This is a genomic window from Hungatella hathewayi WAL-18680 (assembly GCF_000235505.1).
Classification (GTDB): Bacteria; Bacillota; Clostridia; order Lachnospirales; family Lachnospiraceae; genus Hungatella_A; species Hungatella_A hathewayi_A.
Genome location: NZ_JH379029.1, coordinates 541497 through 650893, shown reverse-complemented (window position 1 = coordinate 650893; position 109397 = coordinate 541497). Strand labels below are relative to the sequence as shown.

The following is a 109397-nucleotide window of genomic DNA, read 5'->3' as shown; positions in this document are numbered from 1 at the left end:
GGAGTGGTTTGGCACCTCGATGTCGGCTCATCGCATCCTGGGGCTGAAGTAGGTCCCAAGGGTTGGGCTGTTCGCCCATTAAAGCGGTACGCGAGCTGGGTTCAGAACGTCGTGAGACAGTTCGGTCCCTATCCGGCGTGGGCGTAGGATATTTGAGAGGAGCTGTCCTTAGTACGAGAGGACCGGGATGGACTGACCTCTGGTGTATCTGTTAGACTATCAAGTCTATGGCAGAGTAGCCAAGTCGGGAAGGGATAAACGCTGAAGGCATCTAAGCGTGAAGCCCCCCTCAAGATGAGATATCCCATACGCAAGTAGTAAGACCCCTTGAAGACGACGAGGTAGATAGGGCAGAGGTGGAAGCATGGCAACATGTGGAGCTGACTGTTACTAATAGGTCGAGGGCTTAACCAAGTTGGTTTAGGTAGAGGAAATAAGAACGGATGATAAGGTATATAGCAATGTGTGGTTTTGAGGGTATATGGTAGAATACAGTATACCTAATATTCCTTGATAGCTCAGTCGGTAGAGCACGCGGCTGTTAACCGCGGTGTCGTTGGTTCGAGTCCAACTCAGGGAGTTTTTTCTGACTGTGGGAGTTCCAATTGACAGACCGGGAAAAATGTAGTATGATATCAACACGGCCCCATGGTCAAGCGGTTAAGACATCGCCCTTTCACGGCGGTAACAGGGGTTCAAATCCCCTTGGGGTCATTTTTACAAAGCTTACAACATATAATTATATATATGGCGACATAGCCAAGTGGTAAGGCATGGGTCTGCAACACCCTGATCACCAGTTCAAATCTGGTTGTCGCCTCTTAGTTGAAGTATCGCAGCATCTTATAAATGAGGTGTTGCGATACTTTTTTGTTGACTGAAATTGTATGCGAATGTATGCAAGATTTTGGTTAGTCCAGTCTCATTTTTTCATTTACCTATTTTTATAATTTCCCAAAAATATTTTGCCATATTTGGCGTTGATTTTAAATCTGCTTTTCTTAGAAAAAGCTTCAAATTCTTAGTGATAGGGATTTGGAGCTTTTTTATTTGCCAACCATTCATGGAATATAGAAAAAAATGTTTGAAAATGTTTAAACAAACAAAAACATGGCGGATTGGTGATAAATAAATCAAAATCAAATATGATAACGTACAGACATTGGATAATGTGCACAAAAAATACCAAAAAATGGATGGATTAATCAAATAAATAGCACAAAAAATATCTTGATAATCTGAAAAACAAGTGATAGTATTCAAATATAAAACAAACATTAAAACAAAAATCAGACAATTGAAAGCTTGATGGAATGGTCGGTGCAGTAGTCGATGAAATCCTGGGGGGCGTTGGAATCGGTGATGATGAGGCTGAATTCTTCCAGGGTGCCCAGCTTCATGAAGCGCGGTGGTTTGATCTTGGAACTGTCCATCAGGATGATGGTGTTCTCAGACTGTTTTATCAGCAGGCGTTTGATGCTTAGCTCATGGGACGAGCTGGTGGTGATGATGCCGTCGGGGGTGATGCTTGGAAAGCCCAGGAAGGCGGTTTTGAAATACATATCACCTAACAAGTCCATGGTGTAGGGGCCGGTGACGGAGCTGGTGGCCTTGCTGACGGCGCCGCCGAGGCAGAAGGCGTCGATGTTTGGAAATTCACTGAAGGCCAGAGCGGTCTTTAGGGAATTGGTGGTGACAATCAGCTGGATGTTGTGTGGGAGATAATCGAGCATGCAAAAAACAGTGGAGCTGTCGTCCACAAAGATGTTGTCACCGGAATGCAGGTGTTTGACGGCTTCCCTGGCGATGGCCTTTTTCTCAGAGATGTGAAGAAGGGACCTGGCGGAAATGTTGTTGCCGTCGATGTAGTGCTCCGTTGGAAGAAGAGCGCCGCCGTGGGTGCGGGTGGCCTTTCCCTGAGCGACAAGCTCCGCCAAATCTCTTCGGATCGTCATATCGGAAACCTGAAGAGAGTGGCTGAGGGACTGCACATCCACAAAACCCTGTAAAACCAGCAGATTTTCAATTTGTTTCATTCTGGTTCGCTTTGACATACGCTTCGTCCTCCTGATTTTTTTCATTATAGCAGAATCGGGATAGGTTTCCAATAGATTTTATGAAATGAAAGGGGTAGGAAATGGAACTGACAAGGAAAGAGAGAATCCTGGGCTGTCTTATTGGCGGCGCTTACGGGGATGCACTGGGGGCGCCGACGGAGAACCGGACACGGGAGCAGATTTTTGAGAAATGGGGGTATGTGGACCGATTGTATGCGCCGCCGTCGGATGTATTTGCAAGGGGAAATCAGGCGGGGCAGGTGACGGATGATTTCAGCATGGCTTATGTGACCATCATGGAGATATTGAAACATGGCGGGATGGTGAACGATGAGGTGGCGAAGAGTTCCCTGGTGGAGTGGTCAAAGGATGAGCGGTTTTTTGAGCAGTTTGTGGGACCTACCTCCAGGAAATTTATCAACCGGCTGAAAGGGCTGGAATGTGAGGTGGCCGTAACAAAGTTTGAACCGGTCAATGACAATCTGAGGGCTTCCAACGGCGGGGCCATGAAAATCGGTCCGGTGTCCCTGTTTGCAAAGGGAGATATGGACAAGGCCATGAAACTGACGGAGGTGATCTGTATGCCGACTCATGGCAACCGGATATCGCTCTCGGCGGCCTGCGGGGTGGCGGCTTCCGTAAACTCTGCGCTGATGGGGCATGATTTGTGTCAAATCCTCCAGGATGGTCTGGAGGGAGCCAGATATGGGGAGAGAACCGGCAGAGAAAAAGGAATCCCTATTGCCGGACCATCTATGGAGAAGCGGATGAAGCTGGCCATCCATATGGGATTCACAGCCGAGGATTTGAGCGGCGCCATGGACTGCATGAGAAGGTATTTTGACTGCAGCGGAATGGCGGCGGATTCCGTACCCGTATCCTTCGGTCTAATGGCGGCGGCCGGCGGGGATGTGTGCCGGGCTGTGGAGGCGGCGGCCAATATTGGAAATGACACGGACACCATTGCCACGATTGTGGGGGCGGTCCTGGGAACATCCTGCGGCAGCAGGGCCTTTGACGGGGAGATCATCCGCACCATTAACCAGGTCAACGGCTACGAGCTGGAAAAGCTGGCGGAAGAGATAGAACAATGTCAAATAATAATCAGGGAGGGAAATGAATCGCATGAACAGAGATAACATCTTAGGCTGCCTTCTGGGAGGCGCGGTGGGGGATGCCATGGGGGCGGCCACCGAGGTACGTACCATGGAGCAGATAAAAGAGCAGTTTGGCGGATATGTGAGAGAATTTTTTACACCGCCGGAGGATACCTTTGCCCATGGCTGTAAGCGGGGGCAGATAACGGATGATTTCAGCATCGCATACATGAACTGTGTGGAGATCGTCAATAATCATGGAATAATCGATGAGGAGACGGCCAAAAAGGCGCTTTTAAAATGGTATGAGGTGCCGGAGTTTAAACGGTTTGCGGGACCAACCACAAAAGCGGCCGTGCAGGCGCTCGCTGGGGAAACGCCGGTGGATACGGGGCAGGAAACCTTTATTCCGGCGGTGGATAATGGAAAGGGAACTAACGGCGCGGCCATGAAAGCGGCTCCTATCGCCCTGTTTGGCGGGGATGATGTAGAGCTGGCTATCAGGAATACGGTAAAGCTGTGCGGAGTGACCCACAATAACAACATTGCCTTATCGGGGGCCTGCGCCATAGCGGCAGCCACGGCCCAGGCGCTTCACGAGGGGACGACCCTGAATGAGATTATTGATGCTGGTGTGTACGGGGCGGCCCAGGGAGATCAACTTGGCAGAGCCAGTGGAAAGACGATTTGTGGTCCCTCCATAGAGAAGCGGATTAAAAAGGCGGTGGAGCTTGGTATTCTGGCTAAGGACATGGAGGAAGCGCTGACGCTAATAGAAGATTACATTGGAAGCGGGCTGATGGCGGCGGAGGCGGTGCCGGCCGTATTTGGGCTGATAGCGGCTTCCAAAGGGGATTTGCTGGAGGCGCTCTTTGCCGGTGTAAATATCGGAGATGACACGGATACGGTGGCGACGATGATAGGCGGCATTATGGGAGCATACCGGGGAGCGTCATCATTTCCGGATGAATATTTAACGGTTATAAAAGAGAATAACCGGATTGACATCGAGGGGCTGGCAGAACAGATCGAAGAGTTGTGGAAGGGAGAACAGGAGCATGTATAACAAGATTTTGGGAGGTTTGGTAGGCGCTGCGGCGGGGGACGCCATGGGGGCTGCCACGGAGACAAGGACCAGGGCGCAGATAGAGGAGCGGTTTGGCGGTTATGTGACAGAGTTTCTGACGCCGCCGGAGGACACGTTTGCCAGGGGAAGCAGGGCCGGTCAGGTGACGGATGATTTCAGCGTTGCCTATGTGACGCTGAAGGAGATTTTAAAATGCGGGAAAATCACCGGGGACGTGGTGACGAAGGCGCTGTTAACATGGGCGGATGTGCCGGAGTATTTTGACCGGTTTGCAGGACCGACGACCAGGTCCAGAATCCAGGAATTGAGGGGCATCCCAGGAAATCCGGATATCTTTATCCCGGTTAATGACAATAATAAGGCCACCAACGGAGGGGCCATGAAAGCGGCGCCGATTGCGCTTTTGAGCAAAGGTGATGTGGATAAGGCCATTGCGGATGCCCTGGAGGTGAGCAGAATTACCCACAATAACAATATCGCGCTGGCGGGTACGGCAGCTATCGCGGCGGCGGCCGGTGCGGCGTTGAGGGAAGGCGCCACGGTCTATGACATCGTCAGCGCATCCCTGTACGGCGCGGGAGTGGGAGACCGATTTGGCAGAGAGCACGGATGCACGCTGGCGGGAGCTTCCATCGAGACGAGAATCCGGTGGGCAGTTTCCCTTGCGGTCAATGCGGGGAGTATGAGCGAGGCCATGGATGAGCTTAGCGATTACATAGGCAGCGGGCTGATGGCCGTGGAGGCGGTGCCGGCGGCGATTGGACTGTGTGTGGCGGCGAAGGGCAATACGGTGGACGGCATTTGCGGAGCGGTGAATATTGGAAATGATACGGACACGGTTGCGACCATGGTTGGCGGGATTCTGGGGGCGCTTAACGGAATTGAATCCATGCCGTCCCATTATGTGGATGTGATAGAGCGGGAGAATCATTTTGACCTGGAGTCGATGGCGAGAGAGATAATGGAGTACAGATAAGCATGAAGAGAGACAGAATCGTTATGATTGGCTCGGGCTGCATAGATGAGTACTATGAGCTGAGTTATGTGCCGGCCATGGGGGAGAAAACCATCTGCCATCCTTTGGGGGCGCAGGTGGGCGGCATGATTGGTAACGCGGCTTCCGTGGCGGCGGCCTGCGGGATGGACACCTACCTGATGGACACGGTAAACCGGGGGCCCAACGTGCAGACGGTGCTGGAGGACTGCAGGAAGCAGGGGATTAAACTGGACCTGATGCGGTATGATGATTCCCTGCCGGATGTCAAATGTATCATATTTCTAAAGGACGGGGAGCGGATGATCTATGTGGTTCCCACCCAGAAACGGGAGCTGGTGCTGGATGAGGCCCAGGAGGCTATCTTGAAGGGTACCTCTTATGTCTACTCCTCCACCGCGGAGATTCGGTGCTTTGCGCGGCCCCTTGAGGTTCTAGATAAGTTCCATGACTGGAGGATACGGCTGGTGCTGGATGTGGAGTATCTGGACAGCGGTGTCATCGAATCAGAGTGGGAAGTGATAAAGAGGGCGGATATTCTGTTTGTCAACACAGAGGGGGACAGGCAGATGCGGGAGCAGATTTCTCCGGATTATATCTCTGTTTTAAACAAATCCGGGTGCATCGTGGCTGCGACAAAGGGGGAGCAGGGGTGTTCCATCTATGAACCGTCCGGGGAGAGAAACGATATTGACGCTTTCCGGGTAACGCCGGTTGACACAACCGGGGCGGGGGATACCTTTAACGCCAGTTTTGTCTATGGCATGTCCCAGGGCCTGGGAGTCCGGGAAGCGGGTGAGTATGCCAGCGCGGCGGCGGCCAGGTCCATCCTGTATATGGGACCAAGGAGCGGCGCCGTGGGAGTGGAGCAAGTAGAACAATTCATAAGTACATACAAGGGGAAATTTAAGGAGGAAGCATAATGAAGAAAAGAATGTTAACAGGGTTACTGGCATTGTCTATGGTAGTCTGTCTGGCCGGCTGTGGGGGCAATAAGACGGCTCAGACCTCTGCGCCGCAAGGGCAGCAGGAGGAGGCAAAGAAAAATGAAGCAGGGTCCAAAATGGCGGCGATGATTATTTCCATTGCCCAGGGAGACCCATTTCTGACGCTGGCCTATGCAGGTGTGGAGCAGCTGGGGGAGGAATACGGCATTGAGACGAAGATAATAGAGGCTCTTGATAAGTCGGAGTACAGCGAGCAGATTCGGGCTATGGCGGAAGCCGGAGCCAATCCCATCTATGTGGTGTGGGACGATTTGGCGACTGAGGCCATCAAGATAGCGCCGGATTTCCCGGACACGAAGTTTATCGTGGTGGACTGCTATGTGACCAGTGATTTGGGAAATGTGAAAACCATCGTTGTGGAGCCTCAGGAAGCGGCGTTTATCGCCGGCGTGGTGGCTGCGGAGACCTCCGAGAGTAAGCGGGTGTCCTGGATAGGCAGTGCGGACCAGCCGGTTATCAACAAGTTCCGTGCCGGTTTTGAGGCAGGGGTGGCTTATGCGGACCCGTCCGTGGAATGTGAGTCCCTGTATATTGGTGATGCCAATGACCCCAACAAGGGCGGCGAGCTGGCGAAGCAGGTCATTGGAAAAGGGGCGGATGTGGTGATGCATTCTGCCAACAAGGCCGGTCTCGGTGTTATCCGGGCCTGTGAGGGAGAGGGCGTCAAGGCCATCGGCGCGGATGAATGGCAGGGAGCCATCAATGAGGATATTGTGTTCTGGTCGGCGCTTAAGGATATCACAGGCGCTGTGTACCATGCGGGAAAGAGCGCGCTTGACAATACCTTTACCGCTGGGATGGACGTGTACAACATTTCCTCCGGTTTGAAGCTCTATGATGACAGGGATTATGCGAAGCTGCCGGATGATATCAAGAAGAAAGTGGACGAGACGGTTGAGAAGATGAAGAACGGTGAGATTGAGATTCCTTCTGACGTCGAGTAATGACAGCAAGGCGGCATAGATACGGAGAGGGGAACTGGAGAGAGACTTATGGCAGAAATACTAGAATTGAAAAACATATGTAAATATTATGGCTCGTTTGCGGCCAACAAGGATATAAGTCTGAAAATCAAAAAGGGAACCGTCCATGCGGTGGTGGGCGAAAATGGCGCTGGGAAGAGTACGCTTATGAACATCATAGCCGGGGTCAACCAGCCCACCAGCGGGGAAATCTTTCTGAATGGCAAAAAAGTCAGCTTTCAGGATGCCAATGACGCCAACCGGGCGGGGATTGGCATGGTGCAGCAGGAGTTTATGCTGTTTGATAAGCTGTCGGTGCTGGATAATATCATCATGGGATATGAGGATACGAAGAGAGGCTTCTTTATCAATAAGAAGGAGAGCTCCGAGAAGATTAAGAATATCTGTGAGGAATATGGGTTCCATTTTGATTTGAATACGCTGGTCCGTGACCTTCCGGTTGCGGTCCAGCAGCAGGTGGAAATTGTGAAGGTGCTGTTTCGGAAGGCGGATATTATTATCTTAGACGAGCCCACGGCGGTGCTGCCGTATCAGGAGATTCAGGGACTGTTTAAGGCGATCCGCTATCTGATTAGCCAGGGAAAGACGGTTATTTTTATCACGCATAAGTTAAAAGAGGTTTTGGAGATATCGGATACCATAACGGTTATGAAGGGCGGAGTCATCAGTGGGGAGATCAGCGCCGGGGAAGCGACGGAACTGACGCTCACCAACATGATGGTGGGCCGGGATGTGGTTCTGAAGCTGGATAAACAGTCGGGGCACTCGGAGAAAGAGGTGCTGAGTGTTGGGAACCTGGTGGTGAAGGACGACAGAAAGATTACCAGGGTGAAGGATATTTCCTTCTGCCTGAGAGAGGGAGAAATCCTGGGCATCGTGGGGGTGTCGGGCAATGGACAGAATGAGCTGGTGGAAGCCATAACCGGAATGCGGAGTTATGAGGCGGGAACGATCTGTCTTCACGGGGAGAAGCTGCCGGCGGGAACACCGCGGAACAACCGCCTGAAACATATCGGCTATGTCCCCCAGGATAGAATCAGCGTGGGCAGCTCAGTGGATTCCAGTCTGGTGGAAAACTGTATTATGGGGTATCATTTGAATCATTTAAAGAAAAAGGGGAATCTGATGGATTACCGGGGGGCGGAATCATTTGCGGACAGCATTATTGAGGAATATAATGTGAAAACGCGCTCCAGCAAAGACCGGGCGGGTTCGCTCTCCGGCGGAAATTTACAGAAGCTGATTGTGGGGAGAGAATTTTCCCAGAACCATAAGGTGCTGCTGATTGAGGACCCAACGAGAGGAATTGATATCGGCTCCATTGAATTCATCTGGAAAGAGATTCAGAAGCAGGTGGAGAAGGAGGGCGTTTCGGTCATCCTGATAACCTACGATTTGGCGGAGGCCATGACCCTCAGCGACAGGATTCTGGTCATGTATGACGGGCATATCAACAAGGAACTGACCGGTCCGGATTATGATGAGAAGGAGATTGGCATGTATATGATGGGAGGCGGAAGTGATGAGAGGTAAGGAAAAGTTTTCTCATAATGCATCAAATTACCTGATTTCCATAGTCCTTGTTCTCATAATCGCTTCGGTTTTGATACTGATTCAGGGTTCGAATCCAATTGAGGCATTTTATGAGATGGTAAATGGGGCGCTGGGAAGCACCTCCGCCATCGCCAGCAGTATCCGATGGAGCACACCGGTCATTATATCGTCCATGGCGGCGGTGGTGGCACAGAAATCGGGGATTAACAACCTGGGAATTGAAGGACAGATTTATTTCGGAGCGCTGACGTCCGCCATGGTGGGAGCCTATGTGCAGGGGCCTGGTTATGTGGTGATTCCGCTGGCAATTCTGGCAGGAGCGACGGCCGGTCTTCTCTACGCGGTGGTGCCGGCGATTCTGAAGGTGTACTGGAATATTGACGAGATGATAACGACTCTGATGCTCAACTATGTGGCGATTCAGGTGACGGAGTATCTGACCATGATGATTATGGGTCTGAGCAGTGACACCAATCCGGATATGATTGCGACGCCGGAAATCCAGGAGAGTGCCAGGCTGACGAGAATCATGCCGCCTTACCAGGCATCCACCGGCATTTTCATTGGGCTGGGGATTGCGGTTGTTATTTTTATTCTGTACAAGTATACGAGAGTTGGATATGAGTGGAAAATGATCGGCAGAAACCGTATCTTTGCAAAGTACGGCGGTATCCGGCATTTGAAAAATTATTTTATTATTTTCCTGTGCAGCGGCGCGATTGCGGGAGTCTGCGGGGCGGTTGAGATCTTGGGGCCGCATCTGAGGTTCCGAACGAATTTCTCCAGCAATATGGGGTGGGATGGCATCATGGTGGCGCTGGTGGCGAAGAACAATCCGGCGGCGGCCGTGGTGGTTGCCATTGTCTGGGGAATGATTAAGGCGGGCTCCATGTCCATGGAGCGGATGACCAGTGTGAACAGGATACTGGTTACCCTGGTGCAGGCGTTGTTTGTGCTGTTTATTACGGTGGATTTCAGAACGACGTTTCAGAAGGCATTGAAAAAATGGAATGCAAAGGAGGGATGATTCATGTTTGAACTGTTTTTGGGGCCATTGGTGATGGCGGCGACGGTGCGGCTGACAATCCCTGTTCTGTTTGTGGCTATGGGAGGCGCGTTCGGGCATAAGGCCAGCGTGTTAAATATCGGGTTGGAGAGTTTTATGGCATTCAGCGCGTTTTTTGCCATGTACGGGAGCTATCTATTTGAGAGTGCGTGGATGGGGCTGTTGTTCGGCGTGATATCGGCGACGCTGGCGTCCTGTGTCTTTGCAGTGTTCGTGTTGTATTTTAAGTCCAATCCGGTGGTGATTGGAATTGCGCTGAACCTGGCGGGCTGGGGGGCTACGTCCTTTTTGCTGGACGCGTTGCTGCACACCAGAGGCGTTTTTATTGATGCAAGGATTAAGAGTTTTCCGTCCATCCATATCCCGGTACTGAAGGACATTCCGTACCTGGGGCAGGTGTTCAGCGGGCAGAATATTCTGGTGTATCTGGCGGTTTTGGTGGTGGCGTTATCCTATGTGATTATGTATAAGACTCCGTTTGGACTCCGGCTGCGGGGCGTCGGGATTAAGTCTGTGGCGGCACAGACAGTTGGAGTAAACTCCAACAAATATCAGTGGATTGCTATTTTGCTGGGTGGAATGCTCAGCGGAGTAGGAGGCGCATTTCTGACGATTGGCGGTTCGTCCATGTTTACGGAAAATATTTCCGCAGGGAAAGGGTTTCTGGCTCTGGCTGCTATCATGGTGGGAGATGGAAATCCGATGAAAACGGCACTGGCGTGTCTGGTGTTTGGATATACCCAGGCACTTTCGGTGACGCTGCAGAGTATGGGGCTTCCGTCCCAGATCGTGATATCGGTTCCCTATTTAATCACGATTATCATTATGTTTGTCAGCGCGGTAGTGATGAAGTACCGGTATAAGTTTGTTAAGAATTGTTAGAATTGGTTTGCGTGGGATTTGAGGAAAAGGGAAAGGACGGGATCGTGGATGATGGAGGCGAAGGAAGCCAGAATCAAGATTTGGGAAGAACTGCTCAAGGTGGCCAGGCCGGATTCGAAATTCAGCTGGAGCTTTTCGGAATTTATTGCGGATTATGAGGGGAGTGACAAGGGGGCTGAGCTGCTTGCAGGGACAGAGATGTATCGGAAGGCGGAGGTGATCTTTATCACGCCGGATAACAATCTGGAGAAGTTCCGTGAGCTTGCATTTCGGGACAAAAAGACGGTTGTCATGACCAATTATGGGATAACCAGAGGGTTTTTCCTGATTCGGCCGGAGTTTATTCCGGAGGGGAAGGAGGAACTGGCTTCCCTGTTAGACGGGGTGTCCAGATACTGGAAGCATCAGACGCTGGAGCAGCTGAAAGCGGCTGTGGGACATATCGATATGCTGGTGACCGGGGCATCGGCCATCACTCCTAGCGGTATCCGGTTTGGCAAGGGACATGGGTATTTTGACCTGGAGTGGGCTATGCTTTACACGATAGGGCTTGTGGATGAGGAGTCGGTAATTGTGGGCGCGGGACACGATTGCCAGGTAGCGGACGTGGAAGTGACGGTGGAGGAGTATGATACGGCGATTGATTATATCGTGACTCCGACGAAAATTATGGAGACGAGACATGAGTTTGCCCGTCCCACAAAGGGAATCATCTGGAGCCGCCTGGCACCGGGGATGCGGGAGCAGATACCGCCGGTGCAGGAGTTGTGGTGCCGGGTGCACTGTAAATAAAAGATTGGGGGAGTTTGGGGTTACAGGTAAATGCTGTACTCTCCAAACTCTTCGTTGGATATAATCTTTCCTATCTTCAGAAATTCATATTTCATGGATTTGATAATATGTTTTGAGTGAATCTGTGTGTCCTCCTCGGCGGCCAGATAGGCGGCGCCCCGCAGGATGGATTTGATGCTGCTGCCGGACAGTTCGAATTGCCGGGACAGGCGCTGGAAATCTACCTGGGGGGAGATGGGAGCGGCGGGTGGGACCATGGACTGCCACAGGCGTAAGCGGGTGGGGACATCCGGCATGTCGAAGTGGACGGTGTAGGTGATGCGGCGGAGGAAGGCGGTGTCAAAGTTCTGGTAGAGGTTGGTGGAGAGGATGGTTACGCCGTCGTGCTCCTCCATTTTCTGGAGCAGGTAGGAAATCTCGGCGTTGGAATGCCGGTCATTGGAATTGGATACATCGGTCCGCTTGGAAAAGAGGGAGTCGGCTTCATCGAAAAATAAGATGATGTCGGCTTTTTTTGCTTCGTCGAAAATTTTGCCGATGTTTTTTTCGGTCTCTCCGATGTATTTGTTGAAAATCTGGCTTAAATCTACCCGGTAGAGTTCCAGGCCGGACTCTCTGGCGATGACCTGGGCGGCCATGGTTTTGCCGGTGCCAGGGGGGCCGTAGAAGAGGAGGCTTAATCCTTTTCCGTAGGAGGATTTGCGGCCGAAGCCCCACTGGTCTTCTACAAGGTATTTCGATTTCAGGCGGCTGCAGGCGGAATGAAGGAGCTGGCAGGCGGCGGGGGCCAGCTGTAAATCATCCCAGGTGTAGGTCCACCCGATTCGGGTGGCCAGGGAGTGGAAGGAGAGGGTCTGGCTGTGGGAGATGGCGGCAGTCAGGGCTGTGGGTGGAATGGAGACTGAACTGCCGTTGCCAGTATTGCTGCTGGCTTCAGCCAGGATTCGGGCAATCTGGCCTGGGGTCAGGCGGTATTGATGGCCGAAGGCTTCCAGGTCTGTCTGGCTGTCGAAGGGGTAGGCGGAGCCCAAATGCTTCCACAGGTCTCCGCGAATACCGGCATCCGGGATGGAGAAAGGGATGTGGAGGACTGGGGAAGAAAGCAGGAGGGGCAGTTTATCGCCTTGGCCAGATAAAAACAGTATGGCGCTGCTTTTGGACAGGTACGCGGTGGCCTGGCGCAGCCGGAAGGCGTCGTCCTCACTTCCGGGGGAGATGCAGTCCAGATGGAGGAATCGGTTCCACAGGACGGCTTCCAGTGCAAGGGTCTCCAGACACTGCTGGAGTTTGTCCGGTTCCATGTGATAGAGGGAGCGCATGTCTACAGAGCGGATTTGAAAACGGGTGCCGCAGAGTGCCTGGGAGAGAAGGCATTTCCGGCCGATTCCATCTTCTCCGGACAGGTGGATGAGGAGGCAGGGGGAAGCGGGCAAGCTGGCCGAATTTGCCGGAGAACCCGATTCGGTTAACTGGCTGGATTTTGGCAACGGACCCGGTTTTGACGACGAATCCAATTCCGCCACCGACTCCAGGGCACGCCGGATGGCGGAGAACTGGGCGGGGTAGCAGATGAAATCAGAGACCGGATGGCGGGGCAGCAGTTCGCTGTTGGGATACTCCCCATCGGAAGGCCCGGAAAAACCAAGCAGATACCGCACGGCTGTCCGTTTTAGCACGAGATTCCGGTGGAGGAGGGTATCTCCGTCCCCACAGGCCGCCGTCTGCTCAAAGCAGAACCGGTTGATTGGGGAGCCGCTGTCGGTGATGGCTTCCAGCTGGGACAGCGTGACGGGGGCGAATATGGAATACAGGTTTTTGGCCAATCCCAGCGTGGGGTGGAGACAGGCCGGGTTGCCCTGGAGGGTGGAGTAGATATATTCGTATTTTATGTCCAGCTCCGGGGCAAGCGCCAGAAGCAGCAGGAAGGATTCAAAATCAGTCATGGAAAGTCTGTGGATTAAGGTGGTGATAGGCAGCTGGCCATCCGCCACAGCCTCCTGGCGGGCCAGAAGCCGCTGGCCGGAGTAGATGGGAGACGGCGCTGAGCGTCTGTCACCGTCGTCCCGTCCGGCGCAAAAATCCAGACATTCATCCAGCCAGGACAGGCAGTCATTTAAATGCTCCTCCACAGAGGAGTAAGGTGGCAAGGTTTGGTATTCCGGGTTCATGGTGCAGTCTCCTTTACTCGTGTTTTTCTTTCGTGAAATGGTTATGATAATTGTATCGAACCGGAGGATGGACTGTCAACGGATGGAAGGCCCGGTATTCTAAAGGTTTCTTAAAGATTGTGCAACCGGGAGTCTGTGGTGTATAATAAGAAGAAAATGTCGCAGACAACAGAGAGCGGAAGCTGGAAAAGGAAACGAGTATGTTATATCAGATTACGGACGGAACGGTGTCCATAGGCGGTCATACGATTCTGTCACATATTGATTTTGAGATAAAGGGAAATGAAAAGATAGCCATCGTTGGGAGAAATGGAGCGGGGAAAACTACCCTGCTGCGTTTGATTGCCGGCGAGCTGGATTTGGACAGGGACGACAAGCGGATGGGCCCCGGCGTCCAGCGCTCCAGAAGGCTGACGGTGGAAATGCTGAAGCAGCAGACCTTTGCGGATGTGGATAGGACCGTGGAGGAGGAGCTTCTGGCGGCCTGCCCCTGCAAGGACACCTTTGACAAGGCGAGATTCGAATATGAGCAGGAGTATGACGTCCTGTTCACCGGTTTTGGATTTGAGAAGAGAGATAAGCGGAAGAAGATCGGTGAGTTTTCCGGCGGGGAGCAGACGAAGATTGCCCTGATTCGATTGCTGCTGGCAAAGCCGGATATTCTATTGTTGGACGAGCCCACCAACCATCTGGATATGGAGACGTCGGAGTGGCTGGAGTGGTATTTGAAGAAGTATGAGAAGGCGGTGGTGGAGGTATCCCATGACCGGTTTTTTCTGGACAGAACGGCGGATGTGGTGTATGAGCTGACGGGGAAACGGCTGGCCAGGTACCCGGGGAATTACAGCCATTACCGGGAGGAGAAGCAAAAGAGTATCAGGCTTCAGGCCAAGGCTTACGAGCGGCAGCAGGAGGAGATCAAGCGGCTGGAGGATTTGGTGGAGCGGTTTAAGCACAAGCCGAAAAAGGCGGCATTTGCCAGGTCCAAAAAGAAAGTGATTGAGCGGATGACCAGGGTGGAGGCGCCGGAGGCGGATGACGTGAGGCTGTTTACCGGCCAGATAGAGCCGCTGGTGCCGGGAAATAAGTGGGTGTTTGAGGCGGAGCATTTAAAAATCGGATATGACAAGCCTTTGCTTGAGCTTTCCATGAGAATCCGGAAGGGTCAGAAGATTGGACTTCTGGGGGCTAACGGAGTGGGGAAGACCACGTTTTTGAAGACCATTGCGGGGCTGGTGCCTCCTGTGGCGGGAGATTATTCCCTTGGAAATACTATCACCATCGGCTATTTTGACCAGCACTCGGCGGAGATTTCTTCGGAGAAGAGCGTGGCGGAACATTTTCATGACTTGTTTCCTGTTTTGACGGAAAAAGAGGTGAGGAGTATCCTGGGGGCGTATCTGTTTGGCGGGAAGGATGCCGGGAAGACGGTGAACAGTCTCTCCGGAGGGGAGAAGGCCAGACTGGTGCTGGCGGAGCTTCTGCAGAGCCGGCCCAATTTCTTGATTTTGGACGAGCCCACCAACCATATGGATATTCAGGCCAGGGAGACGCTGGAATCGGCATTTCAGGCGTACCAGGGAACCATTCTGTTTGTGTCCCACGACCGGTATTTTATCCGGCAGGTGGCGGATGCGATTCTGATATTTGAGAATCAGGGTGTGATGTATTATCCCTTTGGATATGAGCATTACCTGGAGCGGCGGGAGAAGCTGGCGTCCGGCGAGAGTATTCCGGCCCAGATTAAGGCGGAGGAACAGGCGCTGATTGCCGGGATGCGGGCGGTGCCGAAAGCGGAGCGCCACCGGCTGCGGGAGATATCGACGGAGGATGCCTATCTGGACTGGAGACTGCGTCTGGCCGGGGAAATGCTGGAGCCTTTTGAGGCGAAGGTAGAGCAACTGGCGGAGGAGCTTGAGACAGCGGAGCGGGCCTGGCTGGAATCGGAAGCATTTTGGACAAATGGGTCGAAAGACCAGGGGCAGGATGAAGCTCGGAGGCAGCTTTGCACAGAATACGAAAATGCCTGGCAGGAGTGGCACGAGCGCTGTATGGAGTGGTATGACACCGTCGGGGAAGAACTGGTTTGAACCGCAAAATCAAGAAGTGGACAAATGTGCAAAAACAGTGGCAAATCGTACAAAGAAAATTCATCTGCTGTGGAATAAGATAAGGGTAAGAGATATGTGAGAAAAGAGGAGGTACGAAAATGGGTAAGAAACCTGTATTGGTGATTATGGCAGCTGGAATGGGAAGCCGTTATGGTGGTCTGAAACAGATTGACCCGATTGATGAGCACGGTGATAAAATCATAGATTTCTCCATCTATGACGCGGTGCAGGCCGGTTTCGAGAAGGTGGTTTTTATCATCAAGAAAGCGATTGAGAAAGAATTTAAGGAGCAGATTGGTGACAGAATCTCCAAACATGTTCAGGTTGAGTATGTGTACCAGGAGCTGGACAAGATTCCGGCGGGTTATCAGATTCCGGAAGGCCGGGAGAAACCGTGGGGAACCGGTCATGCGATTCTGTGCTGCAAGGATGTGGTGGACGGACCGTTTGCGGTTATCAATGCGGATGACTATTATGGAAAGAGTGCATTCCAGTCTATCTACGACCAGCTGTCTACCGTGGGGGATGATGAGAAATACCAGTACACCATGGTTGGCTACAAGCTTTACAACACCCTGACGGAAAATGGACACGTAGCCAGAGGGGTATGCAGCACGGACGAGAACAGCAAGCTGACCGATATCCATGAGAGAACCAGAATTGAGAAGCATGGGGAGCGGGCGGAGTACACTGAGGATGACGGCGCTACCTGGACGTATCTTCCGGAGGAGACCATTGTGTCCATGAACATGTGGGGGTTCACGGCGAGTATGCTGGAAGAATTGGACCGCCGGTTTGCGGCTTTCCTGGACAGAGAAGTCGCTGGCAACCCGCTGAAATGTGAGTATTTCCTTCCATTTGTGGTAGATGAGCTGTTGAAGGAAGACAAGGCGGAGGTCACCGTGTTAAAGAGTGTGGACCGCTGGTATGGGGTTACCTATAAGGAAGATAAAGAGACTGTGGTGAAAGCCATTCAGGATTTGAAGAATCAGGGGTTATATCCGGATAAATTGTGGGAGGATTAAGAACATGGGGTGCGATAACACGGCAAAAATTATGGAAGCCATCGAAAATTTTGACTTTGCAGGGGAGCATATCAGCCATGAGCGCTATGGAAGCGGTCATATCAATGATACGTTTCTGATTATCAACAGGGATGCGGGGGAAGAGAAACGCTATATTTTACAGAGAATGAATCATGAGATTTTCAAGGACCCGGTTTCTCTGATGAAAAATGTGGAGGGCGTGACCAGCTTCTTAAGAGAGAAAATCATCGCCAATGGCGGGGACCCGTACCGGGAGACCTTAAACCTGGTGAGGACGAAGGATGGCGGCACCTACTACATAGACAGCAACGGCAATTACTGGAGAGCCTATCTTTTTATCGGCGGGGCGACCTGCTACAATCTGGTGGAGAAGCCGGAGGACTTTTATCAGAGCGGAAAGGCGTTTGGACATTTCCAGAGAATGCTGGCGGACTATCCGGCGAAGGAGCTGTCCGAGACAATTCCAAACTTCCACAATACACCGGTGCGGTTTGAGACCTTCAAGCAGGCGGTGAAGGAGGATGTGTGCGGGCGTGCGGCCAGCGTGCAGGAAGAGATTGCATTTGTGATGGACAGAGCCGGTGATATGGGAGCGGCGCAGACCATGCTGGAGGACGGAAGACTTCCTCTGCGGGTAACCCACAATGACACGAAGCTGAACAATATCATGATTGACGATGTGACCGGCGAGGCGCTGTGCATCATCGACTTGGATACCATTATGCCGGGACTTTCCATCTTTGACTTCGGAGATTCCATCCGGTTCGGAGCCAATACGGCAGAGGAGGACGAGACAGATTTGAGCAAGGTATCTCTGTCCCTGCCACTGTTTGACATTTACACAAAGGGATTCCTGGAGGGCTGTAATGGCAGTCTGACGGAGGCGGAAGTGATGATGCTTCCTATGGGAGCAAAGCTGATGACGCTGGAGTGCGGCGTCAGATTCCTGACGGATTATCTTCAGGGGGATACCTATTTTAAGATTCACAGAGAGCACCACAATCTGGACAGAACCAGAACCCAATTCGGGCTGGTGGCCGACATGGAGAAGAAGTGGGCTGAGATGGAAGCCATTGTGAAGAAATATCAGTAAGTGGACATTTGTCACCGAATCATATAAGAAGAGGAGAGCGCTATGAGAATATTGGTTACCGGCGGCGCCGGATATATTGGAAGTCATACCTGTGTGGAATTGCTGAATCTGGGACATGAGGTTGTGGTGGTTGACAATCTGTGCAATTCATCGGAGGAATCTCTGAATCGTGTGGAGAAGATTACCGGGAAGAGACCGGTGTTTTACCAGGTGGATTTGCTGGATAAAGAGGGACTGGAGGCCGTGTTTGCGAAGGAGACAGTGGATGCGGTGATTCATTTCGCGGGATTAAAGGCAGTTGGCGAGTCTGTGGCGAAGCCGCTGGAGTATTATCACAACAACATTACCGGCACGCTGATTCTGTGCGATGTGATGAGAAATCATGGCGTGAAGAGAATTATCTTCAGCTCATCGGCTACGGTATACGGGGACCCGGCATTTGTGCCGATTACGGAGGACTGTCCGAAGGGGAAGATTACCAATCCTTACGGTCAGACCAAGGGCATGCTGGAACAGATTCTCACGGATTTGCATACGGCGGACCCGGAGTGGAGCGTGATTCTGCTTCGCTACTTCAACCCGGTTGGCGCCCACAAGAGCGGTCTGATTGGCGAGGACCCGGCGGGAATCCCCAACAACTTAACGCCCTATATCACCCAGGTGGCCGTAGGGAAGTTGAAGGAAGTGGGCGTGTTTGGCGACGATTATGACACGCCGGATGGAACAGGTGTGAGAGATTATATCCATGTGGTGGATTTGGCTATCGGTCACGTGAAGGCGCTGGATAAGCTGATGGAGGACAATGCAGTCCGCATCTACAACCTGGGAACCGGTCACGGATACAGTGTTCTGGATATGATTAAGGCATTTTCCAAGGCATGCGGGAAAGAGATTCCGTATGTCATCAAGCCTAGAAGACCAGGCGACATAGCAACCTGTTATGCGGACCCGGCTCTGGCGAAGAAGGAGCTTGGCTGGGAGGCGGAGCGTGGACTTGAGGAAATGTGCGAGGACGGCTGGAGATGGCAGTCCAACAATCCGAATGGTTACCGGCAGTAGACAGTAAATAAAGTGGTTGTTACGTATTGTTGAGAAATAAAAGATAAGTGGGGAGCAGTTGACATAATATCGTGTTGACTGCTCTTTTTGTGGTATGAAATAGAAGAGGATTTCACGGGTGCGGGCAGGCGCCGGAGGAGATAAAGGTTGCATCTAAGCGGGAAGAAGCATATAATGGGGCATAGGTGACGGATGGACGAGGATGATTAAAGAGGTGAGTGGGTTTGATAGATTTATCTGGAATTGTGGGGATACCGCTGCTCAAGAAAAGCCGGTTTACAGGCAGTGACAATCACATGTGTTTCATGCTGGAAAAGCGGAGTGAGGAAGAGGTGACCCGCCTGGCGGCGGTGGTGTGGCCTGGATCGTATTGTTATGACGCGACGCCGGAGGAGAAGAAGACAACGGAATTATTTGAATTCTCTGAGGACGGTTTAAAACAGGCGGTGGTGTGGATGAATGAGCAGAGTAAACTGGAAATCAATCAGAAAATTTGTTAAAATAGGGAAACAGTGGTATACTATACTTGTATGATAGGAATACAGTATGATACGGAAGATAGGAGAGGAATATAACATGGATTTAGAATTTCAGCCGGTTATGGCGGAGGATATATCAGAATTGAGGCCATTTTTCTGCCTCAGACCCAATAAGACATGTGATAGTGTCTTTCTGGATAGTTTTATCTGGAGAACGTTTTATAATATCAGATACGCAGTCAGGGACAACAAGGCGATTCTGTGGCTGATGGAGCTGGACGGCGTGCCACACAGCGCCATGCCTATGTGCAAGGAAGAAGATTTGGAGCATTATTTTCTGGAGACCCAGAAATATTTTAACGAGGAGTTGAATCTGCCGCTTCGCATTTATCTGGCGGACGAGGAGGCAGTGAACTTCTTAAAGCTGGACCCGGAGAAATATCTGGTGAGAGAGCAGGAAGATTTGAAGGATTATCTCTATGATGGGGAGGCCATGAGGACTCTGTCCGGGAAGAAACTTCACAAGAAGAAAAATCACCTGAATGCATTTATGAAGGAGTATGAGGGCAGATATGAATACCGCAGACTCTGCTGCTCAGACCGATACGATGTGTGGGATTTCCTGTCCACCTGGAGGGACAACAAAGGGGATGATGTGGACGAGCATCTGGACCCGGAGGTAGAGGGAATCCATGAAATCCTCAAAAACTGCTCGGACTTGAATGTGAAAATGGGCGGTGTGTACGTGGATGGGAAGCTGGAGGCATTTACCATCGGCAGCTATAATTTCTATGAAAATATGGCGGTTATCCATATTGAGAAGGCAAACGCACAGATGCGGGGACTGTATCAGTTTATCAACCAGCAGTTTTTAATCAATGAGTTTCCGGATGTTAAGCTGGTGAACCGGGAGGATGACCTGGGGCTGGAAGGACTGCGGAAGGCGAAAATGTCTTACAATCCGGTGGGATTCGCAAGAAAATATTATGTAGAGCAGAAGGGTTTTTAAGAATGGCATATTTGACTCAGGAAGAAAAGCTGGCGACGAGGAAGCTGTGGGAAGAGATATTTCCGGAGGACTCGGAGGGCTTTAACGATTTTTATTATACGGAGAAGATTAAATCCAACCGGATTATGGTCAGGCGGGAGGGAAACCAGATGGTGGCAATGCTCCATCTGAACCCTTATCGTGTGATGGTGAAAAACCAGATTTGGCGCTGTGATTATATTGTGGGGGTGGGAACGGTGGTTTCCCAGCGCCATAAGGGACATATGAGAGCGCTGCTTAAGGACATGCTGGCCGATATGTATCAGGAGGGAAGACAGTTCTGTTTCCTGATGCCGGCGGATCCGGCTATCTATCGACCGTTTGATTTCACCTATATTTTTGATAAGCCCCATCTGAAGCTGAAGGCGGGGACCGATATTGAGAAGGTGCCCTATGATTTGGTGAAGGGGTCGGAGCATCATCCGGTGCAGGAGATTGCGGACTGGATGAATATGTGGCTTCACGACCATTATGAGGTCTATGCGTTCCGCGACCACGAGTATATTGAGATGTTTTTGAAGGAGCTTGGAAGCGAGCAGGGGGAACTGAATCTTCTGTATAATGCGGACAGGCTGGTTGGCATCGAATGTCTGTGGGGAGTCAACGAGCGGGAGCAGAGAGCATTTCTCTGTGAGAAGGCATACTGTGAGGAGGAGAGCCCTGCCACGCCGGCGATTATGGCGAGGATTGTGAATCTTCCGAACTTCATAAAGGTGATACGGCTGAAAAAGGGCTGTGGGAAGATGGAGTTTACAGTGAGACTGGTTGTGGAGGACAGGCTTTGTGAGGGCAATCAGGGATACTGGCGCTGGCATCTGACGCCTACCGGTTCTACGCTTGAGAAGATAGAGGATGGCACGGCGGACGGGAATCAGGAGTATGAGATTCGCATGACGATTCAGGAACTGACTTCCTGGCTGTTCGGGTATCACATCCCGGAAGGGGCAGAGTGGACGGAGTGGATACAGCCGCTTAGGGGTGTATTTTTGGACGAAATCGTATAAGAAAGATAATGAAGGAAAGTTAAAAGAGGTACCGGCGTGGAATGTGGCCGGTACCTCTTGATGTATAGGTATTGGAGTTCTGAGAGTAAAATAGAATTTTAATATAGGATTTGGTTGGCCAGGGCTGTTAAAACCTGCTCGCATCGGAGGATATCTTCGATGGGAACGGATTCATCCGGCTTGTGGGCCAGCTCCAAATCGCCTGGGCCGTAGGACATGCAGTTGTGGTTGTGCAGGAGACCTGCGATAACTGCAGTGTCGGTATAGCCAGGGAAATATGTGATATCGGCTTCGGATGCAGTTATTGTTTTGTGGGCGTCAGCCAGCTGGACGAGGAGATAAGAATTGTTGTCTCTCTCGACATAGGGGCGGTCACCTGTGATGGTGTAGGCGCCGTGAGTGCCGGGAACCGCGGTTTCTCCGTGGCGGATGGCGTTTTCGACGATGGCTGCCGCAGCCCGGGTGTCCGTGGGCGGAACGAGACGCATGTCAATGCAGACGGTGCAGCTGTCCGGGACGACGTAGGGGCGGTAGCCGCCGTTTATCTGTCCGAAGGTGACGGTGGAACTGCCCAGCTCCGGATGGGAGGGGCAGGCGGCTATCTGCTCCCGGATTTTTACAATGATTTCGGCCATGGATGCAATGGCATCGGCGCCCTTCCAGGGAGTGCTGGCGTGGGCCGTGGCGCCGGTGACGGTCAGTTCAAACCAGGTGCGGCCTTTGTGGGCCACCTGAATCTGTCCGTTGGTGGGCTCGGTGTCCAGAATCCAGCTGTCCTTCGTGACCCAGCCGGCCCGTATGGCCGCTTCCACACCGCGCATGAAATCTTCTTCATCCACGGTGGCGATGAAACAGAAGGTGTGGCGGGGCTTCTGGCCGGCTGCGGCTCTGGCGGCAATCTCCGAGAAGGCCGACAGAGCGCAGGCCAGACCGGACTTCATATCACAGGCGCCGCGGCCGTAGATGCGGCCATCGCGTTCCAGAGCGGAAAAGGGAGGGACGCTCCAGCCGTCCCCGACAACCACGGTATCCATGTGGCAGATGTAGATGAGTGCCGGGTCATCGGTTTCGCCGGGTATCCGGCCCATCACGTTGAAGCGGCCCGGAAGAACCTGGTCAGTGGAAACTTCAACGCCCATGGCAGTTAGTTGAGAGGCGATATGACGCCCTATTTCGCCCTCATAGGCTCCGGGGTCCGTGCTGTCAATTTGGATCAGCTGGCGGGTCAGGGCTGTTGCCTGGGACGGTGATGCTGGAGCGGTGGGAATGGCGGCGTCAGGTTCTTGATGATTTTTATTTTCGTTCATAATCGGTTTCTCCCTGTAAAATACATTCTATGTGTGAGTATAGGGCGGATTGGGTGGGATGTCAATCCATGTAATTTGATTGCGTTTGGACTTAAAGATTGTTATACTGTTGAAAGAGAGACATTTTCTCTGGAGGTGATAAAATGAATGCAATGGAGCAGTTGAAAACCTGGATAGATGGCAGTGATAATATCGTGTTTTTTGGCGGCGCGGGCGTGTCGACGGAGAGTGGAATTCCGGACTTTCGGAGTGAGGACGGGCTCTACCGCCAGCAGTATCAGTATCCGCCAGAGACGATTATCAGCCACAGTTTCTACATGAAAAATCCGGAGGAGTTTTACAGGTTCTATAAGAATAAGATGATATTTGAGGATGCGAAGCCCAATCCGGCCCATCTGGCCCTTGCAAGGCTGGAGAAGCAGGGGAAGCTGAAGGCAGTTATCACCCAGAATATCGACGGTCTGCATCAGGCGGCGGGGAGCAGGGAAGTGCTGGAACTGCACGGCTCTATCCATCGGAATTACTGTACCAGATGCGGGAAGTTTTATGGGCTTGATGTGGTGACGAAGTCGGACGGAGTCCCGAAATGCAGCTGCGGCGGGATGGTGAAGCCGGATGTGGTGCTGTATGAGGAGGGGCTGGACCAGGAGACGCTGCAGAAGGCGGTGTATTACATCAGTCATGCGGATATGCTGATTGTAGGCGGGACTTCCCTGACGGTGTACCCGGCGGCCGGGCTGATTGATTATTACAGAGGGCGGAAGCTGGTGCTGATTAATAAGACGGTGACGCCGATGGATTCCCAGGCGGACCTGGTGATAAATGATAAGCTGGGGGAAGTGCTTGGGAGTGTTGTCGGGGAACTGTGACGGAAGAGCGAGAACGGTGAGAGCAGGAGGAATGGAAGCATGCATAAAGCAGATGAGACAAGATATGAGACGATGCAGTATAAAAGATGTGGGAGAAGCGGTGTATTGCTTCCCAAGGTGTCACTGGGACTGTGGCAGAACTTTGGGCTGGAAAAGACGCTGGATGAGCAGAAGCAGATTCTGTTTCGGGCATTTGACAGCGGGATTACCCATTTTGATTTAGCGAATAACTATGGATTTCCGGCGGGCGGTAAGGCGGAGGAGAATTTTGGGAAGATTCTCCATGAGGAGCTGGGGGCGTACCGGGATGAGATGATGATTTCCACGAAGGCCGGCTATGATATGTGGCCGGGGCCTTATGGAAACTGGGGTTCCAGAAAGTATCTGATGGCCAGCCTGGACCAGAGTTTAAAGAGGATGGGGCTGGATTACGTAGACATTTTCTACCATCACAGACCGGACCCGGAGACGCCGCTTGAGGAGACTATGGGAGCGCTGTCGGATATTGTGAGACAGGGAAAGGCTCTGTATGTGGGGATTTCCAATTATCAGGCGGAGGAGGCGGAGCGTGCCATCCACATTCTGAAAGAGAATGGAACCCCGTGCCTGATTCACCAGCCCCGCTACAATATGTTTGAGCGCTGGGTGGAGGATGGTCTGCTGAATGTGCTGGAGAAAGAGGGCGTGGGATGTATCGCGTACAGCCCGCTGGCGCAGGGAGCGCTGACTGACAGATACCTAAAGGGCATCCCGGCGGATTCCAGAGCGGCCAGAAAAGGGACCACCATAGGCGGCAGATATCTGACTGAGGAGAAAATGGAGCAGATTCGGGCGCTCAACCAGTTGGCAGAGGAGCGTGGGCAGGCACTGGCGCAGATGGCTCTTGCGTGGGTTCTCAGAAGGCCGGAGGTAACCTCCGTACTGGTCGGAGCCAGCAGCCCGGAGCAGCTGTCCGCCAACATTGCAGCCATTGAAAATCTGGAGTTTCGTGCGGAGGAGCTTACCGCAATAGAGACGATACTGGGGAATCATTGAGGGGAAGTAAAATGGGCCAGATAGTATATGAAGTAGGAGATATTGTAAAACTGAAAAAACCCCATCCCTGCGGCAGCCAGGAATGGGAGATTCTACGCGTAGGCGCCGATTTCCGCCTAAAATGCATGGGCTGCGGCCACCAGATTATGGTGGAGCGGAGACTGGTGGAGAAGAATACCAGAGGGCTTAGGAAACCGGATATTGACAAAAAGTAACGTGTGACATAAAATAAGATTACTCGATTCAGAGTAGTCTTATTTTTATTTTATAATCTGTTTTCTAAATGGTTTTTAAAATTCCCTTAGTTGTCCCGTAAAATTTTAAACGTATGCAGAGGAGGAACTGTTTGAACAAAAGAAAAATGAAAGAAATCAATCAGGTTATCATTTCGGTAGACGAAACCGGAAAAAGAATTGTTGTAATACCGAAAATCATCTTTAAGGGAAAACGAAGTATTGATTGGAGGGAGGTGGAAAAATATTTACTGAAATATGTAGGAGAGATTGTTCAAATAACGGATTCGGAGGATATTATTTATATTGGAAAGGACTTTCCGGATGAGTATACGGGTTCCGAGTATAGTGCAAAATTAAGAGGTGGGCCAATTGCTAAAGTAAAGGCCAATTTATCGCAGGGAATCCCAGAGTTAATAGAAATTGCCGAAAATAAACGGTGGCAGGAAAATTATAAACAGAAAAACAAAAAGAAGGCAAAGTATGGATGGTATCGCTATACAACAAGGTTTGCCATGCCGGTAATCAATAATGACGGGGTCATAGAACATTTCAATATTTTTAATGCTACGCTAATAATCAGACGCGCGGCGAATGATAAGATGTACCTCTATGATGTACAAAATATAAAAAAAGAAACGAGTACCCCACTATGGACAAACTGTCAAATGGTATAAAACCCGCTTCTTTTTATATAAGTATAGAAGAAATCGCAAAAAAAGTCAATAAGGACTTGCATTCCCTCCATTTTTCTGGTAAAATATTAATCCGTGACACATAAAATTCCTTGCTCCCGAAACTGAAAGCGGGGGCCAGAGACCACAAGGAGGTAAAGCAACTATGAACAAATATGAATTAGCAGTTGTTCTTAGCGTAAAGCTCGAAGATGAAGAAAGAGCAGCAGCTATCGAGAAAGTTACAGGGTATATTACCCGTTTCGGTGGCACTGTGACCAACATTGATGAATGGGGTAAGAAGAGATTAGCTTACGAGATTCAGAAGATGAAAGAAGGTTTCTATTACTTCATCCAGTTCGAGTCTGATTCGGTTTGTCCGAACGAAGTGGAAGCACACGTTCGTATTATGGAGCCGGTTATCAGATACTTATGCGTAAGACAAGAAGCATAGATAAAGAAAGTGTGAACGTATGAATAGAGTAATCCTTATGGGTAGATTAACCAGAGACCCCGAAGTAAGATATTCCCAGGGCGAGCGCTCCATGGCTATCGCAAGATATACACTTGCAGTGGACAGAAGAGGCCGCAGAAGCCAGGACGGCGGCAGTGACCAGCAGACCGCTGATTTTATTAACATCGTGGCATTTGACAGAGCAGGTGAGTTTGCGGAGAAATATTTCCGTCAGGGCATGAGAGTATTGGTCTCCGGTAGAATTCAGACGGGCAGCTATACAAATAAAGACGGACAAAAGGTTTACACAACTGACGTTATCGTAGATGACCAGGAATTCGCGGACAGCAAGGGTGCTGCAGGCGAAGGCGGCGGTGGAAGTTATCAGCCAGCCTCCAGACCAGCTCCTACCAGCGCTATCGGCGATGGATTTATGAACATTCCGGACGGGGTAGAGGACGAGGGTCTTCCATTCAACTAGGAATAATTTTGAAGAAGGAGGTACTTAGGCAATGGCATTCAATAAAAATGATAGAGCAGACGGCGCTAAGATGAGAAGAGGCGGCGGTATGCGTAGAAGAAAAAAAGTCTGTGTATTCTGTGGCGAGAAGAATGGCGACATTGATTACAAGGACGTAAACAAGTTAAAGAGATACGTATCTGAGAGAGGCAAAATTCTTCCGAGAAGAATCACAGGCAACTGTGCAAAGCATCAGAGAGCTCTTACGGTAGCAATCAAGAGAGCGCGTCATATCGCTTTAATGCCATACACAATGGAATAAATGAAATATTAGAAGAGCTCCGTATCGGTTGATATGGGGTTCTTTTTTGCTGCCATATCGAAAAAAGACGAATGAAGAACACAAACAATCAGACGTCTGACGTAAAATATAGGAAAAATGACTGAAAAACTTCGATTTACGAACAGAAAAGAACAATATCGACGAAAAACATCTTGACAAAGGGAAAAGCAATGATATAATAAATTCAAGAACGAACAAAATCGGAAGTAATCGAAAGTAAAAATAGAAAAAGAGGAGTGATGACATGCTACAGGCGGAACGTTTACAGATGATATTGAACAAAGTGCAGGAACAGAATTTCATCACAGTGGAGGAGCTGGCCCAGATGTTTCATGTGAGTCTGGTGACAATCCGGAGAGACTTGAACATGCTTTGTGAGCAGCATCTTCTGGAGCGGTGTCACGGTGGGGCGAAGATACCGGAAGACACCATTATGGAGATTGACTACAACGTAAAAAAGGAATACCAGCGGGAAGAAAAGCAGAAAATCGCCCAAAAAGCGGTGGAATTAATCAGCGAGAACGACACGATCTACCTGGACAGCGGCACGACCATCGGAGAGATTGCCAAACTGCTCTGCGAGGATTCCAAGCATCTGTCGGTGGTGACCAACGAGTTGAATATAGCGACCATATTGACGGACTCCGATGTGGATTTGACCATACTGGGAGGGACGGTTCACAAGAAGACAAAGAGTGTCATCGGCCATGCCGGGGAAGAGTTTTTAAAACAGTTCCGCTTTTCGAAGGCATTTCTGGGGACGTCATCGGTGAACTACAATTTTGAGGTATTTTCTCCGACTCCGGATAAGGCATATCTGAAGCAGACGGTGATGGGACTGGCATCCCAGGTATATCTGGTGGTGGATTCCAGCAAGTTTTACAGCCAGGCCATGTGTCTGGTGGGCTGTCTCAGCGAGTTTGCCGGTGTCATAACGGACAAGAAGTTTAATGAGAAGGAATGGGAGAAAATCCGGGAACTGAACATCAACGTGATAGAAGTATAAACAGCAGAACGATACGGGGAGAAGACAGTGGGAGAAAAGTATTGGTATCAGAAGCAGCTGCGGATGCTGCAAACGGTTCTCAGAGAATCGGATATGGTGGGTTATGACGCGAAGCAGGTGGTGGAGTATCTGGTGAAGACAAACTCCAACAGCATTATCATCAATGCGGGGGGAATCATTGATTTTTTCCCGATTGAGGAACCATTGGGGCGAAAGAATATCTTTATGGGGGACAGAGATATTTTAAAGGAGCTTGTGGAGGAATGCCACGCCCATGACATCGCGGTGATGGTCCGGGTGGACTTTCGCGGCGTGGAAGCGGAGCGGTATGAGGAGCGTCCGGACTGGTTTGCCCAGGACAAGAACGGGAAGGCGAAGGCGGGCTGGGGCGGAAGGATTCACAAGCCCTGCTACAACGGCATTTACGCCAACGACCACGCCATTCAGTACATAAAAAATATGATGAGCCGTTATCCGGTGGACGGAATATGGGAGAACAGCGTGGGGTTCGGCGACGGTCCCTGTTACTGCAGGGTCTGCCGTGATAAATACCGGGAGGATACGGGGAAAGAGATTCCGACGGGAGACGATTACGCGTCGGAGGAGTTTCGGGAGTACCGTGTCTGGAAGGCATCCTGCGCCAGAGAGCATTTGAGGAGAATGCGGGACGCGGTGAAGAGCTTCGGGGAGGACAAGGCCTACTGCGCCGAGATATTTGGCATGTTCCATGCGTCCAACGCGCTGATGACCGGGATTGATTTATACGATGCGAAGGATATGTTCGACTTCCTGGTGAGCCCGGCATTTCTGGACGGAAGCGCCCAGCCGGACCGGAAGTATGACGACTTGACATATGCGGCATCCAGCATGCGTTTCCTGAAGGCCATTGATCCTGGGAAACAGGCGGTGCTGCTGTACGGGAATAACGGAACCAAATGGCGCTATGTGATGGCGCCGAAGCAGGAGACGAAAATCTGGCTCTGGGAGGCTGCCAGCGTGGGGGCCGGTTACTGGAACTGTATGTTCAACGGACAGCATCCGGGAGCTACCCATGATAAGCGGAATGCGGGGCTTGAGACAGAGGCTTATACATATCTGAAAGAACATGAGGACATTTTGGACGGGCTGGTTCCCTGGATGGATGCAGGCATCTATTATTCCAAGTCGAGCAGAGACAGGTTTGGCAGCGACAGGGAAGAACTGGACGAATACGGCGTCTTTATAAAAGGGGTGGAGCGGGCATTTACCCGAAACCATGTTCAGTATCAGTTCATTCCGGATTTGGAATTTTCCTATGAGAAGATCCGGCAGCTAAAAATGCTGGTACTGCCGAACGCGGCCTGCATCAGCGGCGAACACATGGATATCATCAGGGAATATGTGAAAAATGGCGGCGGCCTCATCGCTTCCGGCCGAACATCCCTCTACGATGAGACAGGACGGCAGAGGGCGGACTTTGGACTCAGAGATATGTTCGGCTGCAGCTACACCGGTATAGAGAAGGATACTTCCCTGGACTGCTATCAGAAAATCAGAAATCATCATGAGATATTGCATCAATGTGAACCGGAGCGGACGGAGGTCCTGATGAACGAGGGACGGACGCTTCTGTGTACGGAATGTGGCAGCGAGCGCATGACGGCGGTGTGTACCTATATTCCAATGATATTCAACCAGCCGCCGGAATTTGCCTGGAGGGCGAATCTGGACACGGAATATCCTACCGTGATGGCCGGTGAATATGGCAGCGGCCGGGTGGTCTATTTCGCAAACCAGACAGACAAACTCTGTTATACCAACGGCCATGAGGATTTTCTGAACCTGTATCTGGGGGCATGTAACTGGGTGATGAGAGGGGACGCAGTGATAGAGACTGACGCTCCGGAAAGCGTCCATGTGGTTTTAACAAGAAAAGTCTCTTCGCCGGAGGAACTGGTGCTGTCTGTGGTAAACACCACATCCGGTACGGCAAGGCCGGTGAGAGAAGTACTGCCGGTATTTCACACGAAAATCAGGATATCGCTGGATGCGAAATCCGTGGTGAAGTGGAAAACATTGAGACAGGAAGGGAAAGTATCGATTTCAAGTGAGCGGGAAGGAGGGAAGCTGGTTATTTCTGTGGAATTGGAGAAACTGCAGGAGTTCACATCGGTTTACATAAAAACAAATTAGCAGATACAAATAAGCAAAAACTATAAATGAATTGGAGGAATCATTATGAGAAAGTTGACAGCAATCATGTTGACAGCCGCGATGGTGGGGACCATGTTATCAGGGTGCGGCAGTAACACAGCTTCAGAGACACAGGCGCCGGCCGGCAGCAGCCAGGCGGCCACAAACGGGGAAACAACGGGAGCGTCCGGAAAGAACGTGACAATCCGTTTTGCAACACAGTCTATGACAGACACCACGGCACCGGTACTTTTATCCATCCTGGACCAGTTTCAGAAGGATTATCCCAATGTAAAACTGGAAATCGAGGAGAGTCCGGGCAACGATTTGATTACCAAGATTAATACGGACATTATGGGGGACAACACACCCGACATTTTCACATTCTGGAGACCGGAATCAAAATGGAATGTGGACAAGTATATTGAAAAGGGCGCTATTGCCGATTTGACGGAGATGGTGAATACAGACCCATTCTTTGAAGATTTGTTCCCGGAGTATGCGTGGAAGACCGCAACGGTGGACGGAAAAGTATACTGTATCCCGAGAAGTAATTTCTACATTGAGTTCCTGGTGAACAAAGCGGTGTTCGACCAGTACGGCGTGGACCTTCCCACAGACTGGGATAAGTTAAAAGAGGCTTGTGTGAAGCTGAAAGAAAACGGCATCATTCCGTGGTGTGTTGATACCAAAGAGGGGATGGATGACTCCTCCCGTCTGTTCAATGCCATTATCAACCGCGCGGTTGGCAATGAGAAGGGACTTGAACTGTTGAAGGGAAATGAATCCTTCCAGCAGGAGGATGTTATCCGGGCCCTTGATTATTTCCTGGAGGTTTCCAGTGGCTACGCTCCTGAGGACGGACCGGTTCTCAGTATCAGCCAGGCGGTTACCAAATATTTAAATACGGGAAAAGCAGGCATGGTGCTGTCCAACTGTACCGTGATTGACAAGAACCTGACCGATGACATTTTAAAAGATTTGGTGGTAATGGACCTGCCACTGACGCCAGTGTCCGTTATTGAGAAACCATCACTGGAACAGGATTTGACCAACCTGGTTTATATCAGCGCGGACGCCTATGCTGACGCGGACAAACAGCAGTATGTGGTAGAGTTGATGAAGCGAATCGTCTCCAAAGAGACGGCGAAACGCTATGTGGAAGAAGAGCGTATGGCAGTTCCCCATCTGAATCTGGATGTGGACCCGTCAAAGGTAACGGATTTACAGCGTGAAGCATCCGCCCTTGCGGAGAAAGCGCCTGGTGATAAATGGCTTCTGTCCTTTGCAAAACCGGGACCTGTTGACAATTTCCGCATTGTGATCAATGAGAGCTGGTATGGAACCTACAAGACCGGCGCGGAGATGGCTGTGGCCCTCGATAACGCACTGTACCAGAAATAAGAATTTCATGTTTTATAGGGGAAAATGACAGAAGGGAGAAGGGCGTATGGGGACACTGCGGTGTAATAAAAAAGCATTACTATTCCTGGTACCTGGACTTGCATTATATTGTGTGTTTTTCATTTATCCGTTTTTGGAAACGGCGGCTTACAGTCTGACGGACTGGGATGGATTTACGGCTCCAGCATGGGTTGGAATAGAGAACTTCAAACGGATTTTAACAGACCAGGTTTTCAGGGAGGCGGTTATCCGGATTTTCATCTGGGCAGTGCTCTCCATCCTGTTTAAAGTGGGAATGGCGCTGGTGATTGCCTATGTGCTGACAAAAGCCATACGGGGAATCGGATTCTTCCGCTCCGTGGTGTTTCTGCCCTACATCATATCGGCATCGGCCATGTGTCTGATGTTCACCATCATGTATGACAAAGATATCGGCCTGATTAACATGCTGCTCAAAGCGGTGGGGCTGGGGAAATATGCAAAATACTGGTTGAGCGACCCGAAAACCGCCTTCTATGCGGTTATCCTGATTCCCATCTACCAGGCAATCGGATATTTCTTCGTCATCCTGTTTGCGGCGATGAAGGATATTCCATCAGACCTCTATGAGGCGGGGAAAATGGACGGCACCAACTCTCTGACAGAATTTTTCCTAATCACGCTGCCGACCGTGTGGCCCACCCTGGTGGTCTGCATCATCCTTGCCATCAACGGGGCGTTCCAGAACTTTGACTATATCTTTATTATGACCTACGGCGGCCCGGGACATGCCAGCGAGGTTCCCGCCACTTACATGTACAAATCCATTTTTGTAAATGGAGAGTACGGTTATGGAAGCGCGGCGGCGCTGATCCTGTTTGTGCTGACCATGGTGGTGACCAGTTGTGTGAGAAAAGGTCTGAATTCCAGATTCACTACGGATTGAGAGGAGGGGATGACATGAAGGTGAAAAAAATACGGATTGGTTCTGTTATAAAGGGTATTTTTCTGGTGCTGATTGTGTTGATCTCCGTCTACCCGATTATCTGGACGCTGGTTAATTCTTTTCGGACGAATACACAGATACTGAGCACCTTCCGGGTGATACCGGAGCAGTTTGACTTTTCCAATTATATTTCGATTTTGAAGGAGAAGACAATTATCACCTCCTTTGGAAACTCCGTGCTGGTGACAGGGGGAACCATGGTTCTCACAGCGGCCTTCAGTATGATGGCGGCGTTTGTGCTGAGCAGCTACCGGTTTAAAGGGGCTTCGGTTGTGTACCTGCTCTTTACCATGGGAATCTTCATTCCCGGAGCCACGACCATGGGTATGATTTATAAGCTGCTTCAGAGCTTTCATCTGCTGGGGACGAGAACCGGCATTGTCCTTCTCTACACGTCAGGCAGGATGGCAATCTCCATCTTCCTGCTGGTATCCTTCATGAAGGCGATACCGGAATCGGTGAAGGAAGCGGCTCTGCTGGACGGGTGCACCCCGGGACAGCTGTTTACCAGAATCATTGTGCCGCTGACGAGAAATGGGCTGATGATTGTGCTGATTCTGACATTTATCAATGTCTGGAACGATTACGTATGGTCCATGATTCTGCTTCCGTCCGCATCGAAGAGGACGCTGACGGTGGCGCTGGCATTTTTCAAAGGGGAATTCTTCACGGATTACGGCCTGTTGTCGGCCTGCGTGATTGTGGGACTTCTGCCGATTGTGGTGGCCTATGTGTTTATGCAGGATAAGATTATCAACGGTATGGCGGCATCGGCGGTGAAGGGATAATACGAAAAGCATGGGGGAAATGTGTGCGATGGAATATAGAGAATTGGGGAACACGGGAAGAACGGTGAGCCGGATTGGGTTCGGCGGTGCGGTAGCGGGACTGAAAAATTATCTTCATGAGTACGATCCGTCCAGCGACGAGAGCATCCGGGGCGTGGTGGAAGCCATTGAGAAGGCGCTGGAGCTGGGGATCAACTACTTTGATACGGCGCCTGGCTACGGAGGCGGTCAGAGTGAGAAAATGTTTGGCATGGCCCTTGAGGGAGTGAAGCCGGAATCCATTTTCCTGGCTACCAAGGCCAGTTTTGGGACCAGGGATGAAGTGATGCGCTCGGTGGAGAACAGCCTTAAGAACCTGAAACGGGACAGTGTGGATTTGCTTCAGATTCATGGGGACAGCATCAGCAGAGAGCGGCGTGACAGCATCCTGGGGCTGGGCGGTATGCTGGAGGCCATGAGAGAGCTGAAGGCGTCCGGGATGGTGAAATATCTGGGATTTACCACGGAGGACAATAATGACGTGGTGTACGAATTTATTGACAGCGGGGAGTTTGACGTGGTGCAGATGTGCTATAATTTTCTGTTCCAGCACCCTTATGAGCCGAGCCGTCCCTTTGGAAGCATGATAGAGGCGGAGAAAAAGGGAATGGGGATTGTCACCATGCGGGCGCCCACATCCGGCACCTTCCAGAGATGGATTCAGATGGTGAACCCGGAAAATACCTTCAATTACAGCCGGGCATTGATTCAGTTTGTGCTCTCCAATCCGCTGGTGGATGTGGCGCTGATTGGCATGAGAAGCGCGGCGAGAGTGGTGGAAAATGTGGAAATCTGCAATGATATGACAGGCAGAATAGACTTGGATGAGGTACATAAACGGTATGTATAAGGAGAAGATGCTAAGGCTTGGTCTTATCGGGCTGGGGGACCACATGTATCGGAGACTGTATCCGCTGACGGTGGGACTGCCGGTTCATCTGCCGGCGGTCTGTGACAGAAATGAGGAGCGGTGCCGGCGCTTCACGGAGAAATTTTCGGCGGAGCGTGTATACACGGACTTGGAGGAAATGCTCGACCGGGAAGAGCTGAACGGCGTGCTCTGCGCCGGAAATGCGGGGCTCCATTACCGGGCGGCGAAAGCCTGTATGGAGCGGGGCATCAGCCCGTTTGTGGAGAAGACGCCGTGTGAGACCTATGCACAGGCGGTGGAGCTTCGGGAGTTGGAGAAGGCTTCCGGATGCTTCACCATGGTGGGGTTCAACCGCCGGTTTACCACCTCCTACCAGATGGCAAAGGAGATTGTGGAGAGACGGGAATTCGGGGAGAAAATGCTTTATATGGCCAAGTACCACTCCTCAGTTTACCCTTCGGATGAATATTTCCTGTTGAACCATGTCATCCATCATCTGGATTTGGCCCGGTATCTGATGGGAGAAATCCGGGAAATCCATGGGGAAAAGGTCGTCCGCGGTGTGGGAAAAGCGGGGTATCATATCCGCTTTGTCACGGAGAGCGGGGCGCTGGGATTTCTGGAGACATCGTCGTTTCAGCGGGAGGATTATCCCATGGAGCGGGTGGAGATTACGGGAGATGGCTGCAATGTGATTGTCGATAACGTGAAGGGCCTGGAGTACAACCGGCCGGTGTCGGATAAGCGGGGGCTGTCGCCGGTGCTGGAACCAGGACTTGATTTGCAGGGGTGGAATTATAACCAGGGGCATTCCTCTCTGTATGGACATTATGGATTTGAGCGGGAACTGGAGCATTATGTGGATGCAGTGAGAGGGCTGGTGAGTCCGGCTGCGACGTTTGGGGATACGGCGGAGACCATGAAGCTGTATGAGGAGCTTCGGGATCACTGTGTTCCGGTTGATTCGCGGGGAGGTTACGAAGATGGGGGATGTATTTGATAAGATTCAGGGGCGGATTGAGGATTTTGAGATCATTGTCATCGGTCATCTGAAATGGAATCCATATTTTGGTGAGACGAAGGAGGCGCCGCCCAGGGGGAATCCGTCCACCTGCACCTCTACCATGGTGCGGGGAAGGATGGAGGACGGGAGCCGGTTTGTGCTTCTGATTGACCCGACGCTGAGGGTGACACCGGAGGATTATTACTTTGACATTAACCGGCGGACTGGGCTTCACAGGGAAGACATCACCCATTGTTTTGTGACCCACAGCCATTATGACCATCAGGCGGGACTGAATTATTTTCCGGAGGCCGTGTGGTATGCGGCGGAGCCGGTGGCGGAGGAGTTGAGAAGCTCCGAGCATATTGACGGAGGCCGTGTGGTGGGCGTGAGAGGGGAATTTCTGCCGGGAGTCTATGCGTTACCTCTGCCGGGCCATATGGGACACCTGCACGGGGCCGCCTTCTGGGCGGATGGCCGGCGCGTGGTGGTGGCGGGGGATGGTGTGATGACCAGAGACCATTTCAGGCATCAGACCTCCATGTTTGAGCAGGACAGTGAGGAGGCGGCTAAAACCATACGGATGCTTTCCGATACGGCGGATGTGATTGTGCCGGGCCACGACAATCTGATTATGAACGACAGAGGAGGTGGCAGGAGGCATGGCTGAGGTTTTGGTGATTGCGGATGATTTTACCGGGGCCAACGATACCGGGGCGCTGCTTCGACAGCGGGGATTTTCCACATTTTCCAGCTTCCGGGATGAGCTGCCGGACGGCGCGTGGAACCGGTATGAGGCGGTGTGCATCAACACGGACAGCCGCTCCGAGGAGGGGCAGGAGGCAAAGGCGCGGGTGTACCAGGCGGCGGTGAGATGTCTGGGGGAAGCGGCGCATAAATGGAATGGAGAAACAACGCTTGAACAGGATGGAAAGACGGGAGTCCTTGTCAGCAAGAGGATTGACAGCACCCTGAGAGGCAATATTGGGAAAGAGATAGAAGGTATTCTGGAGGCAGTTCCAAGGGATTGGAAAGCCGTGGTGGTTCCGGCGGGACCCAGGGCTGGGCGTATCTGCGTGGGCGGGTATGTGCTGGTGGAGGGAATTCCGCTGGAGAAAAGCGGGGCGGCCAGAGACCCAAGAACTCCGGTGACGGAGTCCCGGGCGGTGGACATTATCCGGAAGCAGACGGAGAGACAGGTGGACTGGATTTCCCTGGAGGAGGTACACCGGGGTGCCGGTGAGGTCGCCGGGAGACTGCGGGATTCGGAATGCTCCGTCGTGGTGGTGGACGCCGCGGACATGGATGACATCCGGACCATAGCCAGAGGGTGCGTGGAATCGGGTGTGGCTTATGTCTGTGTGGACCCGGGAGATTTTACGCTGGAGACGGCATCCCTGCGGTTTGCGGGCAGCGGTGAAGATGGGAGAAAGAATCTGCTGGTAGTCGGAAGTCTGTCGGAGACGTCGAGGGAGCAGCTGGATTTTTTGAAGGAGAACGGAGATGTCTGTCTGTATCCGGTGGACATTGAACGGCTGCTTCGGGAGCCGGCGGAGGAAATGTGCCGGGTAAACCGGTATTTCCGGGAGGAAGGGGCCGGTCATGAGAATCTCTGTATCACCACGGCTTACTCCAAGCGGTTTCATGTGGCCTCCGATTCCGGCGAGGGAAGAAGGACAGCGGAACTGATCGCGGAGGCGGTGGCCGGTCTGGCTCTTGGACTGGTGAAGCAGAGGGAAACGAAATTCGAGCTCATCTATCTCAGCGGCGGCGATATTGCGAAAGCATTTGCCGGGCTGGCTGGAATGGAGGGAGTGGAGCCCCAGGGGGAGATCAGTCCTTTGGCGGTGTATGGATATGCGGCAGGCGGAGAGGTGTCAGGGATGAAAATCCTGACCAAAGGCGGGATGATAGGAGATAGAGAGACCTTACATAAAATGTTGTCCTGTGTAAAAATGATAAATCAGATAAGTGTGCAGGAGGAAGAAGGATGAAAAAGGCAGTTGTGGTGATTCCTGTCGGTGATATCGCCGGTGTGGGACCGGAAATTGTGGTGAAGGCCATGGGGCATCCGGAGGTCTATGAATGGTGCCGGCCCATCGTGGTCGGAGAGCTGTCAGCCATGGAACGGGCGGTTTCCGTGACGGAATCAAAGGTTAAAATCCGCTGTGTGGAGCATCCGGGCGAGGTGGATGCGGAATTTGGAATATTGGATTTGATTGATTTGAAAAATGTGGACGCCAGTAAGATTGAATTTGGCAAGGTGCAGCGGGACGCGGGACGGGCTGCCTTTGAGTTTATAGAGAAATCGGTGGAGCTGTTAAAGAGTGGGGAGGCGGACGCCATTGCCACCACCACCATCAACAAGGAGGCGCTGAAGGCGGCGGATATCCATTATATCGGCCATACGGAGATTATCGGCGGACTTCTCGGCGTGGAGGACCCCATGACCATGTTCCAGGTGCAGAACCTCCGGGTGTTCTTTCTGAGCAGGCATCTGTCGTTGCAGCAGGCCATTGAGTTTGTGACGGAGGAGCATGTATACCGTTATATCAAGAGGGTTCATCAGGGAATGCAGAATCTCGGTATTGAGAACCCACGGCTGGCTATCGCCGGGCTGAATCCTCACAGTGGGGAGCACGGGCTGTTTGGCTGGGAGGAGGTCAGGGAGATGGCGCCGGCCATTGAGAGGGCCAGGGCAGAGGGAATCAATATAGAGGGGCCGATTGGGGCGGACTCCGTATTTTATCTGGCCCTGAAGGGAAACTTTGACGCCGTCATTTCCCTGTATCATGACCAGGGGCATATTGCAACGAAGATGGTGGACTTTGAGCGGACCATCTCGGTGACGGTGGGAATGCCTTATATCCGCACATCCGTGGACCATGGGACCGCCTTTGATATAGCGGGTAAAAATCTGGCCAGCGAGGTCAGCATGTGCGAGGCCATTCGTCTGGCGGCGGAGTATTCCGTCACTTATAAACCGGGAATCTGTTGAGTGAAAGAAGAGAGAAGGAGAGGGATAGAAACATGAAAATTGTACTGCTGGAATCACTGGGAGTAAAGGATGAGGTGCTGGAGGGGTATGCCCAAAATTTGAAGGCTGAGGGCCATGAGTTCCAGGCTTATGGGCGTGACATGGATACGGCTGTCCAGATTGAGCGGGCCAAGGATGCCGACGTGATTATGATTGCCAATATGCCCTTGAAAGGGGAGGTCATCCGTGCCTGCAAGAATTTGAAATTTATCGACGTGGCGTTTACCGGTGTGGACCATGTGGATTTGGAAGCAGCAAAGGAGAACGGGGTTGCCGTCAGCAACGCGTCCGGCTACTCCAACGAGTCGGTGGCGGAACTGGTGATCGGGATGACGCTGTCCCTCTTGAGAAATGTTCCCCAAGTGGATGCGAGATGCCGGGAAGGCAAGACGAAAGATGGACTGGTAGGACGGGAGCTGGCCGGCAAGACCGTGGGAATCATCGGAACCGGAGCCATCGGCAGCCGGGTGGCGGAGCTGTATCATGCATTTGGCTGTAAGATTCTGGCCTATGACTTGTACCCTAAGAAGGACGCGCCGGAATACCTTCACTATGTGGAGATGGAGGAACTGCTGGCAGGCTCTGACATCGTGACTCTCCACTGCCCACTGACATCGGAGTCCACCGGCCTCATAAACCAGGAGACCATAGGAAAGATGAAGAAGGGCGCCATCCTCATCAACGCGTCCAGAGGCCCTGTGGTAGATTCCGAGGCGCTGGCCAAAGCGCTCCACGAGGGAACCGTCGGCGGCGCCGGCATAGACGTGTTCGAGACAGAGCCGCCGCTGAACACCGATCACCCGCTGCTACACACCCCCAACACCATTGTGACCCCTCACATCGCGTTTGCCTCGGAGGAATCCATGGAGCTGCGGGCGAAGATTGTGTTTGAGAGTTTGGAACTTTGGATGGACGGGAAACAGAGGAATATTATTTTATAGTGATTTTTGTACAGAAGCTGGGTTTAGGAACGAGCTGCTGCGTATCATCAGGGATGATGGATGCGCGGCGGCTCTTTTTATATACTGTTTTGACTGTATGTTGGGACCTAATATTAGTGCCAAAGTGCAAATTGTAAACCAAATGCCATGATTTATAATAGAACTATAAAGAAAATAGTCAGGAGGGTGACAAATGAGGATTTTACTGTGCTGTTCAATGGGAATGTCTACCAGTATTGTGGTGGCCGCGATGAAACGGGCGGCTGCGGAGCAGGGGAAGAATTATCAAATCAGTGCAACGGATGTCAATTCCGTTGATGAGGAGGATGAGGTGCCTGATGTGGTTCTTGTTGGGCCGCAGGTGGCACATGCGTTAAAACAGGTACAGGAGCAGGTCAGTGGGACGGATGCCAAGGTTGCGATTATGAATAAAACCGATTACGGTAATGTGGACGGAGCCGCCATCTTGAAATTTGCAGAAGAAATTGCAGGGGTGTAAGCGGGTACGGGAAGGGAGAATTATGTGGAAAAACTTTGAAGAAAAATTAATTGAGTGGGCCGGGAAGATATCAAGAGCTACGGTGTTAAATGTGATACAGCACTCGTTTATGCTGATATTCCCGTTTATGATGATTGGTTCTATTTTTGCTCTGATTGCAGGGTTTCCAAGTGCGGCGTGGACGGGATTGCTGGCGAGTACGGGACTTGACACCATTCTGAATATTCCGGTGCAGTATACGACAGAATTTATTTCAATTTATCTGGTATTTGCAGTCGCCTATTATTACTGTGTGGAAAAAGGAAATAAGAAAAATGCCATTGTGACAGGACTGATTGCACTGTTTGCCTTTGTGATTCTTGTTCCGTATCAGACGGTTGGGGAGAGCTGGGATGCCGTGACATCAATTCCGTTTACCTATACGGGTGCCAAGGGGATGTTTATTGCACTTTTTGTAGGGTTTGGCGTGGGCGCCCTGTGTACCTATGCGAATAAGAAAAAGTGGACGATTAAAATGCCGGATTCGGTGCCGCCGTTTGTATCAAATTCATTTTCCTCGCTGATTCCGGCGTTTTTGGTGGCGTTTGTTTTTATCATTATCCGCTACGTGTTTACATTTACACCCTGGGGGGATGTATTTACCGCGTTCTATACACTGTTACAGAAACCGTTAAGCATCGTTACTTCGGGACCGTGGGGAGTTGCGGTGATTGAGACAATTTCCATGACACTGTGGTGGCTGGGAATTCATGGCGGCGCTGTGACATATCAGATGAAAAATATTCTGTTTGCGGAAGCCCGTCTCGGAAACCTGGCTCAGTATGCAGCCGGGCAGCAGATGACAAGCATCGTGACAGGGCTTTTCCTGACGCCGGGTGTGTTACCGCTGATCTTTATGTGTTTTGTAGTTGGAAGGTCTCACAGAACAAAGAGCGTAACCAGGGTTGCGGCCGTGCCTGCCATCTTTGGTATCTCGGAGCCGATTAATTTTGGACTTCCTACCGTATTGAACCCGATTATGGCGATACCGACGATTATTGCATATCCGGTTTCCGTATTTTTTACATATTTCCTGAATGTGGTGGGATGGCTTCCCTATTGTAACGGAACACAAATCCGTAACTGCCCTTATTTCATTCTGGCCTTTATCCAGTTTGGCGGATTTGTGGGATTGTTCTGGTGGATTGTGCTGTTTATCATCTGCTGTCTGATTTATCTGCCGTTTGTCAGAGCGCTGGATAAGCAGTACGTGAAAGAAGAAAGCAGAGCGACAGTTCTGCAAAATGCACAGGAAAGTATCGTAGATGCCAGCAATACGGAAGATACGATTACTATTACCTGCGCAAAGCCGGAGAAAGTGATCGAGCTGTTTGCAGGTAAGGAAGTTGCCGGTATTGCGTTTGAGGTGGTTTCACAGAAGGAGCGCAGTGTGACGGTGAAGTTTGACAATACAAAGAACAGTAAAAAAGAGACGATGGGGGCGCTGAAGAAATTCATGAAGAGTGATACGTACTTCAGCGGTCTGATGGTGCAGATTAAATAGTGATAATCAGGCAGGGTACTGAGCAATCAGTACCCTGTATACAAGGAGAACGGACATGAAGTTAATTGTAAGAGCGGATGATGTGGGATATACCGTCATACACAATGAGGGGACATTTCGGACACTGGAACATGGAATCACGACTTCCTGTGATTTGATGCTGGATACACCCGGTTTTGCGGACGCCTGCCGGAGACTGAGAGATTATCCGTGGATTAGTATTGGGTGGCATACGCATTTTTGGGGAAGACCTGTTCTGTCCGCCAGTGAAGTGCCGTCCATGGTGGATGAAGCCGGGCGGTTTAAATGGAGAAAAGACCGGACATTGACGCAGACGGTTGACTATGATGAGGCGGTCAGGGAATGCCGCGCCCAGTTAGAGAGGTGCAGGGATTTGCTGGGAAGAATCCCGGATACCTGGTCTATGGGGGGCTTTCACAATCCACTGAATAAGGCCATCGAAACCGTGTGTGATGAATATGGAATTGCCCATGATTTTTTGCAGGGAATCGGTTATAATGGAAAAAAGATTGTATGTAAAGAAGAGTATCTGGATAAACGTCTGTATGAAATTACGCTGAAGGATAATTCCTATATCAAATCGTTAAAGGTGGAAGATTTTCCTTTTTATCATCCGGCGGAGGCGATGATGGCGATGCCTGTTGAGGAGGATAAGATTGCCATGTTTTCACGGCATCCCGGTTTTCTGGATGATTATGTGCTGGCGGAATCCAGCTGTACTCTTCCCCGTGTGAAGGATGTGGAGGCATTGTGCGATGAGAGGGTGATACAGTGGATTATCGACAACAGGATTGAACTGGTGAATCACCGGGATGCCTTGTATGGAACAAACGAGTATCAGGAGCATTTAAAGGAGACTGGCAGTCCGCTTTATCTTGAAAAATAGCGGTGAAGAGAGGTGTTTGACATGGCACGGTTGAACGAAAACCAAATCTTAAAATTGATTCAGTGTGTCAGCGACAGTGAAAAACCGCTGACATGCAGTGACTGTGCGGCGTTACTCGGAACCAATGTCAGCACCTTGAAAAAGCAGTTGCAGCAGCTGAAACCCGTATTTGAAAAGAATGGATTTAAAATCCAGGGTAAGACGGGCCACGGCAATGGGCTGACGATTGTGATTGAGGATACGGATAAATACTGGAAGTACCGCAATGAGATTCTTCCACAGCAGCGTATGAATCAATTGACCAGCTTAAACGACCAGAAGAACCGTGTCAGACAGATTGAGAAGCGGTTTCTGTTATTGGATCATGAGATCAGCATGGATGATTTGGCGGAAATGCTTGCGATTTCGAAATCCCAGCTGAACAAAGATATGTCCGTGGTGAAAGCATTTTTCCGTAATTATGGAATTGAGATACAGAGTAAACCTCATCATGGAAGCCGGATTATCGCGGATGAGATTTCCAGGCGGAAATGTCTGGCGAATATTCTTCGCAGTGATATCGGGGTAGATGAAGAAAATGGGATGATGATGTATTCCGGGGCAGTGGCCAAATATATGGAGAAGCTGGATGATATCAGGGAGATTGTGCTGTCGGCGGCCGGAGAATACGGATATTCGCTGACGGATTTACTGATTCAGGACATTGTTCTTCACTTATATATTGCCATGATTCGGATGGAGGAGGGCAAAGGGATTGTTCTCGATGAGGACATGAAACATGCGCTGCTGGAGGAGCCGCACCGGCAGCTTGCCGCCCAAATCATGCATCAATTGCAGAAAAAGTTTCGGATTACCTGTTCCATCGATGAACTTTGCTATATCATTTTACATTTATCAACGAAACAGATTGCGGTGCAGGATGAAATTAATTCCGATGTGACCAACATCATAGATGAAATGTTTGCGGTTATTCAGGAGAAGTATCACTATGATTTTTCCGATAATCTTGATTTGCGTATTGCGCTGAGTCTGCATACGGTGCCGCTGTTAAAACGGATTCAATTTCATCAGGTGTGCCACAATCCGTTTACGGAAGAGATACAGATGCAGTATTTCAGAGAGTATGACATCGCGCTGCATGCGTGTGACGTGATAGGAAGGCGTTATCAGTGCAAGGTGGCGGAGGATGAGGTGGCGTATTATGCGCTGCATTTTAAAATAGCGTTAGACAGCCTGAAGGCGAAGGAAAAGAAGAAAATTCTGATTGTATGTACCAGTGGGAAAGCCACTTCCCAGATACTGCGAATCAATATCTGTAATAAATTTGGAGACCAGATTGAGTCAATTGATACCTGCAATCTGTTTGAACTGGAAACGAAGGATATCGGTGCGTTTGACTGTATTTTCAGCACGGTTCCCATCAATGCGAAGCTGCCGATTCCGGTATTCCAGATTAAGACATTTTTTGATGACAGCAGTTCTAAACATGTGGGACAGGCGCTGCGGGCTATCAGCAATATGGCCGGTAACGAAGAGCTGTTTCAAAAAGAGTTGTTTTTTAATGATATCCAGGCGGCGGATAAAGATGAAATTATCCGGGAAATGGTAGCCCGCATCAGCCGTGTCAGAACGATTTCGGATGATTTTCTGGCTTCTGTTCTGGAGCGGGAGCAGATGCAGGATACCAGCTTTGGCAGTGTGGCATTTCCGCACACCAACGGGATTATCAGCAATGAAGATATTATATCCTGTGCGGTTCTGCCCCAGCCGGTGAACTGGGGAAATTCCAGAGTGCAGATTGTCATTCTGGTGTCTTACAGGGAGGACTTTGTAAAAAAACATGATACCTTTTTTGAATTTGTGCTGGAGCTTATTAAAAAACAGGGTATGGTGAATAAATTAAAAACGGAACCGGAAATTGGGACTCTGATTGGTCTGTATCAGGAGTTCATAAGGGAGGAACATAATCATGGAAATCAATAAAGAAAAGACGTATGAGACCAGCTTTCAGATTATTATGAATGCAGGCGACGCGCAGAACGCGGCCATGAAGGCGATCAGCGCGGCGGCGGAATATGACTTTGAGAAGGCGGATGTTCTCATCAAAGAGGCGAAAGAATGTCTGAAACGGGCTCACAATGACCAGACGGAGATAATGAGCAGAGAGGCCGGCGGGGCAGCAGTGGAGGTAACGCCCATTCTGATGCATGCTTATGACCATTATACGATGGCGCTTATGGCCGTGGATATGGCAAATATGTCAATTGATTTGAATCGAAGAATTGATGAGCTTTCAAGGGCGGTGAACCCATGAAGATAGGGGAAATCATATCCAGTCTGATTGCGTGGCACCAGCCCTATGAGAATCCGAGAACGAGGGACACGGTGAAATGCGGGGATGTGGAGCAGGAGTGCACGGGTATTGCAATCACCTGTTATGCCACGCCGTCTGTGATACGGAAGGCCGTGGAGAAACATTGTAACTTACTGATTGTACATGAATCTCTGTTTTATGGGGATTCCTATGATACGAAAGCATTTTGGGACTTGCCGGCGTATCAGAAGAAAACAGATTTGTTAAAGAATTCACAAATGGTGGTGTTCCGGGATCATGACCATATGCACGGGAAGGGAAAACCCTGGGTTCCGGAGCGGATTCGGAAAGATTATATCTATTATGGTTTCATGAAAGAGATGGGATGGGAGAACTATGTAATCGGTGATCAGTTAAAACCTCTGTGGTACCGGATTCCTGAGATTTCTTTAAAAGAGCTGGCGGATTTTTTGATGGATAAACTAAACTTAAATGGAATTCGCATCGTCGGGGAGCAGGACATGACAGTTTCCACGGTGTTCATGGCGGAGCATTGCAGCGGGGAGAAGGGGGATGACGCAATCATAAGGGAGGCGGCAGAAGCGGATGTGATAATCCCACTGGAAATCTGTGACTGGACTGTCTCGGCTTATGTGCGGGATGCGGTGGAATCGGGAGAGAAAAAGGCAATTCTGGAGATGGGACATTTCAATGTGGAGGAGCCCGGTATGAAGTACATGGCTCAGTGGCTGCCGGAGGCGATTGGCACAGACAGTATCCCGATTCATTTTATTCAATCGGGAGATGGATTTCAGTACCGGTTGAGAGAGAGGCGTTTGGATTTACAATAAATGACAGTGACAGACAGGCTGGGTGCGGCCTCCGTGAGGGAGGGGTATCCGGCTTTTCTTTCATTTCCTACCGTCCCCATAGACTAACCCCTGCCTTTATGTTATAATATAAGCACGTGTGAGCTTTGCTCTTTAGATAAGGAGACGTATATGAAAGAAAAGATAAAAGTAAAAGGACAGCTGGGACTCTATCTTCAGTGGCCGGTGATTCTGTCCGTTTTGCTTGTCATCATGAATCTGATTATCGGTGCGGTGAATTTAACGGCGGGTCTTGTGATGTGCGGCCTGACGCTGATTTATATTGTCATTGCACTGTGGATTTATGTGTATAAGCGCAGACGTCTCATGGCGGGGCTTGTGGAGTTTTCCGCGGAGTATGCCTGGGTCCAGAAGAAGCTGCTGGCGGATTTGAATCTGCCCTATGCGGTGGCGGATGAGACGGGGCGTATCTTGTGGATGAACCGGGAGTTTCTGCGCATTTCCAAAGAAGAGAAGGGGTCCGGCAGGAACCTGATATCGCTTTTTCCGGAGGTGACGAAGGAGACTCTGGCTGAACTAAAAGAGACGGTCAGCGTACACTGTGAGTACGGGGAGAGCAAATACAGGATTGATTTGAAGCCGGTGCTTATGGAAGAGGACGGGGCGGAGGCCACGGATGTGCTGGGCTCGGAGGCCGACAGACAGAAACTGATTGCCATTTACCTGTTTGACGAGACGGAGATACTCAAATACAGACAGGAGATTAACGACCAGAAGATGGTGGCGGGTCTTATCTATCTGGACAACTACGAGGAAGCGCTGGAGAGTGTGGAGGAAGTGAGACGCTCCCTATTGATGGCGCTGATAGACCGTAAAATCAGCAAGTACATTGCCGGAATGAACGGCGTGGTGAAAAAGCTGGAGAAGGATAAATATTTCTTTACCATCAAGCAGCAGTATGTGCAGGAATTGCAGGACAGCCGGTTCTCCATATTGGAGGAGGTAAAGACGGTCAATATCGGCAACGAGATGGCGGTCACCTTAAGTATCGGTATGGGCATGAACGGCGAGACGTACAGCCAGAACTATGATTTTGCCCGCATGGCGATTGACATGGCGCTGGGGCGCGGAGGCGACCAGGCGGTGGTGAAGGATGCGGAGAAGATTCAGTATTACGGCGGCAAATCCCAGCAGTTAGAGAAGACCACGCGGGTGAAGGCCCGGGTGAAGGCCCACGCCCTCCGGGAGCTGATGGAGACCAAAGACCGTCTGCTGATTATGGGACACAAGCTGTCGGATATCGATTCCTTCGGCGCGGCCGTCGGTATCTACCGGATAGCGACTTCCCTGAATAAAAAGGCCAATATTGTCATCAACGAAGTGACATCGTCGGTGCGGCCGATGATGGAGCGGTTTATGAATAACCCGGATTACCCGGAGGACTTGTTCCTGACGGGCGACCAGGCGGCGGAGCGGGTGGACGCCAACACGATTCTGGTGGTGGTGGACGTGAATCGTCCCAGTATCACGGATGCTCCGGCACTGCTTCGCATGGTGAAGACCATTGTGGTGCTTGACCATCACAGACAGAGCAGTGAGATTATAGACAATGCCGTACTGTCCTATGTGGAACCTTATGCGTCATCCACCTGTGAGATGGTGGCGGAGGTGTTGCAGTACATCGCGGATGGCATCAAGATCAAATCGCCGGAGGCGGATGCCATGTATGCCGGTATCGTCATCGATACCAACAACTTTACCAACCAGACCGGCGTGAGGACCTTTGAGGCGGCGGCTTATTTAAGACGAAGCGGTGCCGATATTACAAGAGTCCGCAAGCTGTTCAGGGACGATATGAATGATTACAAGGCCAAGGCCGAGGCGGTGCGGATGGCGGAGGTGTTCGAGGGCGCCTTTGCAATCAGCGTGTGTCCGGCGGAAGGGGTGGAGAACCCCACCATCGTGGCGGCCCAGGCGGCCAACGAGCTGCTGGGCATCAACGGAATGAAGGCGTCGGTTGTGCTGTCGCAGTATAATGGCACGATTTACTTAAGCGCCCGCTCCATTGACGAGGTCAATGTGCAGGTGATGATGGAGAAGCTGGGCGGCGGCGGCCACAGGACGATCGCAGGAGCGCAGCTCCCCGGCATCACGATTGAGGAAGCCATAGAGCGGTTAAAAACCGTTATTATAGAAATGCTTGAGAAGGGAGACATATCATAACATGGAAATCGTATTACTGGAAGATGTGAAAGCATTAGGAAAAAAAGGACAGATTGTAAAGGTCAATGAGGGCTATGCCAGAAACTTTATCCTGCCCAAAAAGCTGGGTGTGGAGGCGACTCCGAAGAACTTAAATGACTTGAAGTTACAGAAAGCCAACGCGGATAAGATTGCGGCGGAGCAGCTGGCGGCGGCAAAGGAACTGGGAGAGAAGTTAGAGAAGTCTTCCGTGACACTGTCTATCAAAGCTGGAGAAAACGGCAGGGCATTCGGCTCCGTGTCCAGCAAGGAGATTGGCAAGGCGATTACGGAGCAGCTGGGGCTGGATATTGACAAGAAGAAACTGGTTCTGCCGGAGCCGTTAAAAACCTTCGGAACCCACGAGGTGCCGGTGAAGTTACACAAGGATGTCACAGCCAAGCTGGCCGTGAAGGTAGTCGAGGCTTAGGAGGCGTAACATATGGATGAAGCCCTGTTAAAAAGGGTGCTACCTCACAGCATTGAGGCAGAGCAGTCGGTGATCGGCTCCATGCTGATGGACAAGGAGGCCATTATCTCGGCCTCGGAGATTGTGACTGCCGATGATTTTTACCAGCACCAGTACGGTGTGATGTTTGAATCCATGGTGGAATTATTCAATGAAGGGAAACCGGTTGATCTGGTTACCCTTCAAAATCGTTTAAAGGAGAAAGACGTGCCTCCGGAGGTCAGCAGTCTGGAGTTCGTCCGGGATATCATTACAACGGTTCCCACTTCCGCAAACGTGAAGTCCTATGCCAACATTGTGCGTGAGAAAGCAGTTCTGAGAAGACTGATTAAGGTAAATGAAGAGATTGCCAACACCTGTTACGTGGGGAAAGATAAGCTGGAGGATATTCTGGCTCACACGGAGAAGACCATATTTGACTTGCTCCAGAGCCGTACTTCCGGGGAGTTTGTGCCCATCCGCCGGGTGGCTCTCAATGTGCTTGAGAATATTGAGAGGGCGTCTAAGAATAAAGATACGGTGACAGGCGTGCCCTCCGGGTTTATCGATTTGGATTATAAGACATCGGGCTTTCAGCCCTCGGATTTTATTCTGATTGCGGCCCGTCCTTCCATGGGTAAGACCGCTTTTGTCTTAAATGTGGTGGATAATGTGGCGGTGAAGAAGGGACTTCCCTGCATGGTCTTCAGTCTGGAGATGTCCAAGGAGCAGCTGGTCAACCGTATGCTTTCTATGGAGTCCAACGTGGATTCCCAGAAGCTGCGAGTGGGGGCCCTGACAGATTCCGACTGGGATGCGGTTGTGGAAGGAATCGGTGTCATCGGCAATTCCAAACTGATTATTGACGATACTCCGGGTATCTCCATCACGGAGCTGCGCTCCAAGTGCCGGAAGATGAAACTGGAGCACGGACTGAGCCTGGTTATCATCGATTACTTGCAGTTGATGTCCGGTAACGGCAAAAACGGGGACAACCGTCAGCAGGAGATTTCCGAGATTTCCCGTTCTCTGAAGGCTCTGGCCAGGGAGATGCAGGCGCCGGTGATTGCGCTGTCCCAGTTGAGCCGTGCCTGTGAGACGAGACAGGACCACCGCCCTATGCTTTCCGACCTTCGAGAGTCGGGAGCCATCGAGCAGGATGCCGACGTGGTAATGTTCCTGTACCGTGATGATTATTATAATAAAGATACCGAGGATAAAGATATCGCCGAGGTAATTATCGCCAAACAGCGTAACGGCCCTATCGGCACGGTCAATCTGGTATGGATGCCGCAGTATACCAAGTTCGCCAACGCGGTGCGACAGCCTTATGAGCAGTAGACAAATCGTTGATTCAGAAAGTGAATTTAGAAAAAGAGGACTTGAAAAAAAGTCTTCTTTTTTTATGGTATTTTATCATAATCCTGATTCTCAAGGCATAGACTTAAATAAAGTACAAATATTGTGAATCAAAGGAGAGGATACTGATATGGCTGAAATACATTATTTAATATCGGATGCGTCGAAAAAAGTGGATGTAGAATCCCACGTCCTGCGATATTGGGAAGAGGAATTGGAACTGGAGATTCCGAGAAACGAGATGGGGCACCGCTATTATACGGAATTCCATATCCGTCTTTTCCGGCAAATAAAAGAATTGAAGGAGAAGGGATATCAATTGAAGGCGATTAAGAATGCCCTGGACAAGATGACGGGGGTAATGGGGGAAATTGTGGTGTCGGAGGATATCATGGAAGAGGATATGAAGACGGCCTGGAAGGACAGCAAGAACGAGCCGGACAGCAAAGAGACGGGAATCAGCAAAGTGGAGCCGGCCCAGGCCCAGATTGTGATCAATGAGGAGAAGATGGAGCAGTTCCAGACGATTATGAATCACGTGATTGGACAAGCCCTGGATGCCAACCGGGAGAAGCTGAGCAACGATGTGGGAGAGATCGTATCGGACAAGGTGATGAAGGAATTTGAGTATCTGATGCGGGTCAATGACGAGAAGGAGGAGGAGCGGTTCAAGCAGCTGGACGAGACCATCCGCTCCTACCAGAAGAGCGGAAAAGGCCGCGCGGAAGCCGCCGCCACCAAGGTGCCGTTCTTCAAAAAGAAAAAGTTTGGGCGCAGCGGGAAAAAAATAAATTAAGATGGCAGGCCGTCACCGGAGGAAGGGGAGCTTTCTTCGGGGGCGGCCTGTTTTAGAAAAGGCTTTACTTTTTAAATTATTTTTTATATACTAAAGTCAAATGTTCGACTTGCCGCAGCTATTACCATGTAATAGTAAGGAGAACAGCATGAGTTATAAAAAACCAAATATTGTTTTTATATTATCAGACGACCAGGGTGCGTGGGCGATGGGGTGCTCCGGTAATCAGGAGATTATCACGCCGAATATGGACAGACTTGCCAGAGAGGGGATGCGCTTTGAGAATTTTTTCTGCGCTTCACCGGTATGTTCACCGGCGAGAGCGTCTCTTTTGACGGGGCGGATTCCATCTCAGCATGGAGTTCATGACTGGCTTAGGGATGATAATAAAAAACAGGAGGATATAGAATACTTGAAAGGGCAGCTGGCCTACACGGACCTCTTGAGCGAACATGGTTATGTGTGTGGGCTGTCAGGGAAATGGCATCTTGGGAAAAGTTCTGTACCTCAAAAAAATTTTACACACTGGTTTGCGCACAAGTCTGGCGGAGGCCCTTATTATGGTGCGCCGTTTTATCGAGAGGGCCAGCTTGTGACCGAGCCAGGTTATGTCACCGATGTCATCACGGATGACGCCATATCTTTTATGAAAGAGTATGCCAACAGGCAGCCTTTCTATCTTCAAGTCGGCTATACGGCACCTCATGCGCCGTGGCTGAACAATCACCCCAAAGAATATACGGATTTATATGAAAAATGTCCCTTTGAGTCATGTCCCATGGAGGAGGAACACCCTGACAGCATTTATCTGACGGAAGAGGTGCTGAAGGATTTGAGGTCCAATCAGATAGGATATTACGCGGCAGCAACGGCCATGGACAGAAATATCGGGAGAATTCTGGAGCAGATTGAGGAGCTGGGAATCCGTGAGGAGACGCTGGTTATATTCAGCAGCGACAACGGTTTCAGCTGTGGGCATCACGGATTCTGGGGCAAGGGAAATGGAACATTCCCCATCAATATGTACGAGTCCTCCGTGAAAGTCCCCTTTATTGCCAGCCAGCCCGGCGTCATTCCGGCGGGTGTGGTGAATGATTCCCTGGTATCGGCCTACGATTTTATGCCCACACTGCTGGATTATGTGGGGATAGGGTGGGGAAGCCAGGAGACGCTTCCAGGCAGAAGTTTTCTGCCGGCCCTGAGGGGAGAAGCGTTCCAGCAGGACGAGCATGTGGTCGTGATGGATGAATATGGCCCAAACCGGATGATACGGGGGAGAAGGTACAAGTATATCAAGCGGTATCCCTACGGTCCAAACGAGCTGTATGACTTAGAGAAGGACCCGAAAGAGCGAAGGAATCTGCTTCTCGGCGGGGAGGGGGACAGCGCCCTTATCCGTCAGCAGTTGGACTACGAGTTGGAACAATGGTTTTTAAAATACGTCAATCCGGAAATTGACGGGGCCAGGGAAGCTGTGTACGGCTCCGGACAGATTCAGCTTGCGGGAATGTGGAGTCATGGGGAACCGTCCCACAGCTGTGATGATTACATAAAAGAAAAATTGCAAAAAACAAAAGTGGGTGAGTGAGATAAAAACATACCTCAGTAAGATAAAAAAAGCGTTTGGAAAATTGAAAGTGCAGTTGTACCTGGGCTACGCGGTGACCTTTGCGGTGATATCGGTTCTGATATTCTCCGTCATGTTTTTTGGGGTCAGAAAAATGATGGTCAGCCAGATCGGAGAAAGCCGCCTCGATGTGCTGAAACAGATATCGGAGCGGTCAAACTCCATAAAGAACAGCACCATTACGATTTCCAACCTGTACCGCTACAACCAGATGGTATATGACTGCCTGACGGGGGAGGCGGCCGGGGAGGAGTCCCAGCAGTATCTGGACGGACTGAAGGACATATACGATAAGGTGTTTCACGACGTGGGGCTTTCATACGATGTGGTGATTATCGGAAACGATGGATTCCGCTACTCCTCAAACGGGGAGGAATCCTACGATTTCGAAGGTCTCAAGAATCAGCTGTGGTTTCGGAAAAGCTATGATGCCCAGGGAGATATCGTCTTTATCAGCAGCTTCCGGGAGAAATTTGACCGGGCCAGCCAGAAGGAGCGGTATGTATTCAGCGCGTTCAGTAGAATTACGGACCAGAACGGAAAAGAACTCGGCACAATCCTTGTAAATGTGGATGAAAAGTATTTATATGAGCTGTACGAACTGCCGGGACAGAACAGCAACATCTACATTTTTGACAGCAAGGGAAATATCGTCTCCAGCAAGGAGAAATCCCTGCTGGGCAAAAATTATATCGGGGTAGACAATTTCCGGACGCTTTATGGGGAGAATCAGACCCATATGATCAAAAAACTGGGGAAAGAATATCTGCTATCCAATTGTTATGACCCACAGACCGGCTGGACCATCGTGGAGGAAATGCCGGGGGCGTTGATTATGAAACCTATGAACCGGTTTCTGCTCATCCTGATGGCGATTCTTTTGGCCTGCCTGATTGCCGGAGCCGGAGTATCCTACTATGTGGCCGAGCGGCTGGCCAAGCCGGTGTTAAAGCTGTGCAGCTCCATGAACCAGGTCCGCCAGGGAGATTTTGACGTGATTAGCGACATTGGCGGTTATGAGGAAGTCATCCAGTTGAAGGACAGCTTCAATGATATGGCGGGAGAAATCCGCAATCTGATGGAGAGTATTCAGAAGAAGGAGATTCTAAAACGAAAGTCGGAAATGGATTTTCTGCGGGCGCAGATTAATCCGCACTTTCTGTACAACACTCTTTTCTCGATTCAGTGTATGACGGAGCTTGGAAAGAATGACCAGGCGGTCCATATGATGGCGGCGCTTATCGACTTGCTGAAAAAGACACTGTCGGTGGACACGGAGCTCATCCCATTAAAAGAAGAATTTGAGAGTACGGAGAAATATCTGGTCTTGCAGCAGATTCGGTATGGGGAGAAAATACATTTCGAGTGCGATATGGGACGGGAGACGGAAACCTGTCTGGTGCCGGCGCTGATGATTCAGCCCATAGTGGAGAACGCGATTTTCCACGGGCTGGAGGCGAAGGAGGACCCGGGGCTGATTATTGTGGAATCATCGGTATCGGACGATATGTTGTTCATCACGGTGTCGGATGACGGAATCGGCATGGATGAGGAGGAATTGGAGCAGCTTCGAAAGAGCTTTGATGACAGAAAATACCAGAGTGGCCGCTCCATTGGAATCAGCAATGTGAGCAACCGGATTAAGATTAACTTTGGAGACGAATACGGATTGACGGTTGAGAGCGAAGTGGGAATCGGAACCACTGTTACCATGAGGCTTCCGGCCATAGAGCGTGCAGACAGGGGATGAAAGAATGAAAATACTGGTTGTGGATGATGAGAGAATGATATGTGAATGGCTTGAATACTGTATCCAGAACAATCCGGGATGTGAGCTGGCCGGCTGTGCCCACAATGGGGAGCAGGCGCTGGCGCTGTTCAAACAGACGGACGTGGATGTGGTTTTCACCGATATTAAGATGCCGGTTATGGGGGGGCTGGAGCTGTTAAAGAAGATTAAGGAGCTGGCGCCTAAGACGGTCGTGGTTATGCTGACTGCCTTTGCGGAGTTTGACCTTGCCAGAGAGGCCATCCGTCTGGGGGGAGATGATTATCTCATAAAAACGGAAATGAACAATCAGACATTCCGGGAGGTGCTAAAACGCCTGGAACAGCGGATATCGGAAAACGGAAGCCACAGCAGTGTGGAGGTGGAGAGTACGGGGCAGCAGCATTCCATCATCAGCGATATCTTAAAGGGAAACCGGACGTTGAAGGAGGAGGATATCCGAAAGCTGAGGGACTGTCATATCAGATGGCGGGACGACGGCCTGTTTGCGGTGGCGGTGTGGAAGCAGGAGCTTTTGCAGGGATTTACGCTTCCGGAAAATTCGATGATTCACCATATGATGGGATTTGAGTATGACAGCCGGACCTACGTCATGGCCGGAAATCTGGTGCGGAATCTGTCGGAACTGAAGAAGATTCAGCTTCTTCACGACTATGTGGCATCGATTGGGGCGAAAAATCGATGTATGGTGGGAGTGAGCACCATAACCGACAATCTTTCCCACGTGACAACCGTGGTGGAGGAGGCGGTCTGCGGATTAAACTGCGGCTACTACTCCGGAAAAGTGAAAGCATGGGGAACTCCGGTGCGCGGGGGAGAGATTCAGGAGACTTATGAGCAGTGGAGAGAATATTACAGAAGGCAGCGCCGGGAACTCTATGAGCTGGACGGACACGCCTTTTATCAGAAGCTGGAAGAAGTGATGGATAAGTCTGAGGAGGAGGAATCCATACTGGTGCCGGAACTGCTTGCTTTTTGCTGCGATGCCATGGAGATGGCTCATGTGCGGTTTGGACACGAGGATGCCGAGCTGATGTACCGGATGATGGCGGACTTAAAGACAGAGGCGCTTCAATCCACCTGTTTTCAGGAGGTCAAGGAGAAGATACTGGATTTTGCCAGAAATATTCTGTCCTATCAGAATGTGGATGAGAGCAAGCTGTCCAAAGGAGTCGCAGCCGCCATGGATTACGTCAGAAAGCATTACAGCGAGGCCATCAGTCTGGAGCAGGTGTCCCAGGAGGTCCACTTAAACAGCGAGTATCTGTCCCGCATCTTCAAGGAGGAGGTGGGATGTACTTACAGCGCGTTTCTCTCGGAGACAAGACTGAAAAAGGCGGCATACCTGCTGTCACACACCTCGGAGCGGGTGCAGAAAATCGCGGAGCAGGTGGGCTATCCCAACGTAAGCTATTTTTCAACTACATTTAAAAAGCGTTATGGGATTAATCCCTATGAATATCGGAGAGGGGAATAAAATATGAGAGTCATTATGGTAATGTATGATTCATTGAATCGGAACATGCTGGAGCCTTACGGGGGAGGGCTGGCGGCAACTCCGAATTTTAACAGACTGGCAGAGCGGTCGGTGACGTTTGACAACTGTTATGCGGGGAGTCTGCCCTGCATGCCGGCCAGGCGGGAGCTGCACACCGGCCGTTATAATTTTATGCACAGAAGCTGGGGGCCGCTGGAGCCCTTCGATGATTCCATGCCGGAAATCCTGAATCATCACGGCATCCACTCCCATCTGGCCACCGACCACTATCACTACTTTGAGGATGGTGGGGCGACCTATCATACCAGATACAGAACCTGGGAGGGATTCCGGGGACAGGAGGGGGATGCGTGGAAGGGCGTTGTGAATTACAGAGAGCAGCTTCCCGCCTATGAAAACCGCTGTGATGGCGTGGACGACAGCTGGGAACACAACTGGGTGCCCCAGGATTTGATAAACCGGACGTATATGGGGGAGGAACGTTTACAGCCCCAGAGCCAGACCTTTGACGCGGGAAAGGAATTTATCGAGACGAATCATGAAGCGGACCAGTGGTTTCTCCAGATAGAGACCTTTGACCCCCATGAGCCGTTTTTTTCCCAGGAACGGTTTCAGAAGCTAATGCCCCACCACTACGAGGGGGCAATCTATGACTGGCCGGATTACCGAAAGGTGGACGATAAGGATACCCCGGAAATCATCCGCCATCTGCGCTGCGAATATGCGGCTCTGCTGGCCATGTGCGACGAAAAGCTGGGTGAGATTCTGGATTTGATGGACAGGTATGATATGTGGAAGGACACCATGCTGATAGTCAACACGGACCACGGCTTTCTGCTCTCGGAGCATGGACAGTGGGCCAAATGCCACTGCCCCTTCTACAATGAGGTGGCGAGAATCCCGCTGTTTATCTGGGACCCGGTGAGCCAGGAGAGGGGAAAACATGTGAAGAGTCTGGTGCAGACCATCGATCTGCCCGCCACCATATTGAAGCAGTTTGATATCGAACGGCCGGAGCATATGGAGGGAATTCCGCTTCAGGGAGTCATAAAGGAGGATAAGCCGGTCAGGGAAGCGGCTCTTTTTGGCATTTTTGGCGGACAGATGAACTGTACGGACGGGCGCTATGTCTATATGAAGAGTCCGGTCTGCCGGGAGCAGGAGATTTATCAGTATACGCTGATGCCCACCCGCCACGGCGGCCGCCGGGCATTTATCCCGCCGGAGGAATTGGGGGAAATGACGCTGGCAGAGGGATTTTCTTTCACAAAAGGGCTGCCGCTTATGAAGATTCCCTGCAGACAGTTGCCAGCCCAGGCGGAGTATGAGACCATGCTGTTTGACTTAGAGCAGGACCCATGCCAGGAACGGCCATGTCAGGATGAGAAGGCCAGAATGCGGATGGAAGTGCTGATGAAGTCCCGGATGATAGAGAACGAATGTCCGGAGGAGCTGCTGATCCGGTACGGCTTTCAGGACGGGGATGTCAAAATATAAAAACAAATGTCAGATAAGTGAAAGCCAGAAATCAAATAGATGTTAAATTGTTGTAAAAAGCAAAAGAAAAGTAAAATATCAGAAAAATATTGATTCCTTTGCTGCTTTATAATCAACTCATAAAAGGAAAACACGGGAAGTTCGGAGTTGGTTGCGGCAAGTCAAACGTTTTTGTGTTTTCCTGGAACATGACAATGAGAAGAGGCAATGAGAAGAGGAGGAGTCAACATGAAAAAGGGAATGAAGGCATTAAAAAGAGTGGCGGCAGTCGGTCTGGCGCTTGCGTTAACCGGCTGCGGGGCATCAGGAACGTCATCACAGAGCACCGCCGGACAGGGACAGGACGCCAAAACGGAGGCGGCAGGAGGAGATGCCGGCACAGCAGATTTGCCAACACTGAGAGTCGCCATGATGCCATTTATCACAAGTCTTCCTACGGAATATATCAGGAAAAACAAGCTGGATGAGAAGGCGGGCTTCAAGATGGACACCATCATGTTTGCCACGGGGGCGCCTATGAATGAAGCACTGGCAGCCGATTTGTGGGATGTAGGAGCCATGGGAGCGGCGGCCGTGACTGGCGTGGCAAACTACGATATGATGATTATCGGCGAGGTTCTGGAGTCCACGGACGGACTTGGCGTTTTTGTAAAACCAGATTCTCCTATTGCCCAGGCAAAGGGCTATAATCCGTCCTATCCCAATGTGCTGGGCGACCCGGAGACCGTAAAAGGCGCGACGATTCTTCTGCCTATCGGAACGGCACAGCATTTTACCACGTTAAAATGGCTGGAGAAGCTGGGACTTGGCATTACGGACGTCAACATTGTAAATATGGATACGGCCCAGGCCTATCAGGCGCTTCAGGCCAACCAGTGTGACGCGGTTGCATTGAATGTTCCAACGTTTTTTGAGGCGGTGGATGACGGTATGGTACAGGTAGGCAACCTGGCTGATTTGGGCACCAGATATGTGGACATGGTAGTGGCGAACAGGAAGGCAGTGGAAGGCAAGCAGGAGCTGGTGCAGAAGTACATCGACTGTGTGAAGGAAGCATGCAAGGCCCTCAATGATGACCCGGATATGGCGGCCGACCTTATGGTGGACTTTTTAAAGGATGCCGGCGCGGAGGCCAGCAGAGAGAGCTGTGTCAGTGATTTGGGCAGAGTGCGCTTTATCACGGCGGAGGACTGGAAGGACCGTGAAGTGGGCAATTTTGCAAGAGAACTGGGTGAGTTCTACATCAGCCTTGGACAGCTGGAACCGGAGTTGATTGACAAATTCAACAGCAACATTGTATCTGATTTTGTGAAAAGCGGAAATTAACCGGGGAGGACAGGCAGATGAAAGAGATAATTGCAAAGTATAAATATCGCCTGATATCCGTATGCTCTGTTGTGGCAGTACTGTTTATCTGGGAAATGGCAACAGATATTTTGCATCTGATATCTCCCATGATGCTTCCAAGTCCGGCCAAGGTGTTTCACACATTTATCTACAAACTGACAGGAGGGGTCAATCCGGATGGAGCGACCCTTCTCCAGCATATAGCGGCCAGTATGAAGATAGCTCTTGGAGGCTACATCGTGGGTGTGGTGATTGGTGTCCCCTTAGGGATTGCCATGGCATGGAACAGAAAGTTTGAAATGTTTGCGAAACCGTTGTTTGACGTGATACGGCCTATCCCGGCGCTGGCCTGGATTCCGCTGATGATTCTGTGGCTGGGAATCGGCTACTGGTCCAAGGTGGGCATCATCTTCTTTGCGGCCTTCATCAGCGCCACCATCAATTCCTATACGGGGATTAAGCGGACCACACAGGTTCATCTGTGGGTGGCGAGGACCTTCGGGGCGTCCAACCGGCAGATGCTTTTTAAAGTCGCGATACCTACCGCCCTTCCCATGATATTTACGGGACTGCGGCTGGCGCTGGGGTCCTCCTGGGTGGCTCTTGTGGCGGCGGAGCTGCTGGCGGCCACCAGAGGGTTAGGCTACATGATTCAGGTTGCCAGAATGCTTGGACGGCCGGATGTGATTCTGGTTGGTATGATTACCATCGGAGTGATTGGGTATCTGTTGTCAGCAATTCTTGAAAAGCTTCAGAACAAATATGTGAAGGGGGGACGTTAACATGGAGAGTAAGGCAGAGCGTTTTATGCGGAAACACATGGCGGCATTCATGACAGTCGTGGCATTTGCGTCCCTTTTGATTGTATGGGAGCTGGTATCCCGCTTTACCAAAGCCGGAATGTTTCTTCCGCCTGCATCGGAAATCATTACGAAATTTATCAGCAGCTTTACGGTGCCGATTGGCAAATATACTATGCCGGTGCATATCGGCGTGAGTCTGTACCGGGTGGGAGTTGCATTTATCATAGCTACGTTGACGGGGATTGCGCTGGGCGTGTCCATGGGGTACTCAAAGACGGTGGAAGCGATTATAAAACCAATCTTTGAATTTATCCGGCCTATCCCGCCGCTGGCCTGGATTCCCATGTCTATCCTGTGGTTTGGGCTTGGAGACCAGAGTAAATTCTTCATCATTTTCCTGGGCTGCTTCTGTTTTATAACGGTAAATACCTATGACGGGACGAAGAACGTGGACCCGGTGCTTTTAGGAGCAGCCAGAATGCTTGGGGCGTCGGAGCGTCAGGTGTTCTTCCGGGTGGTGCTGCCGTCATCGGTTCCCTATATCTTTGCGGGACTTCAGATTGCCATCACCGCCGGCTGGTCGGCCGTGGTTGGCGCGGAGATGGTGCGCTCCGATGAGGGCGTAGGCTGGCTGATTGTCATGGGAATGACAAACGGTAACACGGTTCAGATTATGGTGGGCATGCTGGCAATCGGCATTGTCGGATATGTGCTGGCCACAGCGATGGCAAAACTGGAGGGGAGGTTGTGCATATGGAATCAGCAGCAGGGACTGTGATGGACGTGCTTCAGTGCAATCACGTATCCAAAGAGTATGACAGTTTTGACGGCTCAGGGAAGCATCAGGTTTTGGGAGATATCAACTTCAAGGTACATAAAAATGAATTCCTGGTACTGTTTGGGCCGGGACAGTGCGGAAAGACGACACTGCTCAACATCCTGGCTGGGCTGGAAATGCCGACCACAGGGGAAGTTATTGACCATGACAAGACGGTGACGGCGCCATCGCCGGAGCGGGGAGTCGTCTACCAGAAGACGGCGCTGTTTCCATGGCTGACCGTGATGGGAAATGTGGAGTTTGGCCCGAAGGTTTGTGGGAAGAGCAGGGAAGAGAGAAAGAAGACGGCGGACCACTATATTGAGCTGGTGGGGTTAAAAGGGTTTGAGAAGAGCTTTCCATCCCAGTTATCCGGCGGGATGCGCCAGAGAGTGGGGATTGCCAGAGCGTACAGCAACAACCCGGATATCCTGCTGATGGATGAGCCATTTGGCCATCTGGACGCGCAGACGAGATACATGATGGAGGATGAACTGCAGAGAATCTGGCAGAAAGAAAAGCGGACGGTGGTGTTTGTCACCAACAATATTGAGGAGGCGCTGTTTTTGGCGGACCGCATTATCCTGATGACGAATTGTCCTTCTGTCATCAAGAAAGAGTATGTGATTGATTTGCCCCATCCCAGAAGCTATGTGGATGCCGAATTCCTCCGCCTGCGCCAGGAGATTACGGAAAATATGGATAAATCGCTATAAGGAGGATGTCATGGGAGAAAACAGAGAGACAAAAGTAAAGGTTATGAATCTGACCAAAAAATTTGACGACCTTCTGGTGTTGGACGATATATCCTTTGATGTAAAAAAGGGAGAGTTCCTGTGTATTGTGGGGCCTACCGGCTGTGGCAAGACCACATTTTTAAACAGTCTCACAAAGCTGTACAAGCCGACGGCGGGGGAGATTCTGATTAACAACGAGCCGGTGGACTTGAACAAACACAGTGTTGCCTATATATTTCAGGAGTACTCCACTATGCCGTGGCTGACGGTGGAGGAAAATGTCAGGTTCGGGCTTGAGATTAAGCATACGGACAAGGACATTACCGATAAGAAAGTGAATGAGTATCTGGATATCGTGGGATTGACGAAGTACCGCAATTATTATCCGGACCAGCTTTCGGCCAGCATGCTTCAGAGAGTGGTGATTGCCAGGGCCTTCGCCACGGAGCCGGAGCTGCTTTTGATGGACGAGCCTTACGGGCAGCTGGATATCGAGCTGCGGTTCAAGCTGGAGGATGAACTGTTAAATTTGTGGAAACGCAATGGGACCACGGTGATTTTCATCACCCACAATATTGAGGAGGCGGTGTACTTGGGAGAGCGGATACTGGTGCTCACCAACAAGCCCACGAAGATTAAAAAAGAAATCATGAATGATTTGCCAAGGCCCAGGGATATCGCATCCGAGGCGTTTGTAAACTTGAGAAACCAGGTTACGGATTTGATTAAATGGTGGTAATCTTTAAAAGGAAAGAGGCTGTCGCGGGAAGCGGCAGTCTCTTTTTCGCTCGTCTGACAGACGTATGTATTCGTTTTCAGGCTAAATAGTTTTGCAGGCATCCACAAATGTGCGGAATATCTGCGCCGCGGCGTTGTCCTTCTCCCAAAGGTACTCCGGGTGCCACTGGACTGCCATCAGGAAGGGGTAGTCGGGTTTCTCCACGGCTTCTATGAGACCATCCGGGGAGTGTCCACAGGCGACCAGGCCCGGGGCGAGATTTCTGACCGACTGGTGGTGCATACTGTTGACCTGAATGGAGCCGCCCTCCAAAAGTCCGGTGATCCGGGAAAGCATGGTTCCTACCGTCACGTTCACGGTGTGGCAGGGGATGTCATAATAAAAAGGCTGGTCGTGGGCGATAGGCGCAGCGACCTGATACTGGCTTTTGATATCCTGATAGATGGTGCCGCCCAGACCGATGTTGATGAGCTGGATACCCCGGCAGATTCCAAGGATTGGTTTCCTGACGCTGATGGCAAGTGAGAGCAGGTTCAGCTCCATGGTATCTCTCTGGAGAGATACGCTGCCGCACCCGTCAATGGTTTCCTCCCCAAACAGGAAGGGGTGTACGTCCGGTCCGCCCACAAAGAGAAAGCCATCCAAAACGCCCACAAGCTGCGCCAAATCTTCTCTTGGTATCTCCAGCGGCAGAACCACCGGAATGGCTCCTGCGGCTTTTAAGGCCTTCAAGTAGGTAGGCCGCATGCTGATGTCCTGATTCTCCGTGTTGTGGGACGGAGTAAGACCGATAAGTGGTTTCTTCATAATGCAGTGCCTCCAATACACATGATTGCAATCCTGAAAAAATAAATGCCTCTCCCACTGAGGAAGAGGCATTTATGTAGTTACTGAATGAATTATTCCTCAGAGATTGCGCCTGTTGGGCATGCGCCTGCACAGGTTCCGCAGGAAATGCAGGTATCAGCGTCGATAACGTACTGGCCTTCTCCCTCAGAAATAGCGTTAACTGGACACTCGCCTTCGCAAGTACCACAGGATACACAAGCGTCAGAAATTACATATGCCATGATAAATACCTCCTTATATTCTATACATTTGCTATCATTTTATACTATCTTCTTTAAATATTCAAGTGGAAAATGTAGGACAATTGTTTAAAATTCAGAGCAATGTCAGTTAGCTTTGCCTAACCGCTTGTCCCTGATACCACTTAATATGACTTTTCGTGCTTCGATTCCCTCCTCTTTGGTGAGAGGCGGTGTGTCGTTCAGCGGGTAGTCGATCCCCAGGTTTTCGTATTTCATTTTTCCCATATCGTGATAGGGCAGAACATCCAGGGCTTTGACGTTGTGAAGACCGCCGATGAAGGTTCCCAGCTGATAGAGGTAATCCCGGTTGTCCGTGATGCCCGGCACCACCACGTGGCGGATCCAGACGGGAATCAGCTTCTCATCCAGATAGCGGGCAAACTGTAAGATGCGCTCGTTGGACTGGCCGGTCAGCTTCCGGTGCTCCTCCAGGTTGATGTGCTTGATATCCAGCATGACCAGGTCCGTGACGGTCATCAGCTTGTCCATCTTCTCCATGGAAGCAGGACTGTCCGGGTTAAAGGTGATGCCTGAGGTGTCAAGGCAGGTGTGAATTCCCCGGTGGGAGGCGGTCTGGAACAGTTCGGTGACAAAGTCTATCTGCATCAGGGGCTCCCCGCCGGTAACGGTAATGCCGCCATTGGTATAGAAATGCCTGGAGGCTTCATACTGACGCAGAATCTCCTCCACGCTCATGTCGGTGCCGCCCTCCATCTCCCAGGTATCCGGGTTGTGGCAGTACAGGCACCGCATGGGACAGCCTTTTAAGAAGACTACCATGCGGATACCGGGACCGTCCACGGTCCCGAAGCTTTCTATGGAATGTACATGACCTTTCAACATAGGGGAATCCCTTCCTTTCTTTAGCGGCTGTGTAAGAAACGTGTATCAAGCGGGTAAAAAGGACTGTCCCGGTACATTTGGGACAGTCCTTAAGCAGTCACTCTTTAGATATCGGTGTGGAACGTGCGGGAGATAACCTCATCCTGCTGTGCCTTCGTCAGCTTGATAAAGTTCACCGCATATCCGGATACCCGGACTGTCAGCTGAGGATAGTTCTCAGGATGGGCCTGAGCGTCCAGCAGCGTTTCTTTAGAAAATACGTTGACATTCAGATGATGTCCGCCTTCCTCGGCGTATCCATCCAGCAAAGATACCAGGTTATCAATTTGAGCTTCACTTACATTTGCCATAATAGAAATCCTCCTTACTCATCTACGTCTGAATCCGGGTCATCTGCGGCGTCCAGTCCCTCAAAGAGAGTGGGCACCCCGCAGGCCAAATCACCTGCGGCGCAGTCCAGCGAATTCATCTGGGTTACTGTTTTTGAAAATGTTTCCTTGGTGTTGACGGTTCCGTCATCATCCACAATGACGTTCATATGGCCCCCATTTTGGGACATGAACTGGTCAATCATGGAAACAATATCATCTATTTTTTTGTCATCCATAGGGCGCTCCTTTTCTCCGGAATCTTAGTTGTCGGAATCCAGATTCAGTTCCACTTCCAGGTCGCCGGCGAATATCTGGTCCTCCTTGCCGAGGGCGCCGGGGATGATGGAGAAGGTATTGGAGATACCGTCCTGTGCATCCTTGAATGGCAGCTTGGCCACTGAGGCAAGAGAAGCGACAGCGCCGTGGGAATCACGCCTGTGCATCGGGTTGGCGCCCGGTGCGAATGGCTCTCCGGCTTTTCTTCCGTCAGGAGTGGAGCCGGTAGCTTTACCATAAACGACATTGGAGGTGATTGTCAAGATGGAGGTTGTTGGAATACCGCCGCGGTAGGTGTGGTTCCCCTTGATGCAGTTCATGAAGGTGTGCACCAAATCGCTTGCAATCTGGTCAACACGGTCATCGTTGTTGCCGTATTTCGGGAAATCGCCTTCCACTTCGTAGTCCACCACGATTCCATTTTCATCACGGATGGTTTTTACTTTCGCGTACTTGATGGCGGACAAGGAGTCGGCCACAACGGAGAGACCGGCGATACCGGTTGCAAACCAGCGGGTGACCTTCTTGTCGTGAAGGGCCATCTGTACTTTCTCGTAGCAGTATTTGTCATGCATGTAATGGATGATGTTCAGTGCGTTGACATACACGCGGGCCAGCCATCTCATCATATCCTTGTAAGCGTCCATGACCTCGTCGTAATCCAGATACTCGGAGGTGATAGGACGGTATTTCGGTCCAACCTGCTTCTTGGACACCTCATCCACGCCGCCGTTGATAGCGTACAGGAGGCATTTTGCCAGGTTGGCGCGGGCGCCGAAGAACTGCATCTCCTTGCCCAGTCTCATGGAGGAAACGCAGCAGGCGATGGCGTAGTCGTCACCGTGGGTCACACGCATCAGGTCATCATTCTCATACTGGATGGAGGAGGACTCGATGGAGGTCTTGGCGCAGAACCGTTTGAAGTTCTGTGGAAGACGGGTGGACCAGAGGACGGTTAAGTTCGGCTCCGGAGCGGTTCCTAAGTTCTTTAACGTGTGCAGGTAGCGGTAGGACATCTTGGTCACCATGTGGCGTCCGTCGATTCCCACGCCGCCGATGGACTCGGTCACCCAGGTAGGGTCGCCGGAGAACAGCTCGTTGTATTCCGGAGTTCTCGCAAATTTCACGAGACGGAGCTTCATGATGAAATGGTCCACAAACTCCTGAATCTGTTCCTCGGTGTAAGTGCCGGCGGCCAAATCTCTCTCCGCATAGATATCAATAAATGTAGAAGTACGCCCCAGGGACATGGCAGCTCCGTTCTGCTCCTTCACAGCCGCCAGATAACCGAAGTAGGTCCACTGGATGGCCTCTCTCACGTCATTGGCCGGTCTGGAAATGTCGTAGCCATAGATTTCGCCCAGCTTCTTCAAATCCTTCAGCGCGCGAATCTGCTCGGACAGCTCCTCCCTGTCGCGGATAACGTCGGAGTACATGATGGTACGTGTCGTCGCCTTCTGCTCCTCCTTATCCTCAATCAGCCGGTCAATCCCGTACAGAGCAATTCTGCGGTAGTCGCCGATGATACGTCCACGGCCGTAAGCATCCGGAAGTCCGGTGATAATGTGACTGGAACGGCAGGCCCGCATCTCCGGTGTGTAAGCGTCGAAAACGCCTGCGTTGTGGGTCTTTCTGTGTACGGTGAAGAATTCACTGATTTCCGGGTCCACGGTGTAGCCGTTGTCCGAGCAGGCTTTCTCCGCCATGCGGATACCGCCATATGGCTGAAGAGAACGCTTGAACGGCTTGTCCGTCTGAAAACCGACGATGGTCTCTTTTTCTTTATCTAAATATCCAGGTCCGTGGGATGTGATGGTGGAGATAATCTTCGTGTCCATATCCAGGACGCCGCCGGCTTCTCTCTCCTGTCTTGATAAATCCATAACCTGGTCCCATAAATCCTTGGTGTTCTGAGTCGGTCCTGCTAAAAATGCGTCATCACCATCGTATGGGGTATAATTTTTCTGGATAAAATCCCGAACGTTAATCTCTCTTTCCCAGACGCCGGGGGTAAATCCAGCCCATTCTTTCTTTAACATGTAGTACCTCCTGAAAATGTTGGTTGAAACATCATGTGACAAAAAATGACTCTTTATTACTATAATACTATAATCATAGGATTACAACTTTTCCAATTATTATAAGTAATAATAAACAATTATAAGTGGAAGAGTTGGAATTGCAAATTCATATCCTAGGAAGTTTGTATGAATGTATTATATATGAATACTGTATACAAGTCAAGAGGCTTATTGATAAAGTTTTAACAATATGGGGCCATGAAATTGCTATGTATTGATTTCCTGCCTTGCCAAAAAAAGAGAAAAGTATTATAGTACTAATATATTGAAAAGGAGGTTATAAAGCGATGCAGATAAGTAAAGATATGTTAATCGGCCAGATGATTGGTATGGACGATTTGATTCCTCAGATGTTGATGGCTGCCGGCATGCACTGTCTCGGATGTCCTTCCGCTCAGGGTGAGTCTCTGGAGGAGGCATGCTTCGTTCACGGAATCGACTGTGATGACTTGGTATCCAAAATGAATGAGATTCTTGCGGACAGATAGTCTGTGATGGGAAAGCCGTCTGCGCATATTGCGCAGGCGGCCTCTTTTAATTTTATGCTATGTTTAGATGCCGGCCATAATCTGAAGTGCACGATTTCTGGCAACCACCTCATAATGCTCCTGGTAGTAGGATTCACTGGAGTACTCGTGATGTATCTTCGTACCGTATTCCGCCAGGATATTGCATACCCGGCTGAAATCAAGGGAATCGGAACCGTCGTCTGTCAATACCAGAAAATAGCGGAAGGTTCCCGGCTTTTTATATAAGGTATTCTGTCCCTGATAGAGACCTCCAACCGCTCTGGCGGCCTCTGAAATGCGGTCCAGACTCTCAAAGGTATAGACACGGATGGAGGATGTCCGCGATGCTTCCGTCTTCTTGTCCGGAGATTCCAAATCCTCCGATACGGACAGGGTATTGCCGCTTAGAAGGTTCAAAAGTCCGTCCGCCCCTTCCAGCAGTTCGCTGGCCAGGTCGGAGAGGGAATCGGAGTCCTCCTCTGACATCGGTGAAAATCTTGCAAATCTGGTATCCAGTTCCTCTGGGTCTTCTATCTTGGTAATCACCAGCATCACGCTCTCATTGGATAACGGAATGGCTTCTACCATGAGAGGAATATCCTCGGCTTCAAATCCCACTTCGTTGGATGCTTTCTGAATCATCTCGCGAAAAAGACTGCGGGCCTTCTCACTTCCGTAAGCCAGCTCGCCCAGATTTAAGTTGCGTACACTTAAATCAAAACTTGTGAGAGTACAGCGAATCTGGTTGTCATTGATACGTTCTATCTTCATAGCATCACTTCCTTTTCTATCATAAAGTAAGAATGGATATAATTCTTCAATATAACTATACTATATTTTATGACCAAATAGCAATTACTAAGCACAAAATTTATGAAAAATTTATGGAATTATGGACAAGAAGGGGGGAGTGAGGGCGGAGAGCGGGGGATGATAGTAGAAATTACACCATTGATTTAGCTTATTTTCCTATTGGCAATCATATCTTGAAAAGATGAAAAAAATCGAAGAAAGTCGTTGCAAAGCGGGATTTTTTATATTAAGATAGGGGCAAGAGATGATATTGAAAAAAGGAGGTGTGGGAATCGAAAACACCATTCTGTTTGGAAAATATCAATTAGGTCCTGTGATAGGGCAGGGACGAAGCGGCACAGTCTGGCTGGCGACGCATCTTGGTTTGGAGGAGAGGCGGGCCATCAAGCGGGTACCGAAGGAACTGGAGGATTACGACAGGTTCCGGCGGGAGGCGCTGCTGCTGAAAGAACTTCGTCATCCCGGCATCCCTATTGTGTACGACCTGGAAGAAGATAATTCTTATTGTTATCTGATTGAAGAGTATCTGGAAGGAAACTCTCTCTATGACGTGGTGAGACACCAGCGTCATCTGAATCAGGACACAGTTATCCGTTATGGAATTCAAATCTGTGACCTGGTCCAATACCTGCATTCACATTCCGCAGGACAAGACCCAATTTTATATTTGGATTTACAACCGAAAAATCTTTTGTTATGTCATGAAGTGGTAAAACTGATTGATTTTGACCATTCCGCACGGCTTTTGGACGCCAATGAGGACACAAAACGATATGGAACGCCAGGCTGCTGTGCTCCGGAACAGATGAACGGAGAACAGGAACTGGATATCCGCACGGATGTCTACGCCATTGGCTGTATTCTGTATTTTATGCGGACCGGCGTTTACCAGGACGGGGATGTTGCGCAGAACGGAGATTTCTGTGAGCGGGAGCTTGCCCGGATTATCCGTACCTGTCTGAGAGAAAAGAAAGAAGAGCGGTATCAGTCGGCCGGGGAAATAAAACTGGCGCTTCTGGCATTGACAGGGCATGTAGACAATCGGAAGAAAATCCACATGTCCGGAATCGGTGTTTTCAGTAAAAATAATATATCATCTCTTGTTATTGCTCTCGCAGGGAGCAAATCCGGGGTAGGAACAACCCATCTGAGTATCAGCTTATCAGGTTATCTAAGACATCAGGGATATCCCAATTTATATGAAGAGCATAACCGCTCCGGCGCCGTGTGGCAGACAGCACGTTACATGGGCCTGGAATCGGATTCTTATGGCATCTTCAACATGCAGAACATTCTGTGTAAGCCGGCCTACGGGGAAGCCGTCAGACTGAAAGAACATCCTTACCGGGTGGTTGTCCGTGACTACGGGACAGACTGGGAAGAGATGGCGCGTCAGACGGACATTCAGGTGAGGATTCTGGTACATGGAGGAAAATGGTGGGACGCGGCGGACGGGGACAGGGCATTCAAGGCATTTAGCGGCTGTCCGGATTTAGTCGTGCTGTACAACCACACTCTGCCCGGCATTTCCTTAAAAGCGCCGGAAGGAGCAGAGAACATGCGCTGTTTCTTTGTGCCTTATTTTTGTGACCCGTTTCTGCCGGGAATTCTGGTCACAAGATTTTGGGACGCGGTGACGGGACCTTTTATCAGGACAGGAAAGGGGGAGGCATCTCTACGAAATGGAATAAGAAGAACGGCCGGAAAGATTTGTCGGAGAATCGGATTATCGGCATTGTGGGACTGGGCCATGGAGCAGGGGTGACTCACCTGGCTGTCATGATGGGAAACTATCTGAGCGGAGCCTGCGGGCTCAAGACGGCGGTTCTGGAGTGGAACGGGCAGAGGGATTTTAAAAAGATGGAACAGGAATGTCTTGGCAGACAGATGGGGGGACGTCCTTTCACCGTGCTCGACGTGGATTATTACGCCGGGGCGGATGAACGGGTATTAACTGCCTGCATAAATCTGAACTATCAACATATCATCATCGACTTTGGCGGCATCAGTGTAGAAAACAGGACGGAATTTTTCAGGTGCGACAGGAAACTTGTGGTTGCATCGCTTAGCGAGTGGCAGATAGAAGCGTTTTGGGAGTTTTTGCGACAGGAAGGGAAGGCCGGAAAGAGGAGCTGGACATATCTGACTGCATTTGGCAGTGAAGAGACCAGAATAGAAATTGTGCGGAGGCTGAAACTTCCCATTGTGAGAATCCCACTTTCAGTAGATGCGTTCACTGTGACCCGGGAGATGATGCGCTGGTTTGAGGAATTGCTGACAGCGCGCATCTGAAAGCAGAGGGCAGTCCGCACTCCGGATGAGGAACAGGCAGAAAGCCGATTATGTGTCACGACATATCCTCCGGAGCCGGATTGCCGCCGAAGAAAATACGGAAGAGGTTAGGTTGTACTATGGAGAAGTTTAATAGTGATGAGTATTTGGAGGAGCAGGAAAGGCAGGAATATGTCAACGGATTAAAACGTTTCCAGGCCAAAGGAATCCCGGTTTTTATTGACGGTGAGAGAGCAAGTGAGGAAGACTGGGATAAAATTTTTATGGTCAGGGAAGATGGTTCTTTTTACATGAGCGACTACGTAGGGATGGAAGAAGGCGCCCTGCGTGAGATTCATTTTGACAGGGTTTATAATCGTTAGAAGGTAGTATTGTAATACTAAGGGCTTTTGATATAGAAAAGTCTAGGCAGAACTGCAAGGAGAGATACCATTTTCAGCCAGGAAATAGGGATTGAGAGCAGTTCTGAGGGTGGGTAAGGGGAATTTCGTAGTTAATAGAATTTTAAGGCACAAAGTGGCGGGGGGTGTGGTATAATGTCCACGTAGGCAATGAGCAGTGCAAAAACGCGCAACAGCAAATTTGCGTTGTGCTCGCACATAAGCAAATTTGCTGTTGCACGTTTTTATAGGGCGAAGCCCGTGAGCGAGACGCAGCGCAGCGGAGTCGAGCGCACTGCGGACTCAGCATCCGCACCTCTCACCCACATCAACAACACCACACATAGGAGGAACAACTCTTTGAAACGCAGACTGGCACCAATCATCGCGGCAATCGGAGCTATACTACTAATCATTACCGGCTTTATCGGAGCATATTTCATCATAAAATACCTCCCATCCAACGAGATGGCAGACAAACAACAACTATTACAGGTCCAGGGAGAGCAAACCGCCATTTATTTCAACAGCGAACTCCAGGAGTCCAAGGCCATCACCCGTGACGGCCAGACCTATCTCCCTATCACCTGGGTAAACGAGAATATCAACGAGCGTTTCTACTGGGACGACATAGAAAAACTCTTAGTCTACACCCTTCCGGAAACCATCGTCTATGCCGACAAGCGAACCACCGGCAGCACCGGCGCCCCCCTTCTTCTTGTGGAGGACACCGATGTATACCTGTCCCTGGGCCTCATCAGCAACTACACCGATGTCCAGGTAAAAGCCTACGAAAATGACGGCGTAAACCGCGCCTTTATCGACAATACCTGGGGCGAGTGGACTTTGGCCACGTCCAAAAAAGAAACCGAGGCCAGAGTCAAAGGCGGCATCAAAAGCCCCATCATCACCAATGTCCCCAAGGGAGCGGAGCTTCGCATCTTAGAGCAGTTAGAAGACTGGTCCCGCGTGGAGACCTCCGACGGCTACATCGGCTACGTGGAGAACCGCACTATCGGAAACATCCGGCAGGTCCCACAGATAAGTATGTTTGAAACACCCGTCTACACCAACATTTCCCTGGATGAGAAAGTCAGCCTTGCCTTCCACCAGGTGATGTCGGACGACGCCAATGACGCCATGGAGACGCTCATCGCCAACACAAAGGGCGTCAATGTCATCGCGCCCACCTGGTTCGCCCTGACAGACAACAAAGGCAATTATCACTCCTACGGGAGCAGAGAATACGTCGACAAAGCCCACGCCATGGGCATGCAGGTGTGGGGCGTACTTGACAACTTCAACAAAGGGGATGACGTAAACTCCGGAATCCTATTCGCCCAGACATCCGTCCGCAAAGACCTTATCAGCAATCTGATGGCCGAGGTGGAAAGCCTGGGACTGGACGGCATCAACCTGGACATCGAGGGAATCAAACCCTCCGCCGGTCCTCATTACGTACAGTTCATCCGTGAACTCTCCATCGAGTGCCGGAAGAACGGCATCATCCTGTCCGTAGACAACTATGTCCCCACGGACTACACCTCCTTCTACAACCGTGCCGAGCAGGGCCGTGTTGCGGACTATGTCATCATCATGGGTTACGACGAGCACTACGCCGGAGGAGATGCCGGTTCCGTGGCTTCCCTGCCCTATGTGAAAAAGGGAATCGAGGACACATGCAGCATCGTTCCAAAAGAAAAGGTCATCAACGCCATCCCGCTTTACACCCGGGTATGGACGGACAACAACGGCAAGATATCCTCCTCCGCCCTCGGAATCGCGGCGGCCAAAGCCTGGGTGGAAGAAAAACAGGTAGACCTCTACTGGCAGGAGGAGATGGGACAGTACTACGGAGAACTTCAGACAGACGAAGGCTTAAAGATGGTCTGGATGGAGGAGGAGAAATCCATAGGCCTGAAGATGGACGCCATCAAAGATGCCGAACTGGCCGGAGTGGCCGTCTGGAAGCTGGGATTTGAGCCGGCGGACATCTGGGATGTTGTGAAAGTAAATGAATAGTTGAGGCTTAAGTATATGAAGAAAAAACTGGCAGTTATGACCCTCCTGACACTCTGTGTGGCAGCAGGAATCGCAGGATGTTCCAAAGAGAAGCCTGTGGATGAGACCCCGGTACAGACAGAGACACAAACCGAGACAGAGACGGAGAGCACCAATCCCACCGAAGAGACGACCATAGAAGCCCTTGAGCCGTCCACGGAGATACCGCCGGAGACAACTCCCGACGAAACCGCGGAGCGGAATAACCGCCTGATTGTCGCGACTGATATCCACTACCTGGCCAGGAAGCTGACCGACGGCAAAGAGGCGTTCACTTACATGGTAGAGCACGGCGACGGAAAGATGGCCAACTACGTGCGGCAGATAACCGACGCGTTTCTGGACGAAGTGATAGAGGAGAAGCCCCAGGCATTGATTCTCAGCGGGGACTTATCTCTCAACGGGGAGAAGTTGAGCCACGAAGAGCTGGCATCCAAGCTGGTGAAAGTGGAGGATGCCGGGATACCGGTGGTGGTGATTCCGGGCAATCACGATATCAATAACCCGGCGGCGGCCCAGTTTCAGGGGGAGGACCATTTCCCGGCGGAGCAGACCACACCGGAGGATTTTGAAACCATTTACTATGATTTCGGTTACGGGGAAGCCCTGTCCAGGGACGAACATTCCTTGAGCTACACCTACCAGCTGGATGATTTCAACCGGCTGCTGATGCTGGACAGCTGTCAGTACGATGACGGCTACCATGTGGGCGGGATGATAAAGCTGGAGACCTATGACTGGATAGAGGAGCAGATGGATATCGCCTGGAACGAGGGCATGAATATCATACCCGTGTCCCATCACAACCTGATGGATGAGAGCCAGGTATACGTGGATGACTGTACCATTGAACATTCCGAGGAATTGCAGCAGAAGCTGTGTGACTGGCATGTCCCCTGGTTTTTGAGCGGACATCTGCACGTACAGCATTTTAAGAGCAGTGAATCCTACGGTATCGATGAGATCGTCACCAGCTCCCTTTCCACGGCTCCCTGTCAGTATGGAGTGTTAGATTACGGGGACGACGGGAGTTTCGAGTATCACACCAAAACCGTGGATATGGCGGCCTGGGCCAGCCGGACAGGAAACAAGAACCGCCATCTGCTGAATTTCCCCGAATATTCGAAGAAAATGCTGGAGCGGGTCTTCTATAATAAGGTGATGGATACCTACAAAAATTCCGACATTCCCCGCCACGACAAAGCGCAGATGGCCAATCTCTACGCCAAACTCAATGTCTACTCCTATGCCGGCAAGGCGGTGGAGATCGTCTCGGAAGTGGTGGAGGACCCGGCCTACCAGTTATGGGAGGAGTACGGTGGAAATGATATCCTGTACCAGTACATGCAGGAGATTGTGCGGGACGCCGTGGTGGATTACAATCACTTCGAGAGAAAATAACACAGTCAGATAGAACAAACAAAAGGAATCGCCTCGATTGGCGGTTCTTTTTTGATGGTGGAAAATATATATTGGAGTAAAAGAGGGTGTCAGGTAACGATATTGAAAATGGAAAAAATAGAACTGCTCATGGCCCTGTGCCTGCTGGTTCTTGTCTATGGAATCGCGGGGCAGGCGGGGATGATGCAGGCAAATGCGGTGGGAATCACAAAAAAGGAGAGACCGGTGGTGGTGATTGACAGCGGCCACGGGGGAAATGACCCTGGAAAAGTGGGTGTGGACGGCAGTCTGGAAAAGGACATCAATCTTCAGATAGCCACCCGGCTGAAGGCATATTTGGAGGCCTCCGACGTGGAGGTGGTGATGACGAGGAACGATGACACCGGACTGTACAACTCCGGCGACAACAATAAGAAGATGGCGGACATGCGGAAGCGGTGTGAAATCATCAATGACACCAAACCGGCCCTGGCCGTCAGCATTCACCAGAACAGCTACCACGAGGAAGCCATTTCCGGCGGGCAGGTCTTTTACTACAAGGGTTCCGATAAGGGGAAACGCCTGGCGGAAATCCTGCAGAAGCGGTTCGATTATGTGCTGGGGGCCGGAAACCGACGGGTGGCGAAATCCAATGACAACTACTATCTGCTGCTCCACGTCAAGGAGCCGATCGTCATTGTGGAATGCGGTTTTTTGAGTAACTGGAAAGAAGCGGCCTCCCTAAATTCGGAGGAATACCAGGATAAAATGGCGTGGACCATCCACATGGGAATCATGCAGTATTTAAACGGCGGCTGACAAAACAAAGAGAACGGTTGCACCGGGCGGATGGGTGTGCTATTATGGGGATAACGTCGATTTTTTTGACGGAAAATGTTGATAACCATAACAGGTAAGACAGAGAACAGAAAGCTGAAGAGACAGGATGAAGACGAAAGTAATAACTATAAATGACAGAGAGCAGATAGAGGACAGCCAGCTGGAGGAGGCGGCCCGGATACTGCGAAACGGCGGGCTGGTGGCATTTCCGACGGAGACGGTCTACGGGCTGGGAGCCAACGCGCTGGACGAGGAGGCCGCCAGAAAAATCTATGAGGCGAAAGGACGACCTTCCGACAATCCGCTGATTGCCCATGTGGCCCGGAAGGAGGATGTGGAACAGCTGGTTTCCCATATCCCGGAAGCGGGACAAAAGCTGATGGACGCCTACTGGCCGGGGCCGCTGACTCTGGTGTTTCCAAAGAGCGGTATCGTGCCATACGGGACAACCGGGGGGCTGGAAACCGTGGCCATCCGGATGCCAAGCGACACCATAGCAAACCGCCTGATTGCTCTTGCAGGGGTGCCCATAGCTGCACCCAGCGCCAACACGTCAGGGCGGCCAAGCCCGACGACGGCGGAGCATGTGTATCAGGATATGAATGGAAAGATAGAGATGATAGTGGACGGAGGGCCGGTTGGAATCGGTCTGGAATCCACGATTGTAGATGTGTCCGGGGATGTCCCCTCCATGCTGCGGCCGGGGGCGGTCACCATAGAGATGCTGAGGGAGACGCTGGGAACGGTGGAGATTGACCCGGCGATTACCGGCCCGTTGAAGGCAGATGTGAAACCCAAGGCGCCGGGGATGAAATACCGACACTACGCGCCGAAGGCGGAGCTGATGCTGGTGGAAAGCAGTGAGGAAGTGGACGGACAGAAGCGGGTGGCGGAGAAAATCATGGAGCTGGCGAAGGAAAAACTGGAGGCCGGCTACCGGGTTGGGATTATCTGCACCGACGAGAGCCGGGAGTATTATACGGAAGGAATCGTGAGAAGTCTGGGGCTTCGAGCCAAGGAGGAGACGATTGCCCACAACCTGTTTGCTGTGCTGCGGGAGTACGACGATTTGGCGGTGGATTACATTTTCTCGGAGAGCTTTTCCAAAGAGGCGCTGGGACAGGCCATTATGAACAGGCTGACCAAGGCGGCAGGATATCATGTACTGAAGTTGTAGAGTTAACAAATATATCATAATAAGGGGAGGATACAGTTATGACACAAAAGAGAGCAGAATATATCACGTGGGATGAGTATTTCATGGGTGTAGCACGGCTGTCGGCCCAGCGCTCCAAGGACCCGAGCACCCAGGTGGGAGCCTGTATTGTCAGCGAGGACAACAAGATTTTGTCCATGGGATACAATGGATTTCCAAAAGGCTGTTCCGACGACGAGTTTCCGTGGGACAAGACCCACGAGGCGGACGACCCTTACAATGCCAAATATTTTTATTCCACCCACAGCGAGCTGAATGCCATTTTAAATTACCGGGGCGGCAGCCTGGAAGGCAGTAAGCTCTATGTGACCCTGTTTCCCTGCAATGAATGTGCGAAAGCGATTATCCAGGCGGGTATCAAGACCCTGATTTATGGCGAAGATAAATATGCGGATACACCGGCGGTCCGGGCGTCCAAGCGGATGCTGAATGCGGCTGGCGTCCGCTATTACCGCTATGAGCCGACGGGAAGAAAGATAGAGATTGAGGTCTGAAGATGAAGTTTTTGCTGGTGGCAGTGAATGCCAAATATATTCATTCCAATCTGGGAGTATACAGCCTGAAGGCGTATGCGGAAATGAGATTGAAATGGGAAGACGGACGGGGGAAAGAGGGCTTTCTCCCGTCTGCTGTTTCGGCGGATGAGTTGACGATTGAGATAGGCGAATATACGATTAACAACCAGATGGATATGGTGCTGAAGGATATTTACCAAAGACAGCCGGATGCGCTGGGATTTTCCTGCTATATCTGGAATATCGACTATGTGATGGAACTGGTTCACGATATCCATAAGGTTCTGCCCGGATGCGATATCTGGCTGGGAGGTCCTGAGGTTTCCTATGACGCTGGGGCAGTTCTTCGCAGGGAGCCGGCGGTGACCGGCATCATGAAGGGGGAGGGGGAAGAGACCTTCACCCGGCTGGTGGAATATTATGTAAACCAAGACACGGAGCAGACCGGAACCAGTGCACTGGCCGGCATTGCCGGACTGGCGTTTCGCGGCGAGGAGGGAACCATAAGAGAGAATTCCATCCAGCCGGTGATGGATATGAGCCGGATACCCTTTTCCTACGGGGATTTGACCGGGTATGAGCACAAGATTATCTACTATGAGAGCAGCCGCGGCTGTCCATTTTCCTGCAGCTACTGTCTGTCCTCCATTGACAAGTCGGTCCGGTTTCGGGATTTGGAACTGGTGAAGAGAGAGCTTGCGTTCTTTCTGGAGCACAAGGTGCCACAGGTGAAATTCGTCGACCGAACCTTCAACTGCAAGAAGAGCCATGCCATGGCCATCTGGCAGTATCTGCTGGAGCATGACAACGGGGTGACCAATTTTCATTTTGAGATATCCGCCGATTTGTTGGACGAGGAGGAATTGTCCCTCATAGAGCGGATGCGGCCAGGGCTGATCCAGCTGGAGATTGGCGTGCAGACCACCAACCCGGATACCATCCGGGAGATACGACGAACGATGGATTTGGAGAAATTGTCTGCGGTGGTGGCGAGAATCAACGGGTTTGGCAATGTCCACCAGCATCTGGATTTGATTGCGGGGCTTCCCTATGAGGGATATGAGCGGTTTCAGCAATCCTTTGACGATGTGTACGCCATGAGACCGGAGCAGCTTCAGCTTGGTTTCCTGAAGGTCTTGAAGGGCTCTTATATGGAAGAGATGGCTGGGACTTACGGCCTCATTTACAAGGAGAAGCCGCCTTACGAGGTGCTGTCCACCAGATGGCTGAATTATGGGGAAATCCTGAAATTGAAAGCGGTCGAGGAGATGGTGGAGGTCTATTATAACAGCGGGCAGTTTCGGACGACGATGGCTATGCTGGAGGAGGAATTTGACTCCCCCTTCCGGATGTACGAGGAATTGGCCGGGGAGTACGAGTCTCTTGGCCTCTTCGACGTGAGCCACAACCGTCTGGCCCGGTATGAGATTCTCTTTCAGTTTATTGAGAAGCGGTATCACCGGTTGGAGCAGTACCGGGACAGTCTCATGTATGACTTGTACCTTCGGGAAAATGTGAAAAGCCGCCCGTCCTTTGCCAGGGAGCAGACGGCGTACAAGACAATTGTGCGGGATTTCTTTATCAAAGAAGCGGAAAATCCCCATTATCTGATGGGATATGAGTCATATGATTCCAAACAGATGAGTAAAATGGCACATGTGGAGGCGATGGGAGATGGAAGTCTGATTTTATTTGATTATTTGAACAGAGACCCATTGAATTATAATGCAAAAGCGGTTAAAATAAACGTTATGTAAACTTAAAGGAGAGATACAGTATTAAGGCAGGCGGGAGCGTGCCGAAGAACAGCCAGGGAGGATATGATGGCAAAGAGAGAGACAAAAGCGCAGCGGGCAGAGCGGGTGTTAAAGGTGCTGGAGGCAATGGACAGGGAGTATGGCACGGAGTACCGGTGCTACTTAAACCATGAGACGCCCTGGCAGCTGTTGATAGCGGTTATCATGAGCGCCCAGTGCACGGATGCCAGGGTGAACATTGTGACGAAGGATTTATTTCAGAAATATGACACGCTGGAGAAATTTGCGGAGGCGGATTTAAAGGAGCTGGAGCGGGATATCCATTCCACCGGCTTCTATCACAACAAGGCCAAGAACATTATCGCATGCTGCAAGGAGCTTGTGGAGCGGTATAACGGGGAGGTGCCAAGCACTATCGAGGAACTGACGTCCCTGGCCGGTGTGGGACGAAAGACGGCCAATGTCATCCGTGGAAATATCTACGGGGAGCCCAGCATTGTGGTGGACACCCATGTCAAGCGGATATCCAGGAAGCTGGGATTTGCAAAAGAGGAAGACCCGGAGAAAATAGAGTACGAGTTAATGAAGGTGATTCCCAAGGACCACTGGATTTTATGGAATATCCAGATTATCACACTGGGGAGAAGCATCTGTTTCGCCAGAAGCCCCAAATGTGAGGAGTGTTTTTTGAGAGAGTACTGTCCCAGCGCGGAGACGAAAGAGACGGCGAAGCCCAAATCCCGCAAAGGAGAGTCATCATGATGAATTCTTATGTGGCAGTTGATTTGGAGACCACCGGGTTGAACCCGAAGACAGATAAAATCATGGAGATTGGGGCCATCAAGGTGGTTGACGGCCAGGTGGCGGAGGAGTTTCACACCATGGTTCATCCGAGACGCCAGCTGGAGGAAGAGATTGTGGAGTTGACCGGCATTGGGGATGAGATGCTGCGGGACGCGCCGGGGATTGAGGAGATAATCGGTCAGGTTGTGGCATTCTGTGAGGGATTTCCACTGGTGGGGCACCGCATCATGTTTGATTACAGCTTTTTAAAGCGGGCGGCGGTGAACGCGGGACTGGAGTTTGAAAAAGAAGGCGTGGATACACTGGAGCTCTGCCGGAAGTTTATGCCGGAGGAGGAACGGAAGAATCTGGGGGCGGCCTGCCGCTATTTCCGGGTTGAGACCGGGACGGCCCACCGGGCGCTGTCGGATGCCCAGGCGGCCAGCGGATTGTATCAGGAACTGATGAGGCATCACGGGAAAGACCGGCCGGAAGCATTTGAGCCAAAAACGTTGATTTATAAAGTAAAAAAGGAGCAGCCAGCCACAAAAAGACAAAAAGAAGGCTTGCGTGAATTGCTAAAATATCATAGAATAGACATAGCTGTGCAGATAGACCATCTGAGCAGAAATGAAGTTTCCAGAATGACGGATAAAATTATCTCCAAATACGGAAGAATAGTAAAGAGGTGAATGCAATGATAGACTTTAATAATAAGAAGAACAAGAAAATTGTATCGACGATAATTATTGTTTTACTCGTATTGGCCATGGTAGTGCCGACTGTGGCAGGCGCACTGATGAGCGCCGGTATTTTTTAAGAGAAGTAAGAGGGGCCTGTAAATGATGAAATTGAAGATGTGGATGAACGGTTTGACCGTCTCGACATGGATACTTCTGGCATCGGTGGCATTTCCCATGGAGGCGGCTGCCGCAGATGACGTGGTTCCGGATGGAATCTACGTGGCTGATTTCAATCTGGGAGGATTGACCAATGAGGAGGCCGGCCAGAAGGTAGACGAGTATGTAAACAGCATGGCGAACCAGACGGTTACCCTGAATGTGGATGGAACTATGGTGAATACCACCGCGGGGGAACTGGGCTTTCGCTGGAGCAATACGGATGTGGTGGCAGAGACGACGCAGCAGTATGAGGGCGGCAATCTGATCCGCCATTATATGAACCTGAAGGATTTACAGATGAATCCGGTGACCCTGGAGCTGGAGACGGCCCTGGATGACGGGATGATAGCCTCATTTGTGGAGACGGAGTGCAACGCGGTGACGGCGGAAGCCAAGGACGCCAGCATTACCAGAGAGAACGGCGCTTTTGTGATTACGCCGGAGGTTGTGGGCAAGACGGTGGATATTGATGCTACCAGACAGGCGTTAAACGAGGCCCTTGATAGCGGTTTAAATGCACCTATCGTCGTGACGGCGGTGGTGGAAGAAAAGCTGCCGGCAGTGACGGCGGACCAGCTGGCCACGATTCAGGATGTGCTTGGTACCTTTTCCACGGACTTTTCCAGCAGTGGAGCGTCCCGTTCCACCAACCTGAAGGTGGGTTCCGGGAAGATTAACGGCCGGGTGCTGATGCCTGGGGAGACATTGTCCGGGTATGAGTGCATGCAGCCATTTACCACAGCCAACGGATACGCAACGGCTGCGGCCTATGAGAATGGGCAGGTGGTGGACAGCGTCGGCGGCGGTGTGTGCCAGATAGCAACCACACTGTACAATGCAGCGCTGCTGGCGGAGCTGGAGATCACCCAGCGGCAGAATCATTCCATGATAGTCAGCTATGTGAAGCCGTCCAATGACGCGGCTATCGCAGGAACTTATAAGGATATCAAGGTTACGAACCCATATGACACGCCGATTTATGTGGAAGGCGGGACCAATGGAAGGACGCTGTTCTTTACCTTTTACGGTAAGGAGACGAGACCGTCCAATCGTACCATTAAATATGTGTCGGAGACACTCAGTGTAACTGACCCAGGGGAGCCGATTATCAAAGTCGACCCGTCCCTGGCGCCGGGAGCGAGAGTGCAGGAGCAGTCCGCCCACAGAGGGTTAAAGTCAAGACTGTGGAAATATGTCTACGTGGACGGCGTGGAGACGGAGAAGACCATTCTTCACACGGACACCTACAATGCCTCCAAGGCGATTATCCGGACGGGTCCGGAAGTACCGGCGTCCACGGAGCCTGTGGAAGTACCGGCGGATGTGCCGGCCGAGAGCATTCCTTCGTTTGTCACCGGGGAAAATGGCGGACCGGGCGTGTCAGCGCCGCAGCAGGAGCCATCACCATCACCAGGCGGACCGGGAGCGTAGCATATGAGAAAAATCATACGGGAGAACCACGGCACCATGAAGCCGGGACAGGATTTGGTTATCGCCGGCTATATCGGGCAGGAGGGAGCCAGAATCATCGCCTGTGCCAGGGAAGAAGAGCTGAGACAGTGGTTTTCCAAGGATTATATCGAACAGATAAAAACAAACAGAGATGTGGAAGCACTTACCGGGAATCTGGAGCAGTGGCGTGAATTCGGCGCTACCGAGTGTGAACCCATAGGTGAGGGCGGTGTCTATACCGCCCTCTGGAACCTGTCGGGGGCATATAAGGTGGGGATTGAATTCCAACTGCTTCAGATTCCTATTAAACAGGAGACCGTGGAGGTCTGCGAGAGATATGATGTCAACCCGTACCGGCTGTACTCGGAAAACTGTGTGCTGCTGGTGGCGGACAATGGCGGTCATCTGGTGAGAGCCCTGGAAGAAAAAGGGATTCCAGCCGTGGTGATTGGCCGGGTAAATCCCGGAATTAAACGGGAAATTCTCCATGGAAGACCGGGAACTGTCAGCCCGGATGAGACGGAGGAGGAAGGACGGGGATATCTGGACCGTCCTGCCAGAGATGAGTTATATAAAGTGGTCCCAGACTGCTTATTATATAAAAAATAATTAATCAGGAGGTAGACGTTATGAGAGAGAAAATTTTGGCGGTAATAGAAAAAAACAGCAGAATTGACATCAAAGACTTGGCGGTTCTGTTGGGAGAAAGTGAAGTCGCGGTGGCCAACGAAATCGCCGAAATGGAGAAAGAGCACATCATCTGCGGTTACCATACCCTGATAAACTGGGACAACACCAGCGATGAGAAAGTAATGGCTTTAATTGAGGTAAAGGTAACTCCCCAGAGAGGTATGGGATTTGACAAAATTGCGGAGCGGATATACCAGTACAGTGAGGTGGAAGCGGTGTATCTGATGTCCGGCGCCTATGATTTTACCGTGTTTATCGAGGGAAAGACCATGAAGCAGGTGGCGCTGTTTGTGTCAAATAAGCTGTCCCCTATGGACTCGGTACTGAGCACGGCGACTCATTTTGTGCTTAAAAAATATAAGGACCACGGAACCATACTGGCTGATACTGTTCAGGACGAAAGGATGCTGATTACTCCATGAGAAACCCATTATCTGATACCATCGTAGACATTCCACCTTCCGGTATCCGGAAGTTTTTCGACATCGTCAGTGAGATGAAGGATGCCATATCACTGGGCGTTGGAGAACCTGATTTTGATACTCCGTGGCATATCCGTGAGGAGGGCATTTACTCCCTGGAAAAGGGAAGAACCTTCTATACCTCCAATGCGGGCTTAAAGGAGTTAAAAGTTGAGATTTGTAATTACTTAAAACGGCGCTGTGACGTTACATATGATGCGGATAAGGAAGTCATGGTGACGGTGGGCGGCAGTGAGGCCATCGATATCGCCCTGCGGGCCATGTTAAACCCAGGGGAAGAGGTGCTGATACCACAGCCCAGCTACGTGTCCTATGTGCCGTGTACCAGACTGGCCGGCGGCGTGCCGGTGATTATTGAACTGGAGGAGAAGGACCAGTTCCGTCTGACACCGGAGAAGCTTCTGGAGAAGCTGACGGATAAGACGAAGATTCTGATTCTGCCGTTCCCCAACAATCCTACGGGAGCGATTATGGAGCGGAAAGATTTGGAGGCTGTCGCGAAGATAGCGATTGAGAAAGATATTTTCATTATCACCGATGAAATATACTCGGAGCTGACCTACAACCAGGAGCCTCATGTGACCATCGCGTCTCTGCCTGGCATGAAGGAGAGAACGGTGCTGATTAACGGATTTTCCAAGGCCTATGCCATGACGGGATGGAGACTTGGATATACGGCGGCGCCCCACATGATTCTGGAGCAGATGCTGAAAATTCACCAGTTTGCCATTATGTGCGCGCCGACCACCAGCCAGTATGCGGCGGTATCCGCCCTGCGCAACGGGGACGGGGACGTGCAGATGATGCGGGAATCCTATGACCAGAGACGGCGGTTTGTGCTTCACGCCTTCGAGGAGATGAAACTGGAATGCTTTGAGCCTCATGGGGCGTTTTATGCATTTCCAAGCATCAAGCGGTTTGGGATGACCTCGGACGAGTTCGCCACCAGATTCCTGGAGGAGGAGAAGGTGGCAGTTGTGCCTGGAACCGCCTTTGGAGACTGTGGGGAGGGATACCTGCGTGTGTCCTACGCCTATTCGCTGAAGAGCCTGAAAGAGGCCCTGGGCAGAATGGAGCGGTTTGTAAAACGGCTGGATGGAGAGGCATAGAAGATGAATGTAGTATTGTTTGAGCCGGAAATGCCGGCCAATACCGGGAATATCGGACGGACCTGTGTGGCGACGGACACGAAGCTGCACCTGATTGAGCCGCTGGGCTTTAAGATCAACGAGAAGGCGGTGAAGCGGGCCGGCCTGGACTATTGGGATAAGCTGGATGTGACGGTTTACAGTGATTATCAGGAATTTTTGGAGCGGAATCCGGGGGCGAAGATTTATATGGCCACCACCAAGGCCCAGAAGGTATATACGGAAGTGGAATACGAGCCGGACTGCTTTCTGATGTTTGGGAAGGAGAGCGCCGGAATTCCGGAGGAAATCCTTGTGGAGAACCAGGAGACCTGTGTGAGAATTCCCATGTGGGGAGATATCCGCTCGCTGAATCTGTCGAATTCGGTGTCGATTGTGCTTTATGAGGCACTGAGACAGAATGGATTTGAGAAGATGACGATGAAGGGCGATTTGCACCGGCTTCACTGGAAGTAAGATATTGAACTCATAAAAAATAACAGCACCTGTGTTTGGGAGAGTCCGGTTGGGACACCCGAAGCGCAGGTGCTGTTTTTTTATGCTGGTAATTATAAATTAGTGGACCGTGGAAGGGAGAAGATGAATTCCGTGCCGACGCCCTCCGTGCTGATGCAGTCGATGTTCTCGCCGTGGCTCTGGATAATCTCTTTCACGATGGCCAGGCCAAGGCCGGTTCCTTTTTTGTCTTTGCCGCGGGACAAATCGGACTTGTAGAACCGCTCCCAAATCTTTTTCTGATTGGGCTTGGGGATGCCGATTCCCGTGTCTTTCACGGACACGAAGACCTTCTCATTTTTAATGGAGGTCCGGATGTAGATGGTGGAATCGTGGTGGCTGAACTTGATGGCATTGTCAATTAAGTTGTACAGCACCTGCTGAATCTTGCCCATGTCCGCGTACACCATCTGGATGCTGTCGGAAAAGGTCAAATCCAGCATAATATTTTTGTTCTCACAGGTCCCCTCAAAGGAGGCGGCCGTGTCCTTGATAACCCGGTTGATGTCAAAGTTGGTCCGCGACAGATAGCCCTTGCTGTCAAGGGAGTTCAGGGTCAGCATGCCCTGGGTCAGCTTGTTCAGCCGCTCTGTCTCGGTGATAACCCTTGTTAAATATTTCTCATACATTTCCGGCGGTATGGTGCCGTCCAGAATCGCCTCCAAGTATCCTTTGATGGAGGTCAGCGGCGAGCGGAAGTCGTGGGAGACGTTGGCGATGAAGGTGTGCTGATACTCTTCCATCTGGTCCAGCCCGTCCGACATGTAATTCAGGGTGGCGGCCAGATAGCCCATCTCATCGTGGGTGTGCAGCTCCGTCTTGTACTTCAGGTTCCCCTCCGCATACTGGTTGGCGGCGGCCGTGATTTTCTTCAATGGAATATAGACCGTCTGGGTAAACACCAGCAGGATAATCAGGGACAGGGCAAAGATAATCCCCGCGGAAATATACAGGATATTCAGGATGCCGTTCTGGGCAGCCGTAATCTGGCTGAGCGGCAGATGGATAATCACGTACCCGTAGGTATTGTAATTGCCGGTGATAGGCGCGGACACACTGAGCACCTCTCCTGGAAAGCAGTCATAATAACTGCCGACACAATAAGATTTATTGCCGATAGAAGTAGGGTCAAAGCCCTGAATCGTGGTTCCCACCTTATCGGAGTGGTTGCTGTCCACCACAATGGTGCCCTTGCGCTCCACCACCCAGATTTCCGTCTGGGTGAAGGCGGCAACGGCTTCCAGCTGTGGGTAAGCCGATGCCACGTCAATGGATTTGCCCTGATAGACCGTACTGTAATTGGAAGCAATCAGATTGGCCTCGTCATACAGCACTTCCGCCTTTTCTTCCATCAGATGATTGTAGGTCATTTTGGAGGACACGGTGGTGATGGCAATAAACCCCAGCAGGCCAAACACCAGATACCCCAGAATGAACTTGTAGTAAAGTGAATGATTCATCGTTTTACCTCGAATTTATATCCGATTCCCCAAACCGTCGTCAATGCCCAGCTGTCATTGTCCTTAATTTTTTCCCGGAGACGTTTGATATGTACGTCCACGGTGCGGGTGTCACCGATGTATTCGTAGCCCCAGATATGGTCCAGGAGCTGCTCTCTGGTGAAGACCTGGTTGGGGGAGGAGGCGAGGAAATATAACAGCTCCAGCTCCTTCGGTGGCATCTCGATGGAATGGCCCATGTAGATGACGGAATAGTTGGTCAGGTTGACAATCAGATTGGGGTACTCCACGTAATCCCCCTGCTGGTCGGACTTGGGGGCCGCCGGAGCCGGGGCCGTCTGATAGCGTCGCAGTACCGCCTTGACTCTGGCCACCAATTCCTTGGAGTCGAAGGGCTTTATCATATAGTCGTCGGCACCCAGCTCCAGGCCCAGAACCTTGTCAAAGATTTCGCCCTTGGCGGACAGCATGATAACCGGAACCTGGGAGGCGGCCCGCAGCTCCCGGCAGACCTGATAACCGTCGATGCCCGGCAGCATCAAATCCAGCAAAACAATATTTGGTTTAAACTCCGGGAATACCCGGAGCGCTTCTTCCCCGTCATATACGATTAAGGTCTCATAGCACTCCTTGATCAGATAGAGTGAAATCAGCTCCGCAATATTTGCGTCATCGTCTACAATTAATACTTTCTGTTTTTCTGCCATACACGTCCTCCTGCTTGATGAGATGCTGCTCGTTGATAGTTTGCTGCCTGCCTAGTGAAACGTCACGATGGTAACTCCGGTGTCGCCCTCGCCGTATTCTCCAAGGCGGTATTCCTTTACATATTTTAACTGTTTTAACCGTCTGTGGACGGCTGCCTTCAATGCTCCTGTCCCACGGCCGTGAACCACGCGCACCTGGGGTAAATGTGCCAGGTAGGCGTCGTCTAAATATTTATCCAGAATGGACACAGCCTCGTCCGTGGTCATGCCGATCAGATTAATCTCCGGTGACACGCTGAAGGATTTGGACATTTTTATCTTGCCGCTTCCGGTCCGTTTCTTATCCAGATTGGGCCCGCTGACCGTGGCTTCCTCGATCAGCTCCAGGTCTTTTATATTGACCAGGGAGCGGAGGATACCCATCTGCACGTACAAATCGCCCTTGGCGTTTGGCAGGGTGCTGACTGTGCCTTTTAAGTTCATGGAAAGAACCATGACGCTGTCGCCGATGTGCAGGGATTTGGGGGAAACCACTTTTTTCGGGTCCTTCTCTTTCTTGATGGAAAGATTCTGGTCCACTTTTTTCAACTCTTCCCGCAGGCGGGCGCGCTCTTCCTCCAGCTGCTTGGCGACGCCGGAGCTTTCTGCCAGTTTGTTGATATTCTTGATGGTCTTGTCAGCCGTCTCCTTGGCTTCCCGCAGGATGCGCTGTGCTTCCTCACGGGCTTCCCGCATGTACTTCTCTTTCTGCTCGTCCAGACGGCCCTCTTTCTGCTCCAGCCGGGCTTTCAGCTGTGCCACCTGGGCTTTGTAGGCCTGGATTTCCGCCTGTTCCTTTTCGATAGTGACGCGGCTCTCCTCCAGATGAGTCAGCACATCCTCGAAGGCCTCATCGCTGGACTCTAAGTGTGTCCTGGCGTCGTCGATAATGAATTCGGGCAGTCCCAGCTTTCTCGAAATAGCGAACGCGTTGCTCTTGCCGGGAATTCCGATAAGCAGGCGATAGGTCGGCTGAAGGGTCTCCACGCTGAACTCGCAGCAGGCATTTTCCACACCGGGCGTGGTCAGGGCAAAGACCTTTAACTCACTGTAATGGGTGGTAGCCATGGTGCGGCACTTCATGTTGTGCAGGAAGGTGAGGACGGCGATAGCCAGTGCGGCGCCTTCCGTCGGGTCCGTTCCCGCCCCCAGTTCGTCGAATAGGCAGAGGGAATGACTGTCCGCCTGCTCCAGGATGGACACAATGTTGGTCATATGGGCGGAGAAGGTACTGAGACTCTGCTCAATACTCTGCTCGTCACCGATATCCGCAAATACTTCCTCAAACACGGCAAGTTCGGAGCCGTCAAAGGCGGGAATATGAAGACCTGCCTGGCCCATCAGGGTGAAGAGACCTACGGTTTTCAGGGAAACGGTCTTACCACCGGTATTGGGTCCCGTGACGATAAGCAGATCAAATTCTTTTCCCAGATGAATGTTGATGGGAACCACCTTCTGCGGGTCCAGCAGGGGATGGCGGCCATCTTTGATATTGATGTAGCCGTTGGTGTTGAAGGACGGCTCACTGCATTTGTAGTGTCTGGAGAGCGCGGCTCTGGCGAAGATAAAGTCCAGCTGCGCCAGCACGCTCTGGTTGGATGCCAGCTCCTCCATATAGGGAAGCAGCTGGTTGCTCAAATCGGCCAGCACGGCTTCTATCTCTTTCTGCTCCTGTATCTCCAGTTCCCGAAGCTCGTTGTTTAGCTTGATGATGGCCATGGGCTCGATGAATAAGGTGGAGCCGGTGGAGGACTGGTCGTGTACCATACCGGCCACCTGGTTCTTGTATTCGGATTTTACCGGCAGACAGTATCTTCCGTCCCTCATGGTGATAACCGGGTCCTGGAGATAGGTTCTGCTGGAATTTAAAATGGCGTTTAACTGGGTGTGCACCCTGTCATTGATGACCTTCATGGAACGGCGCACGTGGCGGAGTCCGGGACTGGCGTCATCGCTGACTTCCTCCTCGGAAATGATGCAGCGCTTGATTTCCGTATTTACGGGGGTCAGCGGCTCTAAGGAGCGGAAGAGGTCCTCTAAGGAGTCGTTCGGAAGTTCCGATTCCTCGTGGCGTCCGTAGGCTTTGGACCTGGCGGAAATCGTTAAGAGGGAGCTGATGGAGAGGAGTTCGGTGATGCTGAGGGAACTGCCCACTTCCAGGCGCTTCAGGGAGTCACGGATGTCTTTCAGGCCGCCGAAGGAGATACCGCCCTTTTGGCGGACCCGGGTGGCGGCGTCCGTGGTCTCGGTCTGCATCTGACGGATGGTAGTTAGGTCCGTGGATGGGACTAGATTTTGACAGAGTTTCTTGCCGAGCTGGGAAGAGGCGTACTCTGTCAGCTGGGCGATGATTTTATGATATTCTAATGTTTTTAGTGATTTTGCGTTCATAATTTATTCCTGTTCTGAAATTGATGGTTCTGGGTTACAATGGTGTGCTAGTCCGCAGTGGCGCTCTATTTCGCACTGCTCATGCCTACGTGGACAGTATACCATAAATACTAAGCTCATGAAAGACTTCGTTAAGTGCTCATAGTATACCATAAACAAATACGTGATGAAAGCCCATAACAGGCGATTTCCTCTGATATTATTCTGTCAATCTTTTAGAAAGTTACGTAAGTATTAGTATAGATACACAAACTATACGGGGCGTTTCGGGTCTTTTATAATCAAACTATCAAATTTCAGGAGGGGTTACAAATGAATTATAACGAGATGAGTTTAAAACTTCACGAAGCAAATGGTGGGAAAATCGGAGTGGTTTCAAAGGTGCCGGTGAAATGCAGGGAAGATTTGAGCGTGGCCTACACGCCGGGGGTAGCGGAGCCGTGCAGGAAAATCAGCGCAAAGAAGAGTGACGTGTACAAGTATACGGCGAAGAAGAACCTTGTAGCCGTTGTGACCGACGGCACCGCGGTTCTGGGCCTTGGAGACATCGGCCCGGAGGCAGCCATGCCGGTGATGGAGGGAAAAGCCATTCTGTTTAAGGAATTTGCCGGCGTGGACGCATTTCCCATCTGTCTGGACACGAAGGATACGGAGGAGATTATTGAGACGGTGAAACGGATTGCCCCAGGATTTGGCGGGATTAACCTGGAGGATATCTCGGCTCCAAGATGCTTTGAGATTGAGCGGCGGCTGAAGGAGGAGCTGGATATCCCGGTCTTCCATGACGACCAGCACGGAACGGCGATTGTGGTAGCGGCCGGACTGCTTAACTCCCTGCGGCTGGTGGGCAAGAGGATGGAGGACATTAACATCGTCATCAACGGCGCCGGTTCCGCCGGAATCTCCATCTGCCGCCTGCTGTTGGAGTTTGGCGCGGGAAATGTGGTGCTGGTGGACCGGCAGGGTGCGGTATCGAAGGATGAGACCTGGCTGAACAGCGCCCAGAGAGACATGGCGGAGAGAACAAATCGCGAGAATGAACGCGGGCCGCTGGCGGACATAATGAGAGGTAAGGACGTCTTCATCGGCGTATCGGCTCCCAACGTGGTGACGGCGGAGATGGTGGCTTCCATGAACCACGACGCCATCGTGTTCGCAATGGCGAATCCGGTTCCGGAAATTATGCCGGAGGAGGCATTAAAAGGCGGCGCCCGTGTGGTAGCTACGGGCAGAAGCGATTACCCCAACCAGATCAACAACGTGCTGGTATTCCCCGGCATTTTCCGTGGGGCGTTGGACGTGCTGGCAACGGATATCACGGAGGAGATGAAGCTGGCGGCGGCGAGAGCCATTGCCAGTATCGTGAAGGACGAGGAGTTGAAGGAAGACTATATCATTCCGGGAGCATTCAATCCGGAGGTTGCAAAAGTCGTGGCTGAGGAAGTGGGAAGAGTGGCGAAGGAACTGGGAATTACGAAAGAGGTATAGAGGAGAATATTACGTATCACGAAAGAATGTAAAGGGGAAAGAAAATGGGTGAATTAAAAAAGTTTGAGATTATGGGGATTTCCCTGCCGGTGTATCTGCTGATTACGGCGCTGGTATTTGTAACAATGATGCTTGGATGGATGCCAAAGGGCATGATTGGCGCCTTTGCGGTGATGATGGTATTTGGCGGCCTGTTTAACACCATCGGCAACCATACACCAATTGTAAAGACCTACCTGGGCGGCGGCGCCATCGTCTGTATCTTTGCCTCCGCGGCGCTGGTGACCTTCGGCGTGATTCCGGAGGCGGTGATTGAGAGCGTGGACGGATTTATGAACACCACCGGGTTCCTGAATTTTTACATAGCGGCGCTGATAACCGGAAGTATCCTGGGCATGAACCGGAGCCTGCTTTTGCGCGCGGCCGTCAGATTCCTGCCGGTGGCCCTGTGTGCCATGACCTTCGCCATCCTTGCCGTTGGTTTTGTGGGAATGATTATGGGCTACGGATTCGCTGACGCGGTGATGTATGTTGCAATCCCCATGATGGGCGGCGGCATGGGCGCCGGTGTGGTTCCGCTCTCCGGCATGTATGCCGAGGCATTGGGCCAGGAGTCCGCAGTGATTATCTCCCGCATGATTCCGGCATCCACCCTTGGAAATGTATGCGCCATCGTGGGCGCCGGCCTTCTGGCAAAGCTGGGCGAGGTGAAGCCGGGTCTGACCGGCAACGGAAAGCTGATGAGAAAAGACGTGGAGGAGATGACAGACAGTGAAATGCTGCCGACCAGCGTGCAGATGATGGGAATCGGCATGATTCTGGCCCTCTGCTTTTATCTGGTGGGAACCATAATCAACAAGCTGGTGCCCTCAATCCACACCTACGCATGGATGATTATCGCGGTAGCGGCCTCGAAAGCTCTCGGAATTATTCCCTCCAAATTTGAGCAGGCGGCCAAGCAGTGGAGCGGCTTTGTGATGGGAAACTGGACCCAGGCGCTTTTGGTGGGCATCGGCATTTCCATGATTGATTTGAACGCGGTGGCGTCAGCATTTTCCCTGACGTATATGATTCTGGTGCTGGTGGTTGTGGGCGGCGTGGCCCTCGGAGCCGGTGTGGGCGGATATCTGGTTGGGTTTTATCCGGTGGAATCCTCCATCACGGCGGGGCTTTGCACCACCAATATGGGAGGCACCGGGGATATCGCGGTATTGTCGGCGGCCAGGAGAATGGAGCTGCTGCCATTTGCCCAGATAGCGACCAGAATCTGCGGGGCGTTGATACTGATTGTGGCCAGCGTGCTGGTTAAGGTGCTGTTGTAGGTTTGTGCCTATCTTGCTGTCCGTATAGATTCACATTGCCAAGCGGACGGGAAATGTTTAAAATGGTATCATAACAGGAAAAAAGGAGATGAGGATGACATGAAGGAGAAAACCATAGAGCAGAGACTGTATTACTCTTACACACTTGGCTGTATCGCTGTCATTCTCATCTCTCTGAGTGTGACGCTGTATTACAGCATGAACCGGCAGACGAAGGAGTTGGACAGCACCATCACCAGCATGGCGGCGGTGGTTGCGGATATGCCCATGGTGGTGTCGGCGCTGGAAGAGGACAGGGACGTGGAGGAACTGACCTCGTACCTGGATATGGTGCTGGAGGTGACCAGCGGGCTTGACATCATTACCATCTGTGACACGGACAGTATCCGAATTTATCACCCGGAGAAATCCCGCATTGGCAAGACATTTTCCGGAGGGGACGAAGGGGCCATACTTCGGGGAGAGGCGCCGTACATTACCGAGGGGATGGGGACGCTGGGGCATCAGCGCAGGGCCTTCCGGGCGGTGACGGATTCGGAAGGGACCATCATTGGATTTGTGATGGCGTCGGTATTGACGGAGAGTATCCGGCAGATGAGAAACCAGATTCTGCTGATTTACGGCATTTTGGGAGTGCTGCTGCTGGGGTTTGGATTTGTTCTGGCCCGCCACAATATGAATTATTTGAAACGCCTTCTCATGGGCTACCAGCCGGAGGAATTTATCACAAAGTATGTGGAGCGGAGTGAGGTGCTGGATGCGCTGGACGAGGGGATTTTCGCGGTGAATCCGAAAGGGGAAGTGATTCTCATGAACCAGTCCGGGCGGACCATGCTGGGACTGGATGAGGACGCGAAGGTGGAGGGGGAATATCTAAAGGACATCTACCCGAAGACTAGGCTGCTGGAGACCATGAAAAGCGGCCAGCCGGAGTACAATGTGAGCATGGTGCTGAACGGCAACCACATTGTCAGCAACCGGATTCCTATCTGGGAGAATCACCGGATTGCCGGGGCTATCTCCATTTTCCGGGACAGGACGGAAGTGATGAAAATGGCGGAGGAGCTGACCGGGGCCAGGGATATGCTGGATACACTGCGGGCCTTCAACCATGAGTTCATGAATAAGCTCCATGTGATTCTGGGCTATCTCCAGCTGGGGGATACGGACACGGCGATCGAGTACATTTCCAACACCACCCTGGTGTCCAGCCAGGCGGTGAAGGATGTGTCCATGCAGATCCATGTGTCCCACTTGTCTGCGCTGATCATCGGGAAGATGATGAGGGCCAGCGAGCTGGGGATTCATCTGATTTTGAAGAACGGCAGCCAGTGCGCCAAGGAGAACCTCATGTTTCCGGTGGACGTCTATGTGACCATCGTGGGGAATCTGCTGGAAAATGCCATCGAGGAGCTGAATTCCAGGGCTTATCAGGTGAAGGACATGGAGCTGGGGATTTACTGTGAGTACGACTGCACGGTGATTACCTGCGAGGATACCGGAGGCGGCATTCCGGAGGATGTGAGAGAGAATATATTCCAGCGTGGCATATCCACCAAGGGGGAGGGCCGGGGAACGGGACTTCCGCTGGTGAAGGAACTGACCGACAGGTACCACGGGGAGATTACGATTGAGACCGAGCCGGGCGAGGGGACCTGCATCACCGTCAGCTTTATGCGCCCAGAAGAGGAGGACAGTTCATGTACCAGGTAATTATTGTGGAAGACGACCCGATGGTGGCGACGATTAACAGACAGTACGTGAGTATGAATCCGTCCTTCCATGTGTGCGGGAATTTTCGAAATGGGAAAGATGGGCTGGATTTTATCAAAAAAAAGCCGGTGGACCTGGTGATTCTGGATTACTATATGCCGTTGATGAACGGGATGGAGTTCATGGAGCGGCTGAACCAGTTTGAGAGGAAGCCGGACGTGATAATGGTGACGGCGGCCAACGAGACGGAGACGGTGAAGGGGCTGCTTGGCGCCGGGGTCATCGATTACTTGGTGAAGCCCTTTGAGTATGCCAGGTTTGAGCGGGCGCTGGACCAGTTTTCCAAAAAGCAGGAGCTGCTGTCCAATGTGGACGGCAACTTGAGCCAGAAGGATATCGACCGCCTTTTATCCAGCGGCGCCGTGAATGAGGCGGGTCCCACCAGAATGCAGAAGGGGCTTCAGGAGCATACTCTTGAGACCATCCGCCAGTATATGAAGGATAACCGGGGCCAGTCTTTCACCAGCGAGGAGATTGCGGAGCAGGTGCATTTATCCCGGGTGACGATTAGGCGTTATGTAAACTATATGCTGGAAACCCATGAGATTGCCAGCAGTATTGATTACAAAACAGGCGGCCGGCCGTCGATTCAGTACCGGTATGTGGGATTTGAATAAGATACGATTACATTTCCGTGAACAATACTTACAAAAGGGTCAAATTCGGTTTTTTTGATTGACAATAAAATAACGATGTGATAGACTACTGACGCAAATAAAATGAAACGTTATTTGGAGGAGAAGATTATGAGAAAAACTGGAAGAAAACTGGCGGCTTTCACGCTGGCAGCAGCTATGGTTCTGTCCATGGCGGCCTGTGGCAAGAAGGCGGAGGCACCGGTGGACACAACCGCGGCCACAACGGCTGAGGAGACTACCGTGGCAGAGACAGAGGCTCCTGCTTCTGAGAACCAGAAGGCAGACATCGTGGTAATCGGCGCTGGCGGCGCTGGTATGACAGCGGCGATTCAGGCAGTGCAGGACGGCGCCACCAACGTGGTAGTTCTGGAGAAAATGCCAATCACAGGAGGCAACACCACCCGTTCTACCGGTGGTTTAAATGCGGCGGCTACCAAGTATCAGGAAGCTGACGGCATCGAGGATTCCGTAGACTTATTCGTGGAAGATACCATGAAGGGCGGAAAAGACATTAACGATAAAGAACTGGTGACGGTTATGGCTGAGAATTCCGCAGAAGCCGTTGACTGGGTCAATGAAATCGGCGGCGACTTAAGCGTAGTCGGCATGTTCGGCGGCGCAAGCGTAAAGCGTATCCACAGACCGTCCGACACATCCGCAGTGGGACCAATGCTGGTAAAGACCTTAAATGCAAAGATGGCAGAGTTAAACATTCCGGTACTTCTGGAGACAACCGCCCAGAAGATTCTGGTAGATGCCGATGGCAAAGTGAGCGGTGTAACCGCAGTTGATAAAGACGGCAAAGAGATGACCATTGACTGTACCGCAGTGGTACTGGCAACCGGTGGTTTCGGAGCCAACATGGATATGGTAGTGGAGTACAAATCTGATTTGGCCGGATTTGGCACCACCAACCATGCAGGTGCAACCGGCGACGGTATCACCATGGCGGTGGAGGATGGCGCGGCTCTGGTAGATATGGAGCAGATTCAGACCCATCCAACCGTAAACCCTGACACACAGACCATGTACACCGAGGGTGTCCGCGGAAACGGCGCAATCCTGGTGAACAAAGAGGGACTCCGTTTCGTCAATGAGCTGGAGACCCGCGATGTGGTGTCCGCAGCGATTCTGAAGCAGACAGACAAACAGTGCTACATGATATTTGACCAGGCAGTGAGAGACAGCCTTTCCGCCATTGAGTCCTATGTAAAGGCAGGAATTGTGACGGAGGCAGATACGCCGGAGGCTCTCGGCGAGGCGATTGGCGTGGACGGAGATGCGCTGGCTGAGACATTGAAGACTTATGCAGGCTATCAGGCAAGCGGCACAGACGCTGACTTTGGTCGTGAGAGCATGGAAGTTCCGTTAGACCAGCCAAAGTACTATGCCGCATTGTGCGCACCGGCTGTTCACCACACCATGGGCGGTGTGAAGATTAACACCAGCACAGAGGTATTGAAAGAAGATGGAACCGCAATCCCAGGTTTATTCGCAGCAGGCGAGGTAACCGGTGGCGTTCACGGCGCCAACCGTCTGGGCGGTAATGCTGTAACCGACATCGTTGTATTTGGCCGTATCGCAGGTACTGCCGCTGAGAAATATGTGATGGACAACGGCGGAAACACAGAGCCGGAGATAACCGTGGCAGCAGATGACGCGGCTGTGACACCTGAGGTCGAGGGCGGCTACAAGGATGGCGTGTACGAGGGAACCGGAACCGGCAACAACGGCGACATCAAAGTGGAAGTAACCGTCGAGGGCGGCAACATCACCGCAGTTGTTCTGAAAGAGCACGGCGAGACCGAGGGCATCTACGAGGCAGCCGAGAAGGGCGTGACTGCTGAGATTATTAAGAAGCAGACCGCAGAGGTAGATGCAGTTTCCGGCGCTACCAATACAAGTAAGGGTATTATGGATGCAGTTGCGGATGCGCTTAGCACTGCGAAATAAAGATATTTTCACTAAAACAGCCACATCTCTTTGTCGGAGATGTGGCTGTAATTGTGTTTCGGGTCGGTTTATCAGGGTTACCGTCTGATTCCGGCCAGCACGCTGTCCGGAATCGTGAATTCCACAGCGCCCATATATCCCGGCGCCACCTCATACTCGTCGAAGGAGATAACCAGCTGGCCATCCTTGTTAAAGTAAAAGTTCTGGTCGTCCTTGATGGAGTTGAAGTTGGAATCCGGAATCTCCGTATCGTTTAACCAGTAGACGATGGAATCGTCCTTTTGCATCTGCTCTTCCATCTGCATCTTGATATTGGCGTTGATAGCGGCCTTATAATCGGCACCTTCCCGGAAGACATCCTTTAACGTCGCCACCTCTCCGGTCTGCTTGTCAATGTGGTAGTAGCGGTAGGACTGGAACCCGCTGGCCTGGGCTTCCAGGACGGACAATTTTAAGGTAAACCAGGTGTCCGTGTCGGTGACGGTCTCGTAGGTGACATCCAGGGTCTGGTTGGCGTTCTCATTTCCCTCGGTGTCCGCTTTGAACTGGGCCACCAGAGTGTCGATGTACTGCTCCACGTCCTGGTTAATCTTGTCGGCGGCCTGAGAGGATTTCTCCCCCTCGGCTTCCACCTTCGGGATAGCCACGTCGGCGTCCCGGTGCTCCTCCTTCACTTGGTAATCACGAATTGTTACAACCTTAACAATCGGCCCGATAAGAGGGATATTGCTCATGGCCATGGCGGCGCTCTGGCTGACATTTGGTGTGATGACTAACAGGGCCAGTGCGGCCGCGGCGGTCAGACCTGCCTGTTTAAAATGTTTTATCTGAATCATATGCTGTTTTTCCTTTCTCGCTTTTTCGATGGCTTTTATCATCTGCTCTCTGCCTTGGTCGGGAGTATTTACGTTTAAATATTCTTCCTTTAAATTCTGAAGTTCCTGATAATTGTTCTGCTCTTCGCGCTTCATATTCGAATCCTCCTAATTTCTGGTGGTGTGCTTATTATTCCAGTGAAAACCGCAGGCGTTTCAGGGAGCGGTACAGGCGGCTTTTGATGGAATTTAAATTCTCATCCAGAATATCCGCAATCTGTTCCAGCTTCATGTCCTCATAGAAGCGGAGCTTGATAATCGTACCATCCGGCTCCCCCAGCTGTTCAATGGCCCGTTTCAAGTCAATGTCCTCATACTGGTCCGCGGTGGAGGGCTGAAATTCCTCATTCAGTTCCTCAAAAGGATGTTTTTGTTTTCGGATAAAGGACAACGCCTCATTGACCATAATCCGGTATATCCAGGTGCCCACATAGTCCGGGTTTTCCAAAAGCCCGCTTTTTAAAATAGCCTTGTAGGCGCCCTCCTGCACAATGTCCATGGCGTCGGCTTCATTGTGGACGTAGCTGTAAGCCAGCCGGTAATATTTCTGATAATTATCTGTCAGATTCTTCTGTATTAAATCATCCATGGCGTTTTTCGTCTGTCTCATAATTCTCCTCCAAATCAGAGTAAGCAATCCATTGGTTCCGGAACCTTGCTGCTTATACCTGTTAGACGCGTGGGGATGTGAAAAAGTTTCAACTGATTCTAAAATCTTTTTAAATACATACTACCATTTTAATAAAAATTTTCCAAACTATACTTTTTCTTGCATAAATCCTGGAACCACATTATAATAGGAATTAGGTCTTTTGAGGAGGAAACATATGCCGGAAGTAAATGGTCCTGACAAAGAATCCAGAGAAAAACGACAGTTTATGCGCGAGCAGATTGTCAAACCACCGTTGACCAGAAAGCAGATTGCGAAACGCGTTCTGGCCTGTTTTTCGGTTGCGGTTTTGTGCGGTGGTGCGGCTGGATTGACCTTTGGCGTTGTGAGACCTCTGGCGGAGCGCTACCTGGTACCGGAAGAGACCCAGGAGAGCGACCCGATAACGATTCCAAAAGATGACCCGCCTGAGACATCTCCGGTTATCGTGGAGACGACCACACAGGAGCCGAAGGAGACGGAGCCGATTGAGGAGATTCTTCAGTCAGCTATCGAGCGGTATGAATATACGTCCGACGATTTGGTCAGTATGTACAGCACGCTGCGTTCGGTGAGCCTGGAGGCGGACAAGGGGATTGTGGTAGTCCATTCCGTGAAGCGGGAGGTGGACTGGTTCGACAACCCGGTGGAGACGACAGGTCTCTACGCAGGCGCCATCATTGCATCCACATCCAGGGAACTGCTGATATTGACACCGGACAATGCGGTGGAAAATGCGGATTCCATCAAAGTGACTTTTGGTGACGGCGTGGAAGTGAACGGAACCATCAAGCAGGCGGACCAGGTGTCCGGGATGGCAATCGTCAGTGTGGATGTCACGCAGCTGGAGGAGAGCACACTTGAGAGTGTGACAGCGCTGAAGCTGGGGAATTCCTATGCGGTGAAGCAGGGAGATATCATAGTTGCGCTGGGAAGTCCGGCTGGAATGGCACATTCCGTGAACTATGGATTTGTGTCCTATGTGCTTAGAAATGTTCAGGTAGCTGATGGTGTCACCAGACTGCTGTACGCGGATGTGAAGGGCAATGCCAACAAGGGCACCTTCCTGGTCAATGCCTCCGGCGAGATGATTGGCTGGGTCACGGACCAGTACAAGAATGAAGGCAGTGAGGATATGACGGTCATCATGCCCATATCTGATTATAAGAGTATTCTGGAGAAGATGAGCAATGGAATTCCGGTGCCTTATCTGGGAATCAAGGGACAGGAAGTCACCGTGGCCATGACGGACAACGGTCTGCCCTTCGGCGTGTATGTGACGGACTCCATCGCCAACGGCCCGGCGTACAACGCGGGAATCCAGAACGGAGACATTATCACAAAGGTTGGAGAAAAAGAGATTGCCACCATCAAGGATTATCAGAATGCGGTGGAGAATTTAAGACAGGGCGAGGTCGTCAATGTCATCATTCAGAGAAATGGAATAGAAGAATACAAAGAGTTGGAATATCAGGTAACCGTCGGAGCCAGGTAGTATTTGCCTGGCTTCGGTTTTTGAAAGTATCATAGTTGAAAGTATCATAGATAGAAGAGACAGGGAGAGATAGGAGAACAGGATGAGATACATTGAAGGATTCAGAGAAGGAATGCATGTGGCGGATGTCTACTTATGCAAGAGCAAACAGATTGCGCTGACGAAGGCCGGAAAGGAATATGGTAATCTGGTGCTTCAGGATAAAACCGGAACCATTGATTCTAAAATCTGGGATTTGGGTTCGCCGGGCGTCGGCAATTTTGAGGCGATGGACTATGTGTATGTGGACGCGGATGTGACGGTGTTCCAGAATGTGAACCAGCTGAATGTGAAGCGGATTCGCAAGGCCGACGAAGGGGAATATGTACCGGGAGATTATCTGCCTGTTTCCTCCAAGGATATCGGGAAAATGTATGAGGAGCTGGTGGGCTTCATCCGCTCGGTGAAGAACCCGTATCTTAACAAGCTGGCGTCCAGCTATTTTATCGAGGACCGGGTGTTTGCGAAGGATTTTCAGTTCCACAGTGCGGCGAAGAGCGTGCATCATGGATTCGTGGGGGGACTTTTGGAGCATACTCTCAGCGTGGTGAAGCTGTGTGATTACTATGCGGGATATTACCCAGGGATTAACCGGGATTTACTGTTGACGGCGGCGATGTTTCACGATATCGGGAAGACGAAGGAACTGTCCGTGTTCCCGGAAAATGATTACACCGATGACGGGCAGCTGTTGGGACATATTATAATCGGGACGGAGATGGTTGGAGAGAGAATCCGCACCATTCCCGGATTCCCGGAGAAGCTGGCGACGGAGCTGAAGCACTGCATTCTGGCCCATCACGGAGAACTGGAGTATGGCTCGCCGAAGAAACCGGCGCTGTTGGAGGCGCTGGCGCTGAACTTTGCGGACAATACGGATGCGAAGATGGAGACCATGCTGGAGATACTTCACGGCGCGGGCGATAACCAGGGGTGGCTTGGGTACAGCCGGCTGATGGAGACCAATGTGAGAAAGACGACGGAGTTTTAGAGGTTTGGATAAAACGGAATAAGGGCGCTGGATGATGAATACCTGTTGGTGATTCGCCATCCAGCGCCCTTATTCTTGGTACATAGGGTTGTATTGTTGTATATATGAGAAGCGTTCGGTGCCATTCCGGGTATTGTTATTGTGTAATAGAATATGGAATGGGCGGAAACACTTTTGTTGTTAGTCGAGCCCGGCAGTGGTTGCGCGCTGGTTACCACCGGCCTCATTAATATGTACACGATTCTGGCTGCAGTCGGTCTCGCTGCCATACCTTGGAATCGGTGTTGTTATAATACCTTTTCGATATCATGTATATATCATACCAACAAATTGTGAATAGAGTTTGTTCAAAGGATAAAAGAAGTGTAAAAATAGGGAAATAATTCTTGCGAAAGTATGTGGTAATTCTTGCTAAAAAGTGAAGAAGGAAATAGAATAGAAGTTAGAGAGTCTGCAAAGGCCGGGTAATGAGGGCTTTGACTGCAAAAGACATGAGGAGTAGAAGAATGGATATTAAGAAAAATGATGTGTTTACGGTTCAGATAGAGGATATGAGTGAGGATGGAGCGGGAATTGGGAAGCTGGATGGGTATATCTGGTTTATCAAGGATGCCGTGATTGGAGATGTGGTGGAGGCGAAGGCCATGAAGATGAAGAAGTCTTATGGATTTGCCAGACTGATGAAGGTAGTAGAGCCGTCCCCCCACCGCGTGGAGCCAAAGTGCCCGGTCGCCAGACAGTGCGGCGGCTGCCAGCTCCAGGCATTGAGCTATGAGGAGCAGCTCAAGTTCAAGGAGCAAAAGGTTTACAACAATCTGGTGCGGATTGGAAAGTTTGACAATGTGGTGCATGCGTTGGACGAGACGGTGGATATCGGGGCCAAATCCGCCGGAAGCTGTGGAAAACCCATCCGGTTTCTGCCGATTATGGGGATGGACGAGCCGTGGAGATACCGGAACAAGGCCCAGTTCCCGTTTGGGAAGGATAGGAATGGTGAGATAGTCACCGGTTTTTATGCCGGCCGGACCCACGACATTATTGAAAATGAGGACTGTCTGCTGGGCGTGGAAAGCAACCGGCCGATTCTTGATAAAATTAAATCATACATGAAGCAGTGCGGCGTGGAGCCTTATGATGAGGAAACCCATCGCGGCCTGGTCCGCCATGCCCTCATCCGGGTGGGATTCAAGACCGGAGAAATCATGGTATGCCTGGTGATAAATGGCATAAAACTGCCGGAGGAGTCCGTGCTGGTGGACAGCTTAAAGGAGATAGAAGGCATGACCAGTATTTCATACAGCGTCAACCGTGACAAAACCAATGTCATCATGGGAAAAGACATCGTCAACCTTTACGGCCCCGGCTATATCACCGACTACATCGGCGATGTCAAATACCGGATATCCCCCCTGTCCTTCTACCAGGTAAACCCGGTCCAGACCGAAAAATTATACAGTACCGCTTTAGAATACGCCGGACTCACCGGCGGCGAGACCGTCTGGGACTTATACTGCGGCATCGGCACCATCTCCCTCTTTCTCGCCCAAAAAGCCAAAAAAGTCTACGGCGTAGAAATCGTCCCCGAAGCCATCGCCGACGCCCGCGAAAACGCCAAAATAAATGGAATCAACAACGTGGAATTCTACGTCGGCAAAGCAGAAGAAGTCCTCCCCGAGCAATACGAGAAAGAGGGCATCTACGCCGACGTCATCGTAGTAGACCCCCCACGAAAAGGCTGCGACGAACTCTGCTTAGACACCATCGTCAAGATGTCCCCCAAACGCGTCGTTTATGTAAGCTGCGATTCCGCTACGCTGGCAAGGGATTTGAGGTATCTGGCGGATAGAGGGTATGAGGTGGAGAAGGTGCGGTGCTGCGATATGTTTGGGCATAGCAGCCATGTGGAAACTGTGGTATTATTGAACCGCGAAATCAAGAAGAATGATGATTAATTTCAAAGAAGTGGAGTGTCATCAAAAAAATGTAGTAAGATTTGTATTGAGCTGTACTGAAATGAAGTAATAAAGATTACGCTTGTTTTTATTTGGAGTATGAAAGAAAGGGCTGTGGTAATGGGTAAATTTTACTATGATTTTAAAATTGATGATGAGGGTTTTATAAAGATAAAAAATCTTCCTGGTAAAGTGGAATTACTATCGGCTCCTCGCGAAAAGCAGGAAGAAAAATATTATTCATATGTATTGCATGATACTGATATAAAGAATGCAATTTCATATTTGGAGAAAGCGTTACAGGTAGAAGATGTTATTGAGAAAGAGGCATTATTCGAAGCAGCGGTAATTAAATACATAAAATGTTTTACAAGCTCAAAGAGTGGAAGAAAACAATTAATTCCTAGTAAAGTCTATAATAATATACAAGGTGATCCGTTAGGATGTCATATGAAATTTAAAGAAATAAGAGATTCATATATTGCACATGATCAAAATGATTTTTTAACTGTTAGAATGGGACTTGTATTACAAGATGGTGAACTAAAAGGGGTGGTTTGTCCTCCCATGCAATCGGTATTTTATTATGAAGATAATATAAATATATTACTGGCCTTATGTAAAATTACATGTAGTTTCGTAGAGAATATTCTTAATGAAGAGATAGATAAGATTCATGAGAAGTATAAAGATGAATGGGATATCAAAATTATAAAATCATTTCCTAAAATGAAGGAACATTAAAAAATTTACTTAAGAAATAAAACCTATTTGGAAAAGGAGAGTCTATGGAACAACATTTTTATGAACAAATAAAATTTATACTAGCAGGAATTGCAAAGAGAGTATGCGACATTAGAAAATGTGGTATAAAATATAATTTCGGAGGCGGCAGTCGATGGAGATAAATGAACTGGAAGCTCGGATTCAGATGTTGAAGGATAAAAATAATACCGTGGCGTTTAAAGCATTGCAGGAATTGGAGCAGATTTCGGATGAAACAGGGGCATTGTATGGGTACACGGGAGAGTTTGCGGATATGATTGGCAGTGAGAATTATGGGGTTCGGGTGCGTGGGTTTCGGCTTTTCTGCAGGCAGGCGAAGTGGGATAAGGACAATGTGATTGATGAAAATATAGATGCCGCTCTGAGGATTTTGAAGGATGACAAGCCGACCGCGGTAAGACAGGCTCTGGCCGCCTTGGCGGATGTAGTAAGGTTTAAGCCGGATTTGAGGGAAACGGTGAGAAGTGCTGTGTCGAATATCAATTACCTGAGGTATAAGGACACCATGCACAGTTTGATTGCAAAGGATATCCAGGAGCTGCTTTTAATGATACAGGCCTTAGAGTTGGGAAATGGAGTTTGACAAGTAGATATGGAGAAAGTACTTGAATTTGATGCAGTTATAATAAAAAAAGCGGACATGGATGCGGCTTATGTGGAGGTGCCTTTTGATATAAGAGCTCTTTTCGGGAAGTCCAGGCTGCTGGTGCATGCGACGTTCGATGGAGAGCCTTATGACGGACAGATTGTAAAAATGGGCACGCCATGCCATATTATTGGGATTCGGAAAGACATTCGCTCAAAGATTGGCAAGCAGCCGGGAGATATGGTTCATGTGACATTTACAAAACGGGAAAAACAGAAAATGTAAAAATACGGATGAAAAGATAAAAAGTTACTGGGTAATGATGAGGAGACAGTAGAAACGGAGAACATTTGAGGCATGATCAGAGAAATTTTAAAGCTAGGCAACCCGAAACTTTATGAGGTGAGTGAGGAAATCACAAAAGCGGATATGGAACTTCTGCCGGAATGGGTGGCGGATTTGCATGATACGTTGATGGATTATCGAAAGACTTATGGGGCCGGCCGGGCGGTGGCGGCGCCTCAGATTGGGGTTGCGAAACGGCTGTTGTATATGTATACGGATAAACCTTATGTGTTCGTGAACCCGGTGCTGACATTTCCGGATGAGGAGACGTATACGCTGATGGATGACTGCATGTCCTTTCCCGGATTGATGGTTATGGTGAGACGGTATCAGCGGGCGGATATTCACTATCTGGATGAGAAGATGCAGCCGCGGCAAATGCATCTGGAAGGGGATTTATCGGAGCTTCTTCAGCACGAGTATGACCATCTGGACGGAATCCTGGCAACGATGAGAGCGGTGGACAATAAGTCGTTTTATATGGGGCAGATGAAGAGGGATTGAAGAAGAGATGTCTGAAAATTCTGGAAGTATGAAGAAATTGTGAAAATTAGCACTCGTCTCTTGACAGTGCTAACAAAAGGTGGTATAACGTAATCAGAACAAAGGAAGAGGAATAAAAAGAGAGTGGCAAGAAGCTCTATGAATCCCTTGAAACATCCCGGTTCCAGGAAACAGGTAAACAAACATAGTGATTTAGAAAAGGAGAGATGAAGTATGTTGATGCCTAGTATTTTTGGAGAGAATTTGTTTGATGAGTTTTTTAATGACTTCCCGTTCTATGATGACAAAGAGGAGCGCAGACTGGAGAAGAAGCTGTATGGCAGACGTGCCCAGAACCTGATGAAGACCGATATTAAGGAGATGGACCAGGGCTACGAGATGGAGATTGACCTCCCAGGCTTCAAGAAAGAGGACATTCAGGCGTCCATCCAGAACGGCTATCTGACCATCAGCGCCACCAAGGGTCTGGAGAAAGAAGAGAAGGACAACGACAACGGACATTATATCCGCAGAGAGCGTTATGCCGGCACCTGCGAGAGAAGTTTCTATGTAGGAGAACATGTAACGCAGGAGGATATTAAGGCAGAGTTTAAACATGGCATTCTGAAACTGTTTGTACCGAAGAAGGAAGCAGTTCCGGCAGTGGAAGAAAGCAAATATATTTCAATTGAAGGCTAACAGACAACGACAATGCGGGGAATTGGATTTCCAGTTCCCCGCATTTTTGGTTGTCTGTTAAGTATTAACCCGAGAGATTTTAGGTTTTCACCCCGAGAGATTTTGGAGTTTCAATCCGATGAATTCTTGATTTTAACCAATTTATTTTTATCTGGCAGTGTCAATTTATTTACTATTTGTTTTCCACCGCTTCAAGGTTGGAAGAAATTCCATCAGCTGCATCCGGGCTTCCTGTTCGGTTAGGTGCAGTCCGGCGGACTCATTCCATTCATCCAGATGTTGCAAGTTATGTTCAATCAGTTCCTCCATGGAAATGTCTTCGGTGAATTTCCCATGCTGGAAGCAGAAGGTACAGTATTCCTCCGACTTGCTTCCATCCAGCTCCGTTCCCTTATCACTATCCTTTTCCAATGTCATGCCACAACTCTGGCAAAGCCCCGCCGGCCGACCCAATAAATGGTCTACCGACACATGGAACGTTTCGGCAATCAATTTGAGTGTATCTATATTGGGAATCGTCTCCCCATTTTCCCACCGGGACACGGCCTGTCTTGTGACAAACAGCTTCTCAGCAAACTCATCCTGCGACAACCCCAAGTCTTTACGCAGATTTAAAATCATATCCTTCGTTTCCATTTGACAGCCCTCCTTTTTTCTATTTTAATACGGAAAGCCGTAGCACTCAAGCAACTTGCTGTTGCCTGTGCTTAAACACATAAAAAAATATATAAAAAAGCTACAAGCTACAAAAAAGCTACAAGCTACAAAAAAACCTCTTGACTTGGAGCCAACTCCAAGTGTTATTCTATATACAACAGTCACAAGGAGGTGAGCAGGCATATGACGATAAAGGAAGTCAGTAAAGAATACAATATCTCACAGGACACTCTGCGGTATTATGAGCGGGTGGGGATGATTCCTTCGGTTACTCGTACTTCCGGGGGGATTCGGGATTATCAGGAGGAGGATCTGCGGTGGGTGCAGCTGGCCATCTGTATGAGAAGCGCCGGGCTTCCGGTGGAAGTGATGATTGAGTACGTGAAACTTTACAGCGAAGGAGATGAGACAATTCCGGCAAGACTGCAGTTGCTCAGTGAACAGCGGGAAGCGCTGCTGGAGCAGAGGCGCCAGATTGATGAGACGATAAACCGGCTGAATTACAAGATTGAACGCTACGAAGTGGCGGTCCGGACCGGAGTGTTGTCCTGGGACGAGGACAATTGCCCGACAAAGAAAATGTAATAAGATAGGAAAGTAACTGTGAACAGACGACGGTAACGATAACAGGAGGATTCAATGAAATATACAACCTTGGGAAACACTGGCATTCAGGTATCAAAATTATGTGTGGGATGTATGAGCTTCGGTGACCCGGCCAGCCAGATGCATGCGTGGACCCTGAACCCGGAGGAGAGCGAGAACCTGATAAAGCGGGCGCTGGATTTGGGCATCAATTTCTTTGACACGGCCAATACCTATTCCGCTGGAACCAGTGAAGAATATCTGGGACGTGCTATTAAAAACAACACCACCCGTGACAAAGTCGTTCTTGCAACAAAAGTTTATTTTAATGAGGGCCACCTTTCCAGAGAAGCAATCATAAGGGAAATCGATGGCTCCCTAAAGCGGCTTGGCACGGATTACGTGGACCTTTACATTATCCACCGCTTCGATTACGGCACGCCCATAGAGGAAACCATGGAAGCTCTGGACAGTCTTGTGAAGGCAGGGAAGGTCCGGGCCCTGGGAGCGTCGGCCATGTACGGCTATCAGTTCCACAACATGCAGCTGGCTGCGGAGAAAAATGGCTGGACTCCATTTTCCACCATGCAGAACCACTACAATCTCCTGTATCGGGAAGATGAGCGCGAGCTGATTCCAATCTGCCGGCAGCAACAGGTTTCCCTGACACCATATAGCCCGCTGGCGGCTGGCCGTCTGGCCCGCCTGGAGTGGAAGACGGATACGCTCCGCAGCCAGACCGACAAAACCGCCATTTCCAAATACGACAGCACCCAGGAATCCGATTACGGCATTGTGCTGCGCGTCCATGAGATTGCCCAGAAATATGGCATCACCATGACCCAGACCGCCTTGGCCTGGCAGTTCGCAAAAGGTGTGGCAGCGCCAATCATCGGTGCCACGAAGGCAAAATATTTTGATGATGCAGTGGGAGCCCTTGACATTTCTCTCACAAAAGAAGACATCACGTACCTGGAAGAACTCTACATCCCCCACCGGATTGTAGGCGCTCTCCCGCCCGCGGCCGTATAAACCATATAAACCACCAGCCCTACCATATCTAGTATCCATCACAGACAAATAACCAAAAGATACTTATATATAGAAGAAACTGGTCATCATACATAAGAAAATGGAGAAACGAATATGAGCAAAAAAATATTGATAATCTCTTCCAGCCCCCGAAAAGGCGGCAATTCCGACCTGCTGTGCGACGAATTTATCCGCGGAGCGTCAGAGGCGGGCCACAAAACGGAAAAAGTGTTTCTGCGTGACAAAAACATTCATTACTGTATCGGCTGCGGAGTGTGCAACTCTACCGCCAAATGCGTACAGAGCGATGACATGGAACAGATTTTGGAGAGCATGGTGGAGGCGGACGTCATCGTGCTGGCGACTCCCGTCTACTTCTACACCATGGATGCCCAGCTGAAGACACTCATCGACCGCACCGTCCCCCGCTACACGGAGATGAGGAATAAAGAAATATACTACATCATGACAGCGGCCGACGAGGAAATCGAGCATATGCAGAAAACTGTGGAAAGCCTGCGGGGCTTCACCATGGACTGCCTGGATGGAGCCGTGGAGAAAGGCATTATCTACGGCGTAGGTGCCTGGAATAAAGGCGAGATTCTGGACACCCCGGCCATGGTTCAGGCATACCAGATGGGAAAAGATTCTTAAGTGTGGGATAGACAAGAGGAAACACATCGCAAATCATAAAAAACAGATACACAGATACCCGAAAATTACCAGGGAACCGTGTATCTGTTTTTTATTACGCCCAGGGTCACAACATGCCATCGTCAAACCGGCAAAATCATGATATACTCATAGTAATAATTTTAAGACAGCACTCAGCCAAAACGGGGGTGACAACGATGAGAATTCGTCATGGAAATATGAGAATAAAGCAATATCTCGCAGGAGCGCTTGCAGCTTCGACCATCCTGCTCAGCGGATGTGCCGCGCCGGCCGCCACGTCCTACGAGACCAGCAAAGTGCCGGAGGACAAAAAACTGATTGTATACACATCCCACAAGGAAGAGGTATACGGTCCCATTGTAAAGGAATTCGAGGAGCGCACCGGCATCTGGGTACAGGTGCGGGCCGGCGGCACCACAGAGCTTCTGGACGCGGTCAGCAAGGAAAATGGAAAAGACAGCTGCGACGTCATGTTCGGCGGAGGTGTGGAGAGCTACGACGCCTACAAAGAATATTTCCAGCCATACCGGTGCAGTCAGAGCGACTTGCTGGACGACACCTTCCTGTCACCGGACGACAGCTGGACCGTATTCACGGAACTTCCCATCGTCTTCATCTATAACAACAAGCTGGTGGACCGCTCGGACGCCCCGTCAAGCTGGCGAGCGCTTCTGGACGAGCGCTGGAAGGGCAAAATTGCATTTGCGGACCCTGGAAAATCTGGCACCAGTTATACGGCCCTGGCTACCATGATTCAGGTTCTTGGCATGGACGAAGAGGCCGTCATGACCGCCTTCACAGAGGCCCTGGACGGAAATGTCTCCGCCGGTTCCGGTGAAGTGGTCAGCGAGGTGGCCAGCGGCACCCGGCTGGTCGGCATTACCCTGGAGGAGGCAGCCAGAAAACGGATGGCGATGGGCGAGGATATCTCCATCATTTACCCGTCCGAGGGCACCAGCGCGGTGCCGGATGGCTGTGCGCTGGTCAAAGGCGCCCGCCATGTGGATAACGCCAAGCTATTTATCGACTTTACCGTGAGTGACGATGTCCAGAAGCTGGCCGTGGACCAGTTCCTTCGAAGAACAGTGCGCACCGATTTGAGCCAGGGGGCGGCGGACGATGAGATAAAAATCATGGACTTTGATTTGGTGTGGGCCAGCAGTCACCAGGAGAGAATTCTGGAAATGTGGTCGGAGCTGATGAAGTAGGGAGGGGACAGATATGAAGAAGTTTATCAAGAAGTCCTTTAAACGGGAACTGCTTTTCAGCTTTCTTGTGGTGGCTTTGGTGCCGTTCGTGCTCAGCAGTGCATTTCTGATTCAGATGTTTAAAATAAAGCTGGCCAGCGACTACCGAAAAAAAGATGTGGAACAGGCGGCCACCATTGAGCACATGCTGACAGGACTGTTTCAGAGCTTTGACACGGTAACCCAGGAGCTTTGCCAGGACGAGAAAATTCTCACGGACATGAGCACGCCCGGAGGCTGGAACCGGAATGTGGTCTACTCCGCTCTCTATGAAAAAACGGCGGGGCTCCGCGACCAGGCGCAGTTTGACGTCTACTCGAAGGACGGAGTCTGCCAGTATTCCACGGGAACCGGGATGCTTCACACCCAGCTGCCGGCCTACTGGGGGATTTTGAAGGTCGCCTCCGCCCACCCGGAAGAGATGATTATCCGGCGGGAGAAGGAGCATCTGGGCGATTCGGACATTCTGCTGAGAGCCGTGCGGATGATAAAGGACAATGAGGACGGCTGCGCCGGATTTGTGGTGGTCAGCATGAGGGAGGAAAATTTCGAGGAAGCCCTCCGCGGAACATACAGCAGCCAGGATGGCATCTGTATTGTGGACGGATTTTGGGAGACTGTGTACCATACGGGCATTGCGGCCCAGGAAAATATAGGGGATATCCTGAGAGGCCGCCTAATCTCCGGTGAGGGAATTCCAGGCTCCTGGAACAGCAACAGCCTGTACATCTCTCCGTTAGGGGACACCGGCCTTTACAGTATCGTGCTTCGCCCGGATGTATTTACGGAGGACACCACAAGGGCCATGTACAGCGTGATCATCATTATGGCGGCCGTCAGTATGGCGCTCTGCGCTATGGTAGCCAACCGGATGAGCAACAGTCTGACCCGGCCGGTAAAGTCGTTAAATCTGGCCATGTACGAGGTGCAGGGAGGAAACCTGGATACCAGAATCGAGGTGGACCGGGCTGACGAATTCGGTCAGCTGTCAGACAGCTTTAATACCATGACCAGCGAGCTGAAGGATTACATGGAGAAGCAGGTGAGCCAGCAGAAGCAGATCAATGAGATTCAGGTGGCCATGATGCAGGCCCAGCTAAACCCCCATTTTTTGTACAATACATTGGACACCATGAAGTGGGTAGCTAAGGCTAACCACATTCCGGAGATAGCGACGCTGGCCTCCAAGCTGGCAAAGATTCTGCGGACAAGCA

At 50.9% G+C, this 109397-nt stretch carries 104 protein-coding genes, 3 tRNA genes and 1 rRNA gene (1 of these 108 only partly in view); 92 read left to right on the top strand and 16 right to left on the bottom strand.

Annotated elements, in window-relative coordinates:
• From HMPREF9473_RS23815 to HMPREF9473_RS23800, 4 genes are all read left to right on the top strand, one after another.
• Positions 1 to 414, top strand: a 23S ribosomal RNA gene (locus tag HMPREF9473_RS23815); the annotation flags it as partial.
• 93 nt (positions 415 to 507) lie between these two features.
• Positions 508 to 580, top strand: a tRNA-Asn gene (locus tag HMPREF9473_RS23810).
• Positions 581 to 642: 62 nt separating this feature from the next.
• Positions 643 to 714, top strand: a tRNA-Glu gene (locus HMPREF9473_RS23805).
• 35 nt (positions 715 to 749) lie between these two features.
• Positions 750 to 820 (top strand) — tRNA-Cys (locus HMPREF9473_RS23800).
• Positions 821 to 1289: 469 nt separating this feature from the next.
• Here HMPREF9473_RS23800 and HMPREF9473_RS23795 read toward each other — a convergent pair.
• Positions 1290 to 2054 (bottom strand): DeoR/GlpR family DNA-binding transcription regulator, encoded by a 765-nt coding sequence (locus tag HMPREF9473_RS23795; RefSeq protein ID WP_006782788.1) that lies wholly within the window; start codon positions 2052 to 2054, stop codon positions 1290 to 1292.
• An 83-nt stretch (positions 2055 to 2137) separates the two neighbouring features.
• Here HMPREF9473_RS23795 and HMPREF9473_RS23790 point away from each other — a divergent pair, with 83 nt between their 5' ends.
• Genes HMPREF9473_RS23790 through HMPREF9473_RS23750 form a run of 9 tightly spaced genes read left to right on the top strand, consistent with a single transcriptional unit; the run spans position 2138 to position 11519 of the window.
• Entirely contained in the window at positions 2138 to 3196 is a 1059-nt protein-coding gene (locus HMPREF9473_RS23790) for an ADP-ribosylglycohydrolase family protein (protein WP_006782787.1), read from the top strand.
• A complete protein-coding gene (locus HMPREF9473_RS23785) occupies positions 3183 to 4220 on the top strand; it encodes an ADP-ribosylglycohydrolase family protein (protein WP_006782786.1) in 1038 nt (345 codons plus the stop codon). The genes HMPREF9473_RS23790 and HMPREF9473_RS23785 overlap by 14 nt, the downstream gene beginning before the upstream one ends.
• Positions 4213 to 5217 (top strand): ADP-ribosylglycohydrolase family protein, encoded by a 1005-nt coding sequence (locus HMPREF9473_RS23780; RefSeq protein WP_006782785.1) that lies wholly within the window; start codon positions 4213 to 4215, stop codon positions 5215 to 5217. The genes HMPREF9473_RS23785 and HMPREF9473_RS23780 overlap by 8 nt, the downstream gene beginning before the upstream one ends.
• Before the next feature lie 2 nt (positions 5218 to 5219).
• On the top strand, positions 5220 to 6158 hold the full coding sequence (locus tag HMPREF9473_RS23775) for a carbohydrate kinase family protein (protein WP_006782784.1): 939 nt from the start codon (positions 5220 to 5222) through the stop codon (positions 6156 to 6158).
• Positions 6158 to 7186: a BMP family ABC transporter substrate-binding protein gene (locus HMPREF9473_RS23770; protein ID WP_006782783.1), complete on the top strand. Its 1029-nt coding sequence runs from the start codon at positions 6158 to 6160 to the stop codon at positions 7184 to 7186. Before HMPREF9473_RS23775 ends, HMPREF9473_RS23770 begins: the two co-directional genes overlap by 1 nt.
• Before the next feature lie 48 nt (positions 7187 to 7234).
• Complete coding sequence (locus HMPREF9473_RS23765; RefSeq protein WP_006782782.1) at positions 7235 to 8758, top strand: ABC transporter ATP-binding protein; 1524 nt, start codon at positions 7235 to 7237, stop codon at positions 8756 to 8758.
• Positions 8748 to 9806 carry an ABC transporter permease gene (locus HMPREF9473_RS23760; RefSeq protein WP_006782781.1) on the top strand — a complete coding sequence of 353 codons (1059 nt, stop codon included), beginning with the start codon at positions 8748 to 8750 and terminating at the stop codon, positions 9804 to 9806. Before HMPREF9473_RS23765 ends, HMPREF9473_RS23760 begins: the two co-directional genes overlap by 11 nt.
• A 3-nt stretch (positions 9807 to 9809) precedes the next feature.
• Positions 9810 to 10727, top strand: coding sequence for an ABC transporter permease (locus tag HMPREF9473_RS23755; protein ID WP_006782780.1), 918 nt, complete (start codon positions 9810 to 9812; stop codon positions 10725 to 10727).
• Positions 10728 to 10775: 48 nt separating this feature from the next.
• On the top strand, positions 10776 to 11519 hold the full coding sequence (locus HMPREF9473_RS23750) for a 5-formyltetrahydrofolate cyclo-ligase (protein ID WP_006782779.1): 744 nt from the start codon (positions 10776 to 10778) through the stop codon (positions 11517 to 11519).
• 20 nt (positions 11520 to 11539) lie between these two features.
• Here HMPREF9473_RS23750 and HMPREF9473_RS23745 read toward each other — a convergent pair whose 3' ends face one another.
• Positions 11540 to 13687, bottom strand: a complete 2148-nt coding sequence (locus HMPREF9473_RS23745) for an ATP-binding protein (protein WP_006782778.1) — start codon at positions 13685 to 13687, stop codon at positions 11540 to 11542.
• 200 nt (positions 13688 to 13887) lie between these two features.
• On the opposite strand from HMPREF9473_RS23745, the gene HMPREF9473_RS23740 reads away from it, so the two are divergent.
• The 7 genes from HMPREF9473_RS23740 (at position 13888) to HMPREF9473_RS23710 (ending at position 21527) form a co-directional block, all read left to right on the top strand.
• A complete protein-coding gene (locus HMPREF9473_RS23740; protein WP_006782777.1) occupies positions 13888 to 15777 on the top strand; it encodes an ABC-F family ATP-binding cassette domain-containing protein in 1890 nt (629 codons plus the stop codon).
• A 119-nt stretch (positions 15778 to 15896) separates the two neighbouring features.
• Entirely contained in the window at positions 15897 to 16823 is a 927-nt protein-coding gene (locus HMPREF9473_RS23735; protein ID WP_006782776.1) for a nucleotidyltransferase family protein, read from the top strand.
• A gap of 31 nt (positions 16824 to 16854) precedes the next feature.
• The gene (locus tag HMPREF9473_RS23730) at positions 16855 to 17937 is read left to right on the top strand and encodes a phosphotransferase enzyme family protein (RefSeq protein WP_138670227.1); all 1083 of its coding nucleotides are present in this window, start codon (positions 16855 to 16857) and stop codon (positions 17935 to 17937) included.
• 42 nt (positions 17938 to 17979) lie between these two features.
• Positions 17980 to 18996, top strand: a complete 1017-nt coding sequence (gene galE / locus HMPREF9473_RS23725; RefSeq protein WP_006782774.1) for a UDP-glucose 4-epimerase GalE — start codon at positions 17980 to 17982, stop codon at positions 18994 to 18996.
• Positions 18997 to 19220: 224 nt separating this feature from the next.
• The gene (locus tag HMPREF9473_RS23720; RefSeq protein WP_006782773.1) at positions 19221 to 19496 is read left to right on the top strand and encodes a hypothetical protein; all 276 of its coding nucleotides are present in this window, start codon (positions 19221 to 19223) and stop codon (positions 19494 to 19496) included.
• Positions 19497 to 19572: 76 nt separating this feature from the next.
• Positions 19573 to 20484 (top strand): DUF2156 domain-containing protein, encoded by a 912-nt coding sequence (locus HMPREF9473_RS23715; protein ID WP_034859989.1) that lies wholly within the window; start codon positions 19573 to 19575, stop codon positions 20482 to 20484.
• 2 nt (positions 20485 to 20486) lie between these two features.
• Positions 20487 to 21527 (top strand): GNAT family N-acetyltransferase, encoded by a 1041-nt coding sequence (locus HMPREF9473_RS23710; protein WP_006782771.1) that lies wholly within the window; start codon positions 20487 to 20489, stop codon positions 21525 to 21527.
• Between the two features lie 98 nt (positions 21528 to 21625).
• Here HMPREF9473_RS23710 and HMPREF9473_RS23705 read toward each other — a convergent pair whose 3' ends face one another.
• The gene (locus tag HMPREF9473_RS23705) at positions 21626 to 22834 is read right to left on the bottom strand and encodes a M20 family metallopeptidase (RefSeq protein WP_006782770.1); all 1209 of its coding nucleotides are present in this window, start codon (positions 22832 to 22834) and stop codon (positions 21626 to 21628) included.
• A gap of 143 nt (positions 22835 to 22977) precedes the next feature.
• Between HMPREF9473_RS23705 and HMPREF9473_RS23700 the strand changes: the two genes are divergently transcribed.
• From HMPREF9473_RS23700 to HMPREF9473_RS23520, 37 genes are all read left to right on the top strand, one after another.
• The gene (locus tag HMPREF9473_RS23700; protein ID WP_006782769.1) at positions 22978 to 23703 is read left to right on the top strand and encodes an NAD-dependent protein deacylase; all 726 of its coding nucleotides are present in this window, start codon (positions 22978 to 22980) and stop codon (positions 23701 to 23703) included.
• A gap of 39 nt (positions 23704 to 23742) precedes the next feature.
• Complete coding sequence (gene mgrA / locus HMPREF9473_RS23695; RefSeq protein ID WP_006782768.1) at positions 23743 to 24738, top strand: L-glyceraldehyde 3-phosphate reductase; 996 nt, start codon at positions 23743 to 23745, stop codon at positions 24736 to 24738.
• 11 nt (positions 24739 to 24749) lie between these two features.
• A complete protein-coding gene (locus tag HMPREF9473_RS23690; RefSeq protein WP_006782767.1) occupies positions 24750 to 24953 on the top strand; it encodes a DUF951 domain-containing protein in 204 nt (67 codons plus the stop codon).
• Between the two features lie 131 nt (positions 24954 to 25084).
• The gene (locus HMPREF9473_RS23685) at positions 25085 to 25648 is read left to right on the top strand and encodes a hypothetical protein (protein WP_006782766.1); all 564 of its coding nucleotides are present in this window, start codon (positions 25085 to 25087) and stop codon (positions 25646 to 25648) included.
• Between the two features lie 163 nt (positions 25649 to 25811).
• Complete coding sequence (gene rpsF / locus HMPREF9473_RS23680) at positions 25812 to 26099, top strand: 30S ribosomal protein S6 (protein WP_006782765.1); 288 nt, start codon at positions 25812 to 25814, stop codon at positions 26097 to 26099.
• 19 nt (positions 26100 to 26118) lie between these two features.
• Positions 26119 to 26580 carry a single-stranded DNA-binding protein gene (locus HMPREF9473_RS23675; RefSeq protein ID WP_034859987.1) on the top strand — a complete coding sequence of 154 codons (462 nt, stop codon included), beginning with the start codon at positions 26119 to 26121 and terminating at the stop codon, positions 26578 to 26580.
• Positions 26581 to 26611: 31 nt separating this feature from the next.
• Positions 26612 to 26881: a 30S ribosomal protein S18 gene (gene rpsR, locus HMPREF9473_RS23670; protein ID WP_006782763.1), complete on the top strand. Its 270-nt coding sequence runs from the start codon at positions 26612 to 26614 to the stop codon at positions 26879 to 26881.
• 265 nt (positions 26882 to 27146) lie between these two features.
• Complete coding sequence (locus HMPREF9473_RS23665) at positions 27147 to 27908, top strand: DeoR/GlpR family DNA-binding transcription regulator (protein ID WP_006782762.1); 762 nt, start codon at positions 27147 to 27149, stop codon at positions 27906 to 27908.
• Positions 27909 to 27935: 27 nt separating this feature from the next.
• On the top strand, positions 27936 to 30080 hold the full coding sequence (locus HMPREF9473_RS23660) for an alpha-amylase family protein (protein ID WP_006782761.1): 2145 nt from the start codon (positions 27936 to 27938) through the stop codon (positions 30078 to 30080).
• Between the two features lie 45 nt (positions 30081 to 30125).
• Entirely contained in the window at positions 30126 to 31484 is a 1359-nt protein-coding gene (locus HMPREF9473_RS23655) for an ABC transporter substrate-binding protein (RefSeq protein WP_006782760.1), read from the top strand.
• Between the two features lie 46 nt (positions 31485 to 31530).
• A complete protein-coding gene (locus HMPREF9473_RS23650) occupies positions 31531 to 32409 on the top strand; it encodes a carbohydrate ABC transporter permease (RefSeq protein ID WP_006782759.1) in 879 nt (292 codons plus the stop codon).
• A gap of 14 nt (positions 32410 to 32423) precedes the next feature.
• Complete coding sequence (locus tag HMPREF9473_RS23645) at positions 32424 to 33257, top strand: carbohydrate ABC transporter permease (RefSeq protein WP_006782758.1); 834 nt, start codon at positions 32424 to 32426, stop codon at positions 33255 to 33257.
• A gap of 28 nt (positions 33258 to 33285) precedes the next feature.
• Positions 33286 to 34146, top strand: a complete 861-nt coding sequence (locus tag HMPREF9473_RS23640) for an aldo/keto reductase (RefSeq protein WP_006782757.1) — start codon at positions 33286 to 33288, stop codon at positions 34144 to 34146.
• The gene (locus tag HMPREF9473_RS23635; RefSeq protein ID WP_006782756.1) at positions 34139 to 35167 is read left to right on the top strand and encodes a Gfo/Idh/MocA family protein; all 1029 of its coding nucleotides are present in this window, start codon (positions 34139 to 34141) and stop codon (positions 35165 to 35167) included. The genes HMPREF9473_RS23640 and HMPREF9473_RS23635 overlap by 8 nt, the downstream gene beginning before the upstream one ends.
• Complete coding sequence (locus HMPREF9473_RS23630) at positions 35151 to 35840, top strand: MBL fold metallo-hydrolase (RefSeq protein ID WP_006782755.1); 690 nt, start codon at positions 35151 to 35153, stop codon at positions 35838 to 35840. The genes HMPREF9473_RS23635 and HMPREF9473_RS23630 overlap by 17 nt, the downstream gene beginning before the upstream one ends.
• The gene (locus HMPREF9473_RS23625; RefSeq protein WP_006782754.1) at positions 35833 to 37164 is read left to right on the top strand and encodes a four-carbon acid sugar kinase family protein; all 1332 of its coding nucleotides are present in this window, start codon (positions 35833 to 35835) and stop codon (positions 37162 to 37164) included. Before HMPREF9473_RS23630 ends, HMPREF9473_RS23625 begins: the two co-directional genes overlap by 8 nt.
• Positions 37161 to 38168 (top strand): 4-hydroxythreonine-4-phosphate dehydrogenase PdxA, encoded by a 1008-nt coding sequence (gene pdxA, locus HMPREF9473_RS23620; protein WP_006782753.1) that lies wholly within the window; start codon positions 37161 to 37163, stop codon positions 38166 to 38168. The genes HMPREF9473_RS23625 and pdxA overlap by 4 nt, the downstream gene beginning before the upstream one ends.
• Positions 38169 to 38200: 32 nt before the next feature.
• Positions 38201 to 39148: a 2-hydroxyacid dehydrogenase gene (locus tag HMPREF9473_RS23615; RefSeq protein WP_006782752.1), complete on the top strand. Its 948-nt coding sequence runs from the start codon at positions 38201 to 38203 to the stop codon at positions 39146 to 39148.
• 193 nt (positions 39149 to 39341) lie between these two features.
• Positions 39342 to 39647, top strand: coding sequence for a PTS sugar transporter subunit IIB (locus HMPREF9473_RS23610; RefSeq protein ID WP_006782751.1), 306 nt, complete (start codon positions 39342 to 39344; stop codon positions 39645 to 39647).
• 22 nt (positions 39648 to 39669) lie between these two features.
• Positions 39670 to 41190, top strand: coding sequence for a PTS sugar transporter subunit IIC (locus HMPREF9473_RS23605; protein WP_006782750.1), 1521 nt, complete (start codon positions 39670 to 39672; stop codon positions 41188 to 41190).
• A 55-nt stretch (positions 41191 to 41245) separates the two neighbouring features.
• Positions 41246 to 42097: a ChbG/HpnK family deacetylase gene (locus HMPREF9473_RS23600; protein ID WP_006782749.1), complete on the top strand. Its 852-nt coding sequence runs from the start codon at positions 41246 to 41248 to the stop codon at positions 42095 to 42097.
• A gap of 21 nt (positions 42098 to 42118) precedes the next feature.
• Positions 42119 to 44080 (top strand): BglG family transcription antiterminator, encoded by a 1962-nt coding sequence (locus HMPREF9473_RS23595; protein WP_006782748.1) that lies wholly within the window; start codon positions 42119 to 42121, stop codon positions 44078 to 44080.
• A complete protein-coding gene (locus HMPREF9473_RS23590) occupies positions 44067 to 44411 on the top strand; it encodes a PTS lactose/cellobiose transporter subunit IIA (protein ID WP_006782747.1) in 345 nt (114 codons plus the stop codon). Before HMPREF9473_RS23595 ends, HMPREF9473_RS23590 begins: the two co-directional genes overlap by 14 nt.
• A complete protein-coding gene (locus tag HMPREF9473_RS23585) occupies positions 44408 to 45262 on the top strand; it encodes a Nif3-like dinuclear metal center hexameric protein (RefSeq protein WP_006782746.1) in 855 nt (284 codons plus the stop codon). The genes HMPREF9473_RS23590 and HMPREF9473_RS23585 overlap by 4 nt, the downstream gene beginning before the upstream one ends.
• Positions 45263 to 45412: 150 nt before the next feature.
• Positions 45413 to 47464: a DHH family phosphoesterase gene (locus HMPREF9473_RS23580; RefSeq protein ID WP_006782745.1), complete on the top strand. Its 2052-nt coding sequence runs from the start codon at positions 45413 to 45415 to the stop codon at positions 47462 to 47464.
• A gap of 1 nt (position 47465) precedes the next feature.
• A complete protein-coding gene (gene rplI / locus HMPREF9473_RS23575; RefSeq protein WP_006782744.1) occupies positions 47466 to 47912 on the top strand; it encodes a 50S ribosomal protein L9 in 447 nt (148 codons plus the stop codon).
• 12 nt (positions 47913 to 47924) lie between these two features.
• Entirely contained in the window at positions 47925 to 49271 is a 1347-nt protein-coding gene (dnaB, locus tag HMPREF9473_RS23570) for a replicative DNA helicase (protein ID WP_006782743.1), read from the top strand.
• Positions 49272 to 49419: 148 nt separating this feature from the next.
• Positions 49420 to 50085 (top strand): helix-turn-helix domain-containing protein, encoded by a 666-nt coding sequence (locus HMPREF9473_RS23565; RefSeq protein WP_006782742.1) that lies wholly within the window; start codon positions 49420 to 49422, stop codon positions 50083 to 50085.
• A gap of 148 nt (positions 50086 to 50233) precedes the next feature.
• The gene (locus HMPREF9473_RS23560) at positions 50234 to 51673 is read left to right on the top strand and encodes a sulfatase-like hydrolase/transferase (RefSeq protein ID WP_006782741.1); all 1440 of its coding nucleotides are present in this window, start codon (positions 50234 to 50236) and stop codon (positions 51671 to 51673) included.
• Positions 51674 to 51722: 49 nt separating this feature from the next.
• Entirely contained in the window at positions 51723 to 53462 is a 1740-nt protein-coding gene (locus tag HMPREF9473_RS23555; RefSeq protein WP_242830893.1) for a sensor histidine kinase, read from the top strand.
• Between the two features lie 4 nt (positions 53463 to 53466).
• Positions 53467 to 54978 carry a response regulator transcription factor gene (locus HMPREF9473_RS23550; protein ID WP_006782739.1) on the top strand — a complete coding sequence of 504 codons (1512 nt, stop codon included), beginning with the start codon at positions 53467 to 53469 and terminating at the stop codon, positions 54976 to 54978.
• Positions 54979 to 54981: 3 nt separating this feature from the next.
• Positions 54982 to 56496, top strand: coding sequence for a sulfatase (locus HMPREF9473_RS23545; RefSeq protein ID WP_006782738.1), 1515 nt, complete (start codon positions 54982 to 54984; stop codon positions 56494 to 56496).
• Positions 56497 to 56724: 228 nt separating this feature from the next.
• Positions 56725 to 57822 carry an ABC transporter substrate-binding protein gene (locus HMPREF9473_RS23540; RefSeq protein WP_006782737.1) on the top strand — a complete coding sequence of 366 codons (1098 nt, stop codon included), beginning with the start codon at positions 56725 to 56727 and terminating at the stop codon, positions 57820 to 57822.
• A gap of 17 nt (positions 57823 to 57839) precedes the next feature.
• Positions 57840 to 58625 (top strand): ABC transporter permease, encoded by a 786-nt coding sequence (locus tag HMPREF9473_RS23535; RefSeq protein ID WP_006782736.1) that lies wholly within the window; start codon positions 57840 to 57842, stop codon positions 58623 to 58625.
• Between the two features lies 1 nt (position 58626).
• Positions 58627 to 59424: an ABC transporter permease gene (locus HMPREF9473_RS23530; protein ID WP_006782735.1), complete on the top strand. Its 798-nt coding sequence runs from the start codon at positions 58627 to 58629 to the stop codon at positions 59422 to 59424.
• On the top strand, positions 59400 to 60179 hold the full coding sequence (locus tag HMPREF9473_RS23525) for an ABC transporter ATP-binding protein (RefSeq protein ID WP_006782734.1): 780 nt from the start codon (positions 59400 to 59402) through the stop codon (positions 60177 to 60179). The genes HMPREF9473_RS23530 and HMPREF9473_RS23525 overlap by 25 nt, the downstream gene beginning before the upstream one ends.
• Before the next feature lie 10 nt (positions 60180 to 60189).
• The gene (locus HMPREF9473_RS23520; protein ID WP_006782733.1) at positions 60190 to 60939 is read left to right on the top strand and encodes an ABC transporter ATP-binding protein; all 750 of its coding nucleotides are present in this window, start codon (positions 60190 to 60192) and stop codon (positions 60937 to 60939) included.
• An 81-nt stretch (positions 60940 to 61020) separates the two neighbouring features.
• Here the strand turns inward: HMPREF9473_RS23520 and HMPREF9473_RS23515 are convergent, their stop codons facing one another.
• The 6 genes from HMPREF9473_RS23515 to pflB all read right to left on the bottom strand — a co-directional run bounded on the left by HMPREF9473_RS23515 (position 61021) and on the right by pflB (position 65559).
• The gene (locus HMPREF9473_RS23515; protein ID WP_006782732.1) at positions 61021 to 61746 is read right to left on the bottom strand and encodes a gamma-glutamyl-gamma-aminobutyrate hydrolase family protein; all 726 of its coding nucleotides are present in this window, start codon (positions 61744 to 61746) and stop codon (positions 61021 to 61023) included.
• A 92-nt stretch (positions 61747 to 61838) separates the two neighbouring features.
• Complete coding sequence (locus HMPREF9473_RS27065) at positions 61839 to 62009, bottom strand: DUF362 domain-containing protein (protein WP_006782731.1); 171 nt, start codon at positions 62007 to 62009, stop codon at positions 61839 to 61841.
• 105 nt (positions 62010 to 62114) lie between these two features.
• A complete protein-coding gene (pflA, locus tag HMPREF9473_RS23510) occupies positions 62115 to 62873 on the bottom strand; it encodes a pyruvate formate-lyase-activating protein (protein ID WP_006782730.1) in 759 nt (252 codons plus the stop codon).
• 104 nt (positions 62874 to 62977) lie between these two features.
• Positions 62978 to 63223, bottom strand: coding sequence for an autonomous glycyl radical cofactor GrcA3 (gene grcA3, locus HMPREF9473_RS23505; protein ID WP_006782729.1), 246 nt, complete (start codon positions 63221 to 63223; stop codon positions 62978 to 62980).
• A 14-nt stretch (positions 63224 to 63237) separates the two neighbouring features.
• Positions 63238 to 63480 (bottom strand): hypothetical protein, encoded by a 243-nt coding sequence (locus HMPREF9473_RS23500; protein ID WP_006782728.1) that lies wholly within the window; start codon positions 63478 to 63480, stop codon positions 63238 to 63240.
• A 24-nt stretch (positions 63481 to 63504) separates the two neighbouring features.
• Positions 63505 to 65559: a formate C-acetyltransferase gene (pflB, locus tag HMPREF9473_RS23495; protein ID WP_006782727.1), complete on the bottom strand. Its 2055-nt coding sequence runs from the start codon at positions 65557 to 65559 to the stop codon at positions 63505 to 63507.
• A 329-nt stretch (positions 65560 to 65888) separates the two neighbouring features.
• Here pflB and HMPREF9473_RS23490 point away from each other — a divergent pair, with 329 nt between their 5' ends.
• Entirely contained in the window at positions 65889 to 66089 is a 201-nt protein-coding gene (locus HMPREF9473_RS23490; protein WP_006782726.1) for a DUF1858 domain-containing protein, read from the top strand.
• 63 nt (positions 66090 to 66152) lie between these two features.
• Here HMPREF9473_RS23490 and HMPREF9473_RS23485 read toward each other — a convergent pair whose 3' ends face one another.
• Complete coding sequence (locus tag HMPREF9473_RS23485; RefSeq protein WP_006782725.1) at positions 66153 to 66881, bottom strand: adaptor protein MecA; 729 nt, start codon at positions 66879 to 66881, stop codon at positions 66153 to 66155.
• A 286-nt stretch (positions 66882 to 67167) separates the two neighbouring features.
• Between HMPREF9473_RS23485 and HMPREF9473_RS23480 the strand changes: the two genes are divergently transcribed.
• The 16 genes from HMPREF9473_RS23480 (at position 67168) to HMPREF9473_RS23405 (ending at position 83277) form a co-directional block, all read left to right on the top strand.
• Positions 67168 to 68688, top strand: a complete 1521-nt coding sequence (locus HMPREF9473_RS23480) for a serine/threonine protein kinase (RefSeq protein WP_006782724.1) — start codon at positions 67168 to 67170, stop codon at positions 68686 to 68688.
• Positions 68634 to 69215, top strand: coding sequence for a hypothetical protein (locus tag HMPREF9473_RS23475; protein WP_006782723.1), 582 nt, complete (start codon positions 68634 to 68636; stop codon positions 69213 to 69215). The genes HMPREF9473_RS23480 and HMPREF9473_RS23475 overlap by 55 nt, the downstream gene beginning before the upstream one ends.
• A gap of 119 nt (positions 69216 to 69334) precedes the next feature.
• Complete coding sequence (locus HMPREF9473_RS23470) at positions 69335 to 69577, top strand: hypothetical protein (RefSeq protein ID WP_006782722.1); 243 nt, start codon at positions 69335 to 69337, stop codon at positions 69575 to 69577.
• Between the two features lie 378 nt (positions 69578 to 69955).
• Positions 69956 to 71617 carry a glycosyl hydrolase family 18 protein gene (locus tag HMPREF9473_RS23465; protein ID WP_006782721.1) on the top strand — a complete coding sequence of 554 codons (1662 nt, stop codon included), beginning with the start codon at positions 69956 to 69958 and terminating at the stop codon, positions 71615 to 71617.
• Between the two features lie 15 nt (positions 71618 to 71632).
• Positions 71633 to 73057, top strand: a complete 1425-nt coding sequence (locus tag HMPREF9473_RS23460; RefSeq protein ID WP_006782720.1) for a metallophosphoesterase — start codon at positions 71633 to 71635, stop codon at positions 73055 to 73057.
• Between the two features lie 108 nt (positions 73058 to 73165).
• Positions 73166 to 73855 carry an N-acetylmuramoyl-L-alanine amidase gene (locus HMPREF9473_RS23455; RefSeq protein WP_242830887.1) on the top strand — a complete coding sequence of 230 codons (690 nt, stop codon included), beginning with the start codon at positions 73166 to 73168 and terminating at the stop codon, positions 73853 to 73855.
• Positions 73856 to 73982: 127 nt separating this feature from the next.
• Positions 73983 to 75053 carry an L-threonylcarbamoyladenylate synthase gene (locus HMPREF9473_RS23450; protein WP_006782718.1) on the top strand — a complete coding sequence of 357 codons (1071 nt, stop codon included), beginning with the start codon at positions 73983 to 73985 and terminating at the stop codon, positions 75051 to 75053.
• 38 nt (positions 75054 to 75091) lie between these two features.
• On the top strand, positions 75092 to 75586 hold the full coding sequence (locus HMPREF9473_RS23445; protein WP_006782717.1) for a deoxycytidylate deaminase: 495 nt from the start codon (positions 75092 to 75094) through the stop codon (positions 75584 to 75586).
• A gap of 2 nt (positions 75587 to 75588) precedes the next feature.
• Positions 75589 to 77364, top strand: coding sequence for a B12-binding domain-containing radical SAM protein (locus HMPREF9473_RS23440; RefSeq protein ID WP_006782716.1), 1776 nt, complete (start codon positions 75589 to 75591; stop codon positions 77362 to 77364).
• Positions 77365 to 77430: 66 nt separating this feature from the next.
• Positions 77431 to 78126 carry an endonuclease III gene (gene nth / locus HMPREF9473_RS23435; protein ID WP_006782715.1) on the top strand — a complete coding sequence of 232 codons (696 nt, stop codon included), beginning with the start codon at positions 77431 to 77433 and terminating at the stop codon, positions 78124 to 78126.
• Entirely contained in the window at positions 78123 to 78839 is a 717-nt protein-coding gene (locus tag HMPREF9473_RS23430; RefSeq protein ID WP_006782714.1) for a 3'-5' exonuclease, read from the top strand. Before nth ends, HMPREF9473_RS23430 begins: the two co-directional genes overlap by 4 nt.
• 153 nt (positions 78840 to 78992) lie before the next feature.
• Positions 78993 to 80480, top strand: a complete 1488-nt coding sequence (locus HMPREF9473_RS23425) for a VanW family protein (RefSeq protein ID WP_034860068.1) — start codon at positions 78993 to 78995, stop codon at positions 80478 to 80480.
• Positions 80481 to 80483: 3 nt separating this feature from the next.
• Complete coding sequence (locus HMPREF9473_RS23420) at positions 80484 to 81110, top strand: AIR synthase-related protein (RefSeq protein WP_006782711.1); 627 nt, start codon at positions 80484 to 80486, stop codon at positions 81108 to 81110.
• A 20-nt stretch (positions 81111 to 81130) separates the two neighbouring features.
• Complete coding sequence (locus HMPREF9473_RS23415) at positions 81131 to 81613, top strand: Lrp/AsnC family transcriptional regulator (RefSeq protein ID WP_006782710.1); 483 nt, start codon at positions 81131 to 81133, stop codon at positions 81611 to 81613.
• Positions 81610 to 82782, top strand: coding sequence for an aminotransferase class I/II-fold pyridoxal phosphate-dependent enzyme (locus HMPREF9473_RS23410; protein ID WP_006782709.1), 1173 nt, complete (start codon positions 81610 to 81612; stop codon positions 82780 to 82782). The genes HMPREF9473_RS23415 and HMPREF9473_RS23410 overlap by 4 nt, the downstream gene beginning before the upstream one ends.
• 3 nt (positions 82783 to 82785) lie before the next feature.
• Complete coding sequence (locus tag HMPREF9473_RS23405; RefSeq protein WP_006782708.1) at positions 82786 to 83277, top strand: tRNA (cytidine(34)-2'-O)-methyltransferase; 492 nt, start codon at positions 82786 to 82788, stop codon at positions 83275 to 83277.
• 92 nt (positions 83278 to 83369) lie between these two features.
• On the opposite strand, the gene HMPREF9473_RS23400 is transcribed toward HMPREF9473_RS23405, so the two are convergent.
• Genes HMPREF9473_RS23400 through HMPREF9473_RS23390 form a run of 3 tightly spaced genes read right to left on the bottom strand, consistent with a single transcriptional unit; the run spans position 83370 to position 87913 of the window.
• Positions 83370 to 84776, bottom strand: a complete 1407-nt coding sequence (locus HMPREF9473_RS23400; RefSeq protein ID WP_006782707.1) for a HAMP domain-containing sensor histidine kinase — start codon at positions 84774 to 84776, stop codon at positions 83370 to 83372.
• On the bottom strand, positions 84773 to 85483 hold the full coding sequence (locus HMPREF9473_RS23395) for a response regulator transcription factor (protein ID WP_006782706.1): 711 nt from the start codon (positions 85481 to 85483) through the stop codon (positions 84773 to 84775). Before HMPREF9473_RS23395 ends, HMPREF9473_RS23400 begins: the two co-directional genes overlap by 4 nt.
• Before the next feature lie 51 nt (positions 85484 to 85534).
• Positions 85535 to 87913, bottom strand: a complete 2379-nt coding sequence (locus HMPREF9473_RS23390; protein WP_006782705.1) for an endonuclease MutS2 — start codon at positions 87911 to 87913, stop codon at positions 85535 to 85537.
• Between the two features lie 312 nt (positions 87914 to 88225).
• Here HMPREF9473_RS23390 and HMPREF9473_RS23385 point away from each other — a divergent pair, with 312 nt between their 5' ends.
• The 5 genes from HMPREF9473_RS23385 to HMPREF9473_RS23365 all read left to right on the top strand — a co-directional run bounded on the left by HMPREF9473_RS23385 (position 88226) and on the right by HMPREF9473_RS23365 (position 95087).
• Positions 88226 to 89401, top strand: coding sequence for an NAD(P)-dependent malic enzyme (locus HMPREF9473_RS23385; RefSeq protein ID WP_006782704.1), 1176 nt, complete (start codon positions 88226 to 88228; stop codon positions 89399 to 89401).
• A 44-nt stretch (positions 89402 to 89445) separates the two neighbouring features.
• Positions 89446 to 90723: a 2-hydroxycarboxylate transporter family protein gene (locus HMPREF9473_RS23380; RefSeq protein WP_006782703.1), complete on the top strand. Its 1278-nt coding sequence runs from the start codon at positions 89446 to 89448 to the stop codon at positions 90721 to 90723.
• Between the two features lie 99 nt (positions 90724 to 90822).
• Positions 90823 to 92436: an ATP-binding protein gene (locus HMPREF9473_RS23375; protein WP_006782702.1), complete on the top strand. Its 1614-nt coding sequence runs from the start codon at positions 90823 to 90825 to the stop codon at positions 92434 to 92436.
• Positions 92424 to 93113 carry a response regulator gene (locus HMPREF9473_RS23370; RefSeq protein ID WP_006782701.1) on the top strand — a complete coding sequence of 230 codons (690 nt, stop codon included), beginning with the start codon at positions 92424 to 92426 and terminating at the stop codon, positions 93111 to 93113. Before HMPREF9473_RS23375 ends, HMPREF9473_RS23370 begins: the two co-directional genes overlap by 13 nt.
• A 129-nt stretch (positions 93114 to 93242) precedes the next feature.
• Entirely contained in the window at positions 93243 to 95087 is a 1845-nt protein-coding gene (locus HMPREF9473_RS23365) for a flavocytochrome c (protein ID WP_006782700.1), read from the top strand.
• A gap of 77 nt (positions 95088 to 95164) precedes the next feature.
• Here HMPREF9473_RS23365 and HMPREF9473_RS23360 read toward each other — a convergent pair whose 3' ends face one another.
• Together HMPREF9473_RS23360 and HMPREF9473_RS23355 are read right to left on the bottom strand one after the other, a co-directional pair.
• A complete protein-coding gene (locus HMPREF9473_RS23360) occupies positions 95165 to 96058 on the bottom strand; it encodes an RsiV family protein (protein ID WP_006782699.1) in 894 nt (297 codons plus the stop codon).
• 34 nt (positions 96059 to 96092) lie between these two features.
• Positions 96093 to 96572, bottom strand: coding sequence for a sigma-70 family RNA polymerase sigma factor (locus tag HMPREF9473_RS23355; protein ID WP_006782698.1), 480 nt, complete (start codon positions 96570 to 96572; stop codon positions 96093 to 96095).
• A 217-nt stretch (positions 96573 to 96789) separates the two neighbouring features.
• Here HMPREF9473_RS23355 and HMPREF9473_RS23350 point away from each other — a divergent pair, with 217 nt between their 5' ends.
• From HMPREF9473_RS23350 to HMPREF9473_RS23315, 8 genes are all read left to right on the top strand, one after another.
• On the top strand, positions 96790 to 98106 hold the full coding sequence (locus tag HMPREF9473_RS23350) for a S1C family serine protease (protein ID WP_006782697.1): 1317 nt from the start codon (positions 96790 to 96792) through the stop codon (positions 98104 to 98106).
• Between the two features lie 82 nt (positions 98107 to 98188).
• Entirely contained in the window at positions 98189 to 99136 is a 948-nt protein-coding gene (locus tag HMPREF9473_RS23345; RefSeq protein WP_006782696.1) for a 3'-5' exoribonuclease YhaM family protein, read from the top strand.
• Positions 99137 to 99642: 506 nt separating this feature from the next.
• A complete protein-coding gene (gene rlmD / locus HMPREF9473_RS23340) occupies positions 99643 to 101088 on the top strand; it encodes a 23S rRNA (uracil(1939)-C(5))-methyltransferase RlmD (protein ID WP_006782695.1) in 1446 nt (481 codons plus the stop codon).
• 99 nt (positions 101089 to 101187) lie between these two features.
• Positions 101188 to 101832, top strand: a complete 645-nt coding sequence (locus tag HMPREF9473_RS23335; RefSeq protein ID WP_242830886.1) for a hypothetical protein — start codon at positions 101188 to 101190, stop codon at positions 101830 to 101832.
• Positions 101833 to 101986: 154 nt separating this feature from the next.
• Complete coding sequence (locus HMPREF9473_RS23330; RefSeq protein ID WP_006782693.1) at positions 101987 to 102457, top strand: hypothetical protein; 471 nt, start codon at positions 101987 to 101989, stop codon at positions 102455 to 102457.
• A 9-nt stretch (positions 102458 to 102466) separates the two neighbouring features.
• Positions 102467 to 102745: a DUF1905 domain-containing protein gene (locus HMPREF9473_RS23325; protein WP_006782692.1), complete on the top strand. Its 279-nt coding sequence runs from the start codon at positions 102467 to 102469 to the stop codon at positions 102743 to 102745.
• Between the two features lie 72 nt (positions 102746 to 102817).
• The gene (locus HMPREF9473_RS23320) at positions 102818 to 103309 is read left to right on the top strand and encodes a peptide deformylase (protein ID WP_006782691.1); all 492 of its coding nucleotides are present in this window, start codon (positions 102818 to 102820) and stop codon (positions 103307 to 103309) included.
• Between the two features lie 213 nt (positions 103310 to 103522).
• Complete coding sequence (locus HMPREF9473_RS23315; protein WP_006782690.1) at positions 103523 to 103987, top strand: Hsp20/alpha crystallin family protein; 465 nt, start codon at positions 103523 to 103525, stop codon at positions 103985 to 103987.
• 165 nt (positions 103988 to 104152) lie between these two features.
• Here HMPREF9473_RS23315 and HMPREF9473_RS23310 read toward each other — a convergent pair whose 3' ends face one another.
• The gene (locus HMPREF9473_RS23310) at positions 104153 to 104623 is read right to left on the bottom strand and encodes a zinc ribbon domain-containing protein (RefSeq protein ID WP_006782689.1); all 471 of its coding nucleotides are present in this window, start codon (positions 104621 to 104623) and stop codon (positions 104153 to 104155) included.
• A 204-nt stretch (positions 104624 to 104827) separates the two neighbouring features.
• Here HMPREF9473_RS23310 and HMPREF9473_RS23305 point away from each other — a divergent pair, with 204 nt between their 5' ends.
• The 5 genes from HMPREF9473_RS23305 to HMPREF9473_RS23285 form a co-directional block, all read left to right on the top strand.
• Positions 104828 to 105229: a MerR family transcriptional regulator gene (locus HMPREF9473_RS23305; protein ID WP_006782688.1), complete on the top strand. Its 402-nt coding sequence runs from the start codon at positions 104828 to 104830 to the stop codon at positions 105227 to 105229.
• A 54-nt stretch (positions 105230 to 105283) separates the two neighbouring features.
• Positions 105284 to 106261, top strand: coding sequence for an aldo/keto reductase (locus tag HMPREF9473_RS23300; protein WP_006782687.1), 978 nt, complete (start codon positions 105284 to 105286; stop codon positions 106259 to 106261).
• Between the two features lie 114 nt (positions 106262 to 106375).
• A complete protein-coding gene (locus HMPREF9473_RS23295) occupies positions 106376 to 106915 on the top strand; it encodes a flavodoxin family protein (protein ID WP_006782686.1) in 540 nt (179 codons plus the stop codon).
• 218 nt (positions 106916 to 107133) lie between these two features.
• The gene (locus HMPREF9473_RS23290) at positions 107134 to 108144 is read left to right on the top strand and encodes an ABC transporter substrate-binding protein (protein WP_242830885.1); all 1011 of its coding nucleotides are present in this window, start codon (positions 107134 to 107136) and stop codon (positions 108142 to 108144) included.
• A 13-nt stretch (positions 108145 to 108157) separates the two neighbouring features.
• Positions 108158 to 109397, top strand: the 5' portion of a protein-coding gene (locus HMPREF9473_RS23285) for a sensor histidine kinase (protein WP_006782684.1). 467 nt of this gene lie beyond the right edge of the window; only the first 1240 of its 1707 coding nucleotides appear in the window; it begins with the start codon at positions 108158 to 108160; its stop codon lies off the right edge, out of view.

Coding starts and splice junctions, on each gene's coding strand:
- HMPREF9473_RS23580 (WP_006782745.1), top strand. CDS start 45,413: ATGAAAGAAAAGATAAAAGTAAAAGGACAGCTGGGACTCTATCTTCAG.
- HMPREF9473_RS23295 (WP_006782686.1), top strand. CDS start 106,376: ATGAGCAAAAAAATATTGATAATCTCTTCCAGCCCCCGAAAAGGCGGC.
- pflA (WP_006782730.1), bottom strand. CDS start 62,873: ATGTTGAAAGGTCATGTACATTCCATAGAAAGCTTCGGGACCGTGGAC.
- HMPREF9473_RS23630 (WP_006782755.1), top strand. CDS start 35,151: ATGGGGGATGTATTTGATAAGATTCAGGGGCGGATTGAGGATTTTGAG.
- HMPREF9473_RS23455 (WP_242830887.1), top strand. CDS start 73,166: ATGGAAAAAATAGAACTGCTCATGGCCCTGTGCCTGCTGGTTCTTGTC.
- HMPREF9473_RS23430 (WP_006782714.1), top strand. CDS start 78,123: ATGATGAATTCTTATGTGGCAGTTGATTTGGAGACCACCGGGTTGAAC.
- HMPREF9473_RS23480 (WP_006782724.1), top strand. CDS start 67,168: ATGATATTGAAAAAAGGAGGTGTGGGAATCGAAAACACCATTCTGTTT.
- rpsR (WP_006782763.1), top strand. CDS start 26,612: ATGGCATTCAATAAAAATGATAGAGCAGACGGCGCTAAGATGAGAAGA.
- HMPREF9473_RS23600 (WP_006782749.1), top strand. CDS start 41,246: ATGAAGTTAATTGTAAGAGCGGATGATGTGGGATATACCGTCATACAC.
- HMPREF9473_RS23780 (WP_006782785.1), top strand. CDS start 4,213: ATGTATAACAAGATTTTGGGAGGTTTGGTAGGCGCTGCGGCGGGGGAC.
- HMPREF9473_RS23500 (WP_006782728.1), bottom strand. CDS start 63,480: ATGGATGACAAAAAAATAGATGATATTGTTTCCATGATTGACCAGTTC.
- HMPREF9473_RS23605 (WP_006782750.1), top strand. CDS start 39,670: ATGTGGAAAAACTTTGAAGAAAAATTAATTGAGTGGGCCGGGAAGATA.
- HMPREF9473_RS23585 (WP_006782746.1), top strand. CDS start 44,408: ATGAAGATAGGGGAAATCATATCCAGTCTGATTGCGTGGCACCAGCCC.
- grcA3 (WP_006782729.1), bottom strand. CDS start 63,223: ATGGCAAATGTAAGTGAAGCTCAAATTGATAACCTGGTATCTTTGCTG.
- HMPREF9473_RS23515 (WP_006782732.1), bottom strand. CDS start 61,746: ATGAAGAAACCACTTATCGGTCTTACTCCGTCCCACAACACGGAGAAT.
- HMPREF9473_RS23565 (WP_006782742.1), top strand. CDS start 49,420: ATGGCTGAAATACATTATTTAATATCGGATGCGTCGAAAAAAGTGGAT.
- HMPREF9473_RS23385 (WP_006782704.1), top strand. CDS start 88,226: ATGAATTATAACGAGATGAGTTTAAAACTTCACGAAGCAAATGGTGGG.
- HMPREF9473_RS23560 (WP_006782741.1), top strand. CDS start 50,234: ATGAGTTATAAAAAACCAAATATTGTTTTTATATTATCAGACGACCAG.
- HMPREF9473_RS23650 (WP_006782759.1), top strand. CDS start 31,531: ATGGGGACACTGCGGTGTAATAAAAAAGCATTACTATTCCTGGTACCT.
- HMPREF9473_RS23705 (WP_006782770.1), bottom strand. CDS start 22,834: ATGAACGAAAATAAAAATCATCAAGAACCTGACGCCGCCATTCCCACC.
- HMPREF9473_RS23330 (WP_006782693.1), top strand. CDS start 101,987: ATGGAGATAAATGAACTGGAAGCTCGGATTCAGATGTTGAAGGATAAA.
- HMPREF9473_RS23350 (WP_006782697.1), top strand. CDS start 96,790: ATGCCGGAAGTAAATGGTCCTGACAAAGAATCCAGAGAAAAACGACAG.
- HMPREF9473_RS23735 (WP_006782776.1), top strand. CDS start 15,897: ATGGGTAAGAAACCTGTATTGGTGATTATGGCAGCTGGAATGGGAAGC.
- HMPREF9473_RS23290 (WP_242830885.1), top strand. CDS start 107,134: ATGAGAATAAAGCAATATCTCGCAGGAGCGCTTGCAGCTTCGACCATC.
- HMPREF9473_RS23590 (WP_006782747.1), top strand. CDS start 44,067: ATGGAAATCAATAAAGAAAAGACGTATGAGACCAGCTTTCAGATTATT.
- HMPREF9473_RS23520 (WP_006782733.1), top strand. CDS start 60,190: ATGGGAGAAAACAGAGAGACAAAAGTAAAGGTTATGAATCTGACCAAA.
- HMPREF9473_RS23400 (WP_006782707.1), bottom strand. CDS start 84,776: ATGAATCATTCACTTTACTACAAGTTCATTCTGGGGTATCTGGTGTTT.
- mgrA (WP_006782768.1), top strand. CDS start 23,743: ATGCATAAAGCAGATGAGACAAGATATGAGACGATGCAGTATAAAAGA.
- HMPREF9473_RS23645 (WP_006782758.1), top strand. CDS start 32,424: ATGAAGGTGAAAAAAATACGGATTGGTTCTGTTATAAAGGGTATTTTT.
- dnaB (WP_006782743.1), top strand. CDS start 47,925: ATGGATGAAGCCCTGTTAAAAAGGGTGCTACCTCACAGCATTGAGGCA.
- HMPREF9473_RS23415 (WP_006782710.1), top strand. CDS start 81,131: ATGAGAGAGAAAATTTTGGCGGTAATAGAAAAAAACAGCAGAATTGAC.
- pdxA (WP_006782753.1), top strand. CDS start 37,161: ATGAAAAAGGCAGTTGTGGTGATTCCTGTCGGTGATATCGCCGGTGTG.
- HMPREF9473_RS23610 (WP_006782751.1), top strand. CDS start 39,342: ATGAGGATTTTACTGTGCTGTTCAATGGGAATGTCTACCAGTATTGTG.
- HMPREF9473_RS23345 (WP_006782696.1), top strand. CDS start 98,189: ATGAGATACATTGAAGGATTCAGAGAAGGAATGCATGTGGCGGATGTC.
- HMPREF9473_RS23390 (WP_006782705.1), bottom strand. CDS start 87,913: ATGAACGCAAAATCACTAAAAACATTAGAATATCATAAAATCATCGCC.
- rplI (WP_006782744.1), top strand. CDS start 47,466: ATGGAAATCGTATTACTGGAAGATGTGAAAGCATTAGGAAAAAAAGGA.
- HMPREF9473_RS23740 (WP_006782777.1), top strand. CDS start 13,888: ATGTTATATCAGATTACGGACGGAACGGTGTCCATAGGCGGTCATACG.
- HMPREF9473_RS23365 (WP_006782700.1), top strand. CDS start 93,243: ATGAGAAAAACTGGAAGAAAACTGGCGGCTTTCACGCTGGCAGCAGCT.
- HMPREF9473_RS23655 (WP_006782760.1), top strand. CDS start 30,126: ATGAGAAAGTTGACAGCAATCATGTTGACAGCCGCGATGGTGGGGACC.
- HMPREF9473_RS23535 (WP_006782736.1), top strand. CDS start 57,840: ATGAAAGAGATAATTGCAAAGTATAAATATCGCCTGATATCCGTATGC.
- HMPREF9473_RS23405 (WP_006782708.1), top strand. CDS start 82,786: ATGAATGTAGTATTGTTTGAGCCGGAAATGCCGGCCAATACCGGGAAT.
- HMPREF9473_RS23310 (WP_006782689.1), bottom strand. CDS start 104,623: ATGGAAACGAAGGATATGATTTTAAATCTGCGTAAAGACTTGGGGTTG.
- HMPREF9473_RS23790 (WP_006782787.1), top strand. CDS start 2,138: ATGGAACTGACAAGGAAAGAGAGAATCCTGGGCTGTCTTATTGGCGGC.
- HMPREF9473_RS23300 (WP_006782687.1), top strand. CDS start 105,284: ATGAAATATACAACCTTGGGAAACACTGGCATTCAGGTATCAAAATTA.
- HMPREF9473_RS23470 (WP_006782722.1), top strand. CDS start 69,335: ATGGAGAAGTTTAATAGTGATGAGTATTTGGAGGAGCAGGAAAGGCAG.
- HMPREF9473_RS23675 (WP_034859987.1), top strand. CDS start 26,119: ATGAATAGAGTAATCCTTATGGGTAGATTAACCAGAGACCCCGAAGTA.
- HMPREF9473_RS23540 (WP_006782737.1), top strand. CDS start 56,725: ATGAAAAAGGGAATGAAGGCATTAAAAAGAGTGGCGGCAGTCGGTCTG.
- HMPREF9473_RS23765 (WP_006782782.1), top strand. CDS start 7,235: ATGGCAGAAATACTAGAATTGAAAAACATATGTAAATATTATGGCTCG.
- HMPREF9473_RS23635 (WP_006782756.1), top strand. CDS start 34,139: ATGTATAAGGAGAAGATGCTAAGGCTTGGTCTTATCGGGCTGGGGGAC.
- HMPREF9473_RS23375 (WP_006782702.1), top strand. CDS start 90,823: ATGAAGGAGAAAACCATAGAGCAGAGACTGTATTACTCTTACACACTT.
- HMPREF9473_RS23750 (WP_006782779.1), top strand. CDS start 10,776: ATGATGGAGGCGAAGGAAGCCAGAATCAAGATTTGGGAAGAACTGCTC.
- HMPREF9473_RS23665 (WP_006782762.1), top strand. CDS start 27,147: ATGCTACAGGCGGAACGTTTACAGATGATATTGAACAAAGTGCAGGAA.
- HMPREF9473_RS23460 (WP_006782720.1), top strand. CDS start 71,633: ATGAAGAAAAAACTGGCAGTTATGACCCTCCTGACACTCTGTGTGGCA.
- HMPREF9473_RS23745 (WP_006782778.1), bottom strand. CDS start 13,687: ATGAACCCGGAATACCAAACCTTGCCACCTTACTCCTCTGTGGAGGAG.
- rlmD (WP_006782695.1), top strand. CDS start 99,643: ATGGATATTAAGAAAAATGATGTGTTTACGGTTCAGATAGAGGATATG.
- HMPREF9473_RS23450 (WP_006782718.1), top strand. CDS start 73,983: ATGAAGACGAAAGTAATAACTATAAATGACAGAGAGCAGATAGAGGAC.
- HMPREF9473_RS23360 (WP_006782699.1), bottom strand. CDS start 96,058: ATGAAGCGCGAAGAGCAGAACAATTATCAGGAACTTCAGAATTTAAAG.
- HMPREF9473_RS23755 (WP_006782780.1), top strand. CDS start 9,810: ATGTTTGAACTGTTTTTGGGGCCATTGGTGATGGCGGCGACGGTGCGG.
- HMPREF9473_RS23690 (WP_006782767.1), top strand. CDS start 24,750: ATGGGCCAGATAGTATATGAAGTAGGAGATATTGTAAAACTGAAAAAA.
- HMPREF9473_RS23545 (WP_006782738.1), top strand. CDS start 54,982: ATGAGAGTCATTATGGTAATGTATGATTCATTGAATCGGAACATGCTG.
- HMPREF9473_RS23425 (WP_034860068.1), top strand. CDS start 78,993: ATGAAATTGAAGATGTGGATGAACGGTTTGACCGTCTCGACATGGATA.
- HMPREF9473_RS23730 (WP_138670227.1), top strand. CDS start 16,855: ATGGAAGCCATCGAAAATTTTGACTTTGCAGGGGAGCATATCAGCCAT.
- HMPREF9473_RS23485 (WP_006782725.1), bottom strand. CDS start 66,881: ATGAAGATAGAACGTATCAATGACAACCAGATTCGCTGTACTCTCACA.
- HMPREF9473_RS23700 (WP_006782769.1), top strand. CDS start 22,978: ATGAATGCAATGGAGCAGTTGAAAACCTGGATAGATGGCAGTGATAAT.
- HMPREF9473_RS23355 (WP_006782698.1), bottom strand. CDS start 96,572: ATGAGACAGACGAAAAACGCCATGGATGATTTAATACAGAAGAATCTG.
- HMPREF9473_RS23760 (WP_006782781.1), top strand. CDS start 8,748: ATGAGAGGTAAGGAAAAGTTTTCTCATAATGCATCAAATTACCTGATT.
- HMPREF9473_RS23770 (WP_006782783.1), top strand. CDS start 6,158: ATGAAGAAAAGAATGTTAACAGGGTTACTGGCATTGTCTATGGTAGTC.
- HMPREF9473_RS23615 (WP_006782752.1), top strand. CDS start 38,201: ATGAAAATTGTACTGCTGGAATCACTGGGAGTAAAGGATGAGGTGCTG.
- HMPREF9473_RS23395 (WP_006782706.1), bottom strand. CDS start 85,483: ATGGCAGAAAAACAGAAAGTATTAATTGTAGACGATGACGCAAATATT.
- HMPREF9473_RS23785 (WP_006782786.1), top strand. CDS start 3,183: ATGAACAGAGATAACATCTTAGGCTGCCTTCTGGGAGGCGCGGTGGGG.
- HMPREF9473_RS23490 (WP_006782726.1), top strand. CDS start 65,889: ATGCAGATAAGTAAAGATATGTTAATCGGCCAGATGATTGGTATGGAC.
- HMPREF9473_RS23315 (WP_006782690.1), top strand. CDS start 103,523: ATGTTGATGCCTAGTATTTTTGGAGAGAATTTGTTTGATGAGTTTTTT.
- nth (WP_006782715.1), top strand. CDS start 77,431: ATGGCAAAGAGAGAGACAAAAGCGCAGCGGGCAGAGCGGGTGTTAAAG.
- rpsF (WP_006782765.1), top strand. CDS start 25,812: ATGAACAAATATGAATTAGCAGTTGTTCTTAGCGTAAAGCTCGAAGAT.
- HMPREF9473_RS23595 (WP_006782748.1), top strand. CDS start 42,119: ATGGCACGGTTGAACGAAAACCAAATCTTAAAATTGATTCAGTGTGTC.
- HMPREF9473_RS23795 (WP_006782788.1), bottom strand. CDS start 2,054: ATGTCAAAGCGAACCAGAATGAAACAAATTGAAAATCTGCTGGTTTTA.
- HMPREF9473_RS27065 (WP_006782731.1), bottom strand. CDS start 62,009: ATGGCATATGTAATTTCTGACGCTTGTGTATCCTGTGGTACTTGCGAA.
- HMPREF9473_RS23715 (WP_034859989.1), top strand. CDS start 19,573: ATGGATTTAGAATTTCAGCCGGTTATGGCGGAGGATATATCAGAATTG.
- HMPREF9473_RS23440 (WP_006782716.1), top strand. CDS start 75,589: ATGAAGTTTTTGCTGGTGGCAGTGAATGCCAAATATATTCATTCCAAT.
- HMPREF9473_RS23410 (WP_006782709.1), top strand. CDS start 81,610: ATGAGAAACCCATTATCTGATACCATCGTAGACATTCCACCTTCCGGT.
- HMPREF9473_RS23625 (WP_006782754.1), top strand. CDS start 35,833: ATGGCTGAGGTTTTGGTGATTGCGGATGATTTTACCGGGGCCAACGAT.
- HMPREF9473_RS23525 (WP_006782734.1), top strand. CDS start 59,400: ATGGAATCAGCAGCAGGGACTGTGATGGACGTGCTTCAGTGCAATCAC.
- HMPREF9473_RS23445 (WP_006782717.1), top strand. CDS start 75,092: ATGACACAAAAGAGAGCAGAATATATCACGTGGGATGAGTATTTCATG.
- HMPREF9473_RS23370 (WP_006782701.1), top strand. CDS start 92,424: ATGTACCAGGTAATTATTGTGGAAGACGACCCGATGGTGGCGACGATT.
- HMPREF9473_RS23325 (WP_006782692.1), top strand. CDS start 102,467: ATGGAGAAAGTACTTGAATTTGATGCAGTTATAATAAAAAAAGCGGAC.
- HMPREF9473_RS23335 (WP_242830886.1), top strand. CDS start 101,188: ATGAAAGAAAGGGCTGTGGTAATGGGTAAATTTTACTATGATTTTAAA.
- galE (WP_006782774.1), top strand. CDS start 17,980: ATGAGAATATTGGTTACCGGCGGCGCCGGATATATTGGAAGTCATACC.
- HMPREF9473_RS23710 (WP_006782771.1), top strand. CDS start 20,487: ATGGCATATTTGACTCAGGAAGAAAAGCTGGCGACGAGGAAGCTGTGG.
- HMPREF9473_RS23550 (WP_006782739.1), top strand. CDS start 53,467: ATGAAAATACTGGTTGTGGATGATGAGAGAATGATATGTGAATGGCTT.
- HMPREF9473_RS23305 (WP_006782688.1), top strand. CDS start 104,828: ATGACGATAAAGGAAGTCAGTAAAGAATACAATATCTCACAGGACACT.
- HMPREF9473_RS23640 (WP_006782757.1), top strand. CDS start 33,286: ATGGAATATAGAGAATTGGGGAACACGGGAAGAACGGTGAGCCGGATT.
- HMPREF9473_RS23530 (WP_006782735.1), top strand. CDS start 58,627: ATGGAGAGTAAGGCAGAGCGTTTTATGCGGAAACACATGGCGGCATTC.
- HMPREF9473_RS23775 (WP_006782784.1), top strand. CDS start 5,220: ATGAAGAGAGACAGAATCGTTATGATTGGCTCGGGCTGCATAGATGAG.
- pflB (WP_006782727.1), bottom strand. CDS start 65,559: ATGTTAAAGAAAGAATGGGCTGGATTTACCCCCGGCGTCTGGGAAAGA.
- HMPREF9473_RS23320 (WP_006782691.1), top strand. CDS start 102,818: ATGATCAGAGAAATTTTAAAGCTAGGCAACCCGAAACTTTATGAGGTG.
- HMPREF9473_RS23420 (WP_006782711.1), top strand. CDS start 80,484: ATGAGAAAAATCATACGGGAGAACCACGGCACCATGAAGCCGGGACAG.
- HMPREF9473_RS23380 (WP_006782703.1), top strand. CDS start 89,446: ATGGGTGAATTAAAAAAGTTTGAGATTATGGGGATTTCCCTGCCGGTG.